The organism is Peribacillus sp. NPDC096622 (genome assembly GCF_044762665.1).
Taxonomy (GTDB): domain Bacteria; phylum Bacillota; class Bacilli; order Bacillales; family DSM-1321; genus Peribacillus; species Peribacillus frigoritolerans_B.
The window spans coordinates 1-88,550 of sequence record NZ_JBIWES010000014.1; the positions used below are offsets into that span (position 1 = coordinate 1).

The window sequence follows — 88,550 nt, forward strand, 5'->3', positions numbered from 1 at the left end:
TCCTTTTTAGCTGGCCAGCTCAGGACACATTCATCTTATCAAGAGGTCTTTTTTCGTTCAAACCTCATTTTCAGTTATTACAGGAATGCTGCCCCGTTAGCCATCCATGAATCGCAAAAGTTCTATAAGGGGTACCGTCAGGAAAATGCTGATACAACGTTAAGGAAATTTCGATATTAAAAAGCCCAATTTCTCAGCATTAAAATTGAGAAATTGGGCTTTTTTCGTTACTCCATTAAAAGTGCCCGATAGTTGAAGAAGGTTCTAGAAATTTAATATGAAATTACTTTTTGAATCTGATCATTAATATTTCCTTTACTTAATCCTCCGTGGTAACAAACCACTGATTCAATGTCGATGTCTATGTATTTCTTCAAGGAGAGTTGAGCCGCCTTTATATCCAGTGCGGTTGGGGCATGAATTCCCCCAATTATTCCGTTTACACTGTACATCGAATCCCCGGCAACGAGTGTTTTACTTTGTTTTAAATATAGGCTGATATGGCCAGGAGTATGCCCTGGAGTATGGATGACACGAATGCCGCCCCAATAAGGCAATTCTTGACCGTCTTTCAAGGTATCGTCTACTTTAACCTTCGGGGGGTTCTCTAGGTGCCCGTCTTTCAAAAGAGGTAAATCCTGACCGTCTCTCAAAGAAGGTAAATCCCCTTGAATATAAGGCTTATCCAGATCGTGAGCATATACTTTAATATTACTTTCACACTCCTGTAATATCTCAGGAAGAATACCTATGTGATCTATATCCTGGTGCGTCAAAATCACAACTTTTAGTTTGTCGAACGACACTCCTACCTTATCCATTGCCACGCGTAAATCTTTAATTTGTCCAGGGAATCCAGTGTCTATTAAAACAGCCATTTCTTGATCCCATAAAAGCGTTGGATGAATAATATTCCCATGAAATTCAAGATGGAGCATCTCTACTCCCTTAGAAATTTCCATAACTTTGGGCTCCTTTATAATTAGATTTAGGGGTTTGATTACACAAGAAGGTTGAAAGAATAATGCTAATTTTGTACGTGAAATACTATTATTACGTAGTATCACTTATTCATTAACACACTAATCTGCAAGTTTATTGAATAACACAAGCATGATATTAACTTCGGCTTCCTTCCCAAAAGTTCCTGCTCTTATCCAATAATCTGGACAGATTATTGAATAAGAGAATTGACATTCTTAAATAACTTTATTTGTATTTAACTATCCTACCCCGATAGTTGCAAAAAGAAAAAAAGCTGCCTTAAAGACAGCTCTGAACTTAAACTAACCACCCGTTAGTTCATTAAGGAGCAATTTATCATCCCTTTTTTCTTCCAATGTAAAGTAAGTGTGATGATATTCCAAGGGTATAAGGGTCTGATGCATTCTCTATAAGTAACTTTATTATTTTATCTACTTCTTGCCCTCCTTTGTCTATCCAGTAACTCCAGTTTTTCATCTGTTAAAATAGCACCTGCATTTGATCCTATAAGCTACAAACTTTCAAATCCTTGTGATTCCATAAACGGTCTGATTTCTTCAATATTAAAGTAATATACACCTGTTAAACGCCCTTCATCTGCATGGTTAAAAGAACCTGATTCATCAAATTGAATTATAGTATCCATTTATCGTTTGTTTTGTCCATTGTAAGATTTTCTTGCAGACTATGAAAGCCTAGGCCTCGTTTATTTAAGCTGTTCACAATTTGAATCAAATCTTGCATGTTACGTCCCAATCAGTCCAATCGCCAAACAACAATTATATCGCCTTCACCTGCATACTAAAGTGCTTCCTCTAAACTAGGAAGCTGTCTTTTTGCACCACTCAGTTTATCGCAGAAAATTTTTGAACAACCATACTGCGTTAACGCATTTCGATATATAATACTTCTAATCAAAGCATCCTCTAAAGAAATAACCCCAACCAGGACTAATATATTTCATACGATCACCCCTACCTATCGTTCAATTAACATGCCCCTATAGTTAAAGAAAAAAAGCCTTACTTCTTATTGAAGTAAAGCACCCATTAAGTTAATGAATTTTTGAGAGATAAAGCTTCACCCCTTAAAAATACCGTCTCTACGATTCAACGAATTCCATAACTTTAAAACTCCTTAAGTATTGAAAGTAGTTACTGTGCTTATTGATAATACGAAAGTTGGGGAATCTTTTGACTTTCAACAAATAAAAAAGTGAAAATGACCTATTAGAGCATTGACTCGTATTTAGAATTATGTTTTATTTGTTTTTCTTTTTTCAATTTCTTTTTTCACCAAAGGGACTACCTTTTCTTTTACTGTTTTTTGTACTTTTGGATCATTTATTAGTTTTTTAAATTTGTTTAACATATTCATACCTCCGATTTATTAAATTGGGATTTAACTAATATGGGCTGTGTACTAAAAGGGATAAACGATTCTTCTTCTTGTCAAACATTTCGCAAATGTTAAAAAAGTGGCAGGCAACTCTTAAAGTAAAACACCCGCAAAAATAAAAAAACCTAAAGAATTCCAATGCATAAATGTATAATCCTCTTCTAAGAGCTGTTTTAGTCATTGTATCTACCTTCGTTTAACAATCTTTTTATATACTATATATGCAATTACAATTAGAGCTAGAATAAAAATTACTTTCATCGAAATCTACTCCCCATCTACTTTTTCTATCTTCTCTTATATACCCGTAATCTGTATAAAGAAACAATGAGATAAGGAGAGGTTAAAAAACCATAACTGTTTTGGGAGAAATAAAACATAGTATTCATAATAAATGTCTTGGTTGTAATAACCCCGGTAGAAAATGTATACGGCGCTGAAAAATAATGCGTTTAGCACCTTTCTATACTCTTGGTCTTTGAACAGCAATAATGAGATATCAATTTGCAATTTGTAATCAGGTAGTTCCCACATTTCCTATCGTCAATAGGCATGATTACAGGATTATTCTGTAAGAGCCAATTTAAATCGAACATTGGCATACATATGACTATCCGCAAGGTGATGCACTCATCTCCCCTCCTTTAAGTCTCTTACTGTATCTCGTAATTGGGTTCAAAAAGATAAAAATAAATTTTTCTTTGGTGCACATAATATAGGGAATAACCAATGACAGTAAAAGTGGGTGAACAAATGGAAAGAAATAACGCGATTGACTTTATTAAATTTTTTGCAATATTATCTGTTGTAATCATTCATGTATTCCCCAGGGATAGCCAGATTGGTCTATTTATTCTCGATAACATCTCAAGGTTTGCGGTGCCATTTTTCTTTACTGCATCTGGTTATTTGTTCGGTAAAAAGATGATGCATAAAAGGGATTCCTTTGATTATTTTAAAAGGTATATTATAAAGATCTTGAAACTGTATTTATGCTGGCTCTTCTTTTATATGATGTATGATGTTCTTATTCTTTATAAAGATGCTACCGATGCACCAAAGGAATTTGAGCAATACATTAATCATTTTTCATTTCTTGACCTGATTTATTACGGAACTGGGACTAGCGGATACCAATTGTGGTTTTTAACCGCATTAATTTGGAGTGTTATCATTCTCTTCGGTTTTTTAAAGTTAAAAAAAGTAAGGCTTCTTTTAACCATCAGCCTAGTATTAAACTTGTTAGGTCTTTTCGGACAATCGTATTCGGTGTTCTATGATTTTCCTCTAAGTACGCGAGATGCTTTATTCATAGGTCTTTTTTATACAACTTTGGGATTCTTCTTTGCGGATGATGAATTCTTTAAAAAGGCAAGAGCAATAACAGCCAAAACCTTCTTATTATTAATTTTTATCTTCTTTATTGTCCAAGTGGTAGAGGGATACTTGTTAGATAAGATATTATCAGGAAGCCATGGTGAATATTTTATTTCCACTATCTTTTTAACTGCATTTCTTTTTTTATTTGCATTAAATAATAAAACATTGGGCAAGGATTTGTTCATTACTAAAGTAGGAGGAAGAGCCCTGGGTATATACATTGTTCATGTAGTCTTCATCGATATTTTTGATTTGATTTTATCGACAGTAAAAATGGATCATATATCTGACAATTTATTCTTAAAACTATTTGAGACACTCCTTATAATTTCTATGTCGTACCTATCTTATGACCTACTTCAATATTTCAAAAGGCGTTTAAGCAAATTGATAAAAAGCAGTTAGTGAAAAGTCAGAACCCCTTTACTTAAATGATGGGAGTTTATAAGCAGCAAAAAAATCCCTGCTGGGAGCATGGGATTTTTTTTAACTTAAATATAATTAAAGCTTTTTCTCCACCGGATGGACTGGCGCTTCCTTTATACTCTCGCCAGCAGACTTTTTAGACCAGTAAGTCGCAAGAATTGGTCCGGATATATTGTGCCATGCAGCAGCCAGGACACTTGGAAGTGCTGCCAGCGGGCCGAAATGTGCAGTGGCAAGCGCAACGCCTAACCCGGAGTTCTGCATGCCCACTTCAATCGAAATCGCTCTTCTATTCACTTCATCAAGTCCAAGCATTTTTGCTGCTAAGTAACCAAACAGTAGCCCAAATCCGTTGTGAAGCATCACGGCAGTAAAAATAAGGAATCCGGAAGCAGCAATGCTAGTTGCGTTGCCTGAGACTACTGCACTTACAATAGTAATAATGGCTGCTACCGAAATAAGTGGTAAAACGGTCAAGCTTTTTTCAACTATTACAGGGAAAAACCGCTTAATGGCCAAACCTAGAACAATTGGAAGAAGGATAACTTGTATAATGGACTTAAACATATCAAAAAAATCAACCGGCATCCATTGTCCTGCCAGCAAAAGCAGAAGCAGTGGTGTCATGATTGGGGCCAGTAAAGTTGATACCGAAGTCATAGCTATCGACAAAGGTACATTCCCTTTAGCCAGATATACCATAACGTTAGAGGCTGTTCCGCCTGGTACACAGCCAAGCAAAACCAGACCTGCAGCTAATTCAGCTGGCAAATTCATGAGTTTCGCAATTAGGAATGCCACAGTTGGCATGATGATAAACTGGGCGCAAACTCCAATTATCACGGGCAGTGGTTTAGTGATGACGATTTTAAAATCAACTGCCTTCAAAGTGAGCCCCATTCCAAACATGACAACGCCAAGCAATATTGTAATATAGCCTCCCAATCCCAAAAATGGCTCAGGAAAAATAAAGGCGATGACGGATATCAAGATAACCCAAACAGCAAAATATTTTCCGGCTAATGTACTGAATGCCTCTAATACTTTCATTCCATCACACTCTTTCTGGCATAAATATTTTATTTGGATTTAATAAATTATCCGGATCAAGGGCTAATTTGATTTTTTCCATCACAAACAGTGAGTCTCCATGTTCTTTTTTCTGATATTTTTGTTTACCGACCCCAACACCATGTTCGCCTGTGCATGTTCCTTTACGCTCAAGGGCATATAGGACAATTTGTTCGTTTAGCTGTTCAGCTCTTTTAATCTCTTCTTGATTATTGTTATCGATCATTAAGAGTACGTGATAGTTCCCGTCGCCTACATGGCCGACGATCCCACCGGTAAGGCCAAGGAAATCAACAGCTTCCCTTGCGTGGTGAATTGCACCGGACAGCTCTGAAATCGGAAGGCAGACATCAGTCACCATCAGTTTTTTTCCAGGGTTGCCATGAATATAAGCATAGGCAAGATTATGGCGAGCCTCCCATAGGCGGTTCCTGGCAGCATTATCTGTTTCAAATTCAATATCGAGACAATTATGTTCAGCTACTATTTCCTTAGTGAACTCTACGTCTTGCTTCAACCCGGCTTCATTGCCATGAAATTCCAAAAATAGTGTAGGCGCTTCGTTATAGCTTGTATCACTATAAAGGTTAACATGCTTCATTGATGGTTCATCGACAAGTTCCACCCTTGCTATTGGAACACCTGACTGCAAAATGGATACAACAGCTTCTACCGCATGGGTCAATGCCGGAAATGATGCTCTTGCCGCCATAACGTGCTCAGGAATTCCGTAAACTCTTAACGTCAATTCCGTAAAGCAGCCAAGGGTTCCCTCTGAACCAACAAAAAGGCCGTTTAGATGGTAGCCTGATGATGATTTAGCGGCTAAACTGCCAGTATGTATAATCGAACCATCTGCAAGCACCACTTCAAGATCACGGACTTGGTCACGCATCACACCATATTTAACTGATGTCGTTCCACTTGCATTTGTTGCCGCCATTCCGCCTAGAGTGGCATCAGCCCCCGGATCCACGGAAAAAAACAAACCGTATTTTTTCAATTCTTTGTTTAGTTGAGAACGCGTTACGCCTGGCTGAACCTTTACGAGAAAATCGTTTTCACGCACTTCCAGGATTTTATTCATTAGTGAAAAATCAATAGTTATGCCATGGTTGTACGGTATGACATGTCCCTCGAGGCTTGATCCCAACCCAAAAGGAACCATTGGAATTTTGTACTTATTCCCCAATTTCACAACTTCACTAACTTGCTGTGCGGTTTCTGGGAATACAACAATATCAGGAAGACTTACAGCATGATATGATTCATCCCTGCCATGTAATTCTCTTACTGTCTGGTTTTCCGTTACTTGACTTTCCGAAAGAATTTCCTTTAAATCGTTGATTAAATTTACACTAGCCGCTTCCATTCCATTCTCCTTCTTTCTGCTATATCATCCGTTTTTGTTATATCAAAAACTTTGGTCGAACCTATACCGAGATTTAGTTTCTCCTTCATTTCTTCAACTATAGTATCGAGAGATGGTTTACCCTCCTTAATGGCTTTAAATGATATCGCTACCAAATAATTGGTCTAACCAATTTTCATTATACTAAATTTTTTGACTTTTTCAACAATTATTCCATTTATGCTTTTCTCCATAAATAAATGCTTACTTGTCAGTGTTTATTGTTGATTTTCCATCCTAATAACAAAAACTTAAATGGCCTTTAATACCCAAATGAACGGGATTTGACTGAATCTGGACAATTATCTATTTACCATATTGGTCTAACCGATTGAAATGACTTTTATATTGCGATTATCCCCTTGCTTCATAAATGAATGCTTGTTAGAATGATTTCACTAATGGTCGTACCAACATGTTTTTAGGGCTGTTATGGAAGGATGTGAAGGAAGTAATGGATTCTATACCAGTTAAATCCCCCAAAGTGTACGAAATCATCTTCAATCAAATTAAGGAATCTTTTATTAGCGGGGAATTGAAACCTGGAGATAAATTACCCCCTGAACGGGAGTTGTCCAATCGTTTTAAAGTGAGTCGAACATCTATCAGAGAAGCCCTTCGAGTATTGGAGATTAACGGAGTCATTGAGGTCAGACCAGGTGATGGGACATTTATCAGACAATCTGATGTTCAGTCACTGATCGAACAGCTAACCAACTCAATCATCAAAGCTGAGGACAACATGGTCTATGAAATGCTTGAAGTCCGCCGAGTAATTGAAACGGAGTGTGCTTTTCTTGCTGCGCAGAGAGCTAACTCTCTTGATTTACAAAATATCCTTAAAGCTCTAGAAGAAATGGCACGTTCGGAACATGATGAAGAATTAGGCTTGCAAGCAGATCTGCTGTTTCACCATAGTATTGCACAAGCCACAAACAATTCCATATTTGCTGGATTGGTCCATACTCTAAGTGATCAAATGAAAAATACGATTCGTGCCACCAGACGGCATCGTTTCGCAAAACCAGGTCATTTTCAAGAAACGCTTCAAGAACATAAAGAAATCTACTATTCTATCGCGTTAAAGGACGCGGACAAAGCCAAGCAACTAATGAATGCCCATATCATCCGCATTAGAGAACAGATGGCTACGGCAACACTTGAAAGCATTGGAGATGCTGCTAAAATTGCTGCTTATAAAAATGAAAAAAACCATCATCACAATGCTGTAGGTGATAAATAAGGTCCCGCTTGCTATATAACTAACCAGAACATGGAGTTATGCCCCTGAAATTATCAGTGAATTGATTTTTTAACCGAGGCCTATTAATTGACACTGCTTTGCCCATTAAAAAAGCGCCTTTCTCAGAGGGCGCTAAGCTGGTTTATTATAGTTTTAAAAAATTGATCCCCTATATAAGTAAATGTTGGTTTTCTCCTTTTGATATAGTGAAGGAATCAACGTTACATACTTTTAGAGCATTATCAATCAATGAAAGCTGATCATTAATCATTGATAAGTAGGAAATATGATAGTCATTAATTTGTTCCTTTAACTCCAACAGCAGCGTTTTGTCCCTAAGTATAAGGTAAATCTCGTCTTGATGTAACATATCACTTCTCCTTTTAGTCAAGATATTACCTTTTACCCAAATTATTACAATCGTTAACTTATAAGTGGATGTTTTGTACCATATTTCACAATGAGTTGGACGATACGTTTTTTATTACAAACCATGCAACATAGTTTAAGGGGATTGGCTCCGTAACAGTTCCTCCTTATAGTAAAGATCCGTTAGTTGAAGCAGACAACGATAAGTATATAGAATATTATTAAAAAGGCTGTCGTATATTAGTATTAATCGTCGAATATGCCCCCTTCTTACTTTGTTGTGTTAGACTTAATAGATAAACCATATTTTCTTGGGGTTATTTGACTTTTCTTAGTCACACTTGCAAAAGGAAAGGAGTGTAGAAATGGAGAAAATTAGCGTTTTTCTGGATGACTATCGGAAAGCACCCGATGGCTATGTGTTAGTCGAGACTATTGACGAATGTATAGAGCTATTGCAAAACTTTGATATAGAACATCTTTCCTTGGACCATGATTTATTAAATAAAACCAGGAATGGTTTTATGCTTGTACAAAAGATGGTCAAAGAAAAACTATTTGCTAATCGAATTACTATTCACTCTGCCAATTCAGTTGGCGGTAAAGCTATGTACAACTGCTTAAAACAAGCTCAACGGAATTTAATAATGCCCCCTGCCATTATTGTATCTTTAAGGCCACTGCCCCTCAAATTCTTCCCGTCAAAGGTTCTGAAACATTATTTAGAAATACGGTAAACTCTACTAAATCTCAATTACATTTAGTTTAAAAGGTAATAGTGGATTCAGACTCATATACCCTTTTTTCTTTAATTTCCAATATACAGGTAAGATCCAAGGGCAACCAGGGTTGCCCTTTTGCATTTTATCTAGTTATTGTTCTGTGCCAAAAATAAAGAGCTGAAAATAAATATAGGTATTCAAGTAAACGACATAGTTTTAAGGTTGCTAATAATACAAAAAAAGCAATTCACATGCAGTGTAATTGCTTTTTTTAGAAGTGTATGGATATAACTCATGTAAAATAAGCTTTCGTTAATGTTCAAGCTTATCCCCCTACAGGGCAGGCTATTGGTTTTTATCGCCAAGTAAAAATAAACTACAGCAGAGATTCCATTATTTTGCCCGGTTTACTAATGACATTACTTGTTTTTTACGATTGATAGTATCGTAATGGTGCTTATAATGCAGAGTGTGCCGAGCCACTCGGCAAAACCGAATGTTACATTCAGCCAGAAAACGGATATCAAGGTTGCGGATAATGGCTCAACTGAAGCCAATAAACTTACCTCCGAAGCAGAGATGAATTTTGTACTTTCCAAATAAAAATAAAAAGCAATGATCGTACCGAAAATAATGATGAATAAAACAGCTGAAAATGAAGATAACGTCCATTTGCCTTCAAATGCCCATGGGGGGTGGATCACGCTAAAGCATATGCCTCCAATCAACATGCCCCAACCCACCACAATCATTGAACCCCATCTTGAAAGGAGTTTATAAGGCTGCAATGTATAGAATGCCAAGGCAAAGGCTGATGTTACTCCCCAAAATACTGCCCACCCGGAAATGGAGAGTGTGCGTATGCTTCCTCCCGTCACAAGTAAAAAAGTGCCTAAAATCGCTATGATCACAGCTACACTTACGGTAATGCCTGGAAAACGTTTGGAACGAATGGCTAAATAACAAGTGATCAGTGCCGGTGCCAAGTATTGAAGGACTGTGGCAGTGGCTGCGTTACCATGTTCAATTGCTGCAAAATATGTGTATTGAACAGCGAGCATTCCGAGAATTGCAAAAAGGATAATTTGAAGCGCATCTTGTTTAGTTTTCCAAATCTCAAAAACTTTCAGTCTTTCATTCTTATAAGCGACCCCCATTAAGATGATTCCAGAAAGCAACAAGCGTATAACAGTGAGCCACTCAGGACTGAAACCTTGCTGCTGGAATAGATATTGAGCTGCCGTTCCTGACACTCCCCATAACGCAGCACCAGTCAGTACTAGTGCAATCCCTTTATTTCTTGAAGGTGATATAGCAACTAAAGTATCATTATTCATATTTTTCTTCCCCACTTTTTACACGTTCCGTATGGGCTTGAATTCTATAGTAACTTTCTTTCCAATTCTTTTCTATCTCCTTTAGGACCATAGTGATATTTCCATTCCTAATTGCCTGTATGATCTGATCATGCTCATCAACGGAAAGGTTAACATCACTTACCTGATTGAAATAAAACAGTTCCATTCGTATAAGTTTTTGTTTGAGTCCCGATAGAATCCTCTTCAATTCATCATTTGTAGAAAGATTGATGTAAATGGAATGAAAGTCGTTATCTTTCTGGACGGCCACTATTTGATTTCCCTCGTCGATTGCGTTTTTCATTTCATGATTAATGGCTTCCATCTCAATTAAGTGTCTTTCTTCAATGAAATCAAAAGCCTGTTCCATAGCCAGCTTTTCCAGTGTCCAAACAATGGAATAAATGTTTAATACCCCTTCGAATCGAATAGGGGAAACAATAGTTGAACGGCTTGGCTTGGTCTCTACAAATCCCTCATCCTCAAGCCTTAAAAGTGCTTCTCTAATAGGGGTTCTGCTTACTCCCAATTGTTCGGCTAATTCTTTGTCGCGTAATTGTTGGCCTGGCGCCAGGATTCCTTGGACAATCCAATCCCGCAATATCATATATGCTTCTTCACGTACAGAAGTACGTTTAATTTTTTGTGATGAATTTGAATGCACCAACAGCTATACCTCCTTAAAATATCAATATACAATATGCAATATATCACATATTGTAAATCGTTGAAATGAAATTAGAAAATTTTACTTCTGTTGTATTTTTTTTTTAGGATTTTATAATTGCTCCGTCACATGCGTAAGACTCCCCCAGTTTGCTGTCTTTAAAACGACTATTTAAGTATTTTTTTGAATGCTGGAAATTTCATTCATGTTTTGATCAACCAACAATTGGAAAAGGGTTCCATGACCGGAAGTTGATTTTTCAATGTTGTTCCTGTTTGATAAAGATAGGCTATGAATTCTCAACAAAGGCCACCCCGGCTTTAGTAACAAGGCGAATGTCTGTAAGGGTTTATTAAAACGTAGATCATTCCACAGACCTGTTCAGGAAAAAAAGGAATTGGGACAGCGATCTTTGAAGTTGGAGGCCAAACTCAGTGGCGGGAAGCGGGTAAAAGCCTATTCCACTAGAATAGGTCCGCTTGTTTTGGCAGGCTTTAAACTATTCAGCTGGATTTCGTTCCGCTCTAAATAAGGGGATATGCAATAAAAAATTGAAAATGGGAGTGATTCCCTTAGGGGGAGGTCATTTCCAAATACCAAAGAAAGATGACCATAGTCGAAATACTTACCTTGCAACAAAATTTCGATTGAAATTCAAATTGGTTCGAATATTTTCTAAAAAAATGTCTTGAAAATGTCTTGATGCTGACCGCACTCATTACATGAATATTCTATTTCCAATGCATCTTCAGTCACTGTATGAACTGTCTCTTTTTTACAAGTTTCACAAAATCTCTTTTCGGATATTTCTTTCATTTATCATTCACACTCCGTTTAATCATCATTGTTTTGTAGCCTTGTTAATATTATTTTGCGAATATGCAACAGAAAAAATACCTTTTTCCTGAAGGACCTCAAAAAGAAGCTAAAGAACTCAGAGAAAAAGGTACTTTAATATTTAATTCACCTTGGGTTCCAGTACATCAAAGCTGCATGAAACGGATATTCGTATTCGAAGCTTCCTTGATTTTCCACCACATATTTATTAAGGATCGTTTTTACTTCATCATAGGAAAAATCTTCATCGAGAATTTTTGTTGTATTATCGCGAAGCATTTCTTCATAGGTCGAATAGATTTTTTTACTTTTCAATTTAACGATCTTACAGTCTGCCAGTATTCCAAGTTGATACAAAACATTCAAGATGTGTATGTAATCCCGCTTTCTTAAATTGATCGTATATCCTCTTTGCTTCAATTCCATATAATGTGGTTTTTCCGGTCCGGTTGTCATCCCTACTATCACTAAACGGGCTGCAGACTCATTCATTTTCAATAAGGTTTGACCGATTTCTGTCATACGGTAATAACAATTAAAACCAAACACTACATCATATTTGTCACTTATGGTCTCACTTTCCCACTTATCATGAATCAACTCCATGTTACCGAAACCTTTTTCGTTCGCCTGGGATTCCAAAAAACTGATAATGCTTTTGGAACTATCTATACAAGTTAGCTTCCTGACTTCTTTTGCGATATCAAATGTATAATTGCCCCATCCAGGGCCGATTTCCAATACATGATCATCCTGTTTTAATAATGCCAATAACTCTTGCTGCACAATTTTTGCATAAGGGTCCGCTTTATGTTGTTTTTTCCCAGCAACCTTGGAAGCCCAAAAAGCTTCTTCTGCACCATCATCTTTTAGTCTGTTAGGTATTTTTCCTGTATGATCTGCCATTGCCTGTTTCCAAAGTTCAATATAATCTGTCATCTTTTCTCCCCTGAATTCGTATGTATTTATCGGTTTTCAAATTAAAGCAAACAACCAAATACTTCCTCTTTTAAATATATTAGCATACCATAGTCAAAACTTTTGTTTAGCCATAAGAAAAAGGAGCAAAAACTTTGCTCCAGCATAAATATTGCTTATTTTTCTATAAACTTTTATCTTTTCGATAATGCTGACCACGTATTTTCAAGCCAATTATCAAAGTCTGCTCCTTTTTCACCTTCATAGGTATCATAAATATCCATTCTCATCTTCTGGAGTTTGTCTTTGAAATCAGTATATGTGTGATTTTCTGGTAGGCTTTTCTTGATCCTGACTAGTATTTTGGTCAACCCTTTAATCAACTCGCCTTTTTTCCTTGCTGGCAATTGAACATCTTCGCCTAAACTTTTCAATTGACGGTAGGCGGCCTCTTGCACTTTATATACAGAATCATTATTCATGATATGTGTGAGGATGTCGATTACTTGTTTATTTTTTGACTGACCTAATTCTTCGATTGCATCTAAACGTTCTCTCCAATTAGATTTCCGATTGGCAGATTTTTTTAATTCTTCATAGTTGGCAGGTAAATCGATACTCTTTGTTCCCTTATTATTCAAATGAATCATTTCTCCTTCTGTTAGTGATCATGATATCAAAAATGTTAATCCGATACTATAATCCCATTACCAAAAATGGCTTATTTCCATTCTTTATTATACCCTTTTCCATATTTTAATATAGTTAAATTTATCTCGTATCTTCAATCAGTCGGGTGCCGGGGGCGAGTTGCTTTGTTTTTCTTCAAACTTACCCGCACATATACCTAAAAAAGCACCAAATCTAGTCCACGTAATGTTTTTTATTATCTGGATGAATAGAAAATTTTTTACGTAAATTGACGAGGTTTACACCAAAACTTTCTTCTAAAAGTTCTCTATGTTTCTCCATGATTTCCATGAGATACAAATCATGAATCATGACTTCTGTAATGGGCATCACTAAACCTACATGCATGGTCCATGCTGCACGGCTATCTTTACCAAGCGAGACTATACCTGCTACTACTTCAGAATCATCTCCACTGATAACAAGCCATCGTCCACCATACTCTTCTGTAATTTCATAACCCATATAATGGAGGTAAACATTTGCAAAATCACAGACGATTTCCCCGTAGGCAATAATTGTTACATTGACCCCGCTATTTGCTGCCTGTCTTAGTTCCGGTTCTAATTCTTCGAATTCGTCTTTCCAAATTTCCAAGAGTATTCTTTTTTCAGCAGATAATATACAAGCTTTTACCTTATCGAGTATTTCATTGCGTCCCATGATATTCCAGATATTTTCACGATCATTTGCAGACCGTTCAAACTCCGCTAATGATTTTTCTGCCAGTTCAAAATTCTCTTCTGCTTTCATCCGACGGTTTTTTATTAGCTCCTTTGCAGGAACAGGAGTATACTGTGGTGTGTTTCCAGGACTAACCAGAATATCTCCCCGTATGGCGAGACTATCCAAGATTTCATATATTCTTGAACGTGGTACACCGGAGTTTTTTGCTACTGCATAGCCTGTTAATGGCGATTCTTCCAATAAGGCAAGATATGCTTTCGCTTCATATTCGGTAAAATTTAGATTTTTTAATGTTTCTAAAATGTTTTCTTTCATAAACCCTCCAACACAACCGTAGTTGCTACCTTTGTAACTAATATTTTAGCAAAAGCTGTTGACGTTTTCCATTTTCATCTAATATACTTAATAAGTAGTTACTTTAGTAGCCACTATAAAAGCGGGAGGGAGAAATAGTATGGATAGCTTACTTACATACATATCAATAGTGGCAATGATGGTTATTATACCGGGAGCAGACACAATGCTCTTAGTGAAAAACACGCTTAGCCATGGTCCGAAAGCGGGACGTTATACCGTTCTCGGAATGGCAACGGGGCTTTCTTTTTGGACGCTTATTGCTATTCTTGGACTATCTGTTGTCATTGCAAAGTCCGTGATTCTTTTCAGTACAATCAAATATTTGGGAGCCGCCTACTTAATTTACTTAGGGATAAAAAGTTTCTTTGCAAAAAGCGCTTTTTCCTTAAAAGCAATTCAAGCACAAGCAAATACCCCTGCGAAGTATTCAAAACGGCACAATAAAGATTCCTTTATGCAAGCATTACTTAATAATATTCTTAATCCAAAGACCGTTTTAGTTTATATTACAATCATGCCGCAATTTATCAATTTGGACGGAAATGTAAACCAGCAATTGATTATATTAGCTTTCATCTTAACCTTGCTCGCTGTACTATGGTTTCTATTTCTTGTTTATCTAATTGATTACGCAAAAAAATGGATGAACAACTCCAAATTCCAAAAAGCATTCCAAAAATCAACTGGCTTAATTTTAATCGGTTTTGGGATAAAAACAGGAATTTAAATTCATTTACTAACACATCTAATTTGATTCCATCCGTTCAGATAATTGAACGGTTTTTTTCATTTGCGAACCGGCGCCGATAATTGCATATAATCAATCTTTTCATTCGTACATATGGCACTGCATTATTGAATGCAAGTTTTATCCGCCTTCCTCATTAAAAAAACGTCAGTATTTTCCCATAAGAGCAGGAAATACTGACGGGTAATGTCCTATGAAGTTTGAAGTATCCCTTTTTTTCAATCCAAGCTGCAAGCTTTGGCGAGTATTTCAACAAGGTGCATACTTTTCATTTGGTTTGCCGCTCCCTCCCTTTGGATGCCAATGCTCATTTGCATTTGGCATCCAGGATTAACCGTAACTATGGTTGTTGCATTCGTTTCTTTAAGATTCTTCATTTTCTCATCAAGAATTTTCATGGATTCATCAAAGTGGAGAAGATTGTAAATGCCTCCAGATGCACAGCAACGGTCAAACCCTTCCATTTCAACATAGGAAATACCTGGTATGGATTGCAATAATAAACGAGGTTCCTTTTGGACCTTTTGAACATTGCGTAAATGACATGAATCTTGGTAGGAAACGATGCCTTGCCATTCTTCAGTGAAGGGAAGCGGCCCCAATTGATGAAGAATTTGACTGATATCTTTTGATTTTTCCGAGAAAGCCCTTGCCGCCGCAGCCCATTCGTGATCCTCTGCCAATAGATGTCCATATTCAAGAAGCGAAGCACCGCAGCCTCCTGCGTTATTAACTATTACATCAGCATCCGTTTGCATGAAGGCTTGGATATTCCTCTTTGCCAATTCTTTCGCTTGTTTTGTTTCACCTTGATGGGAATGCAGTGCACCGCAGCAATTCTGATTTTCAGGGAGAATGACCTCACACCCTGCTATGGTAAGCAGCTCAATGGAAAGACGGTTTATTCGTGACATCATGGAATCCATGATACACCCAGCAAAAAATGCCACTTTTAATTTCGTTTCCCCTTTTGCCGGCATAACCGTACCTGTCCGGATTCGTTTGGATGAAGACTCGATGGTTGGAAGTGCTTGTTCCAAATGTGCAAGGGCAGGAGAAACCTTTTGCAGTACATTAGATGATCGGATAAGCTTGGATAAGCCTGTTTTTTGATAGAGCTGTACCGCACTTCCAATCCTGTTCATTCGTTTTGGATATGGAAAAAGATGAAACAATGCCAGTTTTTTGATCTTTGTCATTTTATTTTTTTTGTTTGCTGATACGGAGTTTTCAACGGCTTCTTTTGCCGCTTCCAGTATATGTCCGTATGGCACACCAACAGGACATGCTGTTTCACAAGCACGGCAGCCTAAACATAAGTCGATCGGTTCAGCTAAATCTTTTTGGAAATCTATTTTTCCTTCGGCTGCCATTTTCACTAGATTGATTCGACCGCGTGGAGAGGCGGATTCCACACCCATTGATTCATATGTAGGGCATGCCGGTAAACAGTATCCGCATTTTACGCATTGGTTTGTCCAATCATAGGCATCTGAATATAAATTTTGGACAGCATTCGTCTCGTTCGGTTTGGCGGGTAGATTCATGTAACCAACACGACCCTTGTCTGTCCCTTATCAGGAAAAATCTTCCCTGGATTCAGGATATTATTGGGATCCCATGCTTCTTTAATTTTTTTCATCATATTCACCCCGGATATTCCTAATTCCATTTCCATATATGGTGACTTTAAAGTACCGATTCCATGTTCCCCGGAAAGTGTTCCGCCTAGTTCGATTGCTGCTTCAAAAATTTCACTGACAGCAAGCTCCACTTTTTTCATTTCCGTAATATTTCGTTTATCGGTAATGATGTTCGGATGTAAGTTCCCATCCCCTGCATGACCGAATACAACCAAGTTCAACCCGTATTTCTCCCGGATTTCGTTTAATCTCTCCATCATCGCCGGTATTTGACTGCGTGGAACGGTCGCGTCTTCAGAAATTTTTGTAGGGCCCATTTGTGTAATGGCCGGGGAAACCAATTTACGCGCACTCCAAATGGTTTGGCGTTCTTCCTCTGTCTCCGCTATCTTGACGTAGGAAGCGCCCTCAGCCCTGCATATATCGGCACATTTATTGATTTCTTCCTCAATCGCCAATGGGTGACCATCTATTTCTATGATCAGAATGGCTTCTGCCTGAAGAGGCAAACCGGAAGGCCGATAGCTTTCAACAGCTCGGATGCATGCATTATCCATCAATTCCAGGGCAGATGGTAGAATTCCTGACGATAAAATGCTGGTGATGGCATGGCCAGAGTCTATCAATTGATTGAAGTGGGCGACAAATGTTTGTTTAGATTGAGGTTTTGGTATTAAGCGGATGATTGCCTCAGTGACGATGCCTAGAGTACCTTCCGATCCTACGATCAACCGGGTCAAATCATACCCTGTTACATTTTTTACGGTCTTTCCGCCAGTACGAATGATTTCTCCTGTCGGGGTGACTACCTCCAGACCTATCACATATTCTTTTGTCGTTCCATATTTCAATCCCTTTGGCCCGCTGGAGTTTTCCAATAGATTCCCGCCTATTGTGGCTACATTGGAACTGCTTGGATCCGGCGGATAGAATAAGCCGGCTTCTTCAGCCTTTTTATGAATATCTGCCGTAATCACACCTGGAGAGACAATGGCAAGCATATTTTCCCGATCAATGATCAATTTATCCCGCAAAAGGGTCATATCGAGAACCATCCCCCCTTTAACAGGTAAAGGGCCGCCGCTTAGCGAAGTTCCTGACCCTCTAGGGTAAACAGGTATTTTGTGAGTATTAGCCAATTTAACCACTTCACTGATTTCCTCCGCGTTTTTTGGCTGTATAACGATTTCAGGTAAATATTCCCCAAAAGAAGCGTCATAGCTATAACAATACCTTTCTGCCAAATCAAGAAACATTCTGTCACCTGGAATCACCTGACTAAGATCGACCAGGGCTTCTTTCTCCATGCTTCTCACTTCCTTTTTTTTTTTTGGAAAGGGTCTATTCGTATGTAATATAATGGCATTTTAAGATTCTGCTAGATATAATGATGAAAGAAAAGGAGGTTTTTTTTTGAAAATCGCACTGATTCATGCAACCACAACCGCACTAAAACCAATTGAAACTGCCTTTCAGACTGTTGCACCGAACATTGAACTCCTTCATTTCATGGACACGGGTCTTCTCGCCTTGATGGAAAAGAGCGGCAAGTTAACTCCTGAAATCATCCGCCGCTTTTCTGCATTAGTGAATATAGCCTATGATTCTGATGTTTCATGCATCCAACTTACTTGCTCTGCCTTTAATGACATCACCGCAATTTTACAACCTCTTTACTCTGTAAAGTTATTTCGTTCAGATGAAGCCATGCTTGATGAAGCGCTTCGCTACACTAGCATCGGCCTGGTTTCTACCGTAAAAGAAACGCCGATCGCTCTTCAAAATTACTTATTAAATAAGAATCCGGACTGTATGATCGAGTCATTGGTGGATCCCGGAATCATCCATTTATTATCACAAGGAAAAAGAAAGGAACATGACGATCGGGTTAAAAAGATGGTGGAACAATTGGATGGAAAGACAGAAGTGATTTTGCTTTCACAATACAGTATGGAACATATCGCAAAGCAGGTTCATCCTTCTGTCCCTGTCCTAACGGCGCCGCTACTGGCTGCCAAAAGGTGTTTGGCTCATTTGAATGGAGCGTATACATGAGTTTCTTAGAAAAATCAAAACTTTGCCAGCATGATCGTTTACTACGTCAAATATAAGTTTTTAACCGTTTGTATGATGCGAACCGCCAAAAACTTTCCCGACACCTTGAATTTTTTCAAGTATGACGATCAGAAGGACTGATATGAAAATAACCACACTTGACACGGATGCAACGATTGGATTGTAGGCATCCTGCATTTGCGAGAAAATCTCGATCGGGAGCGTTCTCATTTCAGGTGATACCATAAAAAGAGAGACCGTTACATTATCAAATGATGTCAAAAATGCGAATAATCCCCCTGAGATGGCCGCGGATCCAATAAGCGGCAGTGTCACTTTCATGAATACTGTTAGTGGATTCGCTCCAAGTATGGCCGCTGCCCGTTCGAGATTATAATCAAATCCACTTAAGCCGGTTAATACGAGCCGCATGACATATGGTATGCAAATCACGATATGGGCAATTAAAAACCCTGTAGACGTACCGGCAAGCATCATTGGTGTAAAGTACATCAAGAGTGCAATCCCTAAGACTAATTGCGGCACACTTAATGGAGAAGTTAAAAGGGCCGTTATATACGATTTTCCCGGTATATCATACTTTGCGATTCCAAGGGCACCCAAAGTTCCGAATATGACGGAGAAAAGAGCAGCTAATGCTGCGAACTTCGCACTGTTCAAAAATGCTTCCAAAAATTCAGGACGCTCCAAAATCTTGGAATACCATTGCAGTGAAAAGCCTTCAGCCGGAAAACTTGGATAATTGGCACTTGTAAAAGAAGCGGGAATAACGACAATGAGCGGGATCAAGATATAGATAATGGCCAACACGGCTACTGCAATCCTAAGGCCGCCAAACGTTTTCATCATCGGAATACCTCCTTGAATTTCCCTTTTTCAAATGCTCTGGTAAAGACGGCTACCGATATGACAGTGGTTGCTAATAGAATATAAGAAAGAGCAGATCCGAATGTCCAATGCAGCAGGTTATTAATTTGATCATAGATGACAACAGGCATCACGGGCACGTTGGCTCCCCCCATTAGTGCGGGCGTAACATAAGCACTCATTGACAAACTGAATACGAGAATGCAGCCAGATACGATACCTGGGATACTTAGCGGCAATGTAATGGAAAAGAACCTTCTGAATGGGCTTGCCCCAAGTATGGCTCCTGCCTTATCAAGAGAAGGATCAATATTATAAAGACTTGCAACGATGGATAAGATCATGAAAGGAAGATATGCATTGGAAAGCCCAATCACAACTCCGATTTCCGAAAACAATAGTTTCAATGGTGCATCTATTATGCCAAGGGCCATTAAGGTTTGATTAATCGTTCCATTAGGCAATAGTAAGAGGTACCAGCCAAAATTACGGACAACTATACTTACCAAGAGCGGTGACACGATCAAGAGAGTGATATACCCTCTGATCCGCGCTGAACTTTTGGCCATTGTCAAAGCTACCGGATATCCAAGAAATAAAGCAACCAAGACCGAATATAAACTGATCTTCACTGTCAGCCATAATGAAGATAAGTAATAACTATCGGAAAATAATTGTGTATAGTTTTTTAGGCTATAAACTGCCTCCGCTCCTCCAAGATTATCTGTCGATATGAAGCTTAAATATAAAATGTATAACATCGGTATGACAAAGAAACCAAATATGAAAAGCAGAATCGGCGTTAAAAGGAGCAATCCCGGCACCCAGACTTTCCTTTTCTTGATTTTAGGTTTCTTTTGCGGCTCAATAGGACTCGTTTGCTGTTCTATTTCTTGACTAGCATAACTTCTGCTGGGCTCCATCCAATCAACACCTCACTTCCATTTTGCCATGTTGGATCGAAAGCGGAAGTCAATACTTGAATACTTTTCCCCTGTAAAAGAACATTGATTTCCCATGAGGTACCAAGATAATTAATTTGGCTGATCTTGGCACGATGGAAATCCAACTGTGATGAAGGCTTTTCATCAAGAGAAACAATCTGCAGTTTTTCTGGTCTAATATAAAGCTTCACCTCATCCCCGGTTTTCAAATCACGATCATTACCCATGATGTTATTTGTGTCGACATGAGTGATATCAGAACCGATCTTGACTGCAACTTTCCGCTTATCCACAGCAGACACATTCCCTTCAAAACAATTCGATTTCCCGATGAATTGAAAGACGAATTCTGTCTTCGGATGATTGTAAATCTCAGTCGGAGTACTGATTTGTTCAATTTTCCCTGCATTCATGACCACGACTCGATCAGACATGGAAAGAGCTTCCTCTTGATCATGAGTCACAAAAATGGTCGTTACGCCAATTTCCTTTTGTAATCGCTTTATCTCGGCCCTGAGTTCATGCCGCAACTTTGCATCAAGGTTTGAAAGCGGTTCGTCAAGCAAAAGGAGCTCCGGTTCAACAACAAGTGCCCTGGAAATGGCAACACGCTGACGCTGACCTCCTGATAATTCCCTTGGATAACGATTCTCCAATCCTGACATTTTCACTAATTCAAGCGCTTTACTAATCTTCTTTTTTTGCTCAGCTTTACCGACCTTGCGCAGTTTCAAGCCAAAACTGAGATTTTCATAGACTGTCATATGGGGAAAAAGCGAATAAGTTTGAAAAACCATTCCTAAATCTCGCTTATAAGGCGGAACCTTCGTAACATTATTGCCTTTAATATGGACCTCGCCCCGATCTGGATCGAGGAACCCAGCAATGAGGTTCAGGGTTGTGGACTTTCCGCACCCGGAAGGACCAAGAAGAGTGAGTAACTCTCCTTGTTTCACCTCCAGGTCAATGCCATTCAGGACAACATTCGCTCCAAATTGTTTAAACGCGCCTTTTATCTCTACATCATTTTTATTTGACCCAGCCCCCTGAACTGCCTCCAAGTGCTGCCTATTAATTTCCACTTCTTTTTTTAATACTTCCATGTGATCAACACGCTCCTTTTATTTAAGTTTTTTCCCTAATTCAGGAGTAACCTCTTTCGCCCATCTGTCTGACACCTCGGCACGGATCTCGGCAAACTTGGCGAAATCAGGTTTGAATGTTTTATCACTTGCTTTAAGCCCGATTGACTCTTCATATTTCTCTGGAATTTTCATGCCTTCCACTGTCGGATAAAATCCTTTTTCGGAAATTAATGCTTGCGCTTCTTCACTGATTACATAGTTGATGAATTCTAGGGCTTCTTTGCTATTAGGCGTATTTTTAACGAGACCGGCGCTGAATGCTTGAAGCGGTACACCTTCTTTTGGCACGGCCATCTTAATGGGAATACCTGAAACGGCTAGTTCACCTATGGCATAGCTTCCCATGACAGTTACGTCTGCAGCTCCTTGTTGGATCGCTGGCATCATTTGCGTTGAGTTTTTATAAAATGTATTGGAATACGCTGCAAGATCTTTTGCTTTTTCAAGACCTGGTTCCATATCTTCCGTACTGCCGCCGTTTGAAATCGCCAGACCATTAAGGGTATTGAAACCCCAGTCATTTGTAATATCTGAAAATGCCGTTTTACCCTCGTAATCAGGTGAGACAAGGTCATTCCATGATTCAATTGATTTTAAGCCTTCCTTTTTGAAGGTTTCCGTATTATAAGCTGGTGCAATGACTAAGCCAAATGCTGGAGCAGCCGCATTTTCAACCGGAATGAACCGTGGATCCACCGATTTCATATTGGGAACATTGGACTCATCAATTGGTTCGATCAGTTCCTTCTCCTTAGCACGTATTACATCAACCGGTACAAAAAGGGCAACATCTATTTGCGGGGCGTTCTTCTGTAATTCCACTTTGGATAGGATTTCACCTGATAAACCGGAAATGTAATTAACCGTGATTCCCGTTTCTTCTTTGAATTTTGGGGCAATCACATCTCGGATGGCACTTTCGATGACACCGCCATTACCGGCTATCGTTATTTTTTTCTCTCCTTTTTCACCTGCACTCGTTTGTACGGATTCACCCGGTTTTTGCGGAGTAGGATTACCACATCCCGCAAGAGCGATCAATACTATTATTGATAATAGACTCATCAGCTTTTTCATAGTCATTACCTCCCGTTTTTCATTAATTTCCAATAATACCTTGTTCAGTAAAATAATTCATGGCCCCTGGATGAAAATCCAGCGGAACTTGTTTAGTTGCTTCAGTTATTGAAATATCTGAAGCGGCTGGATGTGTATGCTGCAGTTCAGGCAGATGTTCATATAATGTTTTCACAAGATTGTAAGCATGAGGATCAGACATTTCCTTGTAGGTTACCAGGACATTTTTAATTGAAATCGTTTGGACATTTTTTTTCATCCCCCTGTATGTATCTCTGGGAATGTCATTATGAGTATAAACTCCATATTGTTTTTGAAGGCGTTCAATGATGTCTCCCGGTATTGGGATGAAAGTTAGTTCCGTCTGCTTGGATATGAAAGCGATTTCATTATTGGGAATTCCCGATGAAAAGAAAGCTGCATCAATGGTACCATTTCGTAATGCTTCTGCAGATTGAGAAAAAGAAAGATAGGATAAATTCAATTGATCAGTCGGTAAATCAGATTCTAACAGAATCCGCTCTGCAATAAGCCTTGTACCGCTTCCTGCCGTTCCTACACTAATGCGTTTATCCACTAAATCTTCCAAGGAATCAATATCATTTTGCTTAGTAGAAACAATTTGAACATAATTGGAATATAGGGCCGTTAAAGCTCTTAACTTGGATTTATCCGTTTCAGGCAAATCCAGTACATCCACTGTGGTAAAACCAATTTCTGCCCGATGGAGGCTAACCAATTCAGTATTTTCGATGGAAGCATCGGTGACCTGGGCACCTGACACAGCTCCATTATATTTTTCATACATATTTGATAATCTTTGTCCTAATGAAAAATAAACACCTGTCATATCTCCGGTTCCAATGATTAACATCCTATTATTTAAATCCTGTCCTTCAGAAGTTAGTTGCCTCTGAATCAACGTAGTAGCAGGTTTAGATATTTCCTGCTGCTCATTCATAAAAGAACAACCTGTCATGAAACAAAATAACAAAGCGACTTTTATAAAGAGTGCTCCATTCTTCATTGTGGCCCTCCTTTCTTAATGAATTTAGATGCAAATACCATGCCAAGTCGATTTTTCGCTTTAAACCGCAGATTCTGCCGATTTCTTGAAAGTTATATAAGGATAAACCGGCAATTTTTTCCGGTTATCCAGAAAAAATTGCCGATTAACACGTTTATTCTCCTTTTGAAATGAGCTTGATTTTATCACGAAGGCTTCTTTCAGAAATTTTTAGGATTTGGGCTGTTTTTTGCCGATGATTTTTACAATATTGAAGAGTGGCTGTTATCACTTTTTCTTCTATCTCTTTCATGGAAATGCCAATGGGAATCCTGAAACTGTTAAAATCGCCGTCATTGCCATCCGGCTGGAGAATGAACTTCTGTTCTTGAACATATTGCGGCAAGTCGGTTTCTTCCATTCTTTTCGAGTTTGATAGGGCAACTGCATATTCTATAATGTTTCCAAGCTCACGGACATTCCCAGGGTAATGATAATCCAGTAAAATCCGACGTGCGGTTGCCGAGAACATCTTTTCTTCACGATTCATATCCTTAGCGTGTTTTTTTATAAAATAATCCATAAGCATCGGTAAATCTTCTTTTCTATCTCTTAAAGGCGGCATCGAGATGGGAATGACATTTAGCCTGAAAAACAAATCCTCCCTAAATTCACCTTCGATCACCATTTGTTCCAGGTTTTTATTGGCTGCACTTATAATACGGACGTCCAATGAGATTTTTGTATTGGATCCCAGAGGCGTCACTTCCCGTTCCTGCAATACCCTTAATAACTTGGCTTGAAGTGGAAGGGGCATTTCACTAATCTCATCCAGAAAAAGGATGCCTCCATTAGCAGCAACGAATTTCCCTTCCTTCCTTTGAGTTGCACCGGAAAATGCTCCCTTCTCATAACCAAACAATTCAGATTCCAACAGCATCTCAGGAATTGCTGCACAATTGACGATCTGGATGGGATTGTTTTTCCTTCTTCCCAGCGTATGGATATTTCGGGCTACAAGCTCCTTTCCAGTACCACTTTCACCCGTGATAAGAACACTGGAATCAATATCTTTCACTCTTTCGATCATTGAGAAAATACGCTGCATCGCTTTGCTGTTACCAAGGAAGTTACCAAATCCCTTTTGAATCTCTAATTCTTCATGCAATGTCTCCAATTGATTGGACATCTGTTTGAATTCGGCTGCCCTCATCAAGAGCAAAGAAAGTTCTTCTATATTAATTGGCTTTTCAATATAGTAGTAGGCTCCTTTTTTTATGGCCTCGATGGAAGTTTCAATGGATGAATAGGCAGTCATCATGATGACTGTTACGTTAGGTGCCATTTGTTTGATTTTCTGTAGGACATCAAGTCCACTTTTATTTCCTATTCTCAAATCAAGTAACACAATATCAAAGCGCTGATTGTCGATCTTCCGTAGACCCTCATCCGGGTCAGTAGTTGTCACGACTACATAAGAATCTTCCAATGCAAAGCTAAGAGCGGTGCAAATAGCAGGTTCATCATCAATTACCAATACATGCATTTTCATATTACTCCTCCTCTTTCCAGACTATTATTCGATATATAAAGGTAGTAAAATGGTGAATTTCGTTCCTGAATTAGGATAACTTTTCACATGGATATCTCCGTTATTTTCTTTAATCAGCCTATACGATAACGTAAGCCCCAAACCGACGCCCTTTTCTTTTTTTGTGAAAAAAGGTTCGAAAATATGATTCAGTTCCTCTTGCTTCATCCCTTTTCCCGTATCGGATATGGTAATCCGCCCTGTCTTTTCGTTCTCTTTGTCAATGGTGACTTTAATGGTCTTTTCCTTTGTTTCTTCAACGGCATCAATCGAATTCAACACAAAGTTAAGAAGTACTTGTTGAATTTGTTGCAAATCTATATAAAAAATAAGGTCGTCCTCGATCGTCTGCTCGAAATTTATGTGATTTTTTTCCATTGTCACCTTATGAAAAGCAAGTAATGAAATAAGTTCATGAGCGTGGCAATTTGTAATATTTGGCGGCCGCGGACGTGCATATTCAATTAAATCGGTAACAATCCCATTCAAACGGTTAATTTCAGTAGGCAAGTGTTCCATTAGAACTTGTCGGAATTGAGGATTATCATATTTACTCGGAAGTAAATCAATGAATGTTTTAATCGATGTTAAAGGATTCCTTATTTCATGTGCGACACCTGCAACTAGTTGACCAAGAGCGTGCAGCTTTTCTTGTGTGATCAATTTTTTCTCCAATGTTTTCTTTTCCGTCTCATCACTCATGGAAAGTAAGTATCCGGTTTGTATATCTTCTGAATTGAACATCCTATGCATCGAATATGAAATCACCTTCTGTTCATTTTCCTCATTTAATACCAAGATTCGAAATGATCCCGTACGATCATTCCCATTTCGTTCTTGATGTAAATCTTCGAAATTCTTCATTAATTGCGAATGATTCGTAAGATTCAGAATCATTTCCTTGGAAATGTTGAGAATGTCCGATGCCTTTGCATTGCAGCTGGTAATCATGAAATCGAGATCGAATGTTATGATGCCATTATTGATATTGTTTAAGATTTGATCTTTGAACGCTTCAGCATTGACGATGTTTTGCCGTTGTTTCTCTAAATCCTTATTTAATAAATGTAATTTCAAAGTCTGGTTATATACGGATTTTTTCAGCTTTTGATTCCATATGTAAATGATTAGAAGGATAAGGGCCACGGCAGTTAAGATTATGATCAACCAAAATATGAATTGTTCCAGCCTGGCAATTTTTTGATTGGATTGTGGCATTACCCATTTATCGATTATCTCATTGATATTTCGGTTGGCTTTAAGTTCTGTGAGTGCATTGTCCATCATGAGAAGGAGCGATTGATTCCCTTTTTTTACTGCAATCGTATAATCCGCGGGTTCAATGACTTCATCGAGAATGATGTAATTCTTTTCTTGGCGGAACTTTTTCAAATAGAAGTCTGCAGTCCATTTGTTTCCGATGAACACATCTGCTCGGTTGTTCAATAATGTTAAAATCCCCGAGTATTGATTCGAAACGGTCGTTAAGTTTGTATTCCTCATATTGAGAAATGTACTGATTACTGGAGTGTTATGGTCAAGGACAACATGTGAATCGCGTAGATCCGTTAACGTATGAATATCCTGTTTCCTTTTACTAGGAATGATTATGGATTGGGACATTGTAAAATAGGATTGAGTGAAATCAAATTGGTTATCTTTTTCAGTATTATAAGTACTTCCAACAATTGCATCAATTGTTCCGTTACTTAAGGCTTTTTCGGCTTCTTCCATCCTCATCGGTATATATTTGAAATCTACGCCATTATATTTTGCTATTTCCTCCATTAAATCAATATTGATGCCTGTCAGCTCACCAGCTTCATTTTCAAATGAAAATGGAGGAAGAGCACTTTCTCCAGCAATTATAAATGTTTTTTGTTCAGCAAAAACAGCGGGAGACCAAAGCGATTGAACAAAGACTATCAAGCAAAATATACTTAATTTAAACAGCTGCTTTTTAATTAAGAGCCCTCCTTCTGTGTCAAAATCCTTGCAGTCAGTGTTTCTCGGCTAAAACAACATGATAATATACTTCTCCAATCAGGGCTTGAACCCTTTAAAATGCTAAGAATTCTTGACACAATCTAACAATTTCCTACAAAAAGGTGTGTAATTCTATCAAACGAAATAAATAGAAACCCAGCAACCTTTGCTGGGTTTTAGGTTTGCCGAAAAAAAGAGACAGTTGATTTCAGAAATTCGGCAGGAGTGTCGCAAAATTTCTTCAAAATGAAGGAGGGTTTCAACATAAAAACATGAAGAATAACCACCATGGTTTGGACCCTTCGGAATATCCAAACAGTGAAAAGTTTAAGCTGGGGTAGCTCAGGAAAATGCCGATTTACAACAATTCCTCAACACTATTGAGAATTGAGCTTACTTCGTTACTATAGCGATAGGTAAGCCTTTGACGTAATCGCCGGTTTTTCCTTCACTTCACACCGTACAGGCGAGTTTCCCACGATGTTCATTTAGATAATTTTTCTAAATAAAAATGGATAATAAAGTAATATCATACCTATAAACGAGCAAACTAAATAAAAAATAACCTCGTATTGTATTACTAGAGAAGATGTATTATCAAGCTTTTTTTCACCTCTTTTATATATCATTTTAAATAAAGCCCTACATAATAAATACCCAATAATCGCCCCTAGGGTGTTCATAAGTAAATCATCAATATCCGTAATCCTATGATTTAGCAATTGACTTAGCTCAATAGCCAATGAAAAAAAGAACCCAGTAAATGCAGTATTTTTAATTGTTCTAAACTGCGGCCAAATAGTTGGCAATAAAAAACCTAACGGCATAAACAGAATAATGTTCAAAATATACGTAGTAATACCTTCAGAAGAAAATGGAAGTAAGTTGATTTCACTTATACGAATTAATGTTCCATATTTTCCCGCTACCCATTTATTTCCTATCCCCGTCACCATATACACTAGCGCAAGGTAGAAAAGAAAAACATACACCCATAGAAAATGCTTAATAGATAAATTTTTTTGCGCCTTTAATAAAAATCCAATTTGAAACACAATACAAAAAATAATAGTACAAAAATAAGTATACAAAACTGTAAGTGTAAGCATATAGAATACGTCTCCTAACTTTACATTTAAACCTATGACTTTATCATTTTAGAACCTCATTCAAGAAAATGTGGTCACAATCACTCCATCAATATTATTACCAGATATTTTATACTGTTCATTCGCTGGTACTTCAACTTCAATTGACTCGTTTTGAGAAATGGGATAATATGAAATTGTATATTTTTTCCCTTCAACACTAACAGAAATGCTCTTTTCTTCTTTTAAATAATCCAAATATTCTTCCAAAGCTAAATTCATTTCCTGCATAATCGCACTGTGAGGCAAGCCGACATAGCGAATATGCCATGGTTCATATTGAATTCCTGTAATATCCGTTTTATTAGCGGGATAGCGTAAGATAAAGCCGTATTTCCAAGAACTTTCTTCTACCCACTTTCCTTCAGGTGCTTCTTCCATCTTCATTTGAGTAGACCCTACATCAAGTGCTAATCCTAAATTGTGTTCGCTATGACCAGCTGGCAAAGCATAGTCAGCCCCCATCTCCTCGTACAGTCTGTTTTGCACATCAAAGTCTCGATAACCACTGCTAATTAAGAAATTACTAACCCCATCCTCTTCAGCCGCAGCTATCATCTCCGAAAATTTTTCAGCTATTTCTTCTGATAATTTTATTTCACTATTAAGTAACTGGTATCCGGTTGTTAATTCTTTGTGTGTAAATAAATTTATGATTTCCGATTTTATACCAGCTTGTTGAACAGCATAGTCACTGTTAACCAAAAGCAGATTCCCTTGATAGATCTGCTCTTCTGTAATCTCAATCTTTTGGGTATTTTCAGTAGCTGTATTATCATTTTGTTCATATATTTGATCCGCTACTTTATTTTGGGATATCGGTAATATATTAAAAATAAAAACTAGAAATAATGCAATAACCAATAAAAATCCCCACTTTTTCATTTTTAGTCTCCTCCTTGATGTAACTTGTTTATAGGATAGGAAAAACTTTTAAAATAAAAAGTGGGGTAAATATTAAATTTTTCTTAAATTTTCACTTGGATTTTATTATTAACCTTCTTAGGAATCCGCCATTGGTAATCGGACTTCAAATATAGTGCGTATTAAATCACTTTCGGCAGTTATTGTCCCATTGTGTTGCTCTAAAATATTCTTCGCAATGAATAAACCGAGACCTGTACTATTTTCTTGATGAGTTCGTGCTTTGTCACCAGTATAAAGCATATCAAAAATATGAGGCAGTTCATCTGGAGGAATGGCATCCCCATAATTGATAACTTGAATAACTATTTCCTCTGATTCAATATAACCGTTGATATCTACATACTGCCCCTCATGCCCATAGCGATTTGCATTAATCAGAAGATTTTCAAACACACGTGCCAATAACTCTCCATCTCCCATAATAGATAAAGGGGAAGTAATATTCATTCTTGCTATCAAATCGTTTTTCTCGAAGACAGGATACAACTCTTCTTTCAATTGAATAAGCAGCTCGCTTAAATCGATTTGTTTCTTTTCTATTGGTAACATGCCATAATTCATCCTAGTTATTTCGAATAATTCATCAATTAACCTTTCTAAGCGTTGAGATTTGGTAAAGGCAATCGTTAAATAATGCCTGATCTGATTTTCAGTCAAGCTATCATCCTTAAGGATTAAATCTAAATAACCTAAAACAGAGGTAAGAGGTGTGCGCAAATCATGAGCCAAATTTACTACTAACTGCTCTTTACTACTTTCCGAGAAGTCACCCCTTTCTATGGCTTGTTCCAATTTTTCGCTAGCCAGATTAATGCTTTGTGCAATATCACTAAATTCATCATTTGACAATATTTGAACTCGACGCTTAAAGTCACCCTGAGCGAGATAATGAATTCCTTTTGAAATCTCATTGAAATAGGCAGAATAGGGTTTTGTAAGTATAAAGAAAAATAATATCGAAAGCGTGATAAATAAAAGTAAAAAGACGTTAAGGTCTCCAATATTTTCTATGATTTTGCGAAAATAAGCTAGTGTATCTCCATGACTAACATTTGTATAATAATACAATTGGAGTACTTTAAAGAGTAGATATGTTATTGTGCTAGACAACAACATGCTTAAACCTAACAATATTATCATTTTTGAACGAAAGCCTCGTAGTTTTTTACCCATTGAATTTATAACCTACCCCCCATACAGTTTTTATCAATTTGTTTTTTCGTTTATCCTCTTCAAGTTTTTTCCGCAAAGTACGAATATGAACCATAACGGTATTCCCACCTTCATAGTATGCATCCCTCCATACCTTTTGAAAAATATCTTCTGCACTATAAACTTTATTTGGATTACTGGCTAATAAATATAAAATTTCAAACTCTTTCGGTGTTAACTCAATATTTTTACCATATAGAGTAACTGTACGTTGTTCAGGAGAAATCGTTAATCCTCCAAATTCCAAGTTTGAGTTCTGTTTGGTTTTAGGTTGATTCAACTTCATAAAGCGTCGCAGCTGTGCATTTACCCGAGCTACCAATTCAATGGGTATAAATGGTTTCGTCATATAATCGTCTGCTCCAATTACGAGTCCCTGCACTTTATCAAAATCAGACGTTTTAGCGCTCAAAAAAATAATGGGCATATTATGTTTTTCGCGAATGCGACGTGTAACTTCATATCCATCCATTTTCGGCATCATAATATCCAAAATCAGTAAATGAATTGGTTGAGTCTGGATAACATCAATGGTTTCTTGCCCATCCGATACCTTAATGACACGATACCCTTCTTTCTCTAAATGTATAGCAACCAAATCAGCAATTTCAACATCATCATCAGCTATTAATATTGTTATATTTTTCATTTATTCCACTCCTAGACAAAGTTATCATTAATCGTCAATAAGCCATACGAAGTTGTATCATAAAAAAACATCAGTTTTTGATAGTTAGTTCCGAAAAGTTAGTTTAACAGTGTGACAGTTAGTTGAATATTTTAGAGTTTTTATTTATATTCTATTGTTTCCTTTTCTTCTTTAAAAATATTGCCCATTAGCGGAATATAGAGCGGCTAATTATTCACTTCTGATAATTTTCTGTATAATGAAGCCCTAGATACATTAGTAATTTCACAAATTTGATTTACAGTCATATTTCTTTCTTTATATAGCTTTACCGCATAATTCATTCCTGTGTGATTTTTATGGTACTTCTTTAATCGACCTTTAAACTTTCCTTCTTTCTTAGCCAATTCAATCCCTTCACGTTGTCGCATCCTAAAAAGATCTCGCTCTAATTGGTTAACGCCAGCCATTACAGTAATTAAGAATTGGCTGTATGGGTTATCTTCTGATAAATCAAGCCATGTATCTTTTAGTGATTTTAAGCCTGCCTTTTTATCTCGTATGTTATGGATTAATTCAAATAGATCTTGTGTACTACGAGTGATTCGAGTTAATTCTGTCACATAAATGATGTCATCTTTCTGTAAATCCTCTAACATTTTTTGAAGTTGCTCGCGATCCTTTGTTGCTCCTGAAGCTTTCTCTTCATATATAATATCCATTCCAATCTCGTTCAGCTGCTGAAATTGTCTTGAAGGATTCTGGCTAGTCGAACTGACACGAATATATCCGATTTTCCGCAAAAAATCACCTCATTTTTGAGACAAGTCTTATGAGACGCTCTAATCTTTGATTTTATCAGTCTACTACACTTGCATCAATAGAGTATGTATGAAGATGCAATGAATAAAGCCCAAGCCGTATTAGTAAATTTTTATCACAAATTACAATTGTCTTCTATTGGGGCGACGGTACACGATCCTCGTCAGATGGTATGAGAATGCAAATAGGTGTTTCATCATTACATGCAGATGTAAACCCACATTATGGAGGGCGACCATCTCCCATTTTACTAGTGATCAATTCTCTTCTTACTACACAAAGATTATTCATAATAATTCAAGGGATGCCATTCATGTTTTGGATGGTTTATTGCACCATGAGACGGATCTATACATAGAAGAGCATTACAGACACTGCTAGTTACACAGACCAAATTTTCGGACTGACTCATTTATTACGATTTAAATTTGCTCCAATAATAAGGGATTCATCGTACTTGAAATCATTTACAATTAGAATCCGTTTTAAGTGGACAAATAAATACAAAGGTCATTAAAGAAAAAGCTCATTCTATAAGGAAAGGAACAGTTTCACATCCCTTTATGGGGAAACTAGGTTCTTATACAAGCTTTACAGGAGATGGGCCGAATAGAAAAAACGATCTTTATTTTGAATTATATTTCAGATGAATCAGTAAGAAGAAAAATACAAAAAGGATTGAATAAAGGAGAAGCCATGAATGGGCTGCCAAGAGTTATTTTCTTCGAAAAACAAGGAGAGCTTAGAGAACGAACCATACAGCATCAATTGCAAAGAGCCAGTGCCTTAAACATAATTATCAATGCCATCAGTATCTGGAATACCCTTCATCTAACTAAAGCAGTTGAATATCAAAAACGGGCAGGTAGCTTTAATGAAGACTTATTGCATCATATGTCACCTTTAGGCTGGGAACATATCAATTTATTAGGAGAATATCATTTTAATTCAGAGAAAGTGGTCTCATTAGATTCTCGAAGACCACTGAAACTTTCTTAGCGTTCAGCTTTTCCCTGACGGTACCCGATGCCAATGTATTTTCAATTTCAAGGCTTTTTATCATTTGCCGTAACGCTCCAAGATGATAAGCCGAGTTGGCAATTATGCATTTACATTGCAAGCCATTTTCATAGATCGAAACTCCAGAATAAAAAGCCCAATTTCTCTGTATTAAAATTGAGAAATCGGGCTTTATTGTTACTCCATTAAAGTACCTATAATGGAATAACACTTTTAAGGTGGTTTTGATGAAGTACATTACCTAAACCTTATTCAAGATAAGCACCTATTAGTTTAAGAAAAACGGACCTTTCCGAAAAAGCTAAAGGGTACACTTTTGGTGTTTTCCATTTTAGATGATTTGTTTGAGTGGATACTGCGATCCTAAAGGGAGATCGAGAGTACGTAAATTGAGGTAATATTTTAAAACTTGATACATTTATTTTCTCATCGATATACTAATCTTTTAATCCCTTTCCATCGAGAATTTTTTGCATACTTTTTTCGACTCTTGACTCTCGAGTTTTGGATTGTTTGGGTTGTGAAAAATAAAGGATGTAAGCTCTTTGGCGTCCCGGGGTCAATGCTTCAAAAGCAGTTTTCAAGGCAGGGATTTCATCGAATTTGTTGTGAAGTTCTTCAGGAATTATGAATTCTTCGTTCTTTTTAAAATTCACTTCCAAACCGGCTTTTTCAACTTCAATGGCTTCATGAATATAGGCTTTCAGAATGGATTCCGTTGCAACTATTTCTTGAACATTGGTGAACCGAATCTGGCGCGCTCCCTGTACATTCTCCGTTTGTTGGATTAGAATCCCGTGGGTATCCTGTAACAGGGCACCTTTGTGAAACAGAAGCGCACAATATTCTTTAAATCCATGTATTAAAACTATGTTTTTTTTCTCAAACGTGTAACAAGGATGCATCCACTTAAATTCTTCGGTCAGCTCACAGTCAAGAACGATATTTCTTAACGTTTCATATTCTTCCTTCCACTTTTTTGCTTTACCTAAAAATTCATCAACCTTAGGATTCATTCTACTATTTGTCATCACGGTACACTCCCCTTTCCGAGCAGTTTGATTTTTCCTATACGTTAGCTAAATACTAAAAAACAGGATCAGAGGTTTGGTCTTACAATTCCTCTAACACTTTATTAAGTTCTTGGCCCATTTTCGCCCAACCATATTTAGCACCATTGAACGCTTGATCTTCTTTTTCGAATCCTTTTTGTTCGAGATTTAAGTAGGTTGTTCCATCCTCGTGCTTTAATGTCCATGTGACTGTTGTGTTTATTCCGCCACCTACCCAAGTGTAAGATAACTTATAAGGCTCCTCCACTTCAAGAACTTCGGAATCAATAATTAAATTCCACTGTTCATTCCGAAACTGAAATTTATGTCCGACGACAGGTTTCATATCATTAGCCATTACCCATTTCGCAAGAGTGTTTGCATCCGTTAAGGCAAGCCATACCTTCTCGATCGGGCTCTTAAAATTAAAATCTTGTGATACTGTTAAACTCATTTTTATTCCTCCTCTAATATTTGGTTTAAAAGTGATATTCTTTCACTCCAGAATCTCCTGTAAAACGATACCCAATCCTCAATTTCTCTCAACGGGGCAGCATTCAGACGATAACGAGTTTCCCTGCCGACCTTTCTGCTGATTACAAGACCAGCCTCTTTAAGGATTGCCAAATGCTTTGAAACCGCAGTACGGCCCATTTCAAAATGTACGGTCAACTCATTGAGTGGCAATTCTTCCACGTCAGCCAACAAACGTAGCAATTTACGTCTTGTTGGGTCAGCGATGGCTACATAAATATCACGCTCTTGATTTTTCTCGTTCAAAATCACCCCCCCTTTAATTGGACACCAATTGGTGTCTTTTATTATATGACACTGATTGGTGTCCTGTCAATTTTATTATTGACACACGGTATTTGTTTTATTCTCCTATCATCAAGTATATTTTTAAATCTTTTTACAACTACTGCCCCCGTTAGTTAAAGTGCATTCCAATATTATTAATTGCTATTTTTGAATATTGGATATGCTAGTGTTTCAGCAAAAGATCAAAATCCAGAACGGCAGCTTAGAGTATCTTGGAATTGAACAAAAATAGATCTTCATTGATAAGTTAAGTGGAAAAGAGTTTTACTGGTCTTCGTATCAGGGGATGTTCTTTAATCATTCGCGAAGGCGATTATTATTCCGTGATTAACTAGACGGATCGGGTAGGATAATGATGGTTTCATTCGAGAATGGAAGTATATTAATCGAAATCTGAACTCAGATAATATGGTACTTGGAAATGAGACACTTTTTGATAGCGGAAATTCAGAGGTATGGGCGTTACTGGGGATTTTAAGGTGGTCTAATTTTTAACTCTGCTTTCATATGGGCTGAGCAAGAAAGTAAAAAAATAAGCAAACGACAGGCAAAAGGAATTGAAGTGGAAAAGAATTACCGCGTGAGATTCGGACGAATTAAGTATGAATCAATAATGACTTCATTCAAGTATATGAAAATGGAAATAAACAATCAGATTTTATAAACCCTCAACTTAGGGATGAGATTATTCGAACCCCTCTTGCCGACTAAGACTAAAAGTTTTTAACTGAATTTTTCAAACAAAGTGGATCGGATCGCGTGTACCAGACTCCCGCGGGAAAGGCGTATCGTAAGGAGAACAGAGGCACAAAGAGCGCCCGAGGGCGGACTGCCCTCGGAAAAAGAGTGCCTTACGTTCCAATCAATTTATAAACCCTCAGTTATATTATTTTTCTATTTCAAGGCTTTTTATCATTTGCCGTAACGCTCCAAGATGATAGGCCGAGTGGGCAATGGTCGCATTTACATTTGTCAGCCATTTTCCTAAATCGATTGTATCGATTTCTCTGAAAAGAGATACATATTCTTTATGTAATTCCTCTCTGATTTCTGCCCATTTCACCTCATCAACAGTAGCAATGGTCCAGCTTGCGTCCCAATCTTTTTCAAAGTCTGTGCCACTGATCATCGTTCGGATCACCCATAAATAATACCGGATGTGGTCAGAGTGAGCCGCAATTGTCGATCCGTTTATGGAACGTGAAGCATCTTCTGCGGTTAAACCATCAAGTGTACCAAAAACCCCGGTATTCGGTTTTGATTCAGTATAATAGCTCCCTTCATTCCCAGGGCCTTCAAATGTTTCTTTCAAAAGCGTTTTTATTGAACTTGCCAACGTCTCGCTCATCTCAATTCCCCCCATATGTTTAATCGCCTTCACTACTCTATAATACACTAAGACAAATCAATAATCGTTTATTTTTTTGTTAAATTAATCCAAAAATATCGCAGTTTAGGAGAATTACTTGCTCAACTGGCATAAGATAAGGGTTTCTATTACTTTCGAGTACAGTTAACAACCTTATGATGATGCACTTAACGTGATGAAATAAATAAAAATACTTAAAAAGGCCATTCCTAGCTGAACAGGAACGGCCTTAATTATTTATCTGAAAATATGATTCAATTTTAGTAGCTTTTCAAACGATCTTCCAGGGATACAATTCTAAACTTTAACTCTTGATTCGAGTCTAAGCCGCCTATTACAATTTGATTATCTTCCGTAATGGTGACATATCTGAAGGTTTCATCTCCGTGGATCTTGATTTTTGTCTCCAATGTCGTTTCCATTTTTGCAAAAACTTGATCTGTGTATGTAAGTGGAAGAAGATCATCTAACCCTTCTTCTGGGCTGCCGAGCCACTTAAACATGAAATCTTTTAATGAATATTGTTCGATCATCGATAAATGATCTTTAAAAATTAATTTGTCAATTGTTATCTCTTTCAACTTAACCACTCCTCAATAGTATCTAAAGTTTATATGGATAAACTCCTAACATCAAGGGCATTACAATGACAAACCATTACATTTTGATTACTTGCTTACTATATAAACCCTTTCCTTCCGTAAAATGGAGTTCTATAACCTAGAAAACAAATTTTTGGTTGATTTTTTTTTAGAATACCCTTGGATTAACATAAGAGGGATTATTTTCTGAGGTTTGCAGGCTTTGGTATAGATGATTATCCTTGAAGCGAGGATTTTCATTTCAGTCAAAACAGCCTCCATTTTCATAAGAAAATGGAGGCTGTTTTTCTTATATGGATGTAAAAAAACTTTCTGTTAAATGATAGTCCCTTAAATTACACATTATAAGTCTTGTTTTCCTTTAACACCATTTATTGAATAGCTGATTTTAATGTTGGCATTTAATGAGTGATACACTGAACAGTACGTATTTTTGGATAAATGAATTGCACGGACCACTTTATCTTCAGGAAGATCTCCCTCCAATAAATAGTGGATATGAAAATCGGTAAACCGTTTAGGATGATTATCAGACCTTGCCCCTTCTATTTCTATTTGAAAGGCCTTTGTTTCAAATCGCATTTTCTTTAGAATCATTACAATATCAATTCCAGTACATCCGGCAAGAGAGTGTAAAAGTAATTCTGTGGGTCTTGCTCCACTATTTTTACCACCTGCTTCTTCGGCAGCATCCATCTTTATTTCATGTCCCGACGGAGTTGTGCCAGAAAAGGCCATTTCCCCTGTCCATGTAATCATTGTCTTCATATATCAATTCCTCCCTTTCTTGTTGTTTTGTTCTAAAAATAGTCCGTATTTTTATTTAATGTAAATGTAGATCATTTAAGTATTAAAAAATTTCCCCAATGGGGTCAGCAAGAAACACTTGGCTTCTGGATTTTCTATACTCTAACTTGTGATAACTTTCCATACCTTATATTCTTCCCACAAATCCTACTAAGTTAGTCATGCTGTAAAATTTGAACGTTGCCTTCAGGCACTCGCTTTCCTTGCGTCCAGTGCGCCTCCGGACGCGCCATTCCCGCAGGAGTCTCGAACACCGCTCCAATCGACTTTGTATATTTTAGATTGAAACACTTTTATTAAAAGGAGGTTCGAAAAGCTCGCGCAACCATGTTCTATAGGTAAACTTAGTTATCCTTCTTGTATTTTTAGTTAAAAATATATGGATGAACCCCTGAATAGATTGAAGAAATTTGCGACACTCCTGCCATAAAACTCGCTAGCCGAGACCCCACAGACGCTTGCTTTGATGTGGCTTGTCAAACAGTCGGCGGAAAGGGAGCGGATTTCTGAAATCATTTTTTTGAGGGTTTTAAATGCTTTGATAGAAACCATTAAGTTTGCAAAACCATTTCTCCATTTACCATGAAGTTATATAGTTTCCTTTTCCATTCAAAGGAGTTTTATAACTATTATTTTCCCCATCTTGCCAAGTAATATTGCCATTTTCATCTTTGAGGATGAACTTGAATTCGTAGAATCGATCTGCAGCTAAACGAAATGTTCCACTCCAGCTGCCTTCTGTACTTTGAGTGAGTTTATATTCGTAATCTTCAGGATTCCATCTGCCGATTTCCCCTCTGTCCCCAATTAAGTAAACTCCCTGTGTGGCAGGTACATTTTCAACTGTGAATGTAACTGGAATCGACTTGCCTTCCAATTTATCAGCCATCATCCTGAACTCATTTGTTGGATTTCCTTCATTGTCGAATAAATAAGACATCCTTAACAAGGTAAATCCCTCAAAACCATGGTTAAAAACCATTTCTGCTACATTGTCAAAGCCCCATTCATTATTGATCAGAGGGAGTGCGTTTTCCCCGTTTAAAGAAATTCCTTTTTCATTAGCTAAAGAGGCAATATGGGTCACCAAAGTCTTGGGAGCGCTATAGGACGGTGCAGTATGTGCGTCTTGATCTCCCATTTCCAGGCAGGTGAACGTGAGGGCCATATTTGATTTCTTAAATTGATTCAATAATTGGGAGTAGTTATAATACCCGGCACTATACTCTGCCGAATGCGGCAGTACTGGATCATTCATTTTCCAATGGACTCCTGAGATTTTAGCTCCAATTGGCACGCCAAAGACTTCATCAAAATGTTTATGGGCAAACTTCGAGATTTTTGCAAGATGCTTTTCGAGTGCTCCTTGATACCACTGCATAAAATCGTATCCAAATTTAGTGTCGATTGCTCCGCCCCTGGTGAAAAATTCATCCCCATTTCCTGGTGGCTGAATCTCATTCCAGTTTTTATACGTTTTGCCCCAAGCAGCATTTAACTTTTTTATCGTGGAATATTTTTCTCTCATGGTAAGCCTGAAATCCCGTTTTGCTCCTTCTGTATAAACTTGAAGCTGTCCCCTCTCAGGATAATCCCAGCCATCGGCATTCTGGTAGGACGGATATCTTAATTCCCCTGCCGGTCCTGCACTTAGATATATTTTTGCTATTAAATCCTTCTTATCAGCAAAGTTCTCTGCAAAGGATTTGTACAATTCATTGTACTGATCGGCTGTCCCTTCCCACCAAGGAGCAAGAACTTCCTTATTCCAGAAACCACTTTCACTCTTGAATGCCATGTTTTCGGCAGTGTCTTTATTCCAGAGCCAACTAGGGATGGGATAGTTGCAATCATCCCCCACATTACCGCCGCATTGATGTGTAGACAAAATGGGCACCCATTTTAAACCGGAAGCTTTCACTGTTTCCCCATATTTTTTATAATAGGACCAATCAAACTGATTATCTTTTTTACTCTCGACTAATCCCCACCAGATATCTGTTGTTATTGCATATACTCCATTTTCCTTCAACTGGGTCAGCTCTGCTTTAAATGCCTCCCAATCTGTTATTTCACCCAATGGGGCCATCACATAAAGCTTGTAATCTGGTTTTACTTCCGCTAATGCAGGTGTATTTGATAAAGGAACAAAATACAGCATAAAGGTAAAAACACCAACAGATAATTTATTCATAAAACGCCAACCTTTCCCCTTTAACTTTATTTGTTTAAACATCAGTTCATTACCGAAACCGTTTACATTCTTTTTGTTTTTTTAAGTCATTGCTTTACTAAAAATTATATTTGTTTTGGAAATATTTATCAATTATTTCATCAGAGGAATTTAGTTCAAAGCTCCATAAAGAAAAAATGGATAGTCTAAGAGACTATCCAGAGCAGCGGGTCATCTATATCTTTATAAAACTATATAAACATTACCATCTTCTATTTCAACATTGAATGTCTTTACGCATCCATTATCAGGTTTTTGGACTTCTCCATTCTTGACACTGATTTTCCAATCATGCATCGGGCAAAATACGTGATCACCACTCACGATGCCTTCCACAAGAACTCCACCTTTATGTGGGCAACGATTTTCAATAGCCCGGAATTCACCATTTGCTAAATGAAAAAGAGCAATTTCATGAGAGCCTATGGTTACTGTTTTCCCCAGGTTTTTTGGCATCCCATTTACTGTTGAAACCTTTATCTTTTGAAGCGCTTTCCCCATTTAGGCTTCCCCCATATTCATTTATTTGATATAGCCGGAATTTTCACTTTTTGAAATAAACCGGTTTGGATCGCATTGCTCTCAATGATTTCTTTCCACGGTTCTTGCAATACGGATAAGGCTTCATCCAAGCGTCGGTTAAGCTCCATCCTTTTTTGCTTATCGTCAATAATCGCCTTAATGGTATCGAACCCTACACGCTCAACCCAGACAGACGTTCTCTCTAAATAATTGGCAGTCTCTCGATAATGTTGGATGTATGCACCAGTTATTTCAATTACCTCATCACTTGTTTTCACTTTACAAAATAATTCAGCAGCTCGTAAATGGGTACCGCCATTGCCGCCAATATAAATTTCCCAAGCACCGTCAACACCGACAACACCAAGATCTTTGATACCGGATTCAGCACAATTACGAGGACATGCCGACACAGCCATCTTCACCTTATGCGGTGTGCCTACACGTTCAAATTTCTTTTCCAGGGCAATGCCCAGCCCAATTGAATCTTGTGTGCCAAAGCGGCAAAAGTTTTCACCGACACATGTTTTCACAGTTCGAAGCGTTTTTCCATACGCATATCCAGAAGGCATATCCAGGTCGGCCCATACGCTTGGAAGGTCTTCTTTTTCAACGCCGAACATATCTATTCTTTGACCGCCTGTAACCTTAAGTAACTTAACATTATACTTATCGGCAACATTTGCTATTTTCCGTAATTGCTCGGGATTAGTGACACCGCCATACATTCTTGGCACAACGGAAAATGTACCATCCTTTTGAATATTTGCATGTAGCCTTTCATTGACATAGCGGGATTCTTTTTCATCTTCATATTCAACAGGATGGATCATGCCTAAGTAATAGTTCAATGCTGGTTTACACTTCGAGCATCCATCACTTGTATTCCAGCCGAGAACATTCATGACTTCCCGAGTATGGGTCAGGTTTTTTTCGCGTATTTCAGCAACAACCTCATCTCTTGATAAAGTGGTGCACGTACATATGGATTCCTTTTGGTTTGACTTACTGAAATCATCCCCTAATGTCAGCTCGAGAATATCACCGACTAACGGTTTACAACCCCCGCATGATCTCGAAGCACTTGTGCAGCCTTTTACTTCCTCAATGCTTGTTAAACCATTAGATTCGATAGCCGTCACAATATCACCCTTCGTTACACCATTACAACCACAGATGATTTCTTCATGTGACATCGACGTGACAAGACTAACACTGGTTTCACTTGCTCCAGCATTTAAATATTCGGAAACGTCAGCATTTTTATTGATCAAGCTCAATAGGGTATTGCTTTCTTTTGTATCCCCGAATAATACCGCACCAGAAATTTTTCCATTTCGAATCATTACTTTTTTGTAAGTACCATTCCATTCATTAAATTCCTTGATTGATTTGGCTTGTTCATCCTCGAAAATTTCTCCAGCCGAAAATACATCAACACCAGATATTTTCAGCTTAGTAGACAGCACTGAACCCTCGTAAGTTTTTCCTTCCAGCCCGCAAATCCTTTTGGCTAAAACTTTGCCCTGTTCATATAGGGGAGCGACCAAACCATACACCATCTCACGGTGTTCCGCGCATTCACCAACCGCAAAAATATTCGGGATCCTTGTCTCCAAATAATCATTCACGATAATTCCTCGATTGACTGGGATGCCGGAATTTTGGGCCATTGCAACATTTGGCTTAATCCCAACTGCCATGACCACTAAATCAGCGCTGATTTCCTCGCCATCACTAAAGCGTAATCCTTTGACGTCAATTTCACCTAAAACCTCCTGAGTTTGTTTCCCAAGATAAAAATTCATTCCCTGGCTTTCAAGTTCCCTTTGCAGCATTTTTCCTGCTGCTGGATCTAACTGCCTATCCATCAAATATTCCGAAAGGTGAATTACATCTACCTGCATACCTAGATTCAAAAGCCCTCTTGCTGCTTCAAGCCCCAATAATCCTCCACCAATGACTGCAGCTTTTTTATTGCTTTTGGAATATTCAATCATCTTTTCGCAATCTTCAATATTTCGAAAGGCTGTCACTCCTTTTTTATCAGCCCCCTTTATCGGTAGAATGAAAGGGAGTGATCCGGTAGCTAAAATTAATTGATCATATTCGATTTCACGATTAGTGTCTGAGTAAATGATTTGCTTTGTGGTGTCAATGTTCGTGACCGTTTCACCTGAAAAAAGTGTAATATTGTTCTCTTTGTACCAGTTCCAATCATTTATTGTAATATCATCTATCGTCGTAGCACCTTGCAATACATTCGATAGTTGGATTCGATCATAATTCGGATGTGGCTCACTTCCGAAGACAGTCACCTCAAACCCTTCTGGTTGAATTTTCAAAATTTCTTCTATACATCTTACTCCAGCCATACCATTCCCAATGAGCGCCAATTTCTGCTTAGCCATTTTTTGTCCTCCAGTAAGATTTTTTTGAAAGGATTATGTATTTGATTATAGGAGAGGTCACTTTTTATAACAACAAGTGTGTTATATAATCTTACATGGTTTTTAAAAATTAATAATTAATGTTAGTTTTTGTTACAAATATTCAGAAAATTAGGATATAATATCCTTATTGATCCAGCATAAATCAAAAATGAGGTGATTTTCATCGTCCAGCAAAAAGAATCTTATATAGACAGAAAAGTAATTTCAATAGGAGTGGTCAGAGAATTAACAGGACTATCCGATAGACAAATTCGGTATTATGAAGAAAGAAAACTAGTTTTTCCCGAAAGGTCTAAGGGTGGAAATCGTAAATACTCTTTTTCCGACGTCAAGGCATTAGTGGAAATCGCTGATAAAATAGAGGATGGGGTGCAAACCAATGAAATTAGACAGGAAAAGTTAAAAGAGAACAGAAAAATTGAACAGGAAAAAATGCGAAAAAAAATGCTGCAGGGCCAATTAAATGCACACTTTGGCCTACGTAATTGATTTTCGCCATGTACCCGGGATTATTAGCCTTTCAATGTCATATTTCAGTCGTGACAAAATTTCCACTTGCCTTTTTATAATTGCTGTTAACTTTTTTAAACTGGACATGATGACTTTCATGTCCAGTTTTCCATTTTCATTACAGTGAAAGTTTTCTAGCTAATCATTCCTTTTCTAAGCGAACTCCTTTTCCTTTGTCTTCTCTGAAAACCATGATAATTTCTCCGATAAATTCACGACTTCTCCTATTACAATCATGGCGGGATTGGCAACCTGCTCCCTTCTAATAATCGCCACTATTGAATCAATTGTTCCTGTAATAGTTCGTTGAAAACCGGTCGTTCCTTGTTCGATGACTGCAATGGCAGTTTCAGGCTTCATTCCGCAGGAGCGTAATTGTTTACAGATATAAGGAAGGTTTTTCATTCCCATATAAATAACAATGGTGTCAACACCATGTGTCAAATGATGCCAGTTGATGTTATCAGGTTTGCCGGTCGCGCAGTGTCCTGTGACAATTGCGAAGGAACTCCCCCATTCCCTGTGAGTCAGGGGAATTCCAGCATAAGCTGGCGCAGCGATTCCAGATGTGATTCCAGGGACTATTTCAAATTGAATTCCGTGCTTTGCTAGCACTTCAGCTTCCTCACCGCCACGACCAAAGATGAAAGGATCTCCCCCTTTTAGACGAACAATCGTTTTTCTCTCCATTGATTTACTTATTAACAATTGATGAATGTCCTCTTGAGGGACACAATGTATACCAGGCGCTTTACCGCAATAAACGTATTCAGCTTCAGTTTTACCGTATAAAAGCATTTCACGATTTACCAATCGATCATACAAGATGACATCCGCTTCCGCGATGCATTTGATTGCCTTGACAGTAATTAAGTCCGGATCACCAGGTCCGGCACCAACAATATAGACCTTACCTTTTTCCATCCTTTACCCCCTTTTGTTGTTTAGTCATGTAAACTCTCATTTGATATGGAATACTGTGTGATAAGGCTCCAGTATTCGATTATGATTAAACCAAAAAAAATTATGATGAACTGGAAGTAAACCTCCCCTTAATGAGACGTTAACTCTAATATAGGATGTACTTTTACAGCACTGACCTTAAAGCCAGGCATTTTGCATGTCGGGTCTAAATCCTGTGAAACGAGGCGATTGACATTTTGGGAGTCTGCCCAATGAAAAGGAACGAATATAGTATCATGGCGAATGGTTGCTGACCATTTGCTTCTTACAACAATACCTCCGCGTCTTGATTCAATTTTCACCAAAGTATTGTCTGGAATATGATATTTCTTTGCTGTTTCCGGATGGATTTCCATATATGATTCAAAATTTCTTGCAGCTAATGATGAGCTTTTTCTCGTTTGTACTCCTGTTAAATAATGTGACATGATTCTTCCTGTAGTTAAATAAAGTGGAAAATCCGTACATGGCTGTTCTTTTGGAACAAGAGGCACATTATTAACCACAACCATGGCCGCCTTTCCATCCGGGTGGGCAAAAGACGTTTCGAATAACCTTTTTGTCCCTTTATGGTCAATGGTTGGGCATGGCCACAAAATGCCTCCTTCTTTTCTTAATCGATCATACGTTATACCATAATAATCAGCGGTTCCCCCGCGGCTTGCCACTCTTAGTTCTTCAAAAATCTCATTTGCGGATTGAAAGGGAAAATACTCCCCTTTTCCAAGAGCTTTTGCTATATCACAAATGATTTGCCAATCATGCTTCACTTCCCCAGGTGATGAAAAACTTGCTTCCCGCAACGTTACCCGTCCTTCTAAATTCGTCATCGTTCCTTCATCCTCTAAGTAAGACGAAGTAGGTAAAATCAAATCAGCCAATCTAGCAGTTTCAGAAACGAACATGTCTACCGCGACAAGAAACTTTAATTTTTTCAAAGCCTTTTTGACAAAGTTAGCATTTGGATTGGAAACAATCGGATTGGAACACATTAAAAACATGCCGGTAATTTCACCTTCATTTATCTTCTGTATCATTTCGTATGCCGAGACACCTTTACGTGGCAAATCAGCCTCATCGATTCCCCATAATCTTGCAATATGTAATCTATGTTCCTCATTTTCAATCATGCGATAGCCCGGCAGCTGGTCTGCCTTTTGGCCATGCTCTCTTGCTCCCTGCCCATTCCCCTGCCCAGTAATAGCTCCATAGCCCGAATTCACTTTACCGATTTTCCCTGTAACAATAAGAATATTAAGAAAATTTCGGACGGCAGCTGAACCATCTGTTTGCTGCTCAACGCCCCTAGCTGTAAAAATCATTCCTGATTCTTCTTTACCGAACATTACAGCCGCTTTTTGAATTTGGTCGCTAGGAACCCCTGTCATTTCCGCAATTTCCTCTAATTTTAATGATGTAACATACTCTTTTACTTCGGTGTAGCCATTTGCACGCTCGCGGACAAATGCTTCATCAGTAAAATCCTCTTCAATGATCACTTTCAATAATCCGTTTGCCAAGGCGGCATCCATCCCTGGTTTTACTTTTAGATGTAAATCGGCCATTTTCGTTGTTGCTGTTTCCCGGGGATCTACAGCAATAATATATGCTCCATTTTGTTTTGCCTTCTCAAAATACGGCATGATTGTCGGCTGGCATTCAGCAATATTCGTGCCCGCCAAAATAATGCACTTTGTGAACGGAACCTCTGATAAGCTGTTGGTTAGGCCCCTGTCCATACCAAATGTTTGGCTTGCCGCCGAGGCTGCTGCAGACATGCACAAACGGCCATTATAATCTATATACTTTGTTTTTAATGCCACTCTTGCAAATTTCCCAAGCAAATATGCTTCTTCATTTGAAATGGATGCACTCCCATATACAGATAATGCATTTACACCATCTTCCGCTTGAATTTTACTGAAATTGTCCTTAATGTGGCTTAATGCTTCCTCCCATGATATTCGAACGAATTCACCATTTTTTTTCAATAATGGGTATTTAATTCGATCTTTATGCAAAGCGTGTTGGTGTGCATTCATTCCTTTAATGCATAAGCGCCCCTCTGAGGTTGGATTATCTTTTCCAACCGTCGTATACTTTCTTCTTGTCACTATTGTTTGTTCCAACAGCTGCATCTTACATTGCATGCTGCAAAATGGACATTGTGAATCATATCGTTTTTCTGATTGGACCTCTTGTTGCTTCGTGCGGAAGTACTTTAATAATAATTCAGTCAAGGCTCCTCACCCTTTCTTATGGATTTCTTTGTTTTTTCATGGGGTACATACATTTATCCGTTTATCTAGGTCTTACATCATAAAGTTCCACTTGTTCATTCCCTAATCTACCCAGTTCCAATCGTTGAGATAGTTGCCGATTAAGTTCACTATCAAACAATACTTCTCTAACATGAATTAAACCCACTCGTTCAATCCATTGCCAAGTCCGTTCTAAGTAGTTGGCTGTTTCCCGATAATATTGAATAAAGCCGATGATGATTTCAATTGCTTCTTCATTTGTCCCGGCTACACATAATAGTTCACCGGCACGTACATTACGACCGCTGCTTCCGCCCACATATATTTCCCAACCCCTGTCAATGCCCATAACACCTATATCTTTCGTTGTTGATCCTGCACCGTTATGCATACAAGCAGATATGCCCAACTTTATACGGTATGGTGTTGATACTTGCTCCAATCTTTTTTCCAGATCTACAGCAAGTAATAGTGATTGCTGTTTATCACAAGAGCAAACATGTTCACCTATACATGTTTTGACGTTTTGAACGGTGTTACCATATTTCGAACTTAACGGCATATCTAAATCGGCCCACACACCTGGGAGATCTTCTTTTTTCACCCCCATTAAATGAATCCTTTGTTCACTTGTTACCGCAACCTGAGATATATCATATTTATCTGCAACATTTGCAATTTTTCGCAAGTCTTTTGCATTCGTCATCCCGCCGTACATTTGCGGGATGACAGAGTATCGGTTATCACTTTGAACTGTTGCATTCTTTTTTTCGTTTATGAAAAGGGTTTGCTGTCTGATCTCGTACTCCGGATGAATCATCCCTAAATAATAGCTCAGTGCAGGCCTGCAAGTTGAACAACCTTCTGTATTTTCCCATTCAAGGACATCCATCGCTTCTTGGACAGTTGTTACGTCTTGGAGCTGCATTTTATACACGACTTCATCTTCCGTTAATGTCGTACAGGAGCAAAATGCAGTTTGTTTCTCATCCTGAGTAGAAAGATTACTTTGAATATAGTTCAAAAGCTCGGTCACTGCCGGCTTACATCCGCCGCACGAACCGGAAGCCTTTGTGCATTGTTTAACTTGTTCCGTTGTTGTTAATCCCTTATTTTGAACCGCTTCAATGATTGCCCCCTTTGAAACAGCATTACAATTGCAAATGATTTCATGATTTGCCATCGAAGCGATCAATCCCTCAGCCGTACTTGGTGATTGGAACAAATCACGCTTTTCCTCTGAGGATACTTCTTCCCGCTTTAAAATCTTATCGAGTAATCTTGAGCTGTTGTTTGTATCTCCATACAGCACAGCACCTATGATTTTTCTTCCTTGAAAAACCACCTTTTTATAAACACTATCCAATTCATCAAAAGTTGTAATAGATTTCGTTGTTCCATCACCAAGGAAATCTCCAACAGAAAATAACTCAACTCCTGATATTTTCAGCTGGGTCGAAAGGACTGAGCCTTGGTATCCGTTGCATTTCATCTTACAAATATGCTTTGCCAGCACTTCACCTTGTTCATATAGAGGTTTAACCAGTCCATAAACAATTCCTTGATGTTCAGCACATTCACCAACTGCATAAATATTTGGGACGCTGGTTTCCAAATAGTCGTTTACAATAATCGCACGATTTGTATCAATTCCGCTTTCTTTGGCCAACTGAATATTCGGTCTGACTCCAGCAGCCATAACGACTAAATCTGCTTCCAGCTCCGTTCCATCTTTAAAACGGACGCGCTCTACACGCTCGGTACCGATTAACTCCTGTGTTTCTTTTTTTAAAAGAAAGTTCATTCCCTGGTTTTCCAACTCTTTTTGCAGCAAAAGCGATGCCGTTGAATCAAGCTGCCTTTCCATTAAATAGTCAGCAATATGAACGACATGCACTTCCATACCAAGGTTTAACAGCCCTCTCGCTGCTTCTAAACCTAACAAACCTCCTCCGATGACGACTGCTTTTTTATGTTTGCGTGAAGTTTCAATCATCTTTTGGCAATCTTCAATCGTCCGAAATGCAATGACACCTTCTTTATCAACACCTGTAACAGGAAGAATAAACGGAACAGAACCTGTGGCAATTATCAGCTTATCGTAGTAAACTTCCCGTTCTTTGTCTGTTATTATCTTCCTGGTCTCTTTATTGATTTTTATAACCGTTTCCCCTGTGAACAATTGGATATTATTCTTTGTATACCAGTTTCGGTCATTTATCGTAATATCTTCAAAAGAGGTGTTGCCTTGAAGCACAGTCGACAATAAGATTCGATTATAGTTAACGTGTGGTTCACTTCCGAAAATAGTAATCTCAAATGCAGTCGGATCCTTACTTATAATCGACTCAACACAGCGTAGTCCCGCCATTCCGTTCCCTACTAAAACCAGTTTTTGTTTATACATTTTATCCCCCCAAACAAGTACTGTAACAAGCCAAACTAAGTAAAAAAAGTTCTAGATCTTAACTGAATTCTTTCCGAGTACCCACGTTTTTCTCCATGAAAGCTGGGCTAGGCCCAGGATAAGCAACGCCACGATTCCAACTGCGGAAAATACTAAAAATCCTGTAGCATATGTGCCAGTAATCTGTTTCAACGTACCTAGTATGTTTGGAACCAAGAATCCGCCAACACCTCCGGCAGCTCCTACAATCCCTGTGATAAAACCTATTTCTTTAGAAAACCGCTGTGGAACTAACTGAAAGACAGCTCCGTTACCCATACCGAGAAATAGCATTCCGATGAACAGAAGGATCGTAACGGCAGTAAGAGAAAAAAGAAAACTAATTCCAAACATACATATTGTGAGTCCGATAAATAAAAACATAAGCAGTTTAACTCCACCTATTTTATCGGCAATAAATCCTCCGACGGGACGAAAGAAACTTCCTGCGATGACACATAATGTAACAAATTCCCCTGCCCTTATTCGTGTTAACCCATACTCATCAACAAAAAAGATGCTTAAAAAGCTAGTAAACCCAACAAAGCCCCCAAAAGTCACACTGTAAAGAATACAGAAATACCAAGTGTCCGTTATTTTAAATACGTTGAAATACTCCTTGAGTGGTTTTGCCGGCGGTTGAGATGGCGCGTCTTTTGCGATGAAAATATAAATGATAAACACGATGGTTAAAGGAATCAAAGCTAATCCCATAACATTATGCCAGCCAAGAGATTCAGCAATACGGGGTCCGAACAATGTCGCAAAAAGAGTTCCGCTGTTACCGGCACCTGCAATGCCCATCGCAAGACCCTGCAAATGCGGGGGATACCAGCGACTAGCCATCGGAAGTGCTGCAGCAAAACTTGCACCTGCCACTCCTAGCAAAATTCCAATTAAATAAAGCTCTGCTAAACTTTCTCCGAATAACCATCCCCAAAAAAGCGGAATCATCGTAACAAGCATCCCGCCGATCGCGGTTTTCCGCGGGCCGATACGATCAGTCAAAAAACCAAGGACGATTCGAAAAAACGAACCTCCCAAAATCGGAATAGCCACAATCAAGCCTTTTTCAGCCGGGGAAAGTCCGAAATCCTTTGTAATATAGACACCGAGCGCACCTAATAATACCCAAATCATAAAACTGATATCAAAATAAAGGAATGAAGCTAATAATGACGGAGCATGACCGCTTTTTTTCAATTCAGATATTTTCATTTTTCATCTCTCCAATACTTTATTAATTGAATATTCGTTTATTTTACTCTTATAAAAGTAAGATTTCTTTGTTTATGTAAGAAAACATCACACACTTTTTTTATAAGTTATTAAATGTGAATCCTTTAAAGTAGTCATTGGACAAAATTTAATAAATTCATTTCCTTTTTCTTATATAAATCGAATGATATTGTGGTTTACTTAGGTGATGTAAAATTACAAGCTTGTTTAACTTTTCAGTTATGGCAGGAGAAATTCAAAAAGATAACACCCATAACATTTTGGAAAAGATTCTCCATACAAAAAAAGAGAAGCCTAATGCTTAAGCTTCTCTTCCAGACTGTAGATAAACCTGACAATAATTAGTTCGTTTACAGTTTTAATATTTGTCCGTTAATTTCCACTCCAGGCACTCTCTTTCCGCGGGCGGTCCGGGGCCCGCGGCGCCATTGTACCTGCGGGGTCTCGAACATTCGCTTCAATCAACTTCTTTTTAACATTAGGCTGTTTTCACATACTTTGTTGCTATTTACCAAGTAGTGCGGTGTGGTTGTTTTCCCCTTTAGATGCTCGCTTTCCGCGGGGCGGGAGGTGAGCCTCCTCGGCGTAAACGCCTGTGGGGTCTCACCTGTCCCGCTGCTCCCGCAGGAATCTCACACTTCCGCTCCAATCAACCTTAAATAGTTTCGTTTTAAAAACAACAATCTTTACGAAAAGAGCCTAACATTAAAATAGAACTCCTTTTGAATACAGTCTTTTTTGTTTAAAATAGAAGAAATAAAACTTGAGGTGATATCTATTCAGCGAGATCACCTTTAAATGATGACTGCCTCTTCTTGCGGGTTCTTCCCACGGCACGAAACAAGGACCTCCTTCATATGATGTGTTATGAACGGCCATGAGATATTTATTAATTTGATTATATCCGGGGAAAGGTTGGGTGCAATAATATGAAGCAATATCCATTTCAGAACATCCCGTTTCAAAACCTTCAGAAAAAAAATATGTCATTTGAAGAGGTATTCGTTCATATTGTTGAGTTTATGGAATTAAATCCTTCCGGTAACTATCAATTAATGGTCGGGACAGATTCGCAAGTACATAAAAAACATACGGTCTTTATTACAGGTATCGTGATACGGCAGGTCGGAAATGGTGTATGGGGTTGTATAAGAAAAGTGATGATTCCTAGAAGGATGCTGCATTTACATGAACGTATTTCTCAAGAGTTGTCGTTAACAGAGGAAATCGTATCGCTGTTTACGGAAGAAAGAAAAAATCAGTTAATCGATATAGTCCTGCCTGCTGTATATCAAGGGGCAACGTTCACAATGGAAGGGCACATTGATATCGGGATTGGAAAGCGAAACAAAACCAGTGAGTTTGTAAAAGAAATGGTAGCCAGGATGGAATCCATGGGGGTGGAACCAAAAATCAAACCCGATGCTTTCGTCGCTTCAAGTTATGCCAACCGGTATACAAAACAAGAGTAATGTTTTACAAAACATGTAATTAGCCAATGGAATCAAAACTGGACTTTTTAAGCTGATAGAACAAAATGGTCTGGAGATTTTCAGACTGCAAAGCAAGTACATACATGCAAAAAACCGGCCTCAGACCGAGACCGGCTTCAACATTTTAAGATATGAGCCGCGATTGCCGTATTCAGTAAGAAAGTTTTAAACCACCACTCCTCAAAGTGGGTGTTTGCAGAAAAAATCCTGTTGTCCAAGTCAGTGACGAGGCATAACATTCCTGTTTCAATATAAAACTCCCTATTACAGCTTAAAGGTTAAAACTTTATTATCATTACGAACAGTGCAGCTTGTATTGTTATGATACCTGAAATCCTCAAATGTTACAATGTTAATAATCACCATATAATAACCTATGGTTTACTAGGTAAATTAACGCCGAATCAGTCCTTTATAATAGCATTCATTAGAATCAAACTATTGATCAAAATAACCGATAAAATCCCCTTTGTCCTTATTTTGCAGATATAATACCGTTTCTTTGTCAGAAATGGTAGGCAGTCCGAATTTTTGATCATACCTTTCAATTCCTTTACCTGTAATGATAATCCAATCCCCTTCCATACCTGCTTGTAACGCCTCCTTGATAGCAAAGGTGCGATCAGGAATAACCTTCCCATTTCCAGCAGAGTAATCGCTAAGCAGTTTATTTAGATTGGATTCCATCACCTCAATTCCCTCCGAATTCAGATCATCCATTGTTAAAATCGAAACATCACTATGTTCCGATGATACTTTAACCATTTCCGCCCTTTTGGTTGTATCTCGTCCACCCCGAAAACCAAAGATATGATAAATCTTTTTGGCCCCGCACTCTTTGGCAGTTTGAAGCATGTGATGAATGGCATCTGCAGTATGTGCATAATCGATGACTATAGTCGGCCCAAATTCTTTCTTATATATTTCAAACCTTCCTGGCACACCGGAAAATCGTTTCAGTGAAGTGAGAATTTCCTTTTTTGAAATTGGAAACATCTTCGCTACGGAATACGCAGCTGTTGCGTTATATAAATTATGAAGTCCAGGTAAAGGTAACTCAATTTTCACAAAGTCATGATTCTCATTCAATAAAATAAAGGGGTTCGTTGCAGTATTATAATTGGTGATGGCTAAATCGCAGCGATTGGATTTTCCAAAAACAAAGGCACTGACATTCTTCTCCCATAGGTATTCTTGTAATTTTCCGCCCCAGAAATCATCTCCATTAATAATCGCAAGGCCATTAGGTTTCAATTTTTCAAAAAGCAGTAATTTTGCAAGGAAATAATCCTCCATCGTACCATGAAAGTCGAGATGGTCATGATACAAATTCGTGAAGACACAGAAATCAAATTCAATTCCTTCTAAACGGTATTGAGCTAATCCATGTGAAGACACTTCCATTATGACAACCATGTCCCTACTTGCAGCCAACATCGAATTCAATTCCATGGTACCTGGAGTCGTATTATGGGAATCGACTTTGTTTCCATTGATGATATGCTGTATCGTACCAATGACTGAACAGGTTACCCCATTCTCTTCTAAGATTTGCTGAAGCATATAGCTAGTTGTGGTTTTTCCATTTGTGCCCGTAATTCCTATCATTATTTTTTGATTGCTGGGATCTCCATAAAACCTTTTGGCGATTTGCCCTAATGCTTTACGGCTGTTTTCCACTTTTATATAAGGAACTTCCAATCCCTTAATATCGCGATTGCCAATCACAGCTGATGCCCCTAAGCGAATTGCATCATTGATGTAATTATGGCCATCGGACTTATATCCGGTTACGGCAACAAAAAGGAATCCCTTTTTTATTTCTTTAGAGTTATCGGTTACACCTGTGACGGATATATGTTCAACGTCCTTCGGCAAATCCCCGTTTATTGCTTCTTTCAATATGTCTTTAAGGATCATTAACTTTTCTCCTTTTTTCATGTAAGCTATTCACCTGATTTTTTTAGTATTAACCAGTACTCCCAAAATAATTGTCAATCCAGAATTTGTTAGTTGTAATGACAGTAAGAGGAAAAAAGAAAGAAAAGCAGCCAAAATTGGCTGCTTTTCTTATGGCTATAGCTGTATTTGGGTGTTGGCACACCGCAAGATACTTATGATTGAATTTCCAGAGGTTTTGTTTCGCCCTTCTGATTGTACAACGGCAAAATGAAAAACATTCCTATAATAAAAAAGAAAGCGGCGGTTTCAAATATGGCGACGAGTGAAAATTGCTCTTTCAGCACGCCTGCCGCACTCATGGTCAACACCATCGATCCAGTGAATAATGGGCTTAAGATTCCATTGACCCTTCCGATGAATTCGCCCTCGGTCCTCTGCAATATCAATGTATTGATCCCGATTTGGATACAAGGAAGCATTAGCCCGTTAAAGAACTCGGCGGTAAGTGTTATCCAAAGATTTGTTGAAAGCCCCATAACCGCCAATCCAATGGCATTCACAAGCATTCCGAAAGCTAATAATCTTTGAGGTGCCACCTTTTTGGCAAAAATCATTACACCGGCTCCACCTATAATCATACCAAACCCATTCACCATAAATAACCATTGCAGATTTTCCTTAGGCAATTCCAGTTGTTCTGTAACAAGGAATATCGAGAGCGGCTGAATGAAACCCAGTCCGAGTCCAGCTGCCAGAAAACATAAACCAAGCAAACTTAGTTCTTTTTTTCGCAAAACGTAGCTCACACCGCTTTTCATTTCCTGCCATAACGTTGTTTTTGCTGTCCCCTCATTCAGTTTGCGATCTTTCGGAAGAAAGGCGAGTGCGCCAGCTGAAAGTAGAAACGCCAGGCCAGTAATCGCAATCGAGATGTTTATCCCGAAAGATTGGAAGGCAAATGTACCGAGAATCGGACCTAAAACCATAAATACTGCGAAGACAGTCTGATAAACGGACATCCCTGTCTGGATTTGACTTTCTGGCAAATGCATCTTAAATAGCTTCATGCCCGATGGCTGAGAAAATTGAGAAAGTATCGCCGAAATTAAAGTTGCGAAGAATACCATTTTCCAACTGCCGAAGATTAGCGAGATAAGCACAGCAAACACGGATATTGCACTTAAAATATCACACCAAACCATCGTTTTTTTCGGACTCCAGCGGTCAGCAAAAGTCCCTCCAATAAATGAAAAAATAAAAATGGGTGCGAATTCTGCTACTGATATCATGGAAATGGCAAAGGCATCTCCATTTGTCTTCTCCATGACGAATAACAAAACGGCAAAATTCCGTACCCATATCCCTATTTGTAAAAACAACCCTGATAAGATAATGGCCCGAAATACTCGATTTTTAAAAATGTTAGGTTCCTTATTATTTAATGTTTCAGATGTGTTATTCGTCAATATAAAAACCTCCTGTGAATTATCTGGACAGGAGGCAGTACAATACAAATTTAAAAAGGCAAAATATCCCTAATCGAAGGAACACAATGATCTTTGTTTGTATTTTAATGTACAGACTAATCCTATCCAGAAAAAAATTCGTTATAAGCACGCATTTTTCCTTGAAAAATAGGATTAAATGATCATTGTTTAAAGGTCACCCTTCCATTTTTTGTTATTTCCATAATAATTTATTTAATCTGATAAATCAAGGGAGAAATTAATAAAATAAAACTATTTTTCGTGATGAGTTTGTTCAATTTTCTTATATAAAAAAGGACTTCCTTTAAAAGAAAGCCCTTAAATATCCTTAAGCTCCAATGGACTGTCGCTGAATATAGCTTCTGCCCTTGTTACCGATTATCCCAAGCAAATGTAATCTTCTTTTCAGTTCTCAAATAAACGTTCTTGATTAGGATTTCCCTGTACAAGCAAATGGGAAGATGGCATTAGAATTTTATGCTCATGCAAAGCAGTCATCATTTCAAACCTTACGCATCTCGATGTTTCAAAGTAATCATCAGGTTTCACAAGTCCCACTATGCATAGTTCATATCCAACATATTTTAGATTCGGATTTAAATCCGTAATGCCTATGTATCTAAAATCCTCTTCAGGTGTACCATCTTCTAGCCGTAGAAGGCTTTCACCATACTTATCATTACAGATAATACATATATCCTCCAACAGCCGTTTTACCTTTTCAGGGTTTTCTTGGTAACTTACTGTAATGCGTTCAATGATTCGCATCCTCCCTTTATTAAAATTTTGAATCGTCCTGATTTCACTGTGTGGGATGGTCAGCAATTTTCCTGACCATTCCCTGATCTGCATGAACCGGATTCCAATTTCCTCAATCGTCCCGGAACTTGTCCCATTAAAGGTCACAAAATTCCCAACCCGGAATTCGTTATCTGACAGCCTTACAAATCCTAATAAGATATCCTTAAGCATTTGCTGAGCCGCAAATCCGATCACGACGCCTAAAATACCAGCTCCAGCTAAAATTCCTTTTAGGTCGATAAACTGTCCGATCAAATATATAAGGAAAAGCCCGGAAATACCGTACCTAAGAGAAGAACGAGTAACCCCCTGTATTGTTTTTTCGACTTCTTCGTCGAAAAAATTGGATCGTTTAAAGAACCATTCAACCAGTTTATTCAAAATGTAATAAACCGCCAATAGCAGTAAAGCCAATATGAAAAGCCTCAATACTAAAAATTCTTCCAAATAATCCATAGCCCGTTCTGTAAATTCCAATACATTCATGTTCCCACCTCCATTTTCACGTTTATTCAGAATCGATTAAAATCCAGTCATCATCCTTGCCTATTATCCCTTTATCAAGGATTAGTCTCGTTTTAAGACGATAGGAAACCCCTCGCTTATATGGCTCATTCAATATAGGCAGACAAAAGTTGAAAGGAATTTCATTGATTTCCCCTGAATTTATTTCCCTTGAAGACAAAATGGTGCTCGTTTTAAGGATCTCTTCCATTCCCGTAGAATGAGTATCCATGATCAAATCACATTCAATCCTCCTTATTCTTTGCGCAAGAGTACCACCCTTAATCAAAAAATATCCGTTTATGCATTCACCAGATTTATACGTATTTTTCGGAAGGATTAAATCTATTTGTGCAGAACCTATCCCTAAAAGTAACAAAGATTTTCTAAGTATCAAAGAATACACTCCATTTTTATTTTTATTTGTTTTTCTATTAAAACCACATGTTTATACATTTCCTTAGGGCTGCATAATCCGGACTACAAAAAAACCTTTACCATTTTGGTAAAGGTTTACTAAAAGAAAATAGACCTTTACCAATAGGTAAGGTCTGGCTAACAACAATATGCTGCCAACAACACCGAGAGCAAAGAGCTCCGTAATGACGATATTGTTGTAAAAGCTACTCCCCTTTGGAGAATGTATTCAAGTATATAATTTATAATACGGTAGAATTAGAAAGTTTGTCAAACCTTTATATTTTATTATTTTCGGGCTCTGCCCGGGAAAATCGAGTTCTTTGTACATATCTGGATATTAAAGAAAATATAATGAATTAACTTGTCCGGTTATTGAAAGAATGAACTGCTAGGTTTTAAAAAGGCCAGTTGGTGGAATAGGAAGGATGTAACAGCTCCTTCTATTTAACAATCGCCGAACGCTCCTTTCAAAAATAATAAAGTGAACAAACTATGAATATTTAATAAAACCTAAAATTATATTTAAAAATTAACAAGTTTTCTCTTTTACTTATGCTGAACATGTTGTAATATAAATGTAACAATCGTAATATTAATTAAATTTTCGTTACATAAGTATCCTATTAGGGATTGGAGAGATAAGATATGAAAAAATTCTTAGGTATGCTATTATCCATTATCATTTTATTTTTCACATTAAGTGGTCAGGTTACCGCAAAAACGACATCACAGAATTTGTCTGACGCAAATGCATTAAAGATAGCCGATAATGCCAGCAAACATTTTTGGAATGCTTTACATGGGTACAAAACCCATTCATGTTCACAAAAAACTTTTAATTATAAAGGGACAGAGTATTCATACCTTTGCCAAGAGTTTAATACAAAAGATAAATTGACTACCTACTTAGCAGAGACATTTACTAATAATGCAGTTGAAAAAGGGCTGACTAAATATAATTACATTACCCATAAAGGGAAATTAGCCCGTCCAGTCGGAGACGGCTATAGCATGTTAGAGTGGAAAAAAGCAAAAATTAAATTGGTCTATCAAAAACTGAACGTTAGGTCATACAATTTAACTGTACCTACAGTCGATGGTGAATCAGTAAAAAGAACGGTCACCTTTTATAAGGCCGGATCTACTTGGAAAGTCAATCAGTTCGATGCAGTTCAATAAAACATTGGTTTAAATGTAACGCCTCATTTGCTGTATAGTTAGTTAAAAACTATATGACATATGAGGTGTTTTTTTTGCTTTCAGACTTGTATCAGCTTACCTTTCACAAAACATTCAAACAAAAAAACACAGCTAGGATGCTGTGCCTTAACGGATTTTTGCCTTGCGGAAACCTTGATAGGAATCGTAGGCGGCAAAAAAAATGGAGATGAGTATAAGACCCCAGTAAATCGAGTCTTTCCATTCATCGATTGAGAAAAGTGTTCTTTGGTATGCAAGGAATTCTTGGTTCAATAAATCAGGATTACTGATGATGATGATGAAAGTCAGAGTGCTCAACAGCTGGTATATTGCATGAAATAAAGCTAATTTCAGGGTCCATCGTCTTAAAAATAATTTATATATCGCTATGAGCACCCCAATGATAACGATGCAAGATACCAGCAGCCAATAGGAATTCAATACATCTTGATTAAAAGAAGGTGTCACGAAAATGAGACTGCCATTTCTTTTTTCATAGACGCCTAAGAGGTTTGCTGCATTGAAATATAGGGCTGCGAATACAGAAAGGCCTAACAAACTTGCAAAAACCTCAATCATAGGAACCGCTTTTTTCTTTGAAATGTTCGGAATATCTTTTAAGTTTTCCGGTGTCCATGGTTTCAAGTCTTTTGTTAAAGGCGACTGGTCTTTTGAAGTATCCAACCGTTCTACAATGGCAAAAGAAAGCGTTAACCAGAAAAACACTTGGATACCTGTACTGATGATGCCTGAAATTCCTTTCCCGATTATTTTTAAAATTGCTTCCATAACCGTATTCCCCGTATCCCGAAACGGATTATCCCCTACTAATGCGATCAGTGAAATGACTGCAGCGATTGGTAAAATCATTTTCAACAGACTGATATACACATCATAATAACGAGGCCCGATCAGATGCATTGGCCGATCGCGATAACCACTAGCCAGTGTAACCGGATCTCCTAATTTTAAAAGTACAGCTTTCACTTCTTGCTCCGTATGATCCTCCGGAAGCATATCTTCGATTGTAGATTGAAGCTCAAGTGCAATATCCGCCCGGTTTTTTTCTGGCAGCCTTCGGGTCACTTCCTGAATATAAAGTTCAATCAGCTCCATCTTCTCCCTCTCCTTTTAATAATATATAAAGCTCTTGAGAAGTTTTTTCCCATTCCTCCTTTAACTGAGTGAAGATTTCTCCCCCATAATCACTTAAAGAATAGTACTTGCGCGGTCTACTTTCAGAAGTATCCCAGCTGCTGGTCACCAATTCTTGTTTTTCAAGGCGGCGAAGCAAAGGATATAAAGTACTTTGATCAATGGTAATTCCAGACTTCTCTAAACGCTGGACAAGCGAGTACCCATACTGTGGAGTTTTGAGCTGACTTAGGACAGCTAACGTCAAAGTGCCTCTGCGTAGCTCAGTGGTTAATGAATTCAGTAAAGTGCTCATCCAATCACCCCTTCTCTATACTATGTGACGTACACCATACCTTATACTATGCATCATACACTATTTTAGTTCTTACACCAACATGAAAATGAAAATATATTTTATTTAAAGCATAAAAAAGAGAAGCGGTTTACGCTTCTCTTTTTTCCATTATTCTTACACAAGAATGACCCACAATATCATCGTCGTGATAATCGTGACCACTCCTTGTATTAAGGTTGCCATCGTTTGAGCTTTATAGGCATCCGTCACTTTCATCCCGCTAAATTGGGTGACCACCCAGAAGAAGCTATCATTTACATGGCTTACAGTCATCGCACCAGCTCCAACAGCCATGACTACCAATGCAAGAGGAACAGCCCCTTCAATACCCAAAGTTGGAAGCATGGGGGCAATCAAAGATGAAGTGATGACCAGGGATGCTTTCGAAGAACCCTGGGCAGTTTTCAATCCTGCAGCAATCAGGAACGGAACCAAAAGGAACAAGGAACCGCTAAATACGCTGCCCATTTCCCAACTTTGGATGATATCTGCAATCCCCGTATTTTTAATGACGGTACCAAATGCTCCGCCAGCCCCGGTGATCAATAAAATTGGCGCGGCATCCAATAAGGCTGTTCCTATCCAGTTTGTTAATGTTTCTTCATCATACTTAGGCAGCAATGTCAGAGCTGAAATTACTCCGACGAGCAATGCAATGACCGGTTGGCCCAAGAATACGAAAAATGCGGCGATCCCTCCCTCTGTACCAAAGAGCGTTAATACAGAACTGGCTCCAATCAGCACAATCGGTAAAACGATCGGTAAAAATGATTGAAAGGCAGACGGCATCTTGCCGAATGAACGGACAATTTCATTATAATCGTAATCCAGGTCACTTCGGTCATCTTCAACATCTATCTTGGTCGCTACTTTCATTGACCATATATAACCAGCAAGTGCAGGTGGAATGGCCGTAATGAGACCTATCAAAATGACCGTCCCCAAGTAACCGTCCGTTCCGATATTCCCGGCTGCGGCTATTGGCCCTGGAGTTGGAGGTACAAGTGTATGTGTCGCATACAAACCGGTTGCAAGTGCAACTGACATGGAAGCAACCGCTACTTTAGCGCGTCTTGCCAATGCTTTTCTTAAGCTCGATAAAATAACGAAACCTTAATCGCAAAAAACGGGTATGGATACGATAAAGCCAATCATACTCATGGCAAGCTGCGGTCTTTTAGGACCGACAATCCTTAATACGACTTCGGCCATTCGTAATGCGGCCCCGGCCTTTTCCAAAATGGTTCCGATTATCGTACCGAAAACGATTACAAGTCCAATGCTCGTCATCAGTCCGCCAAAACCGCCGTTGATATTCTCAACGATCTGATCCAGAGGCATTCCAGAAGCAAAACCCACAAATAAAGTTCCTAATAGAAGCGATAAGAACGGATGAAGCTTGAATTTAGTTGTCGCAAAAACAATTAAGAACACGCCGATGGCCAAAACAATAAATAACATAAGATTACCCCCTATTCTTGATTGCTGCCAAAAAAGTCCGCATTACTTGTTCGGCTGAAACTTCCAACAATTCAGCTCCTCTTTCCATAGCTTCCTTTAAAGGCATAGGAGCGTTCACCAAACTATGAACACTAGTTATTCCGTGTTCATATAAAACTTCAATACCTGTTCCGATCGATCCAGTCAAGACAAATACCGGAATACCATGCTTTTTGGCTTCTTGTGCAACTCCCATTGGTGTTTTGCCTGAAGCAGTCTGGCAATCGATTTGTCCCTCACCGGTAAAGACACAATCGGCATCGGACAGTTTTTCACCCAGTTTCGTATACTCCATGACAATATCGATGCCCCTTTTTGTATCTGCACGGAAAAAGGCTTGAAATGCACCTCCAATTCCTCCTGCAGCACCAGCACCTGCTTTATCATGCAAGTGTATGCCTGTTTTGATTTCCACCAAATCAGCCCATGATGATAAAGCTTTATCAAGCATTTCAACCATGTCTGGAGTCGCCCCTTTTTGAGGTCCGAATACACTTGATGCCCCATCTGGGCCGACTAACGGATTTTGGACATCCGAGGCAATTAAAAATTCGGATTCTGCTATTCTCGAATCAAAATCCTCCGTATTAATGTCTGATATCCGCAATAATTCGGCACCTCCGTATCCCAGAGGTTTACCTTCTTCATCAAACACCTTCATTCCCAAAGCCTGGAGCATACCGACACCGCCATCGTTGGTGGCGCTTCCACCAATCGCTAAAATGAACTTTCGACAGCCATCATTCAATGCTTTTTGAATAAGCTCCCCTGTCCCGTAGGTAGTAGTGATCAATGGGTTCAACTCAGCTGGATCGACTAGGCATAGACCAGATGCGCTAGCCATTTCAATTACACATGTTTCTTGATCGCCCAAGATTGCATATGCTGCCTGAACATCTTCAAGTAAAGGTCCTTTAACAGTCACATCAACTTTTCGACCATTTGTTGCTGTAACAAGGCTATCCATCGTGCCTTCCCCGCCATCCGCCACTGGAACCAATTCTGTCTTCGCATCCGGCAATGCCTTCCTGACTCCTCGCTCGATTGCTTTTGAAGCATCTGTTGCTGATAGACTTCCTTTATAGGAATCTGGTGCAATAACAATTTTCATGCTCAGTTCCCCTTTGAATATATTTTTATATTAATTTAATTATAATCTTCAGAAATATTTTAATCATCGTTCATTCTAAACGAAAATTAGTATGACATATTTGATTTTTTTAGCTATACTATATAGAAAAAATGATCTTCTGGAAATTTTTATGTTTTTTCCATTTTCCTAAACTGCAAGATAGCTAAAGGCTTAAACTATCGACAATCCCCCTTTACATGAAAAATCATAGCTTGTTTGCATGAAATATGATGACCATTCTGTTAGCACAAACTGGATAACCAAATAAAAAAACTCTAGAAGGATGACTTGAATGCTGACCCAAGAAATTGCAATGGAAATTGTAAAACAAACCACCAATAGACTTAACAGAAATATTAATATTATGGATGATAAAGGAATCATCATCGCTTCCGGAAATCATGAACGCATCGATCAATTGCATTTAGGAGCAATCGAAGTTCTGAAAACGGGAAAGCCTTTAATCATTCACGAAAATGATCATCATCAATGGGTCGATGTTCTTCCTGGAATTAATTTGCCTATTAATTTTCAAAATGTAATTATAGGCGTCATCGGGATCACCGGAGATCCGACTGAACTTTTGGAATTCGGCGAATTGGTGAAAATGATAACGGAAATGATGCTTCATCAAGCTTTTATGGCGGAACAACTCGAATGGAAACAACACTTGAAAGAATTGGTATTTGAAGACTTATTAAAGGAAGATATCGATCAGCATTCGATTGATCAGAGACTTGAACGGATTGGAATGAAATTAGAACCTCCCTATCAAGTGGGGGTGATGGAAATGAAATTAAATCCGTTAAATAAGAATGAACTGATTCAAATGACTGAATCTGTTTTTGGTACACAACAAGCCCTTGTTGGGTTCCTGAATGTGAACCGGGTTTTCATCCTCACTACGGCGCTTAGCGGAAATAACATTGACAAAAGGCTGGCTACAGCCATCAAGCGATTAAAAGCAAAAGGCTTTGTTATACGAATCGGTTTGGGCTCTATTGTTAATAAGGAATCATACATAGTCCACTCTTTCCGCGAAGCTGAAACAGCACTTTTACTAGGTGAAGCCAATCTAGCTTTAACAAGATATACTGATGTGGAAACAAAAGCTCTGTTGGAAAGGATTGATGAACGGACGAAACAGCAATTTCAGGAAAGGATTATAGGAAGCTTATCCGAAAAGTTGATTGAGACACTGCAACAATTTTTCCTTAGTAACTTAAATATCGGGGAATGTGCAAAAAGAATGTATATCCATCGTAATTCCCTTATATACCGATTAAAAAAAATCAAGGAAATTACCGGATATAATCCACAGATGCTGCAAGATGCCATAACCTTACAGTTAGCCATTTGGGTAAGCCAATCGAAAAGTGGAAATTGAAAGATATTGTATTTAGTTCTATCCCTATTTAAGCCTTGTAATGGAATTCTGTATAATTGATCGAATTACCGAGTAGATTAAAAATACATGATTTTTTTTGCATATCAGGAGGGATCGAATGAGTGGCATCGCAAATCTTTTAATTATCCTTGGATTTACCGTTATTTTCATTATTATCATCGTTTTGGCTTTACTATTACTTTATATGATTTTCTTTGATCGCATGCAGAAGCACCATGCAATTTTAAGGAATTACCCCGTGCTTGGGAGAATACGATACTTTCTGGAAAAAATCGGACCTGAGATGCGGCAATATTGGTTTAACAGTGATAACGAAGGAAAACCCTTTTCCCGCGATGACTATGAACATATGGTGAAAAGTTCAAAATATTTACGGGATGTAATAGGTTTTGGCTCAAAACGAGATTTTGATGAGGAAGGCTTCTTTGTTAAAAATAGCATGTTTCCAAAATTGGCCGAAGAAGAAAAATATGATCGTGAAACTAAAGTGACGACGAAAAGATACATTCTATTGAAAGACCCGCTTTTCTCACAACGGGAAGAAAAATGGGAAGATGAAGTATCCTCTGCATTCTTATTGGATGATGAAGATGCCGTAATCATCGGCCCTAACACTAAGAATCCCTTTCGACTAAAAGGTCTTATCGGCATGTCCGCCATGAGTTATGGCTCTTTGGGGAAGAATGCAATCACTGCGCTTTCTGAGGGATTGGCTGCAGCAAAAGGCACCTGGATGAATACAGGTGAAGGCGGACTATCCCCTTATCATTTAATCGGCGGTGTCGATATAATCATGCAAATCGGTCCAGCCATGTTTGGAGTTCGTGACAGTTTCGGCGAAATGGATTGGGATGAGTTAAAAAGAAAAAGTGAAATACCCGAAATCAAAGCATTTGAAATTAAATTGGCTCAAGGTGCCAAAACTCGCGGAGGGCATATCGATGCTGAAAAAGTGAATCCGGAAATCGCTGAAATCCGTAAGGTCACTCCGTACAAAGCGATTGATAGTCCGAATCGGTTTTATCAATACAATGATGTAAAATCCATGTGCGATTTTATCGAAAAAATCAGGGAACATACAGGAATTCCGGTCGGTATCAAAATGGTCATCGGCGGCACTGACAGTGTTGAAGAGCTTGCTAGCTACATGAAAGAAACCGGGAAAGGTCCGGATTTCATTTCATTGGATGGCGGTGAAGGCGGCACGGGTGCTTCATATCAGGAATTGATCGATAGCGTAGGGTTGCCGATAAAATCCGCTTTGCCGATTTTAGTATCGACACTGGAAAAATATGGTGTCCGCAATCGGGTTAAAATCATCGCCTCCGGTAAATTGTTCACGCCTGATAGAATTGCGATAGCTCTTGCCATGGGAGCGGACCTCGTTAACATAGCTCGAGGTTTCATGATAGCGATAGGATGTATCCAGACGATGAAATGCCATTCCAATGCTTGTCCTGTCGGGGTAGCCACCACTGATCCGGAATTGCAAAAAGCACTTGTCATCGATGAAAAGAAATACCGCGTGGTTAACTTTCTTGTTACCCTTAGAAAAGGATTATTTCGAATCTCAGCCGCTGCTGGTTTAGATTCGCCTATCCATTTTCAACCTAAGCACATTAGCTATAAGGACGATAAAGGAATTGTCACATCCCTTGAAGACATTATGAAAGAAGTTAATGGACAAATAGGATCCAGGCAATGAAAAAACCACCGCCAAAGTATGATGGGCGGTGGTTTTTTCTTTTTCAATCAATGAAGCCATTATAATCTGTTAAAATGTATCAGGCATGTAAACGAATATCCCCCTGCCTCCCCTTCCTCATTAGCTTTCCATAGCGATAATAAACATAAGCGGCAGTAATATAAGCGGCTTTAGCCAAAATTCGGGATTATTCAAAATATCAGATGGATTGATAATACCATTTGCCATCACGTTTAAACTTTCTGCATTGGTCATTCAAAAGAAGGTATTCGAGGTGTGCCAATGTTTCACCAACAGCAAATCTGGTTTCGTGAATGGACAGATTTCCAAATAAGATCTGGCAAGCAAGTCTTACAGAAATCGGCTCTTTCATGTTTTCATGAATTAAATGCAACCGGTCTTGATGATGATCCAACAATTCAACAATTCTTTTATTGGCATTTTGAAACGGTTTTCCATGTGAAGGGATGACATATTCAACGTCCAGCTTTTTTATTTTTTTCAAAGAATTAAAAAACTCTTCCAATGGGTTGCTGAAACCTTTAAACCAATAAGAAATATTTGGAGATATCCTGGGCAATATATGATCTGTCGAGAAAAGAACGCTTTTTTCCTTATTATATAAGGAAATCAGGCCATCAGAATGACCCGGAGTGAAAATCACTTCATACTCATATTTGCCAAAATGAAGCTTCATTCCTTCTTCAAGATGATGATTTACGGTAGGATAGGGTTTTACTTGTGGCATGAATCCGCTTTCGTCACTTGATAAGGCCACGGCGACATCTTCTTCCATACCACATGCCTTGTAATTTTCTTTAAGCAAATTCAGCGAATCGGCTTCCCAATACGTAGTTCCCGCATTTTCATCCACTTCTGTCATCCATATATCCGCATCAGTCAATTGTTGTAATGCCCCTGCATACCCGAAATGATCTGGGTGATAATGTGTGATGATAATATCGGTAATATCGTGTTTTTCGATAATTGGGTTCCATAAATCCCTTGTCGTTTTGTTATTTAATCCCGCATCAATGATAGTCCATCCTTTTTCACCTTCCGCTAAGAAACAGTGGACATGGTCCAACCTAAAAGGCAATGGAATGGTAATTTGAGTAACTTTCAATTCATTCAGCAAGTATAACTTCCCCTTCCGATGTAGCTACATTTACATGAACCAAAAATCGAAATTGCTAAAAACAAAACATTTAAGTTTATTAAATAAGGATATATCATTATCAATTCGACGAATTCTTTCAAGTTCCTTTAATCATTATCCAGAGCCCTTCGATTAAAGTCCAGAAGCCATAGCCTAGGGGCAATGGCTAATTCATGAATTAAAAAAACCGCCATTAAAATTAATGGCGGCACCTCGATTACATATCTTCCTCGATTGTTTGAACAAGGATAAAAAGAAAATGATAAATTAAATGAAAAGCTTCTTCCAATGACATGTCTTCTCGAAACCCTTTTATGTTATCCAAGGCAAAATTCACATCCCATAGCCCTTCGCCCTGGTTAAACATTAAACTGAACGACCCAATTCCTTCTTGAAGTTCCTTGGTTAAATACGCTTTTAACACTTCTCCCATTTTTTTCTGGAATTTCAATCCAAACATCGCGTTATATGTACCGAAAACATCATCGACTTCTAACGAAAGTGCCTCAACACCAATTAATTCGAACCATTGTGATTCAAAGTAAAGGAATTCATCTTTGTTTTTTTTCAAATACTCGATCGGTTGTGATAAAAATGCAGAGTTTTCTTCAGAGATTAATTCTTCGCTCTCTTTATTACTGCGCTCCATATAAGCATCTGTAAAACGGGATGCATTTTCTTTTTCCACTATAATGATATCTTCGGCGATTAATTTATGCTTTTCTACATAATCCTTTTCTTCTTTAAACAACTCAACCTTTTTTTCGATAACGGATTTCGATATGTATGATTCCATTTGTTTTTTTAGCATGATATGTCCTCCTAGTATCTTTTCAAGCTCTCGCAATTTCAATCATAGCATATTCAGTATAGATAAAATAACTTTGTGAAAGAAATTACAATATCAGTTATAGCAATCATTTCGTGTCTTCGATATAGTAGTGGTAAGCGTTTATACATTTGAGAGAAATGAGATGTTGAATAATGCAAAAAATCATTGTAGTTGGTGCAGGGATTTTGGGAGCTTCCACTGCCTATCAGTTGGCTAAAAAAGGGGTTGAAGTGATCATTATTGACCGACAAGATATCGGTCAGGCAACATCTGCAGCTGCAGGAATCGTTTGCCCGTGGATATCGCAAAGGCGCAACCAAGCTTGGTATCTCCTTGCCAAAAATGGTGCGGCTTTTTATCCCGGTTTAATTGAAGAACTTGAACGGGACGGGGAAACCAAGACTGGTTATGCCCAAGTCGGGGCCATAAGTCTACATACAGATGAAGCTAAACTTAATGCCATGAAGAACCGGGCGGGAAAACGGAAAGAAGATGCACCGGAGATGGGGGCTATCACATTACTTTCCGCAGAGGAAACACGTGCCTATTTCCCGCCTCTTTCCAGTGAATTTGCAGCCGTTCATGTGAGTGGTGCCGCGCGGGTCGATGGACGCGCACTACGTGATTCCTTATTGAGGGCATCACAAAAATACGGTGCAAAAATTATGTATGGCGAGGCTATACTTACATATAACGGTACTCAAGTGACAGGTGTAACACTTGGAAATGATTTCATTCCTGCTGATAAGGTGATTGTTTGTGCTGGCGCTTGGGCACCGGAATTACTGAAACCACTGGGCCTGAATTTTCAAGTCACCTTCCAAAAGGCTCAAATCATTCATCTGGAAATGCCAAACGAAAATACGAATAACTGGCCTGTAGTCATGCCTCCAAGTGATCAATATCTTTTGGCTTTTGATAATAATAAAATCGTTGCGGGAGCGACTCATGAGAATACGGAAGTTTTCGATAACCGAATGACCGCAGGAGGGATGCAGGAAGTTTTCAACAAAGCCTTGCAAACCGCCCCTGGTTTGACAGATAGTACGTTTGTTGAAGCAAGGGTCGGATTTCGGCCATTCACGCCGGGATTCCTTCCGGTCATGGGACCTTTACCAGGCTGGGGAGGCATAATCGTAGCCAATGGCCTTGGGGCTTCTGGTTTAACAATGGGCCCATATATAGGCTCACTATTGGCAAACCTCGCACTTGACAGAAAAATTGAGATCGATATCGAAAATTATGATATAAGAGGTGCGCTATATACCTAACTTCCCATTTCCTCTTGCTGAATGAACTTCGACTGATCTGAAAATTACCAGGTCAGTTTTTTCAAATGTTCCTTAATAAAAAAATCAAGGACCTTTAATCGGTCCTTGATTTATAAATTGTTTTTTCGAACAGATTTATTAATTAATTCCGCAAATATCTATGTACCATTGAACAATATATGCATACGCATCAAACATCGTTGTTAAAGTATGATTTTTCTCTAAGGAAATTACTGGAGCCACAAATAACCATATCAACATTATCCCAAACTTGACTGTTGTTGGTTCAGTTACTTTAATCTCAATGAATAAAGTAATCTGTTCTTTGAAATGAAAAAAATAAGAATCCTCCATTTCAAAATTATTTCATCTATTTATTAATATCAGGTTCACTTACTTCTTCATAAATAACCTTTAACTCTTCAATAGTGAGTGATTTTAAAAATTCCTCTAATTCATCCATGTTAATGCCTCCTATGATTAAGAACATTCGTTCTTATTATAATCACCAAAATATCACTAGTAAATAGTTAATTTCACTTTTAACACTAATAGATGAATTATAGAATTCTATACTATATAAGTTTCATGGAGCAAACAGCCTTCCTCTTTAACCCAGGGTCATTTCCTTAAAAAAAATAGTGCTGTAGCATCATTTTCATTTGCTCTTTATTTGCTTCAAACTGCTTATGACGATGACCATTTCCTCCGGATGGATGTGGAAATCCTAGAAGTATCTTATTGGCATCCAAATAATCTTGACCCGCTAAATAGTTCAAGACCTTCGAAACATTAACGCCTAAAGGAATAATAAGTGGGCGTTCAATGGTACCTATTTCGGTAGCAAAGCCTTCCATTATATTTTTTTAAGCAACTCGGTCTTTAAAATGTTCGGAGTTGTTCCACTATAGTTTTTTCCGTTATAAAAAACTGGATAGGTTAAAACAGAGGTTGTATGGACGAGGTTACTTGCTTCGCTAAAAAGATCCAGTGAGGATGATATGTTTAAGTATGTGTGTAATCCAAGCTCATCCAACATTAGAACCAAATTTTTTCTCATCGTTCCTTCAAAACTGGAATTCTTTTTTACTTCGTGCAGAATCTCTTCATCGTTATGTATGTGCCCTCTTGCATTAATTACGGTAGAATAAGATTTTTTCATTTGATGTAAACCAGGAGTTATTCCGACAATTACCACTTTGGCCTGTTCATTTACAAATTCAAAAGGTGCGTAGTAGATTTCGATTTTTTTCTTTTCGTCTCTTTCAAGCAAAAATTGTTCGCTCTGTATCATTTCATCTGTATAGGCAGCAGGTAAAGCATTGATTAAGTTCTTAAATTGCGTAAAATTAGAAAAATTAGCGATCCCCATAAAATACTATCCCCTCTTTCTTCTTTGGCCATATCAGTATATCAGAAATTCAGATTTGCCACCGAACATAGGGGCAATATGAATCTTGTTGAACCTATAAGTAAAACTTAGCCCTCTCAAAAAAAAAGATAAATTGCTTTCCAACCCTTGGATTGAAAAGAATTTATCTTAAAAATGGTATTTGGGGATGAAAAAAATGTTTGGGTTTACAAAATGAAATTATTGATTGAATCTTCCGCGCTGGCGAAGTAATTCACGGTTCAGGTTCGGATCCTTTTCAAATGCAGCGCGGCCGTGAAGCCAGAATATGTTGTTGACAACAACTAAATCTCCAACAGGCAATTCAAGTTCAAGTACACTATCATCGCTTTCTAATGAATTGGATAAATCGCGCAAGTATTTGGCTTGTTCGATTGATTCAGGATAGACAAATTGATCGATAAAACATACACCAGGTTGGTTATTATGATTGAAGAAAGTCAATCTTTCAATTTCCTGATCAACGTTCTTGCTTTTTGGAGCTTTATACGTAAATTTGTGGCTGGATAATGGATGATTTACATACATATCAAGCTCTTTCCAATCGTCTAAATGCAATAAACGTGATTCGCCACCGCGTGCATTTTGTTCGATCATCTTCATCATCAGTAACCAGTCCGTTGGTTCATCTACAAAGGTGCCGTCCGTATGAAGTGTAAATAAACGATAAGCCTGACGCAAATATGAATCACTGCTATCCGTGTCTTGAACACTAAAGCGGGCATAATATTTCCCTGACATGGAATCATGGTTCGGAGTGCCCAGCAAGTATGAAATGGCAGTTGCAAAAATGACATATTCATCTGTATTCTCCGTGACACCCTCCAAGCCGAGGGTGAAGCCGCCGGATTCCCGATCATGAACGATGTTACGAAGCAATTCACCAAAGTCTTCCCCGACTTGATCCAAAAGATATGAAGCAATGATGAGTCGTGCATATGGCGTATATTCCAGATGTTGAACAGACTGATTATCCTTGGATACCGTTTCTAAAAAAGCGGCAATCGCCTCTTTTGAAATTTCAATATGATATAAACGGCTGGATTGAGGGTGAACTTTCACCTCGTATTTTTCTGTTTTCCTTTCAAACTTCGCTCTCTTTTTTTCTGCAATGTTCATGAATGTTTCCTCCTGTTATTTGTAATATAGGTGACAAAGTTAACGGGAAATATAAAAAGCCAGTCGCACATGATCCCCAAATAAAATAGGAATTCAACATGTACAACTGGCTTATATTCACTTCACTGCTCTATGCAAATAGAGTCACAGCGAATATGCAGTTTATGTATGATTTATTTTTCCTGTTACCAATCATTAAGATCTTTACACGATTCTGAAAAGGTATTTTTCAAAAGGTGTTAATGTCATAATATTGGCTTAATTACATTAAAACGTTTTTTCGTAAAAATGTCAACACCTTTTACAAATTATTCTGATAAATCATATTACTAACTTGGTAGTTTCGTTTTTTCTCCTGCTTTAATTTGCTGAAAATGGAGATCCAGGTCTTTCAAGGCAGCAATCAATGCATTAGCCGCTTTCCCCCGATAATAAGATGTAATCGATTCTATCGCGTCATCAACACCATCATTTAAACTGATTCCTTTTAATAAACGCCCGATAAATTCCCGGCCATGCTCTGTTGCCAGTGTACAAGAAGCCTCCAGGACAACCCCATATTTAGCATCGACTTCTGCAGTGATGGTCAATGTTTCAAAGACACTTTTCGCTGCCATCCCTTGAGGTAAACGTGCATGACCTGCAATAAAAATTGTTTTACCATTGAACATGAAGCCTCTTCCTCTCTATAACGAATTTTATTTTGTCAATTCAGCTTCCAATAAGTGTGATTGTTCCGGAATACGGTTAACAACCTCTTTTCCAATTTCAATTGATGCTGTTGCAGCAGGTGAAGGTGCATTACATACATGAATGGTCCGTTTCCCCATTATAATATGAAAATCATCCACCATATTACCATCATCCTGTAATGCCTGTGCCCTGACTCCAGTAGGTGCAGGGATTAAATCATCTTCTTGAATTTCCGGAATTAACTCCTGCAGGCTTTTCGTAAATTGCTTTTTACTAAAAGAACGGACATATTCATCCATCCCTTCCTTCATGAATTTACTAGCCAGCTTCCAAAAACCTTTATAGCTTAAAACTTCAGTTAAATCTTTCGCATTGAAGTCGGTTTTTTTGTAACCTTCCCGTTTGAAACTTAGTACTGCATTTGGACCGGCATCTACCTCCCCGCTTATCATCCGCGTGAAATGAACACCTAAAAATGGGAATTTCGGGTTAGGTACCGGATAGATCAAATGGTTGACAAGGAAGCGCTTTTCGGGCTTCAATTTAAAATACTCGCCGCGAAATGGGACAATTTTCATATCAGTTTTATACCCCGCAGCAGCTGCGATACGGTCACTGTGCAACCCTGCGCAATTAATGACCATCCTTGCCTTTAAGGTACCATTGTTCGTGTCGATGATGACATCATCAAAGTCCTCATCAATCTTCTCAACCTTTGTATTCAGCTTGATTTCACCGCCGTTGCCTCGGATAATATCCGCCATCTTTTCACTTACCTGACGATAATTGACGATGCCAGCCTGCGGGACGCGAATCGCTCCAAGTCCATTAACATGTGGTTCAATTTCCTTTAACTCTTCCACACCGATTCTTTGTATAGCTAGCTCATTTTGCAAACCGCGTGAATATAAATCATCTAGAAGGGGCAACTCTTCTGGCTTTGTTGCAACAATGACCTTGCCGCAAATATCATGTTCAATTCCATGCACCCGGCAGAATTCCGTCATTGATTTGCTTCCTTGACGGGCAAACCGTGCTTTGAAACTGCCTGGTTTATAATAAATTCCTGAATGGATGACGCCGCTGTTATGCCCCGTTTGATGATTTGCCACAACAGCCTCTTTTTCAATGACTACCACTTTAGCATTAGGAAAACGCTGATAAAGTGCCATTCCCGTCGATAAACCTACAATTCCCCCACCAACAATTGCAAAATCATACACAATTAACACTCCTTTTATTGATGATTTTTATTATTCAGCAACTCCATATACGTAATTAAATTGTTTTTAGTCCGTAAGATGTGAAATTCTACTGCTGCCCTTAATTCTGCAGGATCTCCTCTTAGTGCCGCTTCATATATCATCCGGTGTTCCCGTTGCGTTTCTGGGTAATAATCAATCAGCAAATTCGGCGCAATGGGTGAGATACCCAATGTTTCTACCATTTTTTGAACTCTTGGCCATGGGCACCCTTTTCGGAGGGTTTCATGAAAAGCCGCATTTAAAAGGATATAATGCTCATTGGTTTCATCAGATAACTGTATTCCTTCCATTTCAATCAAAATACCTTTTAATTTTTCTTTATCATCCTTTGTTAAATAAGGAAGCGATTTTTCTACTGCAAGGCCTTCAAGCAGAGACCTGGTATGATAAATTTCTTCAATATCATCCCGGGTAATCGGTGTGACGATTGCTCCTTTATGAGGAACCATCTCCACCAACCCCTCCATTTGAAGTTGTGTAAGGGCTTCACGAATGGGCATTCTGCTTACTTCCAGTCGATCTGCCCACTCCTCTTGGATGAGTCTCTCCCCCTTTTTCAACGTCCCATTCAAAATCGCTTTCCTAAGGCTTTTCGTTACATTTTTAACGATTGTAGATTTATCTCTTTTAGAATTAGCATTATCCAATCTAGCGTCCACCTTTCGATATTGGATACAATTTAAACTATATCAACTTCATAAAGCGATTACAATACTGAAAAGTAAATAAATTGTATCCAATTTAAAAAACACTGGATACAATACGTAAGGTAAACATCTACTTCATTTTGGACCGCACGTTTATATTTAACTATTTAAACTACTTTGCATTTCTTTCAATGACCATTAAATTCAAAATTTCAAACAATCTTTTTTTTGAATACGGTATCATCATTGCTATATCCAAATGTATACAAATAAGGAGTTGCTAATTAATGAGTAAAGAAAATCGGATCCCTTTGGAGAAAAACAAGTGATCATAAAATTGAAAATGAAGTGAAATATGGAATCTACTATCAGTACGAAAGTAACTATCGTGGAGATTACACTTTAGCTATAGCCGCCGAAACACCTGTCTCGAATGAAAAGTTTGTCATACCAAATCAAGAATACGCTGTGTTTGAATGTTTACAAGATGAACAATCCATTGGTGAAGCTTGGAAAAAGATATGGCATCTGAAGAAAAAATTTTGAAATGTACTATCCTGATGGAAAAGTGGAAATACATATTGCAGTTAAATAATTTATAAAAAGAACCTATTATATTAAGTGATCGATAAAGGTAGACACTTTATTTTGCTAGCCATAAGGACAAGGACCCGGTCACCCACCGGGACTCATGCCTTTTTACCTCGCCTTTGTAAAGATCCCTCCTTTTGCAATATGTCTTATCCTGTTCAGTTCATTATGTAGTGGTTTCTCTGGGATGAACATTCCTTTATTCATCAATTTTTTTGTATCAAGATACATTAATACCTTATCTGCAAGCTCCAACCGTGATAAAATCAAACAAATATAGTTATGAAACATCAATTATAAAATATGAAATCGGAAAAAAGTCATTAGAATAAAGGGGAAAATATGAATGGCAGAATTAATCGATTGGAAAAATAGTGCTCACGGGCATAAATTCATAGCATCTTTCAGCGGAGGAAAGGATAGTGTCTTAGCCTTATATAAAGCAATGAAGGTTGGAGAAGCTGTAGGACTGATTGTCATGCTGGAGGAGGAAGGAAAACGTTCCAGATCCCATGGAATGCCTCCGGAACTCATTCAAGCCCAAGCTGAATCTATAGGTTTGCCCGTATATACTGCAGCTGCCAGTTGGACTGATTATGAAGAAGTATTTATGCGCCTTTTAGAACAAGCTAAAAATCAAGGAGCTGAACTGTTAGTAACTGGAGACCTGGATATGCCTGCCCATGGCTGTTGGCATGATAAGGTCACGAAGAATGCCGGGTTGAAGCTTGGAATGCCTTTATGGGAAATGAACCATCGTGAAGCTGTCGAAGAGTTCATGAATCTTGGATTCGTAACGATCATTGTAACCGTTAATTTATCATTGGGAATGCGTGAGGATGATTTAGGACGAAAGTTAACCCCTGAATATGTGAAGGAACTTGAAGCTCGCGGCATTGACCCCTGCGGAGAAGGCGGAGAGTTTCATACAACAGTAATTGATGGGCCTATTTTTAAACAGCCAATTCCAGTTCGTAAATGTGAGATTATTAAGGACGGGGACTATGCTTTTTTACCTTTGGAGCTAGATCATATAATGAATAGGAGTACCTTATAACCGAACTAATTACCCGAATTCCTTGCAAGCATTCTCTGCTTCGCCCCAATTATTACATGTTCTCTAACAATTGGGGTGAAGTTCAGATGGTGGAATCCTTTTTTTGACAGGAGGAAAAGGGGTGATAGAAGTTAACATAATATTATTATAGTACCCCATCGTGAAGACCCCTTACATTTTGATAACTACTGTTCCATTATTTATCCAATAAGTAAAATAACAGATATTCAGAAGTATAAATGTTTCTAATATATTGTTTGAAAAGAACTTCGGTTTTTTACGGAAACCCTACTGGATGATATCCTTGACAAAAAAAGACTATATTCTATTCTTTTTTTAGAAGTCACTCGATTAAGTTAATGCCCTGTCCAATTACTAGTAAAACCCGTTTCCTCTGTGCATTCAGATATATTGTCATAATGTTCGCACTGGAATAACTCCCTATTACAAGACTGTAATATCAATAAATGAATGATGAGTAATACAGGAGTTGTTAATAATAGAAATCCATTAATGTTTCGTCCATTAAATCCTGTGTGAGTCCTATATAAATCATCGTATCTTTGGGGTTGGAATGATTAAGGATTTGTTGCAGTAAAGCGATATCCTTGAATTTTTGGTAATGCAAATAGCCGAAAGTTTTTCGAAGGGTATGTGTACCGACATCTGGAATGTCTGCCATTTCAGCCGCCTTGTTCAAGACCCGATAGGCCTGTACCCTGGTGATTGGACCATTACCTTTTCGACTCGGAAATAAATACTGTTCATTTTTCAGATTCGATTTGCGGACATATTTCCTAACTTCCTTACGAAGTTGAGGATTGACAAGGAACCGCTTAATTTTATCTGTTTTTTGCTCCACAATGACTATATGCGTACCCTCAAGAATGTCTTTCACCCGCAATTGTAAAAGATCCCCTATACGTAACCCGATGTTTATCCCGATTGAAAACATCATATAATCCCTGTAGCTGCAATATTTTAATAGTGATTTTTTCATCTTTTCTATGTGATCCAACCTGCGTATCGGTTGGACATTTTTAATTCTTTGAGAGGTTGCTTGCATGATTGGCTCATTCCCCTTTCACCTTCTTTCATTGTACGTGAACAGGTTGAAAAAAGGCAAGTTTTATACATCTTGATAGGCTTATAAACCTTGATTTAACGCGCTTTCGAATGTATCAATAGAGGTCCTTTGTTACATTCAGAATATTCTTGTAAATCCTCCTATGAAACCCCTATAATCTATTCACTGCCATTAACCGCCTATATAGCCTCATAGAGCGATTTTAATTCAATCAGGAATAAAGACTCTATGTATTTCAAACAATAGCTTTAAAACCGCAATATGAAGGTCGTTTTTTTGTCATTTTTATGACCTTTGTAAAAAAATGTATAAATTATTATTCATCCTATCAATATTAGTAATGACTTCCCCTTTCCATTTATTACACATCCATACATTAACGATAATTGTGTTATGTAAACAACTTCATTTGATAAAGGGAAACGTATGCATCCCCTCTTTGTCAAATCATACCGATTGATTAATGAATATAAAAACTGGCATCATCTTGATCTCTATTTCTTTGTGACTTTTCAGCTCATCCATCAATTGGAAAAGTGCTCCATCCTTTTGTTTTGCTTCAATCATGCAATCGAGATGTGGTAAGCTTCCATTTATTCGTTGCAAAAATTCCATGAACATCCCAGTATCCACAAAGTCAGCGTGTGCTCGAAATTCTTTATCGGACCTTGGACTTGAAATATGCATTTTAGGAGGCAGCTTCGAATTACTCCATGTATTTAATATTCGATTCCAATGATCTTTCCAATCTTCACTTGGTAACTGATGTGCGAGGTAATGGTTATAATCAAAAACCATGGGAATCCCCAATTTCTCACATAAATAAAGGGTTTCAGACAAAGTATAGGTAGTATCATCATTCTCAAGAATGACCATTCTTTGAATCGAGTCAGGAATCAAACCCCAATTATGGATGAACTGCTCTAATGCCTGTACATGCTCGCCATAACCGCCGCCGACATGCAGAACACAGCGATGCTCGGGATCCACTCCCATTTTTTTTAATAACGTATGATGCATCCTTAATGTTTTTAATGATGTCTTCAGAATATCGATATTTGTACTATTCAAGATGACGAAATGATCTGGATGAAAATCTATCCTTATTTTTGGGTGGTTCGTTAGGAAAGTTTTTAATTTTGCCAGTTCTTCTGAAATTGGATCGATGTAATCCCATTCTGGAATTTCTGGATGATTGGCTAAAGGGATAAGCTTTGAAGAAAGCCTAAAGAACTGAATATTATTTGCTTCGTTATGAATCAGTAAACGCCAGCAATTATGAAGATTGGAAATTGAAATGAGTTCGAGCTTCCTTATCGCGGCATCCCTATCCTTAATTTTCGAAAACTGAGCAAAAGTCATCGTTTGGGATGGTGAACAATTTGGAACATGATTACTCATGGCTACATAACCAAGGCGGATTAATGTCAATGGGATAGCTCCTTTACGGTTTTATGGTTATTGGAAGTATTCCCCTTTGCAATCAATATTATATATGTAAGCAACCCTCCCTAAAAAAATTAAAAAATGGCCTCTTTCCGAATGAATATCGGGCAAAAGCCATTTTTCCAAATATCATTTTCACGCTAGAATTTCATGCTTTTTCCCCTTTACGCTTCAGGGGTCGGAGTCGGTTTGGCGTATCCACTTTTATACTTTTCATCGACTTTATTCCGGATCTCTTTGACGCTCATACCGTCATTAAAGTCCAATATGGATTGAGCAGCAATTTCTAAGCAAACTCCGCATCTTGTCCCGTGGTCATCCCAAACCACTTCACCATTTTTTTTATTTTCATGGATAAAACAATCATAATTATTCTTATGGTTAGCCGACTCTCCGCAACCGCAGTAACATGGTATTTTTTCTAGTAAATCTTTATTTTGTGCAACAGCTAAATAAATTGTCTTCATATCCTCTGGTTTTTCAGCTAAGAAATCCGGTGCTATTTCCTTACTGCCGGTCTCCTCCTGAAGATCCCCGGATACCGTATGCTCTGAATGTCCTTCATGATTGCTTTCTTTTTGAACAACACTTTCCTCTTCACTTGAACAACCTGAAAGTATTAATGAAGAACAGATCCCCAAAGTGATGGTCATTAATTTTAGCTTCATTTATACACTCCTTGATCAATTTGATACCCCCATTTTATGGCACTGAATGCGTTTATACAAGAAAAAGGATCCACCAAGTATCTAGACACATTACGACTTCGTGCATATTTTTAGAGTATTAACCACACTTTAAGAAAAACGCATGAGGTACCCTATTCTCACTTTTCACCCCTTTTTGATTAAGTGTGTGTATATGTACGGTTCACTAATGAATGACTTTTAATAGTTTAGTCAGAAATATATTACCTCACTTACCTTCCGAAAAAAGCCGATGATTCCCTCATCGGCTTAAATATTTTGGTGGAAATTCGTCACTATCATTCAGGATAAAATCCATATTGTTCACGATTTTACTAACATTTCAATATTCCAAATACGAACGACCGAGGTCCTTATTTCTTACTTTCGATAAAGTGAGCGGAAATGGTTACGAGGGAAACTCCTGCTGCAATCCAAAACCAGCTGGTGTTTCGTTTTTTTCCTCTTCCGCCTTTACTGGGTATACTTGATCCGTAGGATTTTCTGGACGTCGGCCGTTCTATGTCCGCTGTTTCATTCGTTTTATGCAAATGCTGATTCTCTGGTAATTGGGTGGTTCTTTCTAAATCGCTTGTATCTTCTCCCATTCCTTTAAGGAAGGTCATCAGAAAAGTCATCGCTTGTTTGACTTCTTGGTCATTCAAGGAACGCAGTAGAGCTAAATAGCTTGGCTTTTCCGGCGTTTTATCAGCTTCGGCCACACGGGCAATCCCTGAGTTGACTTTGAGGATAAGAGGTTCAAGCTGCTGAACATTCAGTGTCCCTAACGTTCCGAGTATGAGAAGGAGATTTTTCAGCGTATTTGCCGTTTCTGGGGTGTCCGCTGTTTTGACAAGAATGTTCAGCACTTTGTCCCCTTCCTTCAACAAGCTGTTAACCATTGATAATATCCCACGATCCTGCATGCCCTTCATGACTTCAAACGTTTCTTTAATCACTTCTTTATTTTCCAAAAGGGTTCGCTCGATATCCTCGAGTTCGATTCTTCTTCTTTCTTCATCGCTAATGCTGATTCGATTGATCACTCTTGTCGCTTTAGCCACGGTTCCTCTCCTCCTTTTTGATCTTTAAGAGGTCACCAGGGAAAATATAATCTTCGCGGGCCCATTTTTTTTGTACTTGTACACCCATCTGCGGTTGTGGATTCCCATTACGATGGTTGATGCTCGGTAATGGCTTGTCTCCTTTGACCGTGAGAACTTCCATTTTTACTTGAACTTCCTTATAGGCAGGAGTATCAGTATCTTTATCTGAATGACTGCTTGTCAATTGGTTGATTGCCCCGTCACCTGAATCATTCATCGGCAGATAAACTTCTTTACCTTTTACACGATCAGTTATCAGGCATTGCACTTTTGCATTTCCATACGGTGAAGTGAGCCGAACAAGAGTGCCATCCTTAAGTCCTCTTTCTTTTGCCAATTCCCGGGATACCTCAAGGAAGACTTTTGGAGTTTTGGAAGTGATGCCTTTTGATTTATATGTCATGTTTCCTTCATGAAAATGTTCCAATAAGCGGCCATTATTCACATGGATATCAAACTCATCCCCAAAGTCAATCGGTTTGGTCCATTTGACTGGAAATAACCTTGCTTTTCCATCGGGAAAAGGAAAAGCTTCCGTGAATAACAATGGAGTATCTTTACCATCTGAAGCAACTGGCCATTGAAGACTGTTATAACCTTCCAAGCGTTCGTAACTTACTCCAGTATATAATGGTGATAGTTTAGCTGCTTCATCCATGATGTCACTTGGATGACCATAATTCCAACCCGCTCCCAACGAATTAGCCACATTCATTATGATTTGCCAATCAGGCTTTGAGTCGCCAAGCGGTTCAAAGACTTGATACAGACGTTGTATACGGCGTTCGGTATTCGTGAAAGTACCTTCTTTTTCAAAGCTTGGGCTTGCCGGAAGGACGACATCCGCGAATTCAGCCGTTCTTGACAAGAAGATATCTTGTACCACAAAGAAGTCCAGTTTTTCAAATGCTTCATGGACATGATTGATATTCGAATCGACCAGACCCATATCTTCACCTTTTAAGTACATTGCTTTGATGGTACCTCCATGAATCCCTTCGACCATTTCATGATTATTAAGACCTGGGTTTTCTGGTATTTTTGCACCCCAGATGTTTTCATATTTCGCCCGTACCTTTTCGTCCGTTACTTTTTCATAACCTGGCAAGCGATCGGGCATACTGCCAAAATCACTGGCCCCTTGTACATTATTATGTCCGCGTAAAGGGTATGTACCTGTTCCAGGTTTACCGTAGTTGCCCGTTATGAGCAATAAATTGGAAATTGCTGTGCTTGTATCGCTTCCTCCCCCATGCTGGGTAACGCCCATGGCCCAAAGCGAAACAACGCTTCCCGCTTCATGAATGGCTTCTGCCAACGTAATTAAATCTTCCTTAGCTACGCCTGTTACTTTTTCTGCATATTCCAACGTGTACGGTTCTAAAGTCTTGATGTATTCTTCCATTCCATTTACACGATTTTTGATGAAGTCTTTATCTGTCCAACCTTTGTCGACGATATATTTAGTCACGGCCGATAGCCATATGATATCCGATCCCGGAGCAGGCTGGATGAATAGGTCGGAACGTTCAGCCATTTCATGCATTCTGATATCTGCCACTATCAACTTCTGCTTACCTAGTTTATGGGAACGTTTGATTCTTGTAGCCAAAACGGGGTGTGATTCGGATGTATTGGAACCTATGATCAATACAAGTTCGGACTTTTCGATATCCTTTATGCCTCCTGTATCTCCGCCATATCCAACCGTTCTGAATAGTCCTAAAGTCGCTGGAGTCTGACAATACCGTGAACAATTATCCACATTGTTGGTGCCGATGATTCCCCTTGCCAGTTTTTGCATTAAGTAGGACTCTTCATTGGTGCACTTGGAAGAAGTTATGAAAGCCATCGAATCCGGACCGTGAGAATCTTTGATTTCGCTGAATTTACGGGAAATCAATTCAAGGGCTTCTCCCCATTCAGCTTCTCTGAACGCATCCCCTTCTCTAATTAAAGGTTTTGTGAGTCTTTCATCACTATTCACGAAATCCCATCCGAATTTCCCTTTTACACAAGTTGAAATTCCATTTGCAGGTGCCTCCACTTGAGGTTCGATCTTAAGGATTTTACGATCTTTGGTCCAAACGTCAAAGCTGCATCCTACCCCACAGTATGTACAAACCGTTTTAGTCTTCTTGATCCTGGCATCCCTCATGGCGGATTCCATATCTGAAATCGCTAAAATCGAACCATAACCCGTTTCAACATTTTTTGTAATTTCTATCATTGGCCGAAGAGTTTGCTTAGCGATGCCGGTTAAAAATCCGGCTTCACCTTCCATCCCTTTTTCCATCATTGCATTACACGGGCAAACGGTGGAACAATGGCCACATGACACACATGAAGATTCATTGATTGGAACATCATCATCCCAAATGACACGCGGGCGTTGTGCTTCCCAATCAATAGTCAATGTTTCAGTGACCTGTACATCTTGACAAGCTTCAACACAACGGCCGCAAAGGATGCATTGATCCGGGTCATATCGATAGAATGGATTCGTCCGATCCACTTCATAGGGTTTTTGATCAAAAGGAACACTTTGATGATTTACCTTCATTTCCTTTACGGTATTGTGTATTTCACAAGTGCCATTATTATAATCGCAAACCGTACAATAAAGCTCATGGTTATACAATATCTTGTCCATTGCCATGACCTGCGCTTCTTTTACATCTGGTCCAACTGTATCAATTACATCCCCATCCTTGATCTTGGTGGAACAAGATCTTACTAGCTCTCCATTAACGCTCACTAAACATGTATCACATGTTTCGATTGGCCCTAGGCTAGGGTGGTAACAAACATTCGGGACTTCAATTGAGCTATCCGTCAGCATTTGTAATATTGTTTGATTCCGTTCCAGACTGGTCTCAGCACCATTGATTTTTATATGCACTTTCTCTGGCAAAATAATCGCTCCCCTCTTAAAAAACGATAAAATTCATCATTTGGTATTTTCTACCCTCACACAAATTTTCTCAAACTTGTGAAAGTAAATAATGGAAGAATTCATTTGACCAATTTCATATCAGAAAATGAACTAAAGTCGAAGTGAGACTTAGTATTCAGTCACTTCGACTTTATAATCATTGGTTAGAGTTTGCTTTCAACACAAACGAACTTAAGGGGGCAACGGTTATCTGACTCCCTTTAATCCTATCAATTTCTTGCAGACCCGCCCGCTGACCATCCACTAAAACGGACCAATTACCTTCGTGGGGAAGAGTAATGGTTATCGCGTCCCAATTTGCATTATGAATCACTGCCATTTTATAATCCTTATGTTTTAAAGTGAATGCAACCACATTAGGCGGAGCATCAATGAATTGTAGATGCTCATCAATTTCTTCGGGTGTGCTTAACCTAAAAACAGAATGATTTTTCCTGAGAGAAATCAGCCCTTTCATATACTCCACTTCCTGATCTAACTCCGCTCTCCTTTTCCAATCCAACCTGTTAATCCAATCCGAAGATTGATAGCTGTTTTCATCTCCATCTTTCGTGCGCATGAACTCTTGTCCAGCATGTATCATTGGAATTCCCTGTGACAGTAAGACAATTGCCGAAGCTAATTTATGCATCTGTTTCCGTTTTTCTTCTGTAGCATCTGGATTAGTGATGAGCAACTTATCCCATAAAGTATAATTATCATGTGCTTCAACATAATTGATCACTTGATCCGGTCTTTGATATGTTGCGATATCTTCATCATATTTCAAACCACCAGCGATGCCTTTTTTTATAATATCTTCCATTCCTGGTTTGCCATTCACGAATCCCTTATCATGTTCATTCATTACAAAGCCTTTTAAACCATCACGGATTGCATCATTAAAGTGAGCGATTCCAGGCATTTTAAAGGCATTCTTTTGATTTGCTTTCAGCTCTTTGGCCAAGGGGGTATCCATATCCCAGCCTTCGCCCAAAATAATGAGGGTCGGATCAATTTCTGACAGTGCCTTTTTCACTTCATTCATCGTTTCCACATCATGAATCCCCATTAAATCGAAACGGAAACCATCAAGATTATATTCCTTCGCCCAATAGGTTACGGATTCAACGATGAATTTGCGCATCATTTTACGTTCAGACGCGGTGTCATTTCCTACACCAGTTCCATTAGATAAGGTGCCGTCGGCGTTATAGCGAAAAAAGTAAGTGGGAACGAGTTTATGGAAGTTTGAATCCGCCACAGAATAAACGTGATTATAGACAACATCCATGATTACTCGTAACCCGTGGTCATGTAAACCTTGAATCATTTCCTTTAACTCCCGAATCCTGACTTTTGGTTGATACGGATCAGTCGAATAAGAGCCCTCGGGAGCGTTATAATTCTGTGGATCATATCCCCAGTTATATTGTGGTTCATTCAATTTCATTTCATTGACTGTAGCAAAATCGAATATCGGGATAAACTGAACATGGGTAACACCTAGATCTTTAATATGATCAAGACCCGTTTTCGCTCCTTCTGGACCTTTGGTTCCGACTTCAACTACTCCTGAAAATTTACCTTTATGATGGATTCCGCTTTCAGGATGAATCGATAAATCCCGTGTATGCAATTCATAAATGACTATGTCCTCAGCTTTTTCGAGAGGTGGTTTATCCCGTGTCCACCTTTCTGGGTTCGTATCAGTTAAATCTATCACGACCCCTTTAATGCCATTAACAGTAACTGCGCGAACATAGGGATCGACGGCTTCACTCCAGGTTTCACCCACTCTCACTTTATATGTATAAATCAATCCGTCCTGATCTCCGTTCAGCTCAATGGTCCAGGTCCCCTTTTCCGAACGAACCATTTGAATCTCCATTCCATCTGTATCATCCCAATGTTTATAAGTAACTAGCTTAGCTTCAGATGCAAGTGGTGCCCATAATCGGAATGCCGTTTTATCTTTAAGATAGGAATTCCCTAAATCTGTGCCTTCATAGAAATATAGATTATCCAATTCTGACGGGTTTATCGGATTAATATTGACAATCGGCAGGGATTCCAACTGATTTTCCGGTTCATCATCCATCGGTTTTCGATTATTTTTATTTTCCTCTTCAAAATAAGAAAGTGAATCTTTAATAGGTCATTCCTCCATTGAAATTCCCATTTTAGAACAGGAATTATTAATTTTTATAATCATGAGCGAATCTTCCATTATGTTATGATTCCACAGGCATTACCTATCAAAACATTCGATCTGCAAGTTATGCAAAAAATTCAGAAATCTATATTTAATAATCGAAAGTTCAGGTCATTTAGCTTGACCTTACTTATCGTTTAATGAGAATAATCCAAAAAAAGAAAAAAATGCCTCCATAACAGTTTTACGGTCTTGGAGGCATTTCTAGTACTCTTTATGGTGTTTTAATAATTTTCACAGAGGTATCTTCAACAATTGCAGTGAAGTCCTTAACTTCAGGCTGCTCAAAGATAAAGTCAGTGATGCCGTCTTCGAGCTGTTCTTGAAGAACACGGCGGAGCGGTCTCGCTCCGAAAGTTGGGTGATAACCGAGTTCAATTAGCCTTTGTTTCGCTTCATTGGTCACATCTAAAGATAAACCATTTGCAGCAAGTGTTTCTTCTAGCTCGTGAATCATGATATCAACGATTTGCAGAAGATCTTCTTTTTTCAATGCCGAGAATTCAATGATGCTATCGAACCGGTTCAAGAATTCCGGTTTGAAGAAGCTGCCTAAAGATTGTAGGATTGAAGCCTCTTCCACAGCTGAACTTGTACCGAATCCCATTACTTTTTGTTTCTCACCGACTCCAGCATTACTCGTCATGATGATCACGGTATCTTTAAAAGTAACGGTCCGGCCTTGACTGTCTGTTAAGCGTCCATCTTCCATGATTTGCAGGAACATATGCATTACATCCGGATGTGCCTTTTCGATTTCATCCAATAAGATGATACTGTAAGGCTTGCGGCGAACTTTTTCCGTCAATTGTCCAGCTTCCTCATGGCCTACATATCCAGGAGGAGAACCGATTAATTTAGAAACACTGTGTTTCTCCATGAATTCACTCATATCAAGACGAATCATCGCTTCCTTATCCCCGAACAATTCCTCAGCAAGAGTTTTCGCCAATTCGGTTTTACCGACTCCTGTCGGACCAACGAAAAGGAAAGAACCGGTAGGACGATTTTTGGATTTTAACCCTGCCCGACTTCTTCGAACGGCCTTGGAAACCTTTTTGACAGCCTCTTCCTGCCCGATTACTTTTTTCATCAGCTCCGCTTGGAGATGAACCATTCTTTCTTGCTCATCTTCTTGGAGCTTACCTACAGGAATACCAGTCTTTTGTTCGATGATATTTTGAATGTCTTCAACGGTAACGGTTGGCTTAATTGCATCTTCCCCTGCTTGCAATGACTTTTCCAGTTTTTCTTCTTCATCACGAAGAACGGCAGCTTTTTCATATGCTTCTTCTTTCAAGGCCATTTCTTTTTCTTTATAAATTTGCGCCAGTCGTTCTTTCATGTTTTCTACCTGGCCGTCTTCGATGGTCAAGTTCAATTTGGAACCAGCTTCATCCATTAAGTCTATTGCCTTGTCAGGCAGGAAGCGGTCTTGAATGTAGCGGTGCGAGAGTTCAACAGCCGCTTTTAGGGCTTCCTCACTATATGTTACTCCATGATAAGATTCATAACTATCCTTTAATCCACGTAAGATGACCAGTGCTTCTGCCGTTGTCGGCTCATTAACGTGTACAGGCTGGAAGCGCCTTTCAAGGGCACCATCTTTTTCAATTTTCCTATATTCGGATAAAGTGGTTGCTCCGACAAGCTGAAGTTCGCCGCGTGCAAGTGCAGGTTTCAAGATATTTCCTGCATCCATTGATCCTTCGGCTGAACCAGCGCCCACCAGTTGATGAATTTCATCGATGAATAAAATGACATTTTTTCTTTCCTGTAATTCACTGATCAATTGCTTCATTCTTTCTTCGAATTGCCCTCTAATTCCAGTATTCGAAACAAGGGACGCTACATCTAGCATATATACAAGCTTATTACGTAGTTTAACGGGCACAGAACCTTCAACAATCGCTAAAGCAAGACCTTCAGCAATGGCCGTTTTACCGACACCAGGTTCACCGATTAAAACTGGATTATTTTTATTGCGCCTATTTAGAACTTCAATGACGCGCTTGATTTCTTCATTTCGTCCGATTACCGGATCAATAAGTCCTGCTTTAGCAGCATCGGTCAAATTGCGGCCATACTCCTCAAGCAATCCTCCGTCCTCGCCTTGTTCAGCTGAATTCGGTTTTGGTACATTATTATAATTAAATGGATTGAATGAATTTGGAGTTCCGTTAAATTGGAATTTCCCTATATCCATTCCGCCCATTGCTGCTCCAAGTTTGTTTCTCTCTTCTTTATAACAAGTGGAGCACAGTTTCACATCATGCTCCTGACCATTCATATTTAGGTGAACTTGAATATTAGCTTGGTTTACATGGCATTTTTCACAAAGCATGTAGTACTCCTCCTTTAAAAAATTGAATTGAAAATCTTTGACCTTCTTTGACTTTCTGACTTTATTATACATTGACCTTCTTTGACTTTCAATAATTTTGTCTGGGATTTTTTTTGCAATAAAAAAGAAATTCCTTCGATTTGGTTTGCTTAGCATATTAAACTATCCATTTACAGTCAAATAAAATGATTCTATGAATGCTTCATATTATTGATTACCCAGTTCAGGGCTCGATAACCTACTCTATTCAACACAACACCAATTCATCTTTTTCAAGACTAATCATAGTCTTGTGAATATGACTCATCCACTCTTATTTTTAAAAACAAAAAAGAGACTTCATTAAGTCTCTTACAGTCTGTTTAGGGTTTGTACAATTTTTGAACCCTGATTTCCACTCCAGGCACTCGCTTTCAGCGGGCGGTCCGGGAGCCACCTCGGCGCCTTTGCGCCTGCGGGGCCTCCATTAGACTCGCTTTTCCCGCAGGAGTCTCGTACCTTACGTTCCAATCAGTGTTGTTTTAACTTTTAGATAAACACTTTAACCTACATAGTTTTTTGTGTTCAATAAGAAGTATTGAGGAAATAAGGATATTTTCTAAACATAATTCTATTTAGTGAAATCGACTTAAAAGGATTACTTTAAATCAATTGGTGCAACGATTTTGTAGTCGGACACAATGTATGGAAAGAAAAGATTATCAATAAGTAGTGACACGTCACATTTGGCAAGAAGACGAGAAAGAAGCAGACCATCTTCGGCATCTCCAAGATATCAACCCAATTAGATGCGAAACGCAAAGAAGATTTATCGGTATAAGTCTTCTCGTTCTCCATCACATGCCGTGTTTCCTTTCACAAATACCTGCTTTAATTACATATAAAATAAAAAAAGGTTTCGGAATGAAACTAAACTGTACCCTATGTAAAGGACATTTTTAAAAAAGGTTATGCCACTTGGAGAAGGTGATTTCTGTATTGAACAGGAGTCATCTTCTTTAAGTT

The 88,550-nt window shown here is 38.4% G+C and carries 70 protein-coding genes, 1 other RNA gene and 5 pseudogenes; 15 read left to right on the forward strand and 61 right to left on the reverse strand.

Features of this window, described 5'->3' with window-relative positions; translation table 11 throughout:
- A partial coding sequence (locus tag ACIQYG_RS21000; RefSeq protein ID WP_402841997.1) for a hypothetical protein occupies positions 1-180 on the forward strand: 180 nt, incomplete at its 5' end.
- A gap of 92 nt (positions 181-272) precedes the next feature.
- Here the strand turns inward: ACIQYG_RS21000 and ACIQYG_RS21005 are convergent.
- The 3 genes and pseudogenes from ACIQYG_RS21005 to ACIQYG_RS21015 all read right to left on the reverse strand — a co-directional run.
- Positions 273-962: an MBL fold metallo-hydrolase gene (locus tag ACIQYG_RS21005; protein ID WP_402841999.1), complete on the reverse strand. Its 690-nt coding sequence runs from the start codon at positions 960-962 to the stop codon at positions 273-275.
- Positions 963-1,635: 673 nt separating this feature from the next.
- Positions 1,636-1,932: pseudogene (locus tag ACIQYG_RS21010) on the reverse strand (recombinase family protein); the annotation flags it as partial.
- Positions 1,933-2,921: 989 nt separating this feature from the next.
- Positions 2,922-3,012: pseudogene (locus tag ACIQYG_RS21015) on the reverse strand (metal-dependent hydrolase); the annotation flags it as partial.
- A 111-nt stretch (positions 3,013-3,123) separates the two neighbouring features.
- On the opposite strand from ACIQYG_RS21015, the gene ACIQYG_RS21020 reads away from it, so the two are divergent.
- Positions 3,124-4,167 (forward strand): acyltransferase family protein, encoded by a 1,044-nt coding sequence (locus ACIQYG_RS21020; RefSeq protein ID WP_402842002.1) that lies wholly within the window; start codon positions 3,124-3,126, stop codon positions 4,165-4,167.
- A 96-nt stretch (positions 4,168-4,263) separates the two neighbouring features.
- Here ACIQYG_RS21020 and ACIQYG_RS21025 read toward each other — a convergent pair whose 3' ends face one another.
- On the reverse strand, positions 4,264-5,238 hold the full coding sequence (locus ACIQYG_RS21025) for a bile acid:sodium symporter family protein (RefSeq protein ID WP_402842004.1): 975 nt from the start codon (positions 5,236-5,238) through the stop codon (positions 4,264-4,266).
- Between the two features lie 4 nt (positions 5,239-5,242).
- A complete protein-coding gene (locus ACIQYG_RS21030; protein WP_402842007.1) occupies positions 5,243-6,631 on the reverse strand; it encodes an FAD-binding oxidoreductase in 1,389 nt (462 codons plus the stop codon).
- A 493-nt stretch (positions 6,632-7,124) separates the two neighbouring features.
- Between ACIQYG_RS21030 and ACIQYG_RS21035 the strand changes: the two genes are divergently transcribed.
- Positions 7,125-7,913, forward strand: a complete 789-nt coding sequence (locus ACIQYG_RS21035; protein ID WP_402842009.1) for a FadR/GntR family transcriptional regulator — start codon at positions 7,125-7,127, stop codon at positions 7,911-7,913.
- Positions 7,914-8,082: 169 nt separating this feature from the next.
- On the opposite strand, the gene ACIQYG_RS21040 is transcribed toward ACIQYG_RS21035, so the two are convergent.
- The gene (locus tag ACIQYG_RS21040; RefSeq protein WP_402842011.1) at positions 8,083-8,283 is read right to left on the reverse strand and encodes a hypothetical protein; all 201 of its coding nucleotides are present in this window, start codon (positions 8,281-8,283) and stop codon (positions 8,083-8,085) included.
- Between the two features lie 364 nt (positions 8,284-8,647).
- Here ACIQYG_RS21040 and ACIQYG_RS21045 point away from each other — a divergent pair, with 364 nt between their 5' ends.
- Positions 8,648-9,019, forward strand: a complete 372-nt coding sequence (locus tag ACIQYG_RS21045) for a cyclic-phosphate processing receiver domain-containing protein (protein ID WP_402842014.1) — start codon at positions 8,648-8,650, stop codon at positions 9,017-9,019.
- A gap of 404 nt (positions 9,020-9,423) precedes the next feature.
- Here the strand turns inward: ACIQYG_RS21045 and ACIQYG_RS21050 are convergent, their stop codons facing one another.
- The 5 genes from ACIQYG_RS21050 to ACIQYG_RS21070 form a co-directional block, all read right to left on the reverse strand.
- On the reverse strand, positions 9,424-10,341 hold the full coding sequence (locus ACIQYG_RS21050) for a DMT family transporter (RefSeq protein ID WP_402842017.1): 918 nt from the start codon (positions 10,339-10,341) through the stop codon (positions 9,424-9,426).
- A complete protein-coding gene (locus ACIQYG_RS21055) occupies positions 10,334-11,026 on the reverse strand; it encodes a GntR family transcriptional regulator (RefSeq protein ID WP_402842162.1) in 693 nt (230 codons plus the stop codon). Before ACIQYG_RS21055 ends, ACIQYG_RS21050 begins: the two co-directional genes overlap by 8 nt.
- A 966-nt stretch (positions 11,027-11,992) precedes the next feature.
- Entirely contained in the window at positions 11,993-12,805 is an 813-nt protein-coding gene (locus ACIQYG_RS21060; protein WP_402842019.1) for a methyltransferase domain-containing protein, read from the reverse strand.
- A 173-nt stretch (positions 12,806-12,978) separates the two neighbouring features.
- Complete coding sequence (locus tag ACIQYG_RS21065; protein WP_402842021.1) at positions 12,979-13,434, reverse strand: HEAT repeat domain-containing protein; 456 nt, start codon at positions 13,432-13,434, stop codon at positions 12,979-12,981.
- A gap of 214 nt (positions 13,435-13,648) precedes the next feature.
- Complete coding sequence (locus tag ACIQYG_RS21070; protein WP_402842024.1) at positions 13,649-14,476, reverse strand: TrmB family transcriptional regulator; 828 nt, start codon at positions 14,474-14,476, stop codon at positions 13,649-13,651.
- Between the two features lie 139 nt (positions 14,477-14,615).
- On the opposite strand from ACIQYG_RS21070, the gene ACIQYG_RS21075 reads away from it, so the two are divergent.
- Entirely contained in the window at positions 14,616-15,245 is a 630-nt protein-coding gene (locus ACIQYG_RS21075; protein WP_402842027.1) for a homoserine/threonine efflux transporter, read from the forward strand.
- Positions 15,246-15,484: 239 nt separating this feature from the next.
- On the opposite strand, the gene ACIQYG_RS21080 is transcribed toward ACIQYG_RS21075, so the two are convergent.
- Together ACIQYG_RS21080 and ACIQYG_RS21085 are read right to left on the reverse strand one after the other, a co-directional pair.
- Positions 15,485-16,813 carry a (Fe-S)-binding protein gene (locus tag ACIQYG_RS21080; RefSeq protein WP_402842030.1) on the reverse strand — a complete coding sequence of 443 codons (1,329 nt, stop codon included), beginning with the start codon at positions 16,811-16,813 and terminating at the stop codon, positions 15,485-15,487.
- Entirely contained in the window at positions 16,810-18,216 is a 1,407-nt protein-coding gene (locus tag ACIQYG_RS21085; RefSeq protein WP_402842033.1) for an FAD-binding oxidoreductase, read from the reverse strand. The genes ACIQYG_RS21080 and ACIQYG_RS21085 overlap by 4 nt, the downstream gene beginning before the upstream one ends.
- A gap of 106 nt (positions 18,217-18,322) precedes the next feature.
- Between ACIQYG_RS21085 and ACIQYG_RS21090 the strand changes: the two genes are divergently transcribed.
- Positions 18,323-18,964: a hypothetical protein gene (locus ACIQYG_RS21090; protein ID WP_402842036.1), complete on the forward strand. Its 642-nt coding sequence runs from the start codon at positions 18,323-18,325 to the stop codon at positions 18,962-18,964.
- Between the two features lie 60 nt (positions 18,965-19,024).
- Here the strand turns inward: ACIQYG_RS21090 and ACIQYG_RS21095 are convergent, their stop codons facing one another.
- The 12 genes from ACIQYG_RS21095 to ACIQYG_RS21150 form a co-directional block, all read right to left on the reverse strand.
- A complete protein-coding gene (locus ACIQYG_RS21095) occupies positions 19,025-19,831 on the reverse strand; it encodes an ABC transporter permease (RefSeq protein ID WP_142244692.1) in 807 nt (268 codons plus the stop codon).
- Positions 19,831-20,775: an ABC transporter permease gene (locus ACIQYG_RS21100; RefSeq protein ID WP_402842038.1), complete on the reverse strand. Its 945-nt coding sequence runs from the start codon at positions 20,773-20,775 to the stop codon at positions 19,831-19,833. Before ACIQYG_RS21100 ends, ACIQYG_RS21095 begins: the two co-directional genes overlap by 1 nt.
- The gene (locus tag ACIQYG_RS21105) at positions 20,739-21,899 is read right to left on the reverse strand and encodes an ABC transporter ATP-binding protein (RefSeq protein ID WP_402842041.1); all 1,161 of its coding nucleotides are present in this window, start codon (positions 21,897-21,899) and stop codon (positions 20,739-20,741) included. Before ACIQYG_RS21105 ends, ACIQYG_RS21100 begins: the two co-directional genes overlap by 37 nt.
- A gap of 18 nt (positions 21,900-21,917) precedes the next feature.
- Positions 21,918-23,018, reverse strand: coding sequence for an ABC transporter substrate-binding protein (locus ACIQYG_RS21110; protein WP_402842043.1), 1,101 nt, complete (start codon positions 23,016-23,018; stop codon positions 21,918-21,920).
- A gap of 22 nt (positions 23,019-23,040) precedes the next feature.
- Entirely contained in the window at positions 23,041-24,045 is a 1,005-nt protein-coding gene (locus ACIQYG_RS21115; RefSeq protein ID WP_402842046.1) for a TAXI family TRAP transporter solute-binding subunit, read from the reverse strand.
- Between the two features lie 154 nt (positions 24,046-24,199).
- A complete protein-coding gene (locus ACIQYG_RS21120; protein ID WP_402842049.1) occupies positions 24,200-25,576 on the reverse strand; it encodes a sigma-54-dependent transcriptional regulator in 1,377 nt (458 codons plus the stop codon).
- A gap of 24 nt (positions 25,577-25,600) precedes the next feature.
- Complete coding sequence (locus ACIQYG_RS21125; protein WP_402842052.1) at positions 25,601-27,544, reverse strand: transporter substrate-binding domain-containing protein; 1,944 nt, start codon at positions 27,542-27,544, stop codon at positions 25,601-25,603.
- Positions 27,545-28,089: 545 nt separating this feature from the next.
- Positions 28,090-28,710 (reverse strand): glycopeptide resistance protein VanZ-F, encoded by a 621-nt coding sequence (gene vanZ-F / locus ACIQYG_RS21130; protein ID WP_402842055.1) that lies wholly within the window; start codon positions 28,708-28,710, stop codon positions 28,090-28,092.
- Positions 28,711-28,770: 60 nt separating this feature from the next.
- Positions 28,771-29,634 carry a VanY-A/VanY-F/VanY-M family D-Ala-D-Ala carboxypeptidase gene (vanY, locus tag ACIQYG_RS21135; protein WP_402842058.1) on the reverse strand — a complete coding sequence of 288 codons (864 nt, stop codon included), beginning with the start codon at positions 29,632-29,634 and terminating at the stop codon, positions 28,771-28,773.
- A gap of 117 nt (positions 29,635-29,751) precedes the next feature.
- Positions 29,752-30,849: a sensor histidine kinase gene (locus tag ACIQYG_RS21140; protein WP_402842060.1), complete on the reverse strand. Its 1,098-nt coding sequence runs from the start codon at positions 30,847-30,849 to the stop codon at positions 29,752-29,754.
- The gene (vanR, locus tag ACIQYG_RS21145) at positions 30,842-31,537 is read right to left on the reverse strand and encodes a vancomycin resistance response regulator transcription factor, VanR-F/VanR-M family (protein WP_402842063.1); all 696 of its coding nucleotides are present in this window, start codon (positions 31,535-31,537) and stop codon (positions 30,842-30,844) included. The genes ACIQYG_RS21140 and vanR overlap by 8 nt, the downstream gene beginning before the upstream one ends.
- Before the next feature lie 206 nt (positions 31,538-31,743).
- Positions 31,744-32,319, reverse strand: coding sequence for a recombinase family protein (locus ACIQYG_RS21150; protein WP_402842065.1), 576 nt, complete (start codon positions 32,317-32,319; stop codon positions 31,744-31,746).
- 84 nt (positions 32,320-32,403) lie between these two features.
- Here ACIQYG_RS21150 and ACIQYG_RS21155 point away from each other — a divergent pair.
- Positions 32,404-33,337, forward strand: a pseudogene (locus ACIQYG_RS21155) (Tn3 family transposase); the annotation flags it as partial.
- 458 nt (positions 33,338-33,795) lie between these two features.
- Here the strand turns inward: ACIQYG_RS21155 and ACIQYG_RS21160 are convergent.
- From ACIQYG_RS21160 to nirB (ACIQYG_RS21200), 9 genes are all read right to left on the reverse strand, one after another.
- On the reverse strand, positions 33,796-34,389 hold the full coding sequence (locus ACIQYG_RS21160; protein ID WP_402842068.1) for a YdeI/OmpD-associated family protein: 594 nt from the start codon (positions 34,387-34,389) through the stop codon (positions 33,796-33,798).
- An 82-nt stretch (positions 34,390-34,471) separates the two neighbouring features.
- A complete protein-coding gene (locus tag ACIQYG_RS21165; protein WP_402842071.1) occupies positions 34,472-34,864 on the reverse strand; it encodes an SRPBCC family protein in 393 nt (130 codons plus the stop codon).
- Between the two features lie 2 nt (positions 34,865-34,866).
- Complete coding sequence (locus ACIQYG_RS21170) at positions 34,867-35,190, reverse strand: ArsR/SmtB family transcription factor (protein WP_402842074.1); 324 nt, start codon at positions 35,188-35,190, stop codon at positions 34,867-34,869.
- 928 nt (positions 35,191-36,118) lie between these two features.
- Positions 36,119-36,580, reverse strand: a complete 462-nt coding sequence (locus tag ACIQYG_RS21175) for a hypothetical protein (RefSeq protein WP_402842077.1) — start codon at positions 36,578-36,580, stop codon at positions 36,119-36,121.
- A 281-nt stretch (positions 36,581-36,861) separates the two neighbouring features.
- Positions 36,862-37,182: a hypothetical protein gene (locus tag ACIQYG_RS21180; RefSeq protein ID WP_402842079.1), complete on the reverse strand. Its 321-nt coding sequence runs from the start codon at positions 37,180-37,182 to the stop codon at positions 36,862-36,864.
- Positions 37,183-37,545: 363 nt separating this feature from the next.
- A complete protein-coding gene (locus ACIQYG_RS21185) occupies positions 37,546-37,971 on the reverse strand; it encodes an OsmC family protein (RefSeq protein ID WP_402842082.1) in 426 nt (141 codons plus the stop codon).
- A gap of 616 nt (positions 37,972-38,587) precedes the next feature.
- Positions 38,588-40,204: a family 14 glycosylhydrolase gene (locus ACIQYG_RS21190; RefSeq protein WP_402842085.1), complete on the reverse strand. Its 1,617-nt coding sequence runs from the start codon at positions 40,202-40,204 to the stop codon at positions 38,588-38,590.
- A gap of 222 nt (positions 40,205-40,426) precedes the next feature.
- Positions 40,427-40,744, reverse strand: a complete 318-nt coding sequence (gene nirD / locus ACIQYG_RS21195; protein ID WP_402842087.1) for a nitrite reductase small subunit NirD — start codon at positions 40,742-40,744, stop codon at positions 40,427-40,429.
- A 17-nt stretch (positions 40,745-40,761) separates the two neighbouring features.
- A complete protein-coding gene (gene nirB, locus ACIQYG_RS21200; protein ID WP_402842089.1) occupies positions 40,762-43,176 on the reverse strand; it encodes a nitrite reductase large subunit NirB in 2,415 nt (804 codons plus the stop codon).
- A gap of 195 nt (positions 43,177-43,371) precedes the next feature.
- Here nirB (ACIQYG_RS21200) and ACIQYG_RS21205 point away from each other — a divergent pair, with 195 nt between their 5' ends.
- Positions 43,372-43,707 carry a MerR family transcriptional regulator gene (locus ACIQYG_RS21205; protein ID WP_309476950.1) on the forward strand — a complete coding sequence of 112 codons (336 nt, stop codon included), beginning with the start codon at positions 43,372-43,374 and terminating at the stop codon, positions 43,705-43,707.
- 174 nt (positions 43,708-43,881) lie between these two features.
- Here ACIQYG_RS21205 and cobA read toward each other — a convergent pair whose 3' ends face one another.
- The 4 genes from cobA to ACIQYG_RS21225 all read right to left on the reverse strand — a co-directional run bounded on the left by cobA (position 43,882) and on the right by ACIQYG_RS21225 (position 50,616).
- Positions 43,882-44,652, reverse strand: a complete 771-nt coding sequence (gene cobA, locus ACIQYG_RS21210; protein ID WP_402842092.1) for a uroporphyrinogen-III C-methyltransferase — start codon at positions 44,650-44,652, stop codon at positions 43,882-43,884.
- A 128-nt stretch (positions 44,653-44,780) separates the two neighbouring features.
- Positions 44,781-46,931, reverse strand: a complete 2,151-nt coding sequence (gene nasC, locus ACIQYG_RS21215) for an assimilatory nitrate reductase catalytic subunit NasC (protein WP_402842094.1) — start codon at positions 46,929-46,931, stop codon at positions 44,781-44,783.
- 61 nt (positions 46,932-46,992) lie between these two features.
- The gene (nirB, locus tag ACIQYG_RS21220; RefSeq protein WP_402842097.1) at positions 46,993-49,359 is read right to left on the reverse strand and encodes a nitrite reductase large subunit NirB; all 2,367 of its coding nucleotides are present in this window, start codon (positions 49,357-49,359) and stop codon (positions 46,993-46,995) included.
- Between the two features lie 51 nt (positions 49,360-49,410).
- A complete protein-coding gene (locus tag ACIQYG_RS21225; RefSeq protein WP_402842099.1) occupies positions 49,411-50,616 on the reverse strand; it encodes a nitrate/nitrite transporter in 1,206 nt (401 codons plus the stop codon).
- A 950-nt stretch (positions 50,617-51,566) separates the two neighbouring features.
- Here ACIQYG_RS21225 and ACIQYG_RS21230 point away from each other — a divergent pair.
- Entirely contained in the window at positions 51,567-52,109 is a 543-nt protein-coding gene (locus tag ACIQYG_RS21230; protein WP_402842102.1) for a ribonuclease H-like YkuK family protein, read from the forward strand.
- A gap of 150 nt (positions 52,110-52,259) precedes the next feature.
- Here ACIQYG_RS21230 and ssrS read toward each other — a convergent pair.
- From ssrS to ACIQYG_RS21255, 5 genes are all read right to left on the reverse strand, one after another.
- A non-coding RNA gene (ssrS, locus tag ACIQYG_RS21235) (6S RNA) lies at positions 52,260-52,446 on the reverse strand.
- A 122-nt stretch (positions 52,447-52,568) separates the two neighbouring features.
- The gene (locus tag ACIQYG_RS21240; RefSeq protein WP_402842105.1) at positions 52,569-54,071 is read right to left on the reverse strand and encodes a UDP-N-acetylmuramoyl-L-alanyl-D-glutamate--2,6-diaminopimelate ligase; all 1,503 of its coding nucleotides are present in this window, start codon (positions 54,069-54,071) and stop codon (positions 52,569-52,571) included.
- A 173-nt stretch (positions 54,072-54,244) separates the two neighbouring features.
- Positions 54,245-55,453 carry an MFS transporter gene (locus tag ACIQYG_RS21245; protein WP_402842167.1) on the reverse strand — a complete coding sequence of 403 codons (1,209 nt, stop codon included), beginning with the start codon at positions 55,451-55,453 and terminating at the stop codon, positions 54,245-54,247.
- 471 nt (positions 55,454-55,924) lie between these two features.
- Positions 55,925-56,806: a mechanosensitive ion channel family protein gene (locus ACIQYG_RS21250; protein ID WP_402842107.1), complete on the reverse strand. Its 882-nt coding sequence runs from the start codon at positions 56,804-56,806 to the stop codon at positions 55,925-55,927.
- A gap of 22 nt (positions 56,807-56,828) precedes the next feature.
- The gene (locus ACIQYG_RS21255) at positions 56,829-57,230 is read right to left on the reverse strand and encodes a sporulation protein (RefSeq protein WP_402842109.1); all 402 of its coding nucleotides are present in this window, start codon (positions 57,228-57,230) and stop codon (positions 56,829-56,831) included.
- A gap of 659 nt (positions 57,231-57,889) precedes the next feature.
- Between ACIQYG_RS21255 and ACIQYG_RS21260 the strand changes: the two genes are divergently transcribed.
- Positions 57,890-58,423: an IseA DL-endopeptidase inhibitor family protein gene (locus ACIQYG_RS21260; RefSeq protein WP_402842111.1), complete on the forward strand. Its 534-nt coding sequence runs from the start codon at positions 57,890-57,892 to the stop codon at positions 58,421-58,423.
- A gap of 147 nt (positions 58,424-58,570) precedes the next feature.
- On the opposite strand, the gene ACIQYG_RS21265 is transcribed toward ACIQYG_RS21260, so the two are convergent.
- The 4 genes and pseudogenes from ACIQYG_RS21265 to ACIQYG_RS21280 all read right to left on the reverse strand — a co-directional run bounded on the left by ACIQYG_RS21265 (position 58,571) and on the right by ACIQYG_RS21280 (position 62,547).
- Positions 58,571-59,560 carry an HAAS signaling domain-containing protein gene (locus ACIQYG_RS21265; protein ID WP_402842114.1) on the reverse strand — a complete coding sequence of 330 codons (990 nt, stop codon included), beginning with the start codon at positions 59,558-59,560 and terminating at the stop codon, positions 58,571-58,573.
- Positions 59,547-59,894, reverse strand: coding sequence for a PadR family transcriptional regulator (locus ACIQYG_RS21270; RefSeq protein ID WP_034306796.1), 348 nt, complete (start codon positions 59,892-59,894; stop codon positions 59,547-59,549). Before ACIQYG_RS21270 ends, ACIQYG_RS21265 begins: the two co-directional genes overlap by 14 nt.
- A 156-nt stretch (positions 59,895-60,050) precedes the next feature.
- Positions 60,051-61,397, reverse strand: a pseudogene (locus ACIQYG_RS21275) (GntP family permease).
- 4 nt (positions 61,398-61,401) lie between these two features.
- Positions 61,402-62,547 (reverse strand): glycerate kinase, encoded by a 1,146-nt coding sequence (locus ACIQYG_RS21280; RefSeq protein ID WP_402842117.1) that lies wholly within the window; start codon positions 62,545-62,547, stop codon positions 61,402-61,404.
- Between the two features lie 313 nt (positions 62,548-62,860).
- Between ACIQYG_RS21280 and ACIQYG_RS21285 the strand changes: the two genes are divergently transcribed.
- Together ACIQYG_RS21285 and ACIQYG_RS21290 are read left to right on the forward strand one after the other, a co-directional pair.
- Entirely contained in the window at positions 62,861-63,955 is a 1,095-nt protein-coding gene (locus ACIQYG_RS21285; RefSeq protein WP_402842120.1) for a CdaR family transcriptional regulator, read from the forward strand.
- Positions 63,956-64,073: 118 nt separating this feature from the next.
- Positions 64,074-65,681 (forward strand): FMN-binding glutamate synthase family protein, encoded by a 1,608-nt coding sequence (locus ACIQYG_RS21290; protein ID WP_402842123.1) that lies wholly within the window; start codon positions 64,074-64,076, stop codon positions 65,679-65,681.
- A 199-nt stretch (positions 65,682-65,880) separates the two neighbouring features.
- Here ACIQYG_RS21290 and ACIQYG_RS21295 read toward each other — a convergent pair whose 3' ends face one another.
- Together ACIQYG_RS21295 and ACIQYG_RS21300 are read right to left on the reverse strand one after the other, a co-directional pair.
- Entirely contained in the window at positions 65,881-66,819 is a 939-nt protein-coding gene (locus ACIQYG_RS21295; protein WP_402842126.1) for an MBL fold metallo-hydrolase, read from the reverse strand.
- 238 nt (positions 66,820-67,057) lie between these two features.
- Entirely contained in the window at positions 67,058-67,651 is a 594-nt protein-coding gene (locus ACIQYG_RS21300) for a branched-chain amino acid aminotransferase (RefSeq protein WP_402842129.1), read from the reverse strand.
- 173 nt (positions 67,652-67,824) lie between these two features.
- Here ACIQYG_RS21300 and ACIQYG_RS21305 point away from each other — a divergent pair, with 173 nt between their 5' ends.
- Positions 67,825-68,943 (forward strand): NAD(P)/FAD-dependent oxidoreductase, encoded by a 1,119-nt coding sequence (locus ACIQYG_RS21305; RefSeq protein ID WP_402842131.1) that lies wholly within the window; start codon positions 67,825-67,827, stop codon positions 68,941-68,943.
- A gap of 856 nt (positions 68,944-69,799) precedes the next feature.
- Here the strand turns inward: ACIQYG_RS21305 and ACIQYG_RS21310 are convergent.
- From ACIQYG_RS21310 to ACIQYG_RS21330, 5 genes are all read right to left on the reverse strand, one after another.
- The gene (locus ACIQYG_RS21310; protein ID WP_402842133.1) at positions 69,800-70,315 is read right to left on the reverse strand and encodes a hypothetical protein; all 516 of its coding nucleotides are present in this window, start codon (positions 70,313-70,315) and stop codon (positions 69,800-69,802) included.
- 219 nt (positions 70,316-70,534) lie between these two features.
- Complete coding sequence (glaH, locus tag ACIQYG_RS21315; protein WP_402842136.1) at positions 70,535-71,473, reverse strand: glutarate dioxygenase GlaH; 939 nt, start codon at positions 71,471-71,473, stop codon at positions 70,535-70,537.
- 329 nt (positions 71,474-71,802) lie between these two features.
- Complete coding sequence (locus ACIQYG_RS21320; protein ID WP_402842138.1) at positions 71,803-72,144, reverse strand: DUF3870 domain-containing protein; 342 nt, start codon at positions 72,142-72,144, stop codon at positions 71,803-71,805.
- 27 nt (positions 72,145-72,171) lie between these two features.
- Complete coding sequence (lhgO, locus tag ACIQYG_RS21325; protein WP_402842141.1) at positions 72,172-73,389, reverse strand: L-2-hydroxyglutarate oxidase; 1,218 nt, start codon at positions 73,387-73,389, stop codon at positions 72,172-72,174.
- Between the two features lie 14 nt (positions 73,390-73,403).
- The gene (locus tag ACIQYG_RS21330) at positions 73,404-74,078 is read right to left on the reverse strand and encodes a GntR family transcriptional regulator (protein WP_402842144.1); all 675 of its coding nucleotides are present in this window, start codon (positions 74,076-74,078) and stop codon (positions 73,404-73,406) included.
- 300 nt (positions 74,079-74,378) lie between these two features.
- Here ACIQYG_RS21330 and ACIQYG_RS21335 point away from each other — a divergent pair, with 300 nt between their 5' ends.
- Positions 74,379-74,624, forward strand: a complete 246-nt coding sequence (locus ACIQYG_RS21335) for an effector binding domain-containing protein (protein WP_402842169.1) — start codon at positions 74,379-74,381, stop codon at positions 74,622-74,624.
- A gap of 391 nt (positions 74,625-75,015) precedes the next feature.
- Positions 75,016-75,726, forward strand: a complete 711-nt coding sequence (locus tag ACIQYG_RS21340; RefSeq protein WP_402842146.1) for a Dph6-related ATP pyrophosphatase — start codon at positions 75,016-75,018, stop codon at positions 75,724-75,726.
- A 493-nt stretch (positions 75,727-76,219) separates the two neighbouring features.
- Here ACIQYG_RS21340 and ACIQYG_RS21345 read toward each other — a convergent pair whose 3' ends face one another.
- From ACIQYG_RS21345 to ACIQYG_RS21375, 7 genes and pseudogenes are all read right to left on the reverse strand, one after another.
- A complete protein-coding gene (locus ACIQYG_RS21345; protein WP_194719377.1) occupies positions 76,220-76,792 on the reverse strand; it encodes a site-specific integrase in 573 nt (190 codons plus the stop codon).
- Between the two features lie 468 nt (positions 76,793-77,260).
- Positions 77,261-78,244 carry a UV DNA damage repair endonuclease UvsE gene (gene uvsE / locus ACIQYG_RS21350; RefSeq protein ID WP_402842148.1) on the reverse strand — a complete coding sequence of 328 codons (984 nt, stop codon included), beginning with the start codon at positions 78,242-78,244 and terminating at the stop codon, positions 77,261-77,263.
- A gap of 179 nt (positions 78,245-78,423) precedes the next feature.
- Positions 78,424-78,927: a PCYCGC motif-containing (lipo)protein gene (locus ACIQYG_RS21355; RefSeq protein ID WP_402842151.1), complete on the reverse strand. Its 504-nt coding sequence runs from the start codon at positions 78,925-78,927 to the stop codon at positions 78,424-78,426.
- Positions 78,928-79,319: 392 nt separating this feature from the next.
- A complete protein-coding gene (locus ACIQYG_RS21360; protein WP_402842154.1) occupies positions 79,320-80,009 on the reverse strand; it encodes a helical membrane plugin domain-containing protein in 690 nt (229 codons plus the stop codon).
- Positions 80,002-82,965 carry a formate dehydrogenase subunit alpha gene (gene fdhF, locus ACIQYG_RS21365; protein WP_402842157.1) on the reverse strand — a complete coding sequence of 988 codons (2,964 nt, stop codon included), beginning with the start codon at positions 82,963-82,965 and terminating at the stop codon, positions 80,002-80,004. Before fdhF ends, ACIQYG_RS21360 begins: the two co-directional genes overlap by 8 nt.
- Positions 82,966-83,143: 178 nt before the next feature.
- Positions 83,144-85,030 (reverse strand): annotated as a pseudogene (gene pulA / locus ACIQYG_RS21370) (type I pullulanase); the annotation flags it as partial.
- 385 nt (positions 85,031-85,415) lie between these two features.
- Positions 85,416-87,545 carry an ATP-dependent Clp protease ATP-binding subunit gene (locus ACIQYG_RS21375; RefSeq protein WP_402842160.1) on the reverse strand — a complete coding sequence of 710 codons (2,130 nt, stop codon included), beginning with the start codon at positions 87,543-87,545 and terminating at the stop codon, positions 85,416-85,418.
- Positions 87,546-88,550: the final 1,005 nt, after the last annotated feature.

What these genes read in the sequence shown, in the direction of transcription:
- ACIQYG_RS21005 (WP_402841999.1), bottom strand. Translation starts at nt 962, where the DNA reads ATGGAAATTTCTAAGGGAGTAGAGATGCTCCATCTTGAATTTCATGGG.
- ACIQYG_RS21025 (WP_402842004.1), bottom strand. Translation starts at nt 5,238, where the DNA reads ATGAAAGTATTAGAGGCATTCAGTACATTAGCCGGAAAATATTTTGCT.
- ACIQYG_RS21030 (WP_402842007.1), bottom strand. Translation starts at nt 6,631, where the DNA reads ATGGAAGCGGCTAGTGTAAATTTAATCAACGATTTAAAGGAAATTCTT.
- ACIQYG_RS21035 (WP_402842009.1), top strand. Translation starts at nt 7,125, where the DNA reads ATGGATTCTATACCAGTTAAATCCCCCAAAGTGTACGAAATCATCTTC.
- ACIQYG_RS21040 (WP_402842011.1), bottom strand. Translation starts at nt 8,283, where the DNA reads ATGTTACATCAAGACGAGATTTACCTTATACTTAGGGACAAAACGCTG.
- ACIQYG_RS21045 (WP_402842014.1), top strand. Translation starts at nt 8,648, where the DNA reads ATGGAGAAAATTAGCGTTTTTCTGGATGACTATCGGAAAGCACCCGAT.
- ACIQYG_RS21050 (WP_402842017.1), bottom strand. Translation starts at nt 10,341, where the DNA reads ATGAATAATGATACTTTAGTTGCTATATCACCTTCAAGAAATAAAGGG.
- ACIQYG_RS21060 (WP_402842019.1), bottom strand. Translation starts at nt 12,805, where the DNA reads ATGACAGATTATATTGAACTTTGGAAACAGGCAATGGCAGATCATACA.
- ACIQYG_RS21065 (WP_402842021.1), bottom strand. Translation starts at nt 13,434, where the DNA reads ATGATTCATTTGAATAATAAGGGAACAAAGAGTATCGATTTACCTGCC.
- ACIQYG_RS21070 (WP_402842024.1), bottom strand. Translation starts at nt 14,476, where the DNA reads ATGAAAGAAAACATTTTAGAAACATTAAAAAATCTAAATTTTACCGAA.
- ACIQYG_RS21075 (WP_402842027.1), top strand. Translation starts at nt 14,616, where the DNA reads ATGGATAGCTTACTTACATACATATCAATAGTGGCAATGATGGTTATT.
- ACIQYG_RS21080 (WP_402842030.1), bottom strand. Translation starts at nt 16,813, where the DNA reads ATGAATCTACCCGCCAAACCGAACGAGACGAATGCTGTCCAAAATTTA.
- ACIQYG_RS21085 (WP_402842033.1), bottom strand. Translation starts at nt 18,216, where the DNA reads ATGGAGAAAGAAGCCCTGGTCGATCTTAGTCAGGTGATTCCAGGTGAC.
- ACIQYG_RS21095 (WP_142244692.1), bottom strand. Translation starts at nt 19,831, where the DNA reads ATGAAAACGTTTGGCGGCCTTAGGATTGCAGTAGCCGTGTTGGCCATT.
- ACIQYG_RS21100 (WP_402842038.1), bottom strand. Translation starts at nt 20,775, where the DNA reads ATGGAGCCCAGCAGAAGTTATGCTAGTCAAGAAATAGAACAGCAAACG.
- ACIQYG_RS21105 (WP_402842041.1), bottom strand. Translation starts at nt 21,899, where the DNA reads ATGGAAGTATTAAAAAAAGAAGTGGAAATTAATAGGCAGCACTTGGAG.
- ACIQYG_RS21110 (WP_402842043.1), bottom strand. Translation starts at nt 23,018, where the DNA reads ATGAAAAAGCTGATGAGTCTATTATCAATAATAGTATTGATCGCTCTT.
- ACIQYG_RS21115 (WP_402842046.1), bottom strand. Translation starts at nt 24,045, where the DNA reads ATGAAGAATGGAGCACTCTTTATAAAAGTCGCTTTGTTATTTTGTTTC.
- ACIQYG_RS21120 (WP_402842049.1), bottom strand. Translation starts at nt 25,576, where the DNA reads ATGAAAATGCATGTATTGGTAATTGATGATGAACCTGCTATTTGCACC.
- vanZ-F (WP_402842055.1), bottom strand. Translation starts at nt 28,710, where the DNA reads ATGCTTACACTTACAGTTTTGTATACTTATTTTTGTACTATTATTTTT.
- vanY (WP_402842058.1), bottom strand. Translation starts at nt 29,634, where the DNA reads ATGAAAAAGTGGGGATTTTTATTGGTTATTGCATTATTTCTAGTTTTT.
- ACIQYG_RS21140 (WP_402842060.1), bottom strand. Translation starts at nt 30,849, where the DNA reads ATGGGTAAAAAACTACGAGGCTTTCGTTCAAAAATGATAATATTGTTA.
- vanR (WP_402842063.1), bottom strand. Translation starts at nt 31,537, where the DNA reads ATGAAAAATATAACAATATTAATAGCTGATGATGATGTTGAAATTGCT.
- ACIQYG_RS21160 (WP_402842068.1), bottom strand. Translation starts at nt 34,389, where the DNA reads ATGACAAATAGTAGAATGAATCCTAAGGTTGATGAATTTTTAGGTAAA.
- ACIQYG_RS21165 (WP_402842071.1), bottom strand. Translation starts at nt 34,864, where the DNA reads ATGAGTTTAACAGTATCACAAGATTTTAATTTTAAGAGCCCGATCGAG.
- ACIQYG_RS21175 (WP_402842077.1), bottom strand. Translation starts at nt 36,580, where the DNA reads ATGAGCGAGACGTTGGCAAGTTCAATAAAAACGCTTTTGAAAGAAACA.
- ACIQYG_RS21185 (WP_402842082.1), bottom strand. Translation starts at nt 37,971, where the DNA reads ATGAAGACAATGATTACATGGACAGGGGAAATGGCCTTTTCTGGCACA.
- ACIQYG_RS21190 (WP_402842085.1), bottom strand. Translation starts at nt 40,204, where the DNA reads ATGAATAAATTATCTGTTGGTGTTTTTACCTTTATGCTGTATTTTGTT.
- nirD (WP_402842087.1), bottom strand. Translation starts at nt 40,744, where the DNA reads ATGGGGAAAGCGCTTCAAAAGATAAAGGTTTCAACAGTAAATGGGATG.
- nirB (WP_402842089.1), bottom strand. Translation starts at nt 43,176, where the DNA reads ATGGCTAAGCAGAAATTGGCGCTCATTGGGAATGGTATGGCTGGAGTA.
- cobA (WP_402842092.1), bottom strand. Translation starts at nt 44,652, where the DNA reads ATGGAAAAAGGTAAGGTCTATATTGTTGGTGCCGGACCTGGTGATCCG.
- nirB (WP_402842097.1), bottom strand. Translation starts at nt 49,359, where the DNA reads ATGTATAAACAAAAACTGGTTTTAGTAGGGAACGGAATGGCGGGACTA.
- ACIQYG_RS21225 (WP_402842099.1), bottom strand. Translation starts at nt 50,616, where the DNA reads ATGAAAATATCTGAATTGAAAAAAAGCGGTCATGCTCCGTCATTATTA.
- ACIQYG_RS21230 (WP_402842102.1), top strand. Translation starts at nt 51,567, where the DNA reads ATGAAGCAATATCCATTTCAGAACATCCCGTTTCAAAACCTTCAGAAA.
- ACIQYG_RS21240 (WP_402842105.1), bottom strand. Translation starts at nt 54,071, where the DNA reads ATGAAAAAAGGAGAAAAGTTAATGATCCTTAAAGACATATTGAAAGAA.
- ACIQYG_RS21250 (WP_402842107.1), bottom strand. Translation starts at nt 56,806, where the DNA reads ATGAATGTATTGGAATTTACAGAACGGGCTATGGATTATTTGGAAGAA.
- ACIQYG_RS21260 (WP_402842111.1), top strand. Translation starts at nt 57,890, where the DNA reads ATGAAAAAATTCTTAGGTATGCTATTATCCATTATCATTTTATTTTTC.
- ACIQYG_RS21265 (WP_402842114.1), bottom strand. Translation starts at nt 59,560, where the DNA reads ATGGAGCTGATTGAACTTTATATTCAGGAAGTGACCCGAAGGCTGCCA.
- ACIQYG_RS21270 (WP_034306796.1), bottom strand. Translation starts at nt 59,894, where the DNA reads ATGAGCACTTTACTGAATTCATTAACCACTGAGCTACGCAGAGGCACT.
- ACIQYG_RS21280 (WP_402842117.1), bottom strand. Translation starts at nt 62,547, where the DNA reads ATGAAAATTGTTATTGCACCAGATTCCTATAAAGGAAGTCTATCAGCA.
- ACIQYG_RS21285 (WP_402842120.1), top strand. Translation starts at nt 62,861, where the DNA reads ATGCTGACCCAAGAAATTGCAATGGAAATTGTAAAACAAACCACCAAT.
- ACIQYG_RS21290 (WP_402842123.1), top strand. Translation starts at nt 64,074, where the DNA reads ATGAGTGGCATCGCAAATCTTTTAATTATCCTTGGATTTACCGTTATT.
- ACIQYG_RS21300 (WP_402842129.1), bottom strand. Translation starts at nt 67,651, where the DNA reads ATGCTAAAAAAACAAATGGAATCATACATATCGAAATCCGTTATCGAA.
- ACIQYG_RS21305 (WP_402842131.1), top strand. Translation starts at nt 67,825, where the DNA reads ATGCAAAAAATCATTGTAGTTGGTGCAGGGATTTTGGGAGCTTCCACT.
- ACIQYG_RS21310 (WP_402842133.1), bottom strand. Translation starts at nt 70,315, where the DNA reads ATGGGGATCGCTAATTTTTCTAATTTTACGCAATTTAAGAACTTAATC.
- glaH (WP_402842136.1), bottom strand. Translation starts at nt 71,473, where the DNA reads ATGAACATTGCAGAAAAAAAGAGAGCGAAGTTTGAAAGGAAAACAGAA.
- ACIQYG_RS21320 (WP_402842138.1), bottom strand. Translation starts at nt 72,144, where the DNA reads ATGTTCAATGGTAAAACAATTTTTATTGCAGGTCATGCACGTTTACCT.
- ACIQYG_RS21340 (WP_402842146.1), top strand. Translation starts at nt 75,016, where the DNA reads ATGGCAGAATTAATCGATTGGAAAAATAGTGCTCACGGGCATAAATTC.
- ACIQYG_RS21345 (WP_194719377.1), bottom strand. Translation starts at nt 76,792, where the DNA reads ATGCAAGCAACCTCTCAAAGAATTAAAAATGTCCAACCGATACGCAGG.
- ACIQYG_RS21355 (WP_402842151.1), bottom strand. Translation starts at nt 78,927, where the DNA reads ATGAAGCTAAAATTAATGACCATCACTTTGGGGATCTGTTCTTCATTA.
- ACIQYG_RS21375 (WP_402842160.1), bottom strand. Translation starts at nt 87,545, where the DNA reads ATGCTTTGTGAAAAATGCCATGTAAACCAAGCTAATATTCAAGTTCAC.